This window comes from Noviherbaspirillum phoenicis, assembly GCF_047237965.1.
In the GTDB taxonomy this organism is placed as follows: Bacteria; Pseudomonadota; Gammaproteobacteria; order Burkholderiales; family Burkholderiaceae_D; genus Noviherbaspirillum_A.
In genome coordinates, this window is the sequence record NZ_JBDFLX010000001.1 from 2,277,837 (window position 1) to 2,393,179 (window position 115,343).

Consider the following 115,343-nt stretch of genomic DNA (forward strand, 5'->3'; position numbering starts at 1 on the left):
CCCACCTTCGGCTTCGGGCACCGCAGCCTGATGTGGTGGGGCACCTTCGGGCTGATGCTGATCGAAGGCATGATCTTCGCGCTGACCATCGCCGCCTATTTTTATCTGCGCAGCCACTCGGCCTCCTGGCCGATGAACGCGGCGCCGCCTGAGCTGTTGTGGGGAACATTGAACACTGCGGTCCTGCTGGCCAGCATGGTGCCCAACCAGCTTGCCAAGAAGGCTGCCGAGAAGATGGATCTGCACAAGGTGCGCATCTGGATGGTGGCGTGCCTGCTGTTCTCGCTGGCATTCCTGGCCATCCGTGTAATGGAATTCACCAGCCTCAACACCCGTTGGGACAGCCAGGCCTATGGCTCAGTGGTATGGATGCTGATGGCGCTGCACACGACGCACCTGGTCACCGACGCCTACGACAGTGCAGTGCTGACGGTGCTGATGTTCACCGGGCCGCTAGAGGGAAAGCGCTTCGTCGATGTCAGCGAGAACGCGATGTACTGGTACTTCGTGGTGCTGAGCTGGCTGCCGATCTACGCGGTGATCTACTGGGCGCCGCGCTACTGAGAGGTCGAACATGATGCCGAACTGGCCTGCACTGATCGTTTCCCCCCTGCTGGCGCTGGCCAACCTGACGGCAGTGTATGCGCTGGTGACGCCGTCCTGCAGCCGCCAGAGCACCGGCGCGATGCAATGGCTGAGCGTGGCGTCGCTGCTGCTGTCGCTGCTCTTCACGCTGATGGCATGGCGCAACCAGCGCCGGCTGGCTGTGTCCTTGCCGGGGGATGCTGCAGCGGTGCGTCCGCATTTCCTGGCGCAGGTGGCGGTGATGGTGGGATTGCTGTCGTCGCTGGTGCTGTTTGCGATGTGGATACCGCAGTGGATCGTCTCGCCATGCGTTTCCTGACTGCCCTGATTGCCCTCCTGCTGCTGGCCGCGCCCGGCGCGCAGGCGCACGTGGCGCAGGCGCCCGACGCGCAGCCCGGCTGGGGCGCCGAACCCTGGGTGCTGGTCCTGCTGGCCTTGTCCGCAGCGCTTTACCTTGTGGGCGGCGCCCGGCTGTGGCTGCGCGCCCGTGCCGGCCGCCCGCGGCTGCTGCGCCAGGCTGGGCTTTTCGCCGGTGGCTGGCTGACGCTGGTGGCAGCGCTTGCATCGCCGCTGGACGGACTGGGCGTGCAGCTGTTCTCGGCCCACATGCTGCAGCACGAGTTGCTGATGATCGTCGCCGCGCCGCTGCTGGTGATGGGCCGGCCGCTGGCGGTATGGATATGGGCCTTGCCCTGTCGCGATACCGTTGGCGCGGCGCTGCATCATCCGGCGGTGCGCCTTCCATGGCAATGGTTGACGTTGCCGCTGGTGTCATGGCTGCTGCATGCGGTAGCGCTGTGGGCCTGGCATGCGCCCTTGCTGTTCGAAGGCGCGCTGGCCGACAGCACCATGCATGGCTGGCAGCACACCAGCTTCCTCGCCTCCGCCCTCCTGTTCTGGTGGGCCGTGCTGGGCGACGGCCGCGACCGCCCGCAGCGCGGCGGCGCGATGCTGTACCTGTTCACCACCATGCTGCACACTGGCGCGCTGGGCGCGCTGCTGACCTGGTCGGCGGTGATCTGGTATCCGAGCTATATCGCCACTGCCGGGCTGTATGGCTTTGATGCGCTGGAAGACCAGCAGCTGGGCGGCTTGATCATGTGGATCCCCGGCGCGCTGGCCTACCTGATCGCCGGCCTGGCGCTGGCGGGGCATTGGCTGAGGGGGCGCAAGCCTGCGCCGTTGGGGATACGGTAAGGAGGGAGCAGGTGCAATTGCAGTTGCTTTTGAAGTACGCATAGCGACAGTTGCCGTTGCAGTTGCAGTTGCAGTTGCAGTTGCAGTTGCAGTTGCAGTTGCAGTTGCAGTTGCCGTTGCCGTTGCCGTTGCCGTTGCCGTTGCCGTTGCCGTTGCCGTTGCCGTTGCCGTTGCCGTTGCCGTTGCCGTTGCCGTTGCCGTTGCCGTTGCCGTTGCCGTTGCAGTTGCCGTTGCAGTGAAGTCCCGTTGAGCGCGCCGTGTCAGCGGTGCCCGGAGCGGGAAAAGGTGCGGCGTCTGTCTGAGCCAAGCTTTGCTTGGCGAGTTTAGCCGCGCCCCGCTCCGGGTACCGCTGACACGGGAACCCCCGCGCAGCGGGGGCGCGATCACCGGGTCGCCTTTTTTTGGTTACTTTTTTTGGCGAAGCAAAAAAAGTGACCCGGCCGCCGGGACGGACTCCCGGCTTGTCTCCACGGTAGTGCAGCCGGCTTGCGTCACCTGGCAACGCACGGGCAGCACTGTCGGTGTTGTCTTTGACGTTCGTATTGAAACTTCAAACTTCAAACGTCAAAAGCAACTGCTGCTTCGCAGTGACGTCTTTACGGCTGGTGAAACAAGCCGATTGCACTGTCGTCATGACCAGGCCGGGTGTTCGCCCCGGCAGGCGACCTACTTCTTTTGCTTCGCCAAAAGAAGTAGGCAAGAAAAGGCGACCCCGACTGTGCCGCCCCGCTCCGGGCATCGCCGACACGGCGGTACACAGACGGGGACCCTAACTGCAACGGCAACGGCAACGGCAACTGCAACTGCAACGGCAACGGCAACCGCCACCGCCACCGCCACCGCAACTGCAACTGCACAGGCCGCTGCAGCAGCAACCACCACTGCACCCGCGGCAGCCCGTCAATTGCACCCGCTCCCCCCTACCTCCCCCCAAAACCCGCTAGAATCCACGGTTTGTTCCGCGTCACCGCGCCTCTCACCATCGCCTGCTCCCTCAGCAGAAAAACAACATGCTTACATTTCAACAAGTCATCCTCACGCTGCAAGAGTACTGGGACGCGCAAGGCTGCGCGCTGCTGCAACCCTACGACATGGAAGTCGGCGCCGGCACCTCGCATACTGCGACCTTCCTGCGGGCGATTGGCCCGGAGCCGTGGCGGGCTGCCTATGTGCAGCCGTCGCGCCGCCCCAAGGATGGCCGCTATGGCGAGAACCCGAACCGCATGCAGCACTATTACCAGTACCAGGTGGTGTTAAAGCCCGCGCCGGAAAACATTCTCGACCTGTACCTCGGCTCGCTGCAGGCGCTGGGGCTGGACCTGAAGCAGAACGATGTGCGCTTCGTCGAGGACGACTGGGAAAACCCGACCCTGGGCGCCTGGGGACTGGGCTGGGAAGTATGGTTGAACGGCATGGAAGTGACCCAGTTCACCTATTTCCAGCAGGTGGGCGGCCTCGACTGCAAGCCGGTGCTGGGCGAGATCACCTACGGCATCGAACGCCTGGCGATGTATCTGCAGGGCGTGGAAAACGTCTATGACCTGGTGTGGACCACCTGGGAAGAAAACGGCGTGACCAAGAAGCTGACCTATGGCGACGTGTTCCACCAGAACGAGGTCGAACAGTCCACCTACAACTTCGAGCACTCCAACACGGAATTCCTGTTCTCCCTCTTTTCCAACTACGAGAGCGAGGCCAAGCGCCTGCTGGCGGTGCCGCTGACGCTGCCGGCCTATGAAATGATCCTGAAGGCAGCCCATACCTTCAACCTGCTCGACGCCCGCGGCGCCATTTCGGTGACGGAGCGCGCCGCCTATATCGGCCGCATCCGCAACCTGTCGCGCGCAGTGGCCCAGGCCTATTACGAATCGCGCGAAAAACTGGGCTTCCCGATGTGCGGCGACAGCCGCCAGGCCGCCTGATATCAGCACCGTCCAAGAAATCACAACATGAATCAGACCTTACTCGTCGAACTGCTTACCGAAGAACTGCCGCCGAAAGCGCTGGCCAAGCTGGGCGCGGCCTTTGCCGCCGGCCTCTTCAACGGATTGAAAGCGCGCGCCTTCCTTGAAGCCGACGCCGCCTACATCGCCTATGCCACGCCGCGCCGCCTGGCCGTCACCATCAGCGGCGTGCGCGCCGGCTCGCCGGACAAGTCGATCCGCGAAAAGGTGCTGCCGGTAACGGTCGCGCTGGACGCCGAAGGCAAGCCCAGCGCGCCGCTGGCCAAGAAGCTGGCCGCGCTGGCGCAAACCGCCGGCGTGCAGCAGATCGGCCTGGAGCAGCTTGAACGCGCCCAGGACGGCAAGGCCGAAAGCTTTTTCTTCACCTATACCGCGCCCGGCGCGCCGCTGCACACCGGCCTGCAGGCCAGCCTGGAGGAAGCGGTCGCCAAGTTGCCGATCCCGAAAGTGATGAGCTACCAGCGTCCGGACGGCGCCACCGTGCAGTTCGTGCGCCCGGTGCACCGCCTGACCGCGCTGCTCGGCGCCGACATCGTGCCGGTGTCGCTGCTGGGCCTGCAGGCGTCCAACGTCACCCTCGGCCATCGCTTCCTGGCGCCCGGCGAGATCGTCATCGCCAGCGCCGACAGCTATGCCGCCACGCTGGAGAACCAGGGCCGCGTGATTCCCGGCATCGAGGCGCGCAAGGAGCGCATCCGCGCCGCCCTGCAGGCTGCCGCCAACGGCGACCAGATCCTCATGCCCGAGTCGCTGCTCGACGAAGTCAATGCGCTGGTCGAATGGCCGGTGGTCTATGCCTGCAACTTCGAGAGCGAGTTTCTGACGGTGCCGCAGGAATGCCTGATCCTCACCATGCAGACCAACCAGAAATACTTTGCGCTGACCGACGCCGCCGGCAAGCTGCGCTCGCGCTTCCTGATCGTCTCCAACCTGGAAACCGACGACCCGCGCCACATCATCGGCGGCAATGAGCGCGTGGTGCGGCCGCGCCTGTCGGATGCCAAGTTCTTCTTCGAGCAGGACAAGAAGAAAAAGCTGGCCGAGCGCGTGCCGGGCCTGGCCAACGTGGTCTATCACAACAAGCTCGGCAGCCAGGGCGAGCGCACTGGCCGCGTCACCGCGCTGGCGGTGGAAATCGCCGGCATGCTGAAAGCCGACGCCAACCTCGCCGCGCGCGCCGCGCAGCTGGCCAAGACCGACCTGCTGACCGACATGGTCGGCGAGTTCCCCGAACTGCAGGGCATCATGGGCACCTATTACGCCCGCCATGACGGCGAGCCGGAGGAAGTGGCGCAGTCGATTTCCGAGCATTACCAGCCGCGCTATGCCGGCGACGCCCTGCCTGCAACCACCACCGGCACCGTGGTGGCGCTGGCCGACAAGCTCGAAACCCTGGTCGGCATCTGGGGCATTGGTCTTGCACCGACCGGCGACAAGGACCCGTTCGCGCTGCGCCGCCATGCGCTGGGCATCCTGCGCATGCTGGTGGAAAAGCGGCTGCCGCTGGCGATTTCTTCCCTGCTGCAGGCCACCGCCGCGCTGTTCGCCGGCAACGCCAATTTCAAGGACCCGGTGGCAGACGTCACCGCCTTCCTGTACGACCGGCTACGCGGCCTGCTGCGCGAGCGCGGCTTCACCCAGAATGAAGTCGAGGCCGTGATCGCCCAGCAGCCGGACGTGCTGGACAACATCGTCGAGCGGCTGGAAGCGGTGCAGGCCTTTGCCGCGCTGCCCGAAGCCGAGGCGCTGGCCGCGGCCAACAAGCGCATCACCAACATCCTGAAGAAGGCCGACACGGCCGGCGCCGCGGTGCAGAGCGGCCTGCTGCAGGAAAGCGCGGAACAGGGCCTGTATGCGGCCATGACCAGCTTGAAGCCCACTGTCGAGCAAGCCTATGCGCAGGGCGACTTCGCCACGACGTTGAAGGGCCTGGCGCATCTGCGCACCGATGTCGACGCCTTCTTCAACGATGTGATGGTGATGGCCGAGGATATCGGCCTGCGCAACAACCGCGTCGCGCTGCTGTCGGAGCTGCACGGCATGATGAACCGCGTGGCCGACATCTCCAAGCTGGCCGCCTGACGGGAACCGGCATGAAGCTCATCATTCTCGACCGTGACGGCGTCATCAACTACGACTCGGACGAGTTCATCAAGTCGCCGGCCGAATGGATACCGATTCCGGGCTCGCTGGAAGCGATTGCCCGGCTCAACCAGGCCGGCTACCGGGTGGTGGTTGCCACCAACCAGTCCGGCGTGGCGCGCGGCCTGTTCGACGTTTCCACCCTGAACGCGATCCATCAGAAACTGCACACCGCGGCGCAGCAGGTTGGCGCCGACGTCGACGCCATCTTCTACTGCCCGCATGCGGCCGATGAAAATTGCGACTGCCGCAAGCCCAAGCCCGGCATGCTGCACACCATCGCCACCCGCTTCAACAGCAGCCTGAAGGGCGTGCCCAACGTCGGCGATTCGCTGCGCGACCTGCAGGCCGGCTATGGCGTGGGCTGCGTGCCGTATCTGGTCATGACCGGAAAGGGCGAGCGCACGCTGGAAAAAGGCGGGCTGCCACCCGGCACCCTGATCTTTCCCGACCTCGCCAGCGTGGTCGACAGCCTGCTCAAGAACAGCGCGCCGGCGCCGCTGGAAGAACTGACCCCGCAAAAGGACGGCAAGAGGCGGCTCGCCTGAGCCCCTGCCGCATCCCGCCGCCACCCGATTGGAGATTGAATGTCACGCACGATTTTGTTTCTGCGTTCGCTGCTGTTTGCATTGCTGATTACCCTGGCCACCGTGGTCTGGGCGCCGCTGTGCTTCCTGTTCGCGCCCATGTCCTACCCCAACCGTTACTACTGGACCTCGCGCTGGAATGTATTCGTGATCTGGGCCGCCAAGGTGGTATGCGGCATCCGCTACGAGATCCGCGGCTATGAAAACCTGCCGGACGGCCCGGCGGTGCTGCTGTCGAAGCACCAGTCGGCCTGGGAAACCATCTTCTACCTGTGCGCGATGCCGCGTCCGCTGGTGTATGTGTTCAAGAAGGAGATCACCTACATTCCCTTCTTCGGCTGGGGCATCGCGCTGCTGCGCATGATCCCGATCGACCGCAGCAAGGGCAAGGATGCGATGGCCAGGGTGATCTCGATCGGCCGCCAGCGACTGGCGGACGGCCAGTGGATCATCATGTTCCCCGAAGGCACCCGCAGCGCGGTCGGCAGGCAGGGCAAGTACAAGGGCGGCGGCGCCCGACTGGCGGTGGAAACCAATACGCAGGTGGTGCCGATTGCGATGAATTCCGGCGAATGCTGGCCGCGCAACGCCTTCATCAAGAAGCCGGGCCTGATCACGGTATCGATCGGCAAGCCGATTTCGCCGGAAGGCCTGACGCCCGGCGAACTGCTGCAGCAGGTCGAAACCTGGATCGAATCGGAAATGCGGGTGATTTCGCCCGCGGTCTATGCAGGCGAAAAGCAGCCCGTCCCCCAGGCTGCGCCGGCAAAGTGAGATCCATGCAATGAAGGCGGCGCGCAAGCCGGCCACGGCGGAACAGCCGCCACTGGCATGGACGTCCAGCCCGGCGGCGCCTCCGCCCGGCGCCAGCCTGCGCCGCCTGCAGCTGGCCGCCGGCATGCTGGACTATGTGCTGCTGCGCTCGAAGCGCCGCACCATCGGCTTCCTGATCAGCGACAGCGGCCTGCGCGTCACCGCGCCGCGCTGGGTCACGCTGCGCGACATCGAAGCCGCCATTCTCGGCAAGGAAAGCTGGATCGTCTCCAAGCTGCGGCTGCGCCACGAACGCGCCAGCCAGCGCAGCGCATCCCGCATGGAATGGCGTGACGGCGCCGCCCTGCCCTACCTGGGCGGCGCGCTGACGCTGCGCCTGCACGCGGCCCCGGTGGCTGCCATTTATCACCATGCGGCCAGCAACGAGCTGGCGGTGCATCTGCCGGACGATGCGCCGGAAGAAGCGTTGAAGGACATGGTGAAGCACTGGCTGCAGCAGCAGGCGCACCGCCTGTTCGCCGAGCGCCTGCCGCTGTATGCCGAGCGCCTGGGCGTGCAGTACCGCGCCTTTACCCTGACCTCGGCCCGCACCCAGTGGGGGTCGTGCACCGCGGCCGGCACGATCCGGCTGAACTGGCGCCTGATGCATTTCGCCCACGAGCAGATCGACTATGTGGTGGCGCACGAGCTGGCGCACCTGCGCGAAATGAACCACAGCCCGCGCTTCTGGGCCATCGTGGCGTCGGTGTTCCCGGACTATGCGGCGGCGAGGAAGGTGCTGCGAGAGCGCGGGCCGGAACTGTTGCCGGGGTTTTGATCTGCCGCCAGCGAAGCGGACGTCACCCGGTTACAATCCGGCTTTCCCTGTTTTATCCAAAGGACAACCATGCGCTTGCTGCATACCATGCTGCGGGTCGGCGACCTGCAACGCTCCATCGATTTCTACACCAACGTGCTTGGCATGAAACTGCTGCGCACCAGCGACAACCCGGAATACAAATACAAGCTGGCCTTCATGGGCTACGGCACCAACCCGGAACATGCCGAGCTGGAACTGACCTACAACTACGGCGTCGAGAGCTACGAGATGGGCACCGCGTACGGCCACATCGCCATCGGCGTGGACGATGCGAAGAAAGCCTGCGATGCCGCCCGCACCGCTGGCGGCAACGTAACCCGCGAGCCGGGCCCGGTCAAGGGCGGCTCGACCGTAATCGCCTTCCTGACCGATCCGGATGGCTACAAGGTGGAACTGATCGAACGGCCGGAGGCGTCGTCGGGGTTGCACAAAAAGTAAGAGCCGGCTGCTGCAAGGTGCCTTGCGGATCGGAAGGATAGGCTGACGATCAGGGTATCCGGGCGTTGTTGAACGGGTTGAAGCCGTTGCTTCTGCAGTAGTCGTGGCGATTGTCTTTGACGTGCGCGTAGCGACAGTTGCGGTTGCCGTTGCCGTTGCCGTTGCCGTTGCCGTTGCCGTTGCTTTTGCAGTGGCCGTTGCAGTTGCAGTGAAGTCCCGTTGAGCGCGCCGTGTCAGCGGTGCCCGGAGCGGGAAAAGGTGCGGCGTCTGTCTGAGTCAAGCGCAGCTTGGCGAGTTTAGCCGCGCCCCGCTCCGGGTACCGCTGACACGGGAACCCCGCGCCAGCGGGGCGCGATCACCGGGTCGCCTTTTTTTGGTTACTTTTTTTGGCGAAGCAAAAAAAGTGACCCGGCTGCCGGGACGGACTCCCGGCTTGTCTCCACGGCAGTGCAGCCGCCTTGCGTCACCCGGCAACGCACGGGCAGCACTGTCGGTGTTGTTGTTGACGTTCGTATTGAAACTTCAACTTCAAAAGCAACTGCTGCTTCGCAGTGACGCCTTCCTCCTGGTGAAGCAAAACGATTGCACTGTCGTCATGACCAGGCCGGGTGTTCGCCCCGGCGGGCGACCTACTTTTTTTGCTTCGCTGTATAGACCGGGGACATGTTAAACACATGTACGAGGACATGGTGAACACATTTGCAGATCATAGCAGCCGCAAATCCAGCCGCTTAAACCGTTGATGGCAGAAGTACACGTCGTAGCAGCCATCCTGCGCAGGATCGGGCCGCAAGGCGATCGGCAAGCCCGTCAACGCGTTCGATACCTTCCACCGTTTCCCCTTGAAATCGACCTTGCCGTCCCACTTCACCGTAACCACCTCGTCATCGGGACCATACTCAATGCTGGGCAGCGTGGTCGGGAATGGCCGCTGGCTGGGGCGGTAGCACGACAGCGGAACGGCCATGCCAATCCCTTCATGGGGACGCTCCTGGTTGTAGACGGCACGCCAGCGGTCAAACGCCATCTGGGCCTGTTGCAAGTTCTCAAAGCTGCGTCCATTGAGCACCTCGGCTTTCAACGCGCGATGGAAACGCTCGAGCTTGCCATTGGTCTGGGGATGATGCGGCCGGCTATGGCTCACACTGATGCCCAGGCGCAGCAGCCAGATGGTTAGCTCGGTCAAGCCATGCTCTGGCGCACGCGGACTCCCCAGGGCGGGCCATTGTCAGCATTGATGCGTACCGGCAGCCCATACCAGCGAAATGAGCTGGCCAGCGCCTCCTGCACCGCGCCCGTATGGGTGCGGCCGCAGGCGCAGAGCAGCAGGTTATAGCGGGAGTGATCGTCCAGCAGCGTGAGCGGATGGCAGGTACCGGCCGGGGTCTCGAAATGGCCCTTGAAGTCGATCTGCCAGAGCGCGTTGGGTTGGTCATGTTCGAAGCGCAGCCAGGGCGCGGCGGCGGCACTGGCGGCCTGGCTGATCAGGCCATGGCGATGCAGGATCGACGTTACCGTGCTTGGTGGCGGCACGTCGGCATGGCCCAGCTCGGCAAGGCGTGCAGAGATCTTGCGTCCGCCCCAGGCCGGATGCGCCTGGCGCAGTGTCACGATGGCGTGCTCCATGTCGGCTGGCGTGCGGCCCGGCGAGGTTTGCGGGCGGCGTGATCGGTCAGCCAGGCCGGCCAGGCCATGCTGGGTATACCGCTTGAGCAGCTTGTAGGCGGTTGCCGGGCTGATAGCGAAGCGTCGGCATAGTTCACGGATATTGGCATCGGGCTGCTGCGCCAGCAGCACAAATTCTTGACGAAGACTCATGACATCTCTCGGTGACCAGGGCATTTTGATGTTCCTTTGAGCAATCCTGCATCATGCTCAAAAGTGTTCACCATGTCCTCGTACACATGTTCACTATGTCCCCGGTCTATACACTTCGCCAAAAAAAGTAGGCAAAAAAAGGCGACCCGGTGATCGCGCCCTCGCTACGCGAGGGTCCCCGTGCCGTCGATGCATGGAGCGGGGCGCGGCTAAACTCGCCAAGCTACGCTTGACTCAGACAGACGCCGCACCTTTTCCCGCTCCACGCACCGACGTCACGGCGCGCTCAACGGGACTTCACTGCAACGGCAACTTCAAAAGCAACGGCAACGGCAACGGCAACTGTCGCTGCGCGTACGTCAAAAGCAACTGCAACTGCAACTGCGTTCATACCCCATTTCCATAAACCCACAAAAGAAAACGCCCCCGATTTCATCCAAGGCTATGCCTCGGTGAAACAGGGGGCGTGGCAGGCGGGACGAAGGCCCTTGTCAGGCCTTCGCCGCAAGTATTACTGGCAGGCTTCGCATTCCTCGAAACCATCGTCGCCAGGGCGCAGCATGCAGGCCGGGCCTTCCGGTTCCTGCGTTGCCATCGCCGCTGCCGCCGCTGCATGCGACATCAGGCCGCCGCTGGCGCCACCGTCGCTGTTGACCGCGTTCAGCGCGCCGGTGCGGGTGGTCGACTTCTCGGTGTGCGTCGCGCCGATGGTGCGCAGGTAGTAGGTGGTTTTCAGGCCACGCAGCCATGCCAGCTTGTAGGTTTCGTCCAGCTTCTTGCCCGAGGCGCCTGCCATGTAGATATTGAGCGACTGCGCTTGGTCGATCCACTTCTGGCGACGCGATGCCGCTTCCACCAGCCACTTCGGCTCGACCTCGAACGCGGTGGCATACAGCTCGCGCAGGTCCTGCGGAATGCGGTCGATGCGGGCCAGGCTGCCGTCGAAATATTTCAGGTCGGAGACCATCACTTCATCCCACAGGCCGCGTGCCTTCAGGTCGCGCACCAGGTGTTCGTTGATCTCGGTGAACTCGCCCGACAGGTTGGACTTCACATACAGGTTCTGGTAGGTCGGCTCGATGCATGCCGACACGCCGATGATGTTGGAAATCGTCGCCGTCGGCGCAATCGCCACGCAGTTGGAATTGCGCATGCCGTGCTGGGCGATGCGGCCGCGCAGCGCGCTCCAGTCCATGGTGGAGCTGCCGTCGACTTCCAGATAGCCGCCGCGCTCTTCAGCCAGCAGCTTCAGCGAATCCTGCGGCAGGATGCCGCGGTCCCACAGCGAGCCCTGGTAGGAGCTGTAGCGTCCGCGCTCTTCAGCCAGTTCGGTCGATGCATAGTAGGCGTAGTAGCAGACCGCTTCCATCGAACGGTCGGCGAAATCCACCGCCGCATTGGAGGCATACGGCACCCGCATCATGTGCAGGCAGTCCTGGAAGCCCATGATGCCCAGACCAACCGGGCGATGGCGCATGTTGGAGTCGCGCGCCTTGTTCACCGCGTAGTAGTTGATGTCGATCACGTTATCCAGCATGCGCATCGCCGTGCGGATGGTCTGCTGCAGCTTGGCATGGTCGAGCTGGCCGTTCTTCATGTGCGCCGGCAGGTTGACCGAGCCCAGGTTGCAGACCGCGATCTCGGAATCGTTGGTGTTGAGCGTGATCTCGGTGCAGAGGTTCGAGCTGTGCACTACGCCCACGTGTTGCTGCGGCGAACGGATGTTGCAGGGATCCTTGAAGGTGATCCAGGGATGGCCGGTTTCAAACAGCATCGACAGCATCTTGCGCCACAGGTCCAGCGCCTGCACCTTCTTGAACAGGCGCAGTTCGCCGCTGGCGGCACGGGCTTCGTAGCCGAGGTAGGCCTGCTCGAAAGCGCGGCCGACCTTGTCGTGCAGGTCGGGCACGTCGCTCGGCGAAAACAGCGTCCATTCGCCCTTTTCCATCACGCGCTTCATGAACAGGTCGGGAATCCAGTTCGCGGTGTTCATGTCGTGGGTGCGGCGGCGGTCGTCGCCGGTGTTCTTGCGCAGGTCGAGGAATTCCTCGATGTCCATGTGCCAGGTTTCCAGATAGGCGCAGACCGCGCCCTTGCGCTTGCCGCCCTGGTTCACCGCCACCGCGGTGTCGTTGACCACTTTCAGGAATGGCACCACGCCCTGGCTCTTGCCATTGGTGCCCTTGATGTGGGCGCCCAGCGCGCGCACCGGGGTCCAGTCATTGCCCAGGCCGCCGGCAAACTTGGCCAGTAGCGCATTGTCCTTGATCGCGTCGTAAATGCCCTCGAGATCGTCCGACACCGTGGTCAGGTAGCAGGAAGACAGCTGCGAGCGCAGCGTGCCGGAGTTGAACAGGGTCGGGGTCGAGCTCATGAAGTCGAACGACGACAGCAGGTTGTAGAACTCGATGGCGCGCTCTTCGCGCCTGGCTTCATTCAGCGACAGGCCCATGGCCACGCGCATGTAGAAGGCCTGCGGCATTTCGATGCGCACGTCGCGGATATGCAGGAAGTAGCGGTCATACAGCGTCTGCAGGCCGATGTAGCCGAATTGCAGGTCGCGCTCGGGCTTGATGGCCTTGGCCAGGCGGTCGAGGTCGAACTCGGCCAGCTTGGTGTCGAGCAGTTCGGCTTCGATGCCCTTCTGGATGAAGCGCGGGAAATAATGCAGGTAGTGGGCGGCAGCGTCGGCCTGCGCGACTTCCTGGCCGAACACTTCCTTGCGGATGGTGTGCATCAGCAGGCGCGCGGTAACCAGGCTGTAGGCCGGATCCGTTTCCATCAGCGCGCGGGCCGCCAGGATGGCCGACTTGTGCAGTTCTTCCACGGGCACGCCGTCATACAGGTTCTTTACCGTCTCGGCCAGGATGGCGTCGGCGTCGACATGCTTTTCCAGCCCGATGCAGGCGGCGGTGATCAGGGTGCGGACCTGTTCCATGTCCAGCAGGCGACGCTGGCCGTTTTCGACTACATGCAACTGCGGCGCGCCAGGCACGGCGGCACGGGCAGCCTGCTGCTGCGCGCGCTCTTCCATGCGCTTGGCGCGGTACAGCACGTAGGCACGGGCGACGTCATGCTCGCCGGAACGCATCAGCGCCAGTTCCACCTGGTCTTGCACGTCCTCTATATGAAAGGTGCCGCCGGCGGGCTGGCGGCGCATCAGCGCAGCCACGACGCTGTCGGTCAGTTGCTCGACCAGCTCACGCACGCGGGCGGAGGCGGCGCCATGGCCGCCATTGACCGCCAGAAACGCCTTGGTCATCGCGATAGAGATTTTGGAGGGCTCGAAGCCAACGACCGCACCGTTGCGACGCAGGATCCGGTAATCCGCCGAAGCATTGCTGGCAGGCATCACGCCTGCAACGGCGGACAGGGATGGATTGACAGGCGCATCTACGCCTGTCTTGCTGGAAATTTCCTGGGATGAGTACACGAGGCCTCCTGAATCGATATTGTTGACTGGGCGTTTTGGTGATCTGTCTGTCGTGCGCGGCATACCGCTGTCGCACGGGCTCCGGAAGAGGGAAATCACTGCCGGAAAGGCCACCGCCGGCTTCAGGCGCACGATCTCGCATCGGGATCGGCACCATGGCAGCGCACCATCTGCACCAAAGATGAAACACTATATATAGTGATGGTTGACGCAGTAGGCACTAATTCTAGTGCGTTGGGCGCACACATGCAATAGCGTTTTCCCAACGTTCCGGCGTAAAAAAATTTGACTTTCAGGCCAGCATCGCGAAGCGAAGGGCCGGCGCATCGCCTGCCCCCGAACATGCCTGCCGGTAACGCGGCCAATCGAAAAACGGCCCCGGATCGGTCTTGCGGCCCGGCGCGATATGCTCATGCCCCGCTACGGCCCGCAGGCCATAGCGCTGCCGCAGCGCCAGGGTCAGCGCCGCCAGGCTGTCATATTGCGCCGCCTCGAACGGCACGAAGTCGCTGCCTTCGAGTTCGATGCCGATCGAAAAATCATTGCACTTCTCCCGCCCTTCGAAGCTGGATACGCCGGCATGCCAGGCCCGCGCGCTGGCCGCGACGAATTGCGTCACCAGCCCATGCCGGTCGATCAGGAAATGGGCCGACACCCGCAGGGGCCGCAACTGGTCGAAATACGGGTGGACCGCATGGTCGAGGGTGTTGGTAAACAAGCCATCGATATACGGACCGCCAAACTGGTCCGGCGGCAGGCTGATGTTATGAATCACCAGCAATTCCGGCAACACGCCGGGCGGACGGGCATCGCAGTTCGGCGATGGCAGGCGCCGCGCCTGCGGGCACCAGCCGTCCGGGTCGATCGATAACGTGGACAATGGCGTCATGCCCTTCCATGGCGCGGTCTCATTCATCCTCGCCGATCTCCAGTCGTTGCATCCGATACCTTAGCTGGCGCAGCGTCAGTCCGAGCAGGCTGGCGGCCTGCGCCTGATTGTTGGCCGTGCGCATTAGCGTTTCCTGGATCAGCGCACGCTCCACCTTGTCGAGATGATCGGGCAGAGAGCCGGCCAGCGTCGCCGGCGGCGGCCAAGTTTCCGATGGCATCGCCTGCGTCGGTGCGGCTGGTTCTGCAGGCGCGGCCTCGACCTGCGGCGCCGCGGCAGCAGGCGGCGCGGCCGCGGGCGTCGCCGGCTTCAGGGCCAAATCCTGGAGCTCTATCGTGTCGCCGCCGGCAAAGGCCAGCGCGCGCTCCAGCACATTTTCCAGTTCGCGCACGTTTCCCGGAAAACTGTGTGCCAGCAGCGCATCCAGCGCGGCGGCGGACAGCCTGGTCCGCGTCGAACCCGTCAGGCGCTGCAGCACCGCTTCGGCCAGCAGGCCGATATCGTCCTTGCGCTCACGCAGCGGCGGCAGACTCAGTTCAATCACATTGAGCCGGTAATACAGGTCCTGCCGGAACTTGCCGGCCTCGACGCAGGCAGCCAGGTTCTGATGGGTTGCGCTGATCAGGCGCACATCCACCGGCTCTTCCACCGTCGAGCCGACCTTGCGCACCCGCCGCTCCTGGATGGCGCGCAGCAGCTTGACCTGCATCGGCAGCGGCAGGTCGGCCACCTCGTCGAGCATCAGCGTGCCGCCATTGGCCGCCTGGAAGAAGCCGTCGCGGTCCTCGGCGGCGCCGGTGAACGCGCCCTTGCGGTAGCCGAAGAACTCGGCCTCCATCAGCGCTTCCGGAATGGCGCCGCAGTTGACCGCGACGAACGGCTTGTCGGCCCGCGCGCTCTGCGCATGGATGTCGCGCGCCGCCAGTTCCTTGCCCGAGCCGGATTCGCCGGTAATGGCCACCGGCGCCATGCTGCGCGCCAGCCGCACGATCTGGGTGCGCACGTTGCGCAGCGCCTCCGATTCGCCCAGGAGCCGCAATGCCGGACCCGACGCGGCAGACGGCGCGGCAGCCGGGATCGTTGCCGGCGACGGCGTCAGTTTCAGGGCCGACTGCACCATGACCCGCAGCTGGTCCAGCGCCACCGGCTTGGACAGGTAATCGAAGGCGCCCGCCTTCAGCGCCGCCACCGCATTGTCGGCGCTGCCGAAAGCGGTGATCACGGCGATCGGCGTATTGCGGTAACTGGCTGCGACCTCGCGCACCAGTTCGATGCCCAGGCCATCGGGCAGGCGCATGTCGGTCAGCACCATCGCATAGGCATGGCGCGTCAGATAAGTTCTGGCTTCGGCCAATGTGGCGGCGCAGTCGCTGTCCAGCCCCATTTTCAAAAAGGTGATGTCGAGCAGTTCGCGCAGGTCTGCTTCATCGTCGACGATTAATATGCGGGGAGGTGGCATGGCGTTCAGGCGTCGGGAGTGGCTAGGGTAATCACAAAGCGGCCGCTGGCCTGGGCCGGCGCCTGGTTCCAGGCATCGCTGCGGTATTCATAGTCGAGCATGGCGCCATTGTTCATGCAGAGTTCGCGCGCCACGTACAGGCCAAGGCCAGTGCCCTTGCTCGACGTGGTGTAGAAAGGCTCGAACAGGTGCGCCCGCACCTGCGGCGTGATGGCGGCGCCGTCGTCCTGCACATGCAATTCGCGCCGCTGCGCCGAGCCGGTCACCATGAACAGCCGGATCGACGCATCCTGGCCGCTGGCGTAGCGAAGCGCATTGGACAGCAGGTTGACAATCACTTCACGCAGGTGCAGCGGGTCGAACAGCACCCTGCAGTCATCCAGCATGCCGACATGGATCAGGCCGGGCCGCAGCGCCTGCGCGTCACGGAATTCCTCCACCATCTGTGGCACCAGCGCCGCCAGCCGCACCGGCTCGTTGCCTGGCTGCGCCTTGCGCGAGAGCCGCAGAATGTCTTCGATCATCCGGTTCAGGCGGCCGACATTGTCATTGATGATATTGACCAGGCGCAGCTGCACCGGGTCGACGGCGTCCTCGGCGATCAGGGAATTGGCATGGGAAATCGCCGACAGCGGGTTGCGCACCTCATGGGCAATGCTGGCGGTCAGGCGCCCCATCGACGCCAGCTTCAGTTCCTGCGCCCGGTTTTCTATCTCGCCCACGTCCTGCAGGAACACCACGATGCGCTCGTTGCCGGTGGCGCCGGTGCTGGCAAAGCGCAGCCGCAGATGCGTCATCCGCTCTTCCGCCGGCTTCAGCATCACGAATGCCAGCGCAGCGGCGCTGTTGCCGGCCCAGGCAAGGTAGGCGTCGGCCACGGGCGCCAGCCAGGCGACGTCGACCAGCCGGCCCTGCGCGGCGGCGCCGGACAGGCCCAGCATGCGCTCGGCGGCCGGATTGACGATGGAGATGGTGGTATCCGCGCCCATCACCAGCACGCCATCGCCCATATCGGCAATGACCAGCTGGTTGATCGCCTGCTGCGTCTGCAAGCCCTCGTGGTGCTGCGTCGCCAGCTGCTCCTGCCGTATCAGCCTTCCCGCCAGCCGGTTCAGCACGTAGACGGCGGAAAAGAATGCGGCGCCATACAGCCCGGCCTGGGAAATGGTCGACTCGGCCGTGAAATTGAGCAGCTGATAGGCGCTTTCCAGCAGCATCGCCAGCGCTGCCAGCGCCGTGAAGAACAGCGCCAGCACCATCGGCGCCAGCACCGCGCTGCCGGCCAGCGGAAACAGATAGAGGATGGCAAGGCCGCTCCGGGCGCCACCGGCGGCCGCGTACAGCGTGCTGATGAAAACGATATCGGCCAGCACGCCCGCGGTCAGCTGCAGCAGCAAGCGCTGACGGCGCCAGACCGTGACAACGCCCAGACCCACGGCAAGCGCGAGATAGACGCCGCAGATCTGCCGGTAGAGAAAGCCTTCCACCATCCAGAAACCTTGCCGGGCGTTGATGCTGAGATAGGCCAGCAGCACTACCGCGATGGCGATGCGGGTGACATTGAAGGTTTGCAGCGTGCGCCAGAGGGTTTCCCGATTGCCTGGCCGCAGGCTGCCGGCAACAGCGCTCATCCTTCAGCGCGACGCATGATGACGCCGGTGCTCTTCGCAGCAGAACACCTCGCCGGTTGCCGCCGGCAGCGCTTCCGAAGAAGGAAAATGCATGCCGCACTCAGCGCATTGCAGCATCGCCTCGGGTGCGTCGACGGCGGCCGGCGGCCTGCGCTGCGGCACCGGCTTCGCCTTCGGCCTGAGCAGCCAGAACATCACAAGCGCAAGGATCACGCCCCAGATCAGGAATTTCATGCCAGTCCCCGGTGCAGCACCACTTCCAGTACGAAGCGGCTGCCGACATAGGCCAGCAGCAGCGTGGCGAAGCCGGACAGGGTAAAGCTGAGCGCGGTCTTGCCACGCCATCCGCGCCAGTGGCGCCCGGCGAGAAGCAGCCCGAACAGCAGCCAGGAAAGCAGGGTGAAGATAGTTTTATGATCCCAGCGCATCGCCTGGCCGAACAATTCCTCGGAAAAGACGATGCCCGACAGCACGGTCAGGGTCAGCAATGCAAAGCCGAAGCCTATCATCCGGAACAGCAGCCGCTCCATGGTCAGTAGCGCCGGCAGGCGTTCCACCATGGCGGCGAACCAGCCGAGCCGGCCGCCGGGACGGGTATGCAGGCTGGCTTCCTGCACCGCCATCAGCACCGCATGAAATGCCGCCAGGGTCAGCGAGCTGTAGGCCATGATGGCGATGGCGATATGCCAGCCATACAGCACGGGCTTGTCCTGCAGGGGCACCAGGCTGCCCGGAAACAGCGCCGGCAGCACCACGGCCACCGCCGCGCTCGGCAATACCAGCACGCGCAGGCTGTCGAGCGAAAAGTTGCGGTTTTCCAGCCAGTAGGCTGCGACCGAGATCCACAATGTGGCCGACAGTATTACCGCAAAACCCAGCCGCAGCGAGCCCGGCACCACCATATCGGTCCACAGCGCGCCGCCATGGACCAGCCAGGCCACGAGCGTACCGGCGGCGATTGCCGTGCGCTGCTGCGCCGGCAACACGGCGCAAACCAGATAGATCAGGGCAGCCAGGAAGAAAAGGGAATTTTGCATCGCGCAAGTTTACACCATGTCCCGTGGCGGCTGCCTGCCGCTTTAGTGCCGTGCTGCCTGATTTCCCAGCCGCCGCATCGGGTAAAATGCGACTCTCTTTAGATGTTCGCCCTCCTCTTTCCTATACAGAATCGTTCCCATGCTTGACAACCTGACTCAACGTCTTGCCAAAGTGGTCAAGACCATGCGCGGCGAAGCCCGCCTGACCGAAGCCAATACCGCCGATATGCTGCGCGAAGTGCGGCTGGCGCTGCTGGAAGCCGACGTCGCGCTGCCGGCGGTGCGTGAATTCATCGCCCGCGTGAAGGAAAAAGCGCTGGGCGAGGAAGTGATCGGCTCGCTCACGCCCGGCCAGGCCCTGGTGGGCGTGGTCCAGGACCAGCTTGCCAAGCTGATGGGCGCCGATCTCGGCCCCGAAGCCAGCCAGCTCAATTTCGCTACCCAGCCGCCGGCCATCATCCTGATGGCGGGCCTGCAGGGCGCCGGCAAGACCACCACCGTCGGCAAGCTGGCCAAATACCTGCGCGAGCAGAAGAAGAAAAAGGTCCTGACTGTTTCCACCGACGTCTATCGTCCGGCCGCCATCGGGCAGCTGCAAACCGTCACGGCCCAGGTCGGCGCCGACTTCTTTCCTTCGCAGCCGACCGACAAGCCGGTCGACATCGCCCGCGCCGCGCTCGACCATGCAAGACGCCATTTCCATGACGTGCTGATCATCGATACCGCTGGCCGCCTCGGCATCGATGAAGCGATGATGCAGGAAATCAGCGGGCTGCACGCGGCCGTCAAGCCGATCGAAACCCTGTTCGTGGTCGACGCCATGCTGGGCCAGGACGCGATCAATACCGCGCGCGCCTTCAACGAAGCGTTGCCGCTGACCGGCATCGTGCTGACCAAGCTCGACGGCGATGCCCGCGGCGGCGCGGCGCTGTCGGTGCGGCACATCACCGGCAAGCCGATCAAGTTTGCCGGCGTGGCCGAGAAGCTCGATGGCCTGGAAGCGTTCGACGCGCAGCGCATGGCCAACCGGATTCTTGGCATGGGCGACATCCTGGCGCTGGTGGAGGAGGCGCGCAAGGGCGTCGACGTCGCCGCCGCGCAGGGGCTGGCGGAAAAGATCAAGGGTGGCGGCAAGTTCGACCTCAACGACTTCAAGGCGCAGCTGGGCCAGATGAAGAAAATGGGCGGCCTGTCCAACCTGATGGACAAGCTGCCGGCCCAGTTCCAGCAGGCCGCCAGCGGCGCCAACATGGACCAGGCCGAAAAGCAGGTGCGGCGCATGGAAGGCATCATCAATTCGATGACGGCGCAGGAGCGCAGCAAGCCCGAACTCATCAAGGCGTCGCGCAAGCGCCGCATCGCCGCCGGCGCCGGCGTGCCGGTGCAGGAAGTCAACCGCATGCTGGCGCAGTTCGACCAGATGCAATCGATGATGAAGAAGCTCAAGGGCGGCGGCATGATGAAGATGATGCGCAGCATGAAAGGCATGATGCCCGGCATGCGCTGAAAGGCCGCGCGGAAGCCGGTCGCAAGACCGGCCAAACAGCCGTTCGCAAGCCCCGTTTTCCCTATGAAGAACCGGCTGTGGCCGCAATGCGATCCTGCGGCCACATAGTTGTAAAAAACACTTGCGTACCTTTCAAAAGCCACCCACTATTAGCGATGCGTGACATGGCGCAATTTTTTAACGCTATAGTGAGGAGGTTTGAAGATGGCAACAGCCAAAAAATCAGCAGCCACTAAACCGGCCGCCAAGAAGTCAGCTGCAAAAACCGCAGCTTCCAGCAAGAGCCCGGCAGCAAAAGCAGCACCCGCAAAAAAATCTTCCAGCGCTCCGGTAGCGAAAAAAGCCGCTGGCAAGACCGCCGCCAAGGCAGCCAAAACCGCCAGCCCGCGCACCCCCAATGCAGCATTCATGAAACCACTGACGCCGTCCGACACGCTGGCCGCCGTTGTTGGCAATGCGCCGTTGCCGCGCACCGAAGTCACCAAGAAGGTCTGGGACTACATCAAGAAGAACAAGCTGCAGGATGAAGCCAACAAGCGCAACATCAACGCAGATGACAAATTGAAGGCAGTCTTCGGCGGCAAGAAGCAAGTATCGATGTTCGAGATGACGAAACTCATTTCCGGCCACCTGAAATAATCTTTCAGGAGCTAAACAAAAACGCCCGCTATCGCGGGCGTTTTTGTTGATGCATCACCGACTGCCCACCGAAATCGCTCTAGCGCTTCGGTTCTTGCAGCTCCCACAGCTTCCAGGCGCTTTGCACGGCATTCGGGTACTCCGGCCTGCCCCGGCTACCGTTGTAGCGGCCCAGCGCCAGGAACAGATCGCCGCGTTCCATGTCGATGTACAGCCGCAGTATCGAGCAGCCGTAACGCAGATTGGTCTGCATGTGAAACAGCTTGGCGGGATCGCCGTCGCCAATGACCCGGGTCCAGAAGGGCATCACCTGCATGTAGCCGCGCGCACCGGCATGAGATACCGCATATTTGCGGAATGCCGACTCCACCTGCACCAGGCCCAGCACCAGGTCTGGCGCCAGCCCGGCGCGAGTGGCTTCATACCACAGGGTTTCGAGGAACTCGATGCGGACCTGGCGGTCCGGCAGCCTCCGCTTGAGCCGGTCGGACATCTCGGCCAGCCAGTTCAGGTACCTGATGCGCTGACCGATATCCTCGATGCGCACCTTGGGCGGCGCTGAATCGGTGATGGCGCGCGACAGCGCCACACGGACTGAATCCGCAAGCGCTTCTTCCTTCTGATTGCCGGCATGACTGTCGGACGCAAGGCCGAGGCCGGCGCTGAAACCCGACGTCAGAAGCAGCCGCAACAGCAGTCTTCGGCTCTGCGCCGCCCGGTTCACGCCCGCAGCTTGTCCTGGATGAAGGCGGTCATGTCGGCCAGCGCAACCGGCGTGGCGGCGCTATCGCGCCGTCCCTGGTATTCCAGGCTGCCTTCCTTGAGTCCGCGCTCGCCGATCACCACCCGGTGCGGCACGCCGATCAGTTCCCAGTCGGCGAACATCACGCCCGGACGTTCGCCGCGGTCATCGACGATCACGTCCACGCCGGCAGCCTGCAGTGCCGCATACAGCCGGTCGGTCTCGGCCTTGACCGTCTCGCTGCGGTCGTAGCCCATCGGGCACAGTACGACTTCGAACGGCGCGATCGACACCGGCCAGATGATGCCCTTGTCGTCGAAGTTCTGCTCGATGGCGGCGCCCAGGATGCGGGTGATGCCGATGCCGTAGCAACCCATCTGCATCAGCGCCGGCTTGCCATTGACGTCGAGGAAGGTCGCCTTCATGTCTTCCGAATAGCGGGTGCCGAGCTGGAACACGTGGCCGACCTCGATGCCGCGCTGTATCGCCAGCACGCCCTTGCCGTCCGGCGATGCGTCGCCTTCCACCACATTGCGCAGGTCGCAGACAACGGGCTCGGCAATATCGCGGCCCCAGTTGGCGCCGGTGTAGTGAAAACCTTCCTCGTTGGCGCCACAGACGAAGTCGCTCATGTTGGCGACCGTGCGGTCAGCCACGATCCTGACCGGCTTGACGGTGCCGATCGGACCAAGGTAGCCAGGCTTGGTGCCAAACCACTCGATGATTTCCGATTCGGAGGCAAAGCGGTAAGCGCCCAGCCCCGGCACCTTGGATGCCTTCACTTCGTTCAGTTCATGGTCGCCGCGCAGCAGCAGCAGCCACACTTCCTTTTCGCCGTCCTCTTCCGCGGCATCCCGCGCCAGCACGATCGATTTCACGGTCTGCGCCAGAGGCAGGCCAAGCAGCTCGGCCACGTCCTCGCAGCGGGCCTTGCCCGGCGTCGCAGTCTTGGCCAGGTCCTGGGAAGGCGCCTTGCGCTGATCCAGCAGCGCCGGCGCTTCCGCCGCCTCCATGTTGGCGGCGTAGTCCGAACTCGGGCAATAGACCAGCGCATCTTCTCCGGTATCGGCAATCACATGGAACTCATGCGAGCCGGAGCCGCCGATTGCGCCATTGTCGGCAGCCACCGCACGGAACTGCAGCCCGAAACGGTTGAAGATGCTGACATACGCGTCATACATCTGCTGATAGGAGCGCTGCATGCCTTCGACGTCGCGATCGAAGGAATAGGCATCCTTCATCGTGAACTCACGTCCCCGCATCAGGCCGAAGCGCGGGCGACGCTCGTCGCGGAACTTGGTCTGGATATGATAGAAATTGACAGGAAGCTGGCGATAGGAGCGAATCTCGGTGCGCGCCACGTCGGTGATGACTTCTTCCGAGGTCGGTTGGATCGCATAGTCGCGGCCATGGCGGTCTTTCACCCGCATCAGCTCCGGGCCCATCTTGTCCCAGCGGCCGGTTTCCTGCCAGAGCTCAGCAGGCTGCACCACCGGCATCAGCAGTTCCACCGCGCCCGCACGGTTCATTTCCTCGCGGACAATCGCTTCCACCTTCCGTATCACCCGCAGGCCCATGGGCATGTAGGTATAGATGCCTGACCCCAGGCGCTTGATCATACCGGCGCGCATCATTAGCTTGTGACTGACGATCTCGGCGTCCGATGGGGCTTCCTTGAGGGTTGATACAAAAAAACGTGAGGCGCGCATAACGGTGAATTCTTTTTAAAAAGAGAGGGTTATAATCAACTCAATTTTAAAGGATTAGCTGGTTGCCTGTGCCTACTCTTTGCCCGATTGCTCATTGCAGTAACACCCTGTCGCAGCAGAAAGCGACAGTCAGGACAATTGACATGCAAATGCTGCACAGGTAGCCGCAGAAAAACTGAGGTGCAACATGCTGGACCGTGAAGGCTTTCGCCCGAACGTCGGCATCATTCTTCTCAACACACAGAACGAAGTGTGGTGGGGAAAGCGAGTGCGCGAACATTCGTGGCAGTTTCCGCAAGGCGGAATCAAATTTGGAGAAACACCAGAGCAGGCAATGTACCGCGAGCTCGAGGAAGAAGTCGGCCTGAAGGCGTCGCACGTCAAGATCATCGGCCGCACCCGCGACTGGCTGCGCTATGAAGTGCCCGATCATTTCATCAAGCGTGAAATCCGCGGCCACTATCGTGGGCAGAAGCAGATCTGGTTTCTGCTGCGCATGACCGGGCGCGACTGTGACGTCAACCTGCGCATGACCGATCACCCAGAATTTGACGCATGGCGGTGGCACAACTATTGGGTGCCGCTCGACGTGGTGATTGAATTCAAGCGCGAGGTCTACCAGCGGGCATTGCAGGAATTGTCACGTTTCCTGCATCGCTCTGGTCACGGCGGCCACCGGCATCCGGCACGTTACCTGCGCCAGCCAGCCGACACGGGCATGCAGGCGCGCGAGCAGCACAAGCTGCCCGAACTTTGCGAAACGCGGGAGAAGGTGACGCTGATCGTCACTGAAACCAACAACAAGTGAGTTTTACATGTTCCTGAACCATCGTGGTCCGGCCATTCTGGCCGCGGCTGCGCTGGCGGCCTTCTTCTGCATTCCGCCAGCGTTTTCGCAATCCGAGTTTGAAGAGGACTTCGACGACTCGGGAAAGACATGGCAGGAAATTGCCGTTCAACTCCCGGCGCCGCCAACCCCTGAAAATCTGATTCCCTTCTACGTCAGCGCAACGGCCACGCAAACCTTTGCTATCGATGAGAAATCATTCAGCATCGGCAAGGATGGCGTCGTCCGGTTCACGCTGGTGTCGACCAGCGCCAGCGGCGCAAAAAATATCAGCTATGAAGGCATACGCTGCGCGAGCTTTGAAAAGAAGTCCTACGCCTACGGCCGCGATGACGGCACCTGGTCACGCTCCCGGCGCGACCAGTGGGAACCGATCGTCCGGAATGCGGCAAATCGCCAGCACGGCATTCTGGCAGTGGATTTTTTCTGCGAAAGCAAGGCAGTCGCGGGCGATCGTGAAACCCTGCTGAAAAGACTTCGCAACAATCAGCCGATCAATCCGAAGACAGGCGGCTGACGAGCCTGCGCAAAAGCGACGCGGCGCTGCGGCAGGGAGCAAACCCTCCGCATTGCGATGCGCCGACGCCAGGGGCTACAGCAGGACCATGTTGTCGCGATGAATCAGCTCAGGTTCTTCCACAAAACCCAGGATGGACTCGATGTCGGATGACGGCCGGCGCAGGATGCGACGCGCCTCCGAACTGCTGTAATTCGTGATGCCACGCGCCAGCGCCCGGCCCTGTCCGTCGAGGCAGGTGATCACGTCGCCACGGCCGAAATCGCCGCTGACTTCCACTACGCCGATGGGCAGCAGCGATTTGCCGTGCGCGGTCAGCACCTGTACCGCGCCGTCGTCGAGGATCACGCTGCCCGCGGTCTGAAGGTGATCCGCCATCCATTGCTTGCGCGCAGTAAGCTGCGCAGTCTGCGCGGTTAGTTGGGTTCCGATCATTTCGCCGCTGGCCAGGCGTGACAGCACCCGGTCTTCCCTGCCCCAGGCAATCACGGTATGCGCGCCCGATGTCGCGGCGCGCTTGGCTGCCAGGATCTTGGTCAGCATGCCGCCGCGTCCGATACCGGTGCCGGCGCCGCCCGCCATTGCCTCGAGCGCCGGGTCGCCCGCCTTGGCCTCGTCAACGAAGCGGGCCTGCGGATCGCGCCGTGGATCCGCGGTGTACAAGCCGCGTTGGTCGGTAAGGATGATCAACGCGTCGCCCTCGATCAGGTTGGCCACCAGCGCGCCAAGGGTATCGTTGTCGCCGAACTTGATTTCGTCGGTGACCACCGTATCGTTCTCGTTGATGATCGGGATCACCCCGAATTTCAGCAGCGTAAACAAGGTCGACCGCGCATTCAGGTAGCGCTCCCGATCGGCCAGATCGGCATGCGTCAGCAAGACCTGCGCCGTACCCAACTGGTGGGCGCGAAAACTGGTTTCGTAAATCTGCGCCAGCCCCATCTGACCAACGGCGGCGCACGCCTGCAGTTCATGGATGCCGGTCGGCCGCTTTTCAAATCCCAGGCGCTGCATGCCTTCCGCGATTGCGCCGGAGCTCACCAGCACCACTTCCTTGCCCAATGCGCGCAGTTGCGCAATTTGCTCCGCCCATTTCGCTATAGCGGCGTGGTCCAGCCCCTTACCATCATTGGTGACCAGGGATGAACCTACCTTGATGATCAGGCGCTTTGCGTTGTGGATGACGGAATTCATGGAAGCATGGATGAGTGATAGCCCGGCAATTATAAAGGGCGCCCGAGGCGCCCTGCGAAACAACATGCCTTGCGGCTCAATCCAGAATCTTGAAGCGCGGGTCGTCCGGATCGATGGAGTTGATGCCGCGCGCCGCTTCTTCCATCTGCGGCGATGCCTCAACGCGCTGCTCCAGCTGCTTTTGCTCGGCCAGGTAGTGATAGATATCCTGGACCAGCTCTTCGCAGCCATCGCGGGTCAGCGCCGAGATTTCATACACCGGCCCCTTCCATCCGAAACGCTTGATGAAGTCCTTGACGCGCTTCTTGCGCTCGTCTTCCGGCACCATGTCGAGCTTGTTCAGCACCAGCCAGCGCGGCTTGTCATACAGCGACTCGTCGTACTTCTGCAGCTCCTTCACGATCGCCTTGGCTTCCTTGACCGGGTCGACATTATCGAATGGCGCCAGGTCGACGATATGCAGCAGCAGCCGCGTGCGCTGCAGATGACGCAGAAACTGGATGCCCAGGCCGGCGCCTTCGGCGGCACCCTCAATCAGGCCGGGAATGTCGGCAATCACGAAGCTTTTCTCGTGGCTCACCCGCACCATGCCCAGATTCGGATGCAGCGTCGTGAACGGATAGTCGGCAATTTTCGGACGTGCATTCGACACGGCGGTGATGAAGGTCGACTTGCCGGCATTCGGCATGCCCAGCAGGCCCACATCGGCCAGGACCTTCAGCTCCAGCCGCAGCTCGCGCCGCTCGCCTTCCTTGCCTTCGGTCTTCTGGCGCGGCGCACGATTGGTCGAAGTCTTGAAGTGGATATTGCCCCAGCCGCCTTCGCCGCCCTTGGCCAGCAGCACCTGCTGGCCATGCTCGGTCAGGTCCGCCACGATCTCGCCATCGTTCTGGTCGATGATCAGGGTGCCCACCGGCATGCGCAGCATGATGTCGTCCGCGCCCTTGCCGTAACAGTCCGAACCGCGGCCGTTTTCGCCATTCTTGGCCTTGTGCAGCTTGGAGAAGCGGTAATCCACCAGCGTATTGATGTTCCGGTCGGCCACGGCCCAGATGCTGCCGCCCTTGCCGCCGTCGCCGCCATCGGGACCGCCGAAGGGACGGAATTTTTCACGGCAAAAGGAAGCCACGCCGTTGCCGCCGTCGCCCGCAATGACCTCGATTTTTGCTTCGTCTATGAACTTCATGATTTGTGCCGCCCAAAAACTAAAAAGGCCCTACCGGAGGCAGAGCCTTTTCGATGAAGGCTTGCGCCTCATTTGATGCGTATTCTGTCGATTACGCAGGTACCACGGTAACCGTATGACGCTGCAGGGCGCCTTTGGTTGCAAACTGCACCTTGCCGTCGACCAGCGCGAACAGGGTGTGATCCTTGCCCATGCCGACGTTTTCACCAGCGTGCACCTTGGTGCCGCGTTGACGGATGATGATGCCGCCGGCGTTGATCGCCTGGCCGCCGTAGACTTTCACGCCCAGTCGTTTTGACTCGGAATCGCGACCGTTGCGCGTAGTGCCGCCGCCTTTTTTGTGTGCCATTTCAGACTCCTTGGTATCGGGTTGGTCAGGTCAACGATTAGCCGTTGATCGAGACGATTTGCAGTTCGGTGTAGTTTTGGCGATGGCCCTGATGCTTCTGATAATGCTTACGACGACGCATCTTGAAAATCTTCACCTTATCGTGGCGACCGTGCGCCACAACCGTAGCCAGGACCGTAGCACCTTCGACCAACGGCGCACCAAACTTGATGGTGTCGCCTGCGCCCACTGCGAGGACTTGATCTAACGTGACTTCGGAACCAATGTCTGCCGGTATCTGTTCTACTTTGAATTTTTCGCCAGCGACAACCTTATATTGCTTGCCACCGGTTTTTATGACCGCGTACATGTGAAACCTCATCAATTGATTAAAGGACTTTTCCCTTTGAACTGCGATGCCGGGCTTGAACCCTGCGAAATCAGGAAAACCGCGGATTATACATAAATTTTCGCCGCGCGGCAAAGTCGCGGTAAATTGCGCCCCAATCCATGGCCCGGCCCTCGCCTAGAGGGCGCTCATGGCGTGTCCGCCTGCTCATCGTATAATTCGCTCACTCGAAGATTACTAGCAGGTTTACCTTGTCCGCCACGCCAACCACTGCCTCCTCCCGCCTGTTAAGCGACGCCATCGCCGCCGATACCGACGCCGTCAATCGCGTCATACGCCGCGAGCTGCATTCCGAAGTTCCCCTGGTCAACCAGATCGCGGACTACATCATCAGCGCCGGCGGCAAACGGATCAGGCCCACACTGGTATTGCTGTTTGCGAATGCCTGGGGATATCGCGGCATGGAACATCATGCGCTGGCGGCGATTGTCGAGTTCATCCATACAGCCACCCTGCTGCATGACGATGTCGTCGACGAGTCCTCGATGCGGCGCGGACGCAAGACCGCCAATGCGCTGTTTGGCAACGCCGCCTCGGTGCTGGTTGGCGATTTTCTCTATTCCCGCTCGTTCCAGATGATGGTGACCATCCGCAACATGCGGGTCATGCAGATCCTGGCGGATGCAACCAATGTGATTGCCGAAGGCGAAGTGCTGCAATTGCTGAACATGCATGATCCGGATGTGTCCGAGGCGCGCTATCTGCAGGTGATCCGCTCCAAGACCGCAAAGCTGTTCGAAGCCGCTGCCCAGCTGGGCGCCCTGATTGCCGGCGCTTCCGACGAGCAAATCGAGGCGGCGGCCGAATATGGCCGCTCTCTGGGAACGGCATTCCAGCTGATCGACGATGTTCTCGACTATTCGGGCAATGCCGATGACATCGGCAAGAACGTTGGCGACGATCTGCGCGAAGGCAAGCCCACGCTGCCGCTGATCTACCTGATGCAACATGGCACGTCAGAACAGAAAGAACTGGTGCGCACCTGCATCGAAACCGGCGATGAACAGCATTTCGATGCCGTGCTGGCAGCGGTGACGGAGTCCGGCGCGCTGCAATATACCCGCGAGCAGGCGACCCTGGCGGCCGATGCAGCGAGAGCAACAATTGTTGGCCTGCCTTCTAGCGATTTCAAAAATTCTTTGCTACACTTATGCGCCTTCGCAGTTGACCGCAATCACTAACAGCGGCTCGACAGCAAGCGTTGCATTGGTCATCGGGGTGTAGCTTAGCCTGGTAGAGCGCTACGTTCGGGACGTAGAGGCCGGAGGTTCGAATCCTCTCACCCCGACCAGACATTGCAGTACATGCCGGACGGCCAGTCCGGTATTTCAATAGGTTCCCTGCCAGCCGGTATCTTCCGGCGTACTGTCACTCCCCGGAACTCCCCTCCCTAGCAAGCTTTTCTCTGGCTGTCCTGCCTGCGACCCCTGCATCATGGCCGTGCGCCGCGTTGGCTCGTGCAACACGGCTTGCGCTACAATCCGGTTTCATCTCATCGAAGGCAGCAGCAATGGCAATAAAGAGCTCGCATATCCTGATATGCCGCAACGACAACATCGGGGATGTCGTACTCACACTGCCTATCACCGCCTGGCTGAAGCAGCATTTCCCGTCCGTCAAAATCAGCGTCATGTGCCGCGGCTATGCCGCTGCGGTGGTGCGGCGCTGCAGTACGGTCGATGACGTGGTGGAATGCGAGAGCGTGATGGACGATCCCGTACGCTATTTCAGGCAGTCCGATATCGACACCGTCATTTTTGCCCAGCCTGACCGGCGGTTTGCCATTGCTGCCTTCAAGGCAGGCATCAAACACCGTGTCGGCAATGCGCGGCAGAAGGTCTACCAGCTTCTTTTCTGCAATCGGCGCGTACGTTTTTCCAAGCGCACCACCGATCTTCATGAAGCCCAGATCAATTTCGAGTTCCTTCGTCCGTTCGGGCTCGGCAGCATCCCGGATCTGGAAACGATCGCCGGGCTTTACCAGTTCAAGCCGGAGACGGATGCGCAGGTCAGCGCATTGCTGGCGCCGCACCGCTTCAATCTGATTATCCACACCAAGTCGAACGGACATGGACGCGAGTGGCCGATCGGCCATTTCGCCAAGCTGGCTGACATCCTGAAAACGCAGCCGGACATCCATCTATGGGCGACCGGAAGCGCGGCCGAAGGCCGCTGGCTGGAGGAACATGCCACCGCCCTGCTGGAGTCGCAGAATGTGAGCAATGTATGCGGCAAGCTGACGCTGGCACAGCTAGGTGTGATGATCAGCCTGGCCGACGGGCTGATTGCGAGCGGCACCGGTCCGCTGCATCTGTCCGCGGCGCTTGGGCAGCGCACGCTGGGCCTGTTCCCGCCGACCAGGCCCATGCATCCGGGCAGGTGGGCGCCGGTGGGACCGCGCGCGCAAAGCCTGTTCATGCCCACGTCATGCCCCAATTGCCGCGAAAAGACGACGCCGAGCTGTGAATGCATGGAGAACATCACACCGGAAGCCGTCAGCGAGATTGTGCTGCAATGGGCAGAAGAAGCGGGGCGCGAGAAGCATGCCAGGAACGAGGCCTGCAGTACTTGATCAACCGTGATGGCATTGCATGCCCGCAGCACTGGAGAAGAATTTGAATTACATGAAGTGGGTCGTCCTGTCGCTGGTGATTACGTTCCCGGCGCTGGCGATCGTGGTACACAGCGCGGCAAATGCGTGCCTCTTTCTCCTGCTTGCATGCGCCCTGGTGGCAGCCGGCTTTGGCATGAAACCGCTCGACATCAGCCTTTCGACGTTTCTCCGGCGTTACTGGCCCTTGCATCTGGCCATGGCGGCATGGTTGATCAGCGTATTGCTGAACCAGGCGTCGCTCGGCAGCTTCACCGTCAAGCACTACGATCGCGCACTGCGGATAGCGGTCTTCGCTCCAGTCATGTGGATCCTGCTGCTGCTGCCGTTTCGTTACCTGAAAAGCCTGCAATGGACCGCGATGGCGGGCCTGACCGGCGCGACGGTCAAGGCTTACATCGCCACCAGCGGCGGCGCCGACCGCCCCACCAACATCGGCTTCCTGTCGACCATCGCCTATTCCGACATTGCCCTTCTGCTCGGGATACTGGTGTTTCTTTCACTGGGATGGGAGGAGCGGCGCCGGCCTTCGATGGTCATGCTGAAAAGCGCTGCCCTCGTTGCCGGCATATACACCACGGCACTGACCGCCACGCGAGGCAGTTGGCTTGCCATCCTGGCCGCGATTGCGCTCATCTTCCTTAACAGCGACAGCGTTTCCCTCCGTCGCAAGCTCGTGATCGCCTTCAGCGGCCTGCTGCTGGTCGGCGCCATTTTCTCGACCAGCAACGGGCCGCACCGGCTCAATGAAGCGGTTGCGGAAGTCAGCAATTACCAGAAGGGCACCGACATGGACACCTCGGTGGGCATGCGGCTGCAGATGTGGCACGGCGCCTGGCTGCTGTTTCAGGAGCGTCCCCTGTTTGGCATCGGGAAGGATAACTATGGCCTCGGCATGGAGCGCCTCGCGAAGGCCGGCATCGTCAGCGAGGCAGCGGCGCATTATGCACATTCCCACAATGAGCTGCTGTTCAACCTGACCATCGGCGGCGTCGTTGGATGCCTGGCGACCCTGGCGATCTACCTCGCGCCGGCCTTTTACTTTTTCCGTGACCGGAGGCATCCCGACCGCCAGATCCGCACCAGCGCCCTGATGGGCATCATGGTGTGCGTCTGCTATTTTCTCTTCGGCCTGACCGATCTGATGTTCTTCTGGACCGGCATAGGCAGCTTTTATACGCTGTGCACTGCGCTGCTGCTCGCCAGCATCGTCAGGCGCAAGCATGAAAACGCGTCAGAGGCGCCGCAGGGGCGTGGCCAGGCGCTGCCTCATGCCGACCATGCCGCCTCCAGTCAGGCCCCGCTCACTCAGCGCATCTGTCAGGAACCATTGCCAGGCTGGACGGCAGTTGAGCCATCACCCGCTCAACGGGGATGGCATCGACCCATTCGCTGCGCTTTACCGTCGTGATCACGGTGCTCTTTTCTTCATCGATCGGCGCCCACTCCGGGTTTTTTTGACGCATCAAGGCCAGCACGGGAACACCAACTGCATTGGCCAGATGCATCACAGCCGTTTCAACGGAAATGATGAGATCGCATAGCCGCAGCATTGCAGGCAGCTGAAAGAAATTTTCTTCCGCGCTGAACAATTCGGTCCGCGCCAGACGGTGTTTGCCTATCATGACCCTGGCCTGCTCCAGCTCCTGCGGCACGGCATTGACGATGAAGCAGGCATCGCGCCATGCTTCCTGCGCCTGCATCGCCTTGATCAGCGCGGCTACCTTGTCCAGGGACCAGCAGCGCTTCTTCGTCTTGGCAAACGGATTGATGAAAACAATCTTTCCGTGACCGGGGTAAAACCCCCAGAGTGCAAGCTGTCGCTGCGCCGCACCCAGCCACTGCTCCGGTATGTCGACAAAGGGATGGCGCGCCGATACCGGCACATCGAGCCCGAACAGTTGCTGAAACCAGCCGGCATAGGTATCCGTAATATGCCTTTGCGCCGCGCCCGCCTCTTTCGGCGGGATCGCGACGTCAAGCTTGCGATAGGCAGGCTGATGGTGCAGTTCAAGAAGCTTCAGTGGCGGCTTGATGCCCGCAACGAAACCATCCGGACTGATTTCCCGGGCAAGGCTGGCATAAAAATGCGGACGCAGCGTGGCCAGCGACACCACGATCGGGTAATGCCCGGACTGCGCTTCGGCGATGGACTCGCGCAGCAATTGCGGGCTGTAGGTGCGGTCGTAGATTTTTTCAAAGAACGGGCACTGTGCGACCCAGTCGTAGAGCGAGTACTTTTTCAGGAATTTCCATTCTGCGGCCTTGTTGGTGCGCCTGACCTCGTCCACCCACAGATGCACCCTGAGATGCGGGTAGGCCTGCGAAAAACGCTGGAAGAAGTTTTGCAGATAGGTAAAGTCGCCGAGCGCGAGGTGCGCGATGAAAAGTATCTTGTCGCTCTTGCGCAAAAGATCGGCGGAAATCTTCGGGGATGCTGAAGTCATGCTTGTGTTTTTCCTGGCCCGCGGATCGCGGGACCGTCAGTGCACCTTGGTCAGCGCGTCCGGCTTGTGCGCCGCTTCAGCGCCGGTCTTGTCGCTTTCGACCAGGTATTGCGGCTCTTCCGTCGAGGCGGCAACATGGTGACCCTTGATATCGGTGGGCGCCGTCAGCTTTTTTTTCACGGTACCGGTGATGGTGCCCTGCGCCGAATGCCACTGCACCTTGTCGCCTTTCTTGAACGTGGTTGCCATGTCCGCTCCTGTCTGCAAGATGGTTTGCAAAAATGGTAGCCATTATAGAGGGCGCAGGCGGTTGCGACGAATGTGGGCCGGGGTCGGCCTTGCTCAGTCCGTACGCCGCCGCGAAAGCAGGCTCAGCATCAGCTTGGCGGCATAGACAACCAGCAGGGTTCCGTTCAGGTCGCCCGCCGCCATCACCAGAAAACTCTTCAGCAGCGGACGCGGCGGCTCATAAATCGCAAACCAGATGTGATGCAACAAAGGGCTTGCCAGCGAGGCGGCGATAATACAGATGAGTAAACGGGCGGAAGTCAGGTTGGAGAGGGAGGAGCGCAGGCCATACGCGCGCTGCGCCACCAGATAGACGCCGTAGGGAGCGACAGTCGCCACGATGCCGCCAGCGAATGCCCGCATGAAGTCGTGCGGAAAAAAATAGCAGAAGGACACCAGCCATGAAACGATCAGCAAGCCAAGCGCCCCCGCGCCGCCGAACAGCAGGGTCGACAGCAGACGCACGCCGGCCGGCAGGTAGATCCAGTTAATGCCGGGAACGAGTTCGCCATAACTGAACAGCCATTCATTAATGCAAAGCATCAGGATGAAGAAGAACATGGTGGCAAGCACCATCATCAATTGCAGGCGGAATTGTGACATCAGGAAGGCGAAATGTTGAATAGGATAGAATCTGCTCCGGCTTTATCATGCCCATGATAAACGGCCTGAAATCCATCCGCGAATCCACGCCCATAAATGCCAATGAAAAGACAGACCCGCCCAGCCGACATCTATCTGCGTTTTCTGCAACTGGCCGAGGCAATACGGGGGCTTCCATCGTTGCCTTCGCTGGATCCGCTTGAGGAACGCATCCTGGCGATGGTTGCCCGTGCCGGCAAGGAACAGCAGCGGCTCTGCGTGCGCGACATGATGGCGAAGGAGGAATTGGGCTCTCCCGCAACCGTTCACAACCGGCTCAAGTCGATGCGCGAGAAAGGCTGGATCATGCTGACCGACACGGAAGACAGCCGGCGCAAGCAGATCGAACTGACGCAGGCCGCGCTGCTGCATTTCGACAAGCTGTCAAAATGCCTGGTCGAAGCCGCCAAGGGCAGTTGAGCATGCGGCCATGCCCGAACGGCTTGTAGCGCCAACCCGACCTGCATTACATTGTTGGCGCCGACTTTCCTTTCCATTACCGCCGCACTGCGCACGAGACGGCATGCGCAGCAGCGGCCCGATTTCCGGGATCACTGATTGGACGCCGTCCCCTTGTGGGCGCAAATTCTTGCGCTGACTGTACTGATCTGCATTTCCGCCTTCCTTGCGATGACCGAGACGGCCCTGATGGCGGCCAACCGGCATCGCCTGCGCCATCTCGCGCAAGGCGGCAACAAGGGGGCCGCATCGGCGATCTGGCTGCTGGAACGCACCGACCGCATGCTGACCGTCGTGCTCATTGCCAGCACGCTGATCAACGCCGTCGCCACGGCACTGGTGACGCTGATCGCCGTGACCATGTTCGGCAACCAGGAAACCGTGCTTGTCGTTGCCATCGTGCTGGTGTCGCTGATGCTGATCATTTTTGCGCAGATCCTGCCGAAGATCCTCGGCGCAAGCCATCCGGAACGCATTGCCCTGCCTGCGAGCCGCGTGCTGCGCCCGCTGCTGACCCTGGCCAGCCCCATGATCTGGCTGGTGCACCTGCTCATCAGCGGCCTCTTGCGGCTCATGCGCATCCGGGTCGGCGCCGGCGCCAACGAGCAACCGCTATCGGCGGACGAACTGCGGGCGATGGTCATGGAAGGCGGCAATGTGATGCCGAAGAAGCACCGCGCCATCCTGCTCAACCTGTTCGACCTGGAAAAGATTTCGGTGGAAGACGTGATGACGCCGCGCGCCCAGATCGAATCGCTGGACCTGTCGGCGCCGGTGGAGGACATCAGGCAGCAGCTCACCACCTGTTACCACAACAAGCTGCCGGTGCATCAGGGCGGCATCAACCAGGTGCTGGGCATTCTGCATGTGCGCAAGGCAGTGGCTCTGCTGAACCAGCAGGAAGCGCTGACAGCGGACGATTTTCGCCGCCTCCTGACGCCGCCCTATTTCATCCCGCAAGACACCGATGTGTTTGCCCAGATGCAGTATTTCCAGGAAAACCACGAGCGGCTCGGGCTGATCGTGGATGAATACGGCGAAGTGCAGGGCCTGGTGACACTGGATGACCTGATCGAGGAAATCGTCGGTGAATTCACGACTTCCACGCCGGGCGGATCGCGTTCGGATGGCCACGGCTGGGATGCGCACGGCGAGTGCCTGATCGAAGGCTCGGCCACGCTGCGTGAAATTAACAAGCGCCTGGGCCTTCATTTTCCGCTCGACGGGCCGAAAACCATGAATGGCCTGCTGCTGGAATGGCTGCAGGATATTCCCGAACCCCATGTGGCATTGAAGCTGGCGGGCTGCGTAATTGAAATCGTGCAGGTACAAAACCAGGCAATCAAAGTGGTAAAACTGGTACAGCCAGGAAACAAATAAGTTTCTTCTGATAAACTAATGTGCGTATATCGTCTTGCGGTTCAGCCATACGAACAGCGCGACGCGATCAGACAAAATTTCTTTACAGATCAATACCCTATAGGCATCATCTGAGCGTTTTTATCCTGCCGGCGTAACTTCCCACACATCCCAACATGGCGGCAAATCCTCCGAATACCGTGTCCAGCATGCCTCTGTCCGGCCTTGCCCGTTCGCTGTCCCAGGCCGGGCGCCTGAGCATGACGCAGGCCGAAGCCTGCAGCAGGAAGGCAGCAAGCGAAAAGATATCGCTGATCGATGCGCTGCTCGAGGAAAAGGCGATCGACTCCAGGTCGCTGGCTATTTTTTGCGCCGAGACCTTCGGCTATCCCCTGCTGGAACTGTCCGCCTTCAACCTGGGCAACCTGCCGGAAAAGGCGATCGATGCCAAGCTGATGCAAAGCCACCGGGTCATGGCCCTGGCCAAGCGCGGCAACCGCCTGTCGGTGGCGCTTTCCGATCCCACCAATACCCAGGCGCTGGAACAGATCAAGTTCCAGACCGAGATGACGGTCGAACCGGTCATCGTCGATCACCAGCAGCTGGTGCGAGCCATCGAGAAGCTGAGCCAGAGCGCGGAGCAGAATCTCAATGAACTGATCGGCGACGATCTCGACAACATCGACTTCGCCGACGACGATGCCGCCCCGAACACCGCCGCCGACGGCCTGTCGACCGACATCGACGACGCCCCGGTGGTGCGCTTCCTGCAGAAGATCCTGATCGACGCGATCAACATGGGCGCGTCCGACCTGCACTTCGAGCCATTCGAGAAGTATTACCAGATCCGTTTCCGGGTGGACGGCGTATTGCGCGAGGTGGCGCAGCCGCCGCTGGCGATCAAGGAAAAGCTGGCGTCGCGCATCAAGGTCATTTCCAAGCTCGACATTTCCGAAAAGCGGGTGCCGCAGGACGGGCGCATGAAACTGGTGCTGTCAAAGACGCGCGCCATCGACTTTCGCGTGAGCACCCTGCCGACGCTGTTCGGCGAAAAAATCGTGATGCGTATTCTGGATGCGACGCAGGCGCAGATGGGCATCGAGTCGCTCGGCTATGAACCGTACCAGAAAGACCTGCTGATGGATGCGATCCAGCGTCCCTACGGCATGGTGCTGGTGACGGGGCCAACCGGCTCCGGCAAGACCGTTTCGCTCTATACCTGCCTCAACATCCTGAACAAGCCCGGCATCAACATCTCGACCGCGGAAGACCCGGCCGAAATCAACCTACCCGGCGTCAACCAGGTCAACGTGAACGACCGCGCCGGCCTGACCTTTCCGGTGGCGCTGAAGGCGTTCCTGCGGCAGGACCCGGACATCATCATGGTTGGCGAGATTCGCGATCTTGAAACCGCCGACATCGCGATCAAGGCGGCGCAAACCGGCCACATGGTGTTTTCGACGCTGCACACCAACGACGCGCCGTCGACGCTGACGCGGCTGATGAACATGGGCGTGGCGCCGTTCAACATCGCCTCCTCTGTGATCATGATCACCGCACAGCGGCTGGCGCGCCGGCTCTGCTCCTGCAAGCAGCCGACCGTGATTCCCGATGAGTCCCTGCTCGAAGCCGGCTATACCGAAGACGAACTGGACGGCACCTGGACGCCCTACAGGGCGGTCGGCTGCGAACGCTGCAACGGCAGCGGCTATAAGGGACGGGTCGGCATTTACCAGATCATGCCGATCTCGGAAGCCATCGAAAAAATCATCCTGGCGCATGGCACCGCGCTGGAAATCGAAGCGCAAGCCAGGCTCGACGGCGTCAAGACGCTGCGCGAGGCGGGACTGGCCAAAGTCAGAAGCGGCCTGACCAGCCTCGAAGAAGTGCTGGGCTGCACCAACATCTAAAGGAAAATCCCATGGCCAGTGCCGCAAGCGTTCACAACATCAAGGAATCGATCTACGCCTGGGAAGGCCGCGACCGCAGCGGCAAGCAGGTGCGCGGCGAATTGCGCGCCAGCGGCGAGAACGTGGTCAGCGCCACGCTGCGGCGCCAGGGCATCCTGGTGCACAAGGTCAAGAAGCGCACGCTGCGCAGCGGCCGCAAGGTCACCGAAAAGGACATCACGCTCTTCACCCGGCAACTGGCGACCATGATGAAGGCCGGCGTGCCGCTGCTGCAGTCCTTCGACATCGTCGCCAAGGGCCACGCCAATCCCTCGGTGTCCAAGCTGGTTCAGGACATCCGCGGCGACGTGGAAACCGGCACCAGCCTGAACCAGGCGTTTCGCAAGTTTCCACTCTATTTCGATCCGCTGTTCTGCAATCTGGTCGCCGCCGGCGAGCAGGCCGGCATCCTGGAAGACCTGCTGACCAGGCTGGCGATCTACAAGGAAAAAACCCTGGCCATCAAGGGCAAGATCAAGTCGGCGATGTTCTACCCGGTATCCATCCTGGCAGTGGCCTTTATTGTCACCGCCGTGATCATGATCTGGGTGGTGCCCGCCTTCAAGGAAGTCTTCACCAGCTTTGGCGCCGACCTGCCGGCGCCGACGCTGATGGTGATGGCCATGTCCGACTTTTTCGTGGCCAACTGGTACTTCATCTTCGGCGGCCTGTTCGGCAGCCTCTACCTGTTCTTTCAGGCCTGGCGCCGCTCGCCTGCGATGCAGCGCAGGATGGATGCGCTGCTGCTGAAGGCGCCCATCTTCGGCGCGGTGGTGCGCAAGGCCACCATCGCACGCTGGACGCGCACCCTGGCCACGATGTTCGCCGCCGGCGTGCCGCTGGTGGAGTCGCTCGACTCGGTCGGCGGCGCCTCCGGTAATGCGGTCTACCAGGATGCCACCCGCAAGATACAGACTGAAGTCAGCACCGGCACCAGCCTGACGATTGCGATGCAGAACGCCGACGTGTTCCCGAACATGGTCACGCAGATGGTCGCCATCGGCGAGGAATCGGGCGCGCTGGACCAGATGCTGGGCAAGGTTGCCGACTTCTATGAAGATGAGGTCGACCAGGCCGTGGAATCGCTGTCCAGCCTGATGGAACCGCTGATCATGGTGATCCTGGGCGTGCTGATCGGCGGCCTGGTGGTGGCGATGTACCTGCCTATCTTCAAGCTGGGTTCGGTGGTTTGATGCTGGTTGTGTAGGAAACCATTCTGTCTTTCACTAAACCATCCTAGTTTGCACTGACTTTGCACTAGACAGCATCTTCCCGCGTAGCTTGCACTAAAGCAGGCTGTGGAACCAACAAAAGTGGCATCTGGGCATTCAGGCGCAGGTGGCGCTTTTGTCGTTGTGAGAACCTGGGAGCAGCCTTTGTCCCTGAAAACCATCTCTGAGAGGCACCTCACCATGGCAAATAGGCCGCCGAATTTGCACTAAATGGCCTTTTACCGCCTATTTTGAATTTAATCAGCTTGTTTGCACTGAAAATAAGCCGCCGATACCAAGGAATGCTGGCTTCTTCCCAAGCTTAGGTGCGCTGAAATATCCTTATCAGCGCCCTAGCGCCCTAGCGGGCTCGAAAACCCATTTCTTTATCAATGACTATGGGTCCAACGTACGGACGAGAAGCCAAGAGAAGTCGCGGACTTTGCAATAAACAGCTTCTTACCGCCTTCTTTGCATTCAACCAGCTTGTTTGCACTGACATTACCGTTGGGCTCTGTTGCAGAAATAAAGTAAGGGGCGATTTAACCTTGCTGTAGATGGATTTATGGCATAGCGACCGTAAGCGGCGTGCCAAGGCGCGTAAAGCGATTCAGCACAGCGGCACGGACCTGTAATTCAGCGACTTGCCGATCAAAGTCACGGGCCATGATGCGTTCGCCAAGTAGCTTGAAGCAGCGCATCTTCGTCTCGACCAAACTTGGTCGGTGATAGCCACTCCATTTCTTCCAGATCGTTCGCCCCAGTCGGCGTGTCGCTCGTAGAATCTCATTTCGTGCCGTGGCACCAATGCGATTCATCTTCCATGGCTTGGCATTTTTCCGGATCGGGATGATGGCATCGGCCTGACGTCGTGCGATGGCTTCATGGCAGCCCTTCGTATCGTAAGCGCCATCACCACTGACGCTGGCGAGCAGCTCTTCTGGAGGAATCTGACCCAATAGGTTGGGCAGCATAGGCGCATCGCCGATACTGTTGTCGGTCACTTCCATCGCGCGAATCTCGAGTGTGGAAGCATCAATGCCGAGATGGACCTTGCGCCATTGGCGGCGGTAATCGGCGCCATGCTTCCTGATCTTCCATTCGCCTTCGCCCAGCATCTTGATGCCGGTGCTATCGACCAGCAGGTGCAGGCCGGTCGTGGTAGGCATGACTTCGATGGCAACGCGCAATGTTTTTTGCCGTCGGCTTACCGTGCTGTAGTCGGGGACGGGCCAGTCGAGGCGTGCCAATTGCAGCAAGCTTTGCGTCATGCCCATGGCCTGGCGTAGCGGCAAGCTGAACAGGCATTTGATATTCAGACAGAACTGAATGGCTTCGTCACTAAAGGTTGGACTTCGTCCACGCTTACCGTTTGCCTGGCCGTGCCAGTTCATAGTGGGATCGAGCCAGATCAGCAGAGAGCCACGCGCCTTTAATGCCGCGTTATAGGCTTTCCAGTTCGTCGTTTGGTACTTCCGAGGAGCGGGTTTCATGCACCCAGCCTACCCGAGCTGCTGCCAATGCGCTTGGCTGCCCGATTTGCGCAACAAAGCCCTCCGGGACTGCTTCTGCCCCACTTCCAATTGGAGAAAGACTCAGTTCGCTGCAGCACTGCGCCGACGGCTTCGGCGCGCTGCGGCCAGGCCTGCCAATCCAAGGCCGAGGAGCGCAATGGATGCCGGCTCCGGCACGACCGATGCAGGCACGTAGTTTTGTTGCAAGCGGGTTCCCGGCTGGAAGCTGACATTGGCGATGTCGTCGAGGCTCAGGCCGCTCGCACCGGAAAACGTCAGTTTCACTCCCCCCATGACGACCGGCGCGGCGCTCAGATTCGTATTGGGTGCATAGCCATCCGCCGGCGATACGATGCCGAAGTCGATTCCGCCAAGTCCCTTCTGAGCGTTGAGGTTGGCACCATTGAAGTTCCCGATAAAACCAGCTATCTGGTAGCTGGCACTCGAGACGAAGCGATCCGCTCCACCTTGCAATTGCGCTTCGCGATAGCCGAATTCACCGCCGACGTCCGTTACACCGAAACAGTCGGCCGCATTGCACGCACCTATGATCGATGAACCCGGAGCAAGCATCACCGACACCGGCAAAAGGGTGTCGCCCTTATTACCGATAAATCCCCAGAACAAGCCGGTCAGCGTACGACCTGGAACATCGGGAGAGTTGGTCGAGGGCGAGGTATTGCGCAGGGTAATCATCAACGTGTCGCCATCTATCTCGAAGGTGGCGGAGGCGCTGAACACGACCCGGCTTATTTCTGTCGACCCGGCGTAGGTAATGATGTCCGCTGCGGCGGGCAGCGATGCCGTGGATGCAATGGCGATAAAACTGCTGAGGAAGAATTTTTTCAACGCAAACTCCTTGAATAGCAATGCAATCAATCGAAAGTCCGAGTCCGGAATTGATTCAGAATCAGTGGACGGTCAAACTATTCCGGGCCGCAACGTTTCTTATGCGAAAAACATGCCAGTCATGAAAATTGCTTGAAAAACAATAGGTTTTAACCGTTACAAAAAATGACGTTGCAGAATTGTAAGATTTCCCGACATACAGAAAACGGGCAACGCGTCGCCCGTGGCCGGGTAGAAGGTGCCGACTAGGCCGAATGCAGAAGTCTTGATGCAGAAGAGCAACATCAAAGTCACAAGAAAGGCCCGGCCCGGGCAATTGCCTGGGCGGGCTCGAATGGAACGACTAAAGCTCGCCGCTCAGGCTACGACATCGAAGCGCAGCATCATGTGATGATCTTCGTGGATGAGATTATGGCAGTGCATCACGTATTTGCCGGGGAAATCGGTAAAGCGCAAATACACCTCCACTTTCTCGCCGGGGTTGAGGACGAAGACATCCTTGCGGCCGCGCTCGTGCGGCGGTGGCGGCTTGCCGTTGCGCGACAGTATCCGCCCTTCTTCCAGGTGAATATGGATCGGGTGATGCCAACTGCCCTTGCCTTCCAGCGTCCAGATTTCGGGTTCGCCCAGCTTTAACGTCACCGTCGCCTTGTTTTCATCGAACAGCCTGTCGTTAATGACCCATACGCCGTCCTCGCGCTCGAACTTGAAATTCCGCTTGCGCCTGACCTTTTTCAGGTCGGGTTGGGTCAGCGGGCGCAAAACCTCGGGCACGCGGCTCAAATCAGGCCGGCCAACCGGCGTGTCGCGCACGACATTGAAACGGAGAACCTGGGTGCCGGGAAAATCGCGTATCGAATTCGGTCCGCGGCCGTCATCCTGGTTGATCCGGTCAACGATGAACAACTCGTCGCCGATGGCAAACTGGGAGAAATCGACCACGATGTCGGCCCGCTCCGCCGGTGCGATGGCCACCTTATTCATCTTCAGCGGCGAGGGCAACAGGTTGCCGTCGTTGGCGATGTAGTCGAACGTCAGATCCTGCCCGCCCTTGACCAGGTAAAACTCGAAAAAGCGCAGGATCGACGCATTGAGCATGCGAAAACGGTACTTGCGGCGCTCCACTTGGAAGAAAGGCTGGACCTTGCCATTGACCACATACTTGTTGCCGAACTCGTCGCCTTCCGGGTCGAGCTGGTTGAACGTCAGGTAGCCGCTCGCATTGAAGTGTTTGTGCTCGAACATCAGCGTAATATCGTATTCGCCGACGCCGGACGGCAGCCGCAAGGCCTTGGGATTGGCATCGTTCTCATTGCCGGAATCGATTTCGTCGAACATCAGGCTGAATCCAGCGAGGCCTTTGTACACATTGGCGGCGGTGAAATCGAGACGATGATCGTGATACCAGAGGGTGCCCAGCGCTTCATTCGGGTCGCCATCGCTGTAGTCGTATTCCGCATAGTTCGAATGGCAGTTCACATAATGATGGTCCTTGTACTCCCCCGCGCGCGTGAGCCCCGGACCATGCTTGTAGGGGCTAAAATAGTCGGCCGGAAAGCCATCGCTTTCCGACGGCGTATGGGCGTTATGCATATGCGTCGAAATCTCGGGTGAACCGAATCCGACGCTGTCGGGAGGCAGTTCGTTGAATACCCTCACCAGCGCCGGCTGGCCATGACGCATGACGAAGGTGGGACCGGGGCTCATGCCGTCGAAGCCCCAGATTTTCTGGGGCGGCAGATGGGGATGAAAGGAGTGAATGAATTCGTTCGCCCGCAGCTCGTAAAACCGTTGCGGCGGCCAGTAGTCCCAGCCCTGGTGCGCGGCGCGGCCTGCCTCGCGCGGACCGGGCGCCGCGGTCGGCGCCGGGCTCAGGTAAGTCAGCGGCAGCTTGGCCATGCGCACCGGCAGCGCTTCCAGGAACGGTTGCGTCGTCGGCGGCCTGATGGTCTTGCTCTGCAAGGTCGCTGGCGCCAGCAGGCTGGCCCCGGCGACCAGGGCGGAAGACTTCAGCAATGCTCTTTTCCCGGGATCGGGGACATTAGGATTGTCCATGGGTGTCCTCAGCTCAGAAAATTGGTGACTTTGGAGACAATCTGCCGGGTCGAACTCATCACCGGCACCATCAGCCAGCGGTCCAGCGTTTCATCGCCGATACGGACCATCGCGGTGTGGCGCATCGGCCTGATGTCCTCGGCCGGGTCGGGATCGGAAAACCCCAGGCTGCGCCGGATATCGTCCATATCGCCGCGGCGCCCGGTCAGGAAACGCCAGCCCGGCCGCGCGCCCAGTTTTGCCGCATAGGCACGCAAGGCCTCGGGGGTGTCGATTTCGGGCTGCAGGCTCATCGAATACATGTGCACGTCGCGGCCGAGGCGACCGCCGAGGGCTTCCTGCACCTTGAGCAGGCTCGCCATGGCGGGTGGACAATTGACGCTGCAATAGGTGTACATCATGTTGATCACCACCACCTTTCCGGCGATCAGGTCGTCATAGAAGCGCACTGTCCTGCCGTCATGGGTCTGCAGCAGGGCATTCGGGAAGTAGCCGGCACGAGGTCCGGCGCGATTTCCTGCACCTGTCGTCCGCACCGCCCCGGCCAAGCCGGTCAGCGACATTGCGCCCACGCCGGCTGCCGCAAGCATGGTTCGTCTGCTGTTCATGTTCATCTCCTTTTCGTCAACGATGTGATGCGCAGAGCAAATGGCTGGCGTGTCGCGTCCGGGCCGTACTGCCCGGACGCGACACGCCAGCTCCCTTACTTCCGGCTTCTCAGGCCAGCAAGAAGTCGCTCATGTCGATCTGCCCGCTATTGACGCCGACCAGGGTGATGGAGTCCGACCCGATGGTCACCATGACGTTTCCGGTATTTGGCACGCCCGCGATCGTCACCTGGCTGGCGAAGTTGCCGGCGTTGATTCCATCGAAACCGGATATGTCGAGCAGATCCTGCCCTCCCTGAGCCAGCTCATCGAAGTCCGTGATCCTGTCATTGCCGAAGCCCAACTTGAACACGAAGATATCGCTGCCCGTGCCACCGGTCAGGACGTCGTTTCCGCCGAGGCCCATCAGCCTGTCGTTACCTTCCAGGCCGCGCAGGGTGTCGGCGCCCGCCCCGCCCGTCAGCACGTTGGCCAGGCTGTTGCCGGTCAGCGTGGCGCCCGCCGCCCCTGCATAGCTCAGGTTCTCGACGTTGTTACCCAAGGTGTAATTCGAGCTGGCAAAGACGGTATCGGTCCCGGCGTTGAAGCTCTCCACGACGACATCGGTCGCGACGTTGACGTAGTAGGTGTCATTGCCCTGGCCGCCTTCCAGCCGGTCGACGCCGAGCCCGCCATCCAGCACGTCGTTGCCGTTGCCGCCGACGATAGTGTTGGCCTGGCTGCTGCCTGTGCCGGTAAAGTTGCCGATGCCGGTGTACACCATTTGCTCCACCCCTGATCCCAGCATATAGGCGTCCAGCGCTGTTTCCACCACGTCGATGCCGATCGCGCCGTTGGCCTCGATCACCACATCGTTGATGTGATCGACGATGTAACGGTCGCTGCCGGTTCCGCCGGTCATGATGTCGGCGCCGGCCCCGCCGTCGAGCACATCGTTGCCGGCGCCACCGCTGATGTTGTTGTCCAGCGCGTTGCCGGTGCCGATGAAGTTGTTCGGACCGATGAAGCTCAGGTTTTCGATCTCCGCCTGCAGGGTATATGTGTTGAGCTTCGTTCGCACCGTGTCGTTGCCGCCTTCCGCGAGTTCGACGATGGTGTCGAGCGCGCTGTCGACGACATAGGTGTCGTTGCCGCGACCGCCTGCCATGGTGTCGTTGCCAGTGTCGCCGTCCAGCGTGTCATTGCCGTCGTGGCCGGTAATGGTGTTGTCCAGCGTATTGCCGGTGCCGGTGAAGTTGCCGGTGCCGTTGTAAAGCAAGTTTTCGACATTAGCGCTCAGGGTATAACTCGCCAGCGCTGTCTGGACCAGGTCGATGCCTTCGCCGCTGGCTTCGACCACACTGTCGTTGGCATTGTCGACCACATAGGTATCATTGCCATTGCCGCCAGCCATCGTATCGGCGCCGAGGTCGCCGTTCAGCATGTCGTTGCCGTCACCCCCCTGCAGCGTGTCATTCTGGCTGCCACCCAGGAGCGTGTCGTTGCCGTCGCCGCCGACCAGCAGGTCGACGCCCGCGCCGCCATCGAGAGTGTCGTTGCCAATGCCGCCGGTGATGGCGTTGGCCGCGCTGTTGCCGCTACCGCTGAAGTCGGCGGTCCCGGTGTAGCTCAGGTTCTCGATCGTGTTCGCCAGGACGTAGGTGGCGAGTGAAGTCAGCACCGTGTCGGCGGCGCCGCCGGTGCCTACCTCCACGACGACATCTCCGTCATGATCGACGACGTAGGTGTCGTTGCCCGTGCCCCCCACCATCCGGTCGGCGCCGGCTCCGCCATCCAGGGTGTCATTGCCGTCACCGCCGTTGAGTGTGTCATTGCCCGCGCCACTAGTGATGACGTTGTCCAGCGCGTTGCCGGTCCCGGTAAAGGCGGCGCTGCCGATGCCGATGTAGGCCAGGTTTTCAAGGTCGGTTCCAAGCGTGTAGGACGCCAGCGTCGTCGACACCGTGTCGGCGCCCCCGTTCGCGCCTTCGACGACCGTGTCCCCGGCATTGTCGACGACATAGGCATCGTTGCCGGCGCCGCCGACCATCTGGTCAGCGCCTGCGCCGCCGTTCAGGGTGTCATTGCCGGCGCCGCCGTTGAGGGTGTCGCTGCCGGCGCCACCGTCGATGCGGTTGTCCAGCCCGTTCCCGGTTCCGTTGAAGTTGGCGTTGCCGATGTAAGCCAGGTTCTCCAGGTTGGCGCCCAGGGTATAACTCGCAAGCGTGGTTTCCACGCCGTCCGTGCCAGCCCCCGGCCCTTCCACCACGGTGTCGCCGCTATTGTCGACGACATATGTGTCGTTTCCTGTGCCCCCCACCATGGTGTCCGCGCCGAGGCCACCATCCAGGTAGTCGTTGCCCGCCAGGCCGTTGAGCCTGTCGTTGCCGGCCAGGCCGCTGATCACGTCATCCCCGCTGGTGCCGTCGAGGGTATCGGCCAGGCCGGTGCCGGTGATGCTCATGCCCACCTGCGCGGTCGGGGCCGACGCTGCCATCTCGCGTGTTCCGAGCGCATCGGTGTACGTGGCCACCACGCGCAGTTGCGCGCCGGCCTGTGCCGCGCCCGGGGTGAACGAAGCGCCGGTAGCGCCGGCGATGTTCAGGAAGGTCGTGCCGCGCAGTACCTGCCACTGGTAGCTCAGGGCAGCGCCCTGCATGCCGTCAGCGTCGGCGACCGATCCGATGCTTGCCGTCAGGGTCCGGCCAATTCCCGCCGAGCCGCTGATGGCGAGCAAGCCCGTAGGCGCGTTATTGATGGTCTGGACCAGATCGGCAAATTGCAGCCGTTCGATGTTGCGCAAGGTATCGACGCCATCGCTGCCGTCACCGCCGGTATGGGCCACGGTCCAGGTATCGAGCGCCAGGTTGTGGGTGACGGTGTAGTTGGCGCGAATATCCGAAAAACGCGCCGTGTCGATCGCGTTGGCCGAAGGCTCGAACAGCACTTCCCGCACAATGTGCAGGTCTTTGGTCTTGATGGTCCCGGCGAGCAGTTCGGCTTCGATTTCGGTCAGGCTGTCGACCGTCCGTACCTCGTTGCCAGCGGCATCGCGCACGCTGATGCGCACATTCAGCCAGGCATCGCCGTCGATGATGTCGTTGCCGGCCTTGCCAAACATGACGTCGCTGCCGCCGCCGCCGAGCAGGATGTCGGTGGCGTCGCTGGTCTCCATCACCACCGCGTCCGGATTGCCGGTATTGCGAGCGATATGATCGACCAGGCGGTCGAAGCCGGCTATCCGGTCGACGCCCGACTGGAACAGCGCGTTGGAGTAGGACGCCAGCGGCGTGCCGGGGGCCGGGATCGCCGCGCCGCCGTTTCCATCGGCCTGGCCAATGACGAATTCGCGGCCGGTCAGCACATCGTTATGGCTCCAGCCCGACAACCCCTCCACCAGGTCGAAACGGTTGCGCAGGATGACATCCGGCTGGTTGACGAAGATGGGAACGCCGAGGTCGGAATTGGCCCCGACCTGGCCGCCCTTGTGGATGGCCCAGTCGAAACCGGCCATGCCGTTGCTGCGCATTACGCTCTCGCCCTGGACCATGATGTCATCGCCCGACTCGGCGTCGAAGTCATGCTCGTTCTGGCCGGCGAACATCACGTCATGGCCGATCACGGTGCTGTTGAAGAACAGCTCGGAGTTGTCGCCGGCGGTGGTGTCGAAACCGTTGCCGGCCTCGATCCAGTCGTCACCCTCGTTACCGAGCAGGAAGTCGGCGCCCTCGCCACCGAGGATGAAGTCATTGCCTTCGCCGCCGAAGGCTTCCTTGCCGTCCTTGCCGGTGCTGATAAAGTCGCTGCCGTCGCCGCCGAAGATCAGCGCCAGGCCGCTGCCGCCATGCATCACGTCATCGCCCGCATCGCCATGCAGGAAGTCGGTTTCGCCAATGTCGGTGCCAGAGTTGGTGATGCGGTCGTCGCCGTCGCCGCCATGCACGCGGTCGACGCCATAACCGGCTTCGATGATGTCGTTGCCGCCGTCGCCCCAGATGGTGTCGTCGCCACCGCCGGCGATCAGCACGTCGTCTTCTTCGGTGCCGCCCAGCACAACATGGTCATTGCCAGTGTACTGCAGATAATCGGAATCGCCGTCGCTATCCAGGTCCTTGCGAATCACCAGCGGGGAAAGAGCCTGCTGCAGCGGGTTGCCATGCTGCGGATCGTTCCCGATCTGCACCAGCTTGTTCATTTCCAGGATGTAGTTGGGCACCGAAAATATGTCGCCCGGCACATGGCCCTGGCCCGGCGACCCGAGGTCGGTGTTGCGCATGATGAGCTCGCCGAAAGTATTGGCTTCCAGCTCATTGAGGAAATTCAGGCCCTGGGTGCGCGACAGGTAATAGAAGCGGTCGCCGTTCTGCAGGTTCTCCATGGTCAGTTCGAACACAAAGCTGAAGGTGGAACCCAGCATGCCACCGAACGGCATGTGTTTTTCCGCCAGGCCGCCTATCCACAGGTCGACCAGGTTCAGACCGGTTTCGCGGTCGGCCCATGCGCCGGTGCTGTTGAGGAAGTCGAGGCGATCGGCGAGCGCCACGTTGTCGTCGTCACCGAAAATCAGAGCCTCGGCAGCGGCGCGCTTGCCCGCAAGCGTGCTCGCGGCCCTGATGGTGTCATGCTCGCCGTAGGCTGCAATGAAGTTGACGATGGAAGCCACGTTCTTCAGGTTCTGGGCCAGGTCGACCCAGCTTTCATACGGCTTCAACTGCGTGTCGCCGGTCATCTCGAAGAACTGGGCGCGGGCCTCGTTGAAGGTCGGCACGCCGTTTTCGCGCGCCCGGGTCAGGTTGATGGTCGCCAGGTCGAGCGGCAGGCCGAGCAGGTTGTTGCGCAGCGCCCCTGTGACAAACTCGTCGATTTCATTGCCGGTCTGGCGCGTCATGCCGCGCACGATGGCGCCGGCAGCCTGATCGGCCGAACCCAGGTCCGAGAACGCTACCGGATTCAGGAAAGCGCTGATCAGGCCTTGTTCGCCGGCCTGGTTGGTCGGACTCATCAGGGCCACGGTTTCGGTCAGCATCGAGTGCCCGAAGCGATAGACGACATCGGCGAATTCGCTGACGATGGCGGGGTTGATGTCGGTCGAGGCATTGAACACGAACAGATCGATGTCGGGCTGGATCTTGCGCGCAAACTCCTCGAACACGAGGTGCTGGTACTGCATTTCGGTGGCAAAGCGCGCCGCCTGGAACAGACGCTCGCCATCCCAGGAACCGTCCGGCAGCTGCCATTCGTCGATGATGGCGTTGTCGCCCGAAGCCAGCAGCGTGGCCTTGATCTCCTCGACCTGCCGATTGTGCTCCGAGTGGAAGACATGGTGCACGGCGGTCAGGCCGATGTTCTCGTTGCCGCGGCCGTCGCCGGTGATGAAGTGGCGGTCCAGCAGCTCGTTGTCGTATTCCACGTTCTGGCCACGACTGTTCATGGCCACGTCGTTGCCGGTAAGGCTATCGCTATCGGCGGCCAACTGGCCGGTCGCGTTGAAGACGGGCGCTGCATTGTGCGCAATGTCATCCAGGAAGGCATGCCCGGTCCGCACGGCGTTCTGCGTGCTGACTGGGGCGTCCGGATTGCCTTCCACCGTGTTGGTCGGAACAAGCTTGCCGTTCACCACGGCCACGCCTGTCACCACTTGCGGATAGCCGTTCGGGCCGCGCACGAACTGACCGTATTGATCGGTCAGCAGCAGCGGGATATTGCCCACGTCCGCATCGGTCAGGTTGATGCCGAGCAGGTCGCGCGCCTGCTGCTTGATCTCGGCCCAGGTCGGCAAGCCGCCGCTGGCGCCATCCATGAGTTCGCCGGTGGCGACCGGCTTGCCAGCGGCGTTCTCCGTATAGCCGCGCAAGAATACCTGGTGCGAGGCATGCGAGGTATAGGTCTGGTTCTGATCGATGAACGGGGTCGTCAGGTTGGGCGCCCGGACATCGTCGTCGGTGCCGAACAGGCCATCGCCGCCGGCATCGGCGCTGGTGCGGGTCAGCACCATGAAATTCGTATGGCTGCCCTCGACATACAGGGGGTCATCCGGCTGCAGCGGCACATAGACGGTGCCGTTGCCGCCCTTGGCGACCAGGTCGAGGCCGTGGTCGAAGAACTGGCCGAACAGGGTGAACCAGGAATTGTAGGGCGCCGACAACCCTTCGTCGGGCGAGACGTTGGGAATGATCATCGAGCCGTTCTGGTGCTCGATGCCGAAGCTCTCCAGCACGTCGTAATACGCTTCCCTGGCAGCGTCGGTACCGGCCGATTTTGCCGAGTTGTAGGCTTGTGTGATGGCGGCGGCATCGGCAACCGGATCGTCCGAACCGTAATAGGCCAGCGCTGCGGCGATTGCCGCCGGATTACCCCCGGTCTGGTCCACGATCAGGTTGGAAATGATGCGCGGATCGGCATCGGCCACGTTGCCCGGCTGCGCATAGTCGGTGTTGATGACGCCGCCGGCGGGGCCCGGACCGTCCGGGTCGAAGCTGTCACCGTCCTGGTCGTTACCGTAATGCGGGTCCAGCATGCTCGGAAAAGGCTGGTCGGCGGCGCCCCAGGTTTCGCGTCCCGGCGTGAGATTGTTGAACGTGCCATCCACCGTGCGCAGGCCATAGGGCAGCAGCGGATTGTCGACGAGCTCGCTCAGTGGCGTACCGGCCGCGTGCTGCTCGGCAATGCGGATTTGCTGCAGGATAAAATTGAGGTCATGCAAGTTCAACGAAGCCATTTGGATCTCCTCTGTGTACGCCGCACCATGGAAACAATTGTTTGCAATTTTTACAATTCGACAATAAATGAAGGTGTCGCGCAGCACCATTGGACCTTGGTACACCTGTACTTCGGTACAGCCTTGACCTAGGTGCCTGCGCGGCGCAAGCACGCCGGCGCCCGCCCGTAAGGGCAAGGCGGCGTTCGCTTGTATCGGAAAGGGATAAGAGAGGCAAGGGACAAGCAGAGGCGTGCGGCTGTAAACCGTATGCTGTCGGCCGCCCGACTCGGCAGGCCGGGGAGGTATGGAAAAACCGGCAGGCAAGCCGGCCCGTTTTGCAGCTACATCTGCTTGCCGGCCCTGCGTACCGTCGCGGTGATGGGCTCGAGCATGTATTCCAGCGGGGTGCGCTTGACACCCTCCATGTAGACCTCCGCAGGCATGCCGGCCTGCAGCTTGAGTTCGCTGGCCGCTTGCAGCGCAAGCTCGTCGACCATGATTGTCACGCTGAAATAGGGCATGTTGTTCGAACGATCGACCAGGCGGTCTGGCGATACATAGCTCACCTTTCCGGCCAACATGGAGGTGGTGCGGTATTTGAAGGAAGTGATCTTCACCCGGGCTTTTTGCTCCAAGAAGACATGGTCGATTTCCTCGGGACGGATACGCGCCTCGACCAGCAGCCTAGCGTCGTCCGGCACGATTTCGGCAATGGCGTCGCCGGCCCGCAGCACCGCACCCGCGGAACTGAACTTCAAGTCGATTACTTTGCCGCTGGCGGGCGCCACCACCACCTGGCGCGCAGCGGCATCTTCGGACTTGCGCACTTCCTGCTCGATTTCGCTCAGGCGCGAAATCGCGATCTTCAGCTGGTCGCTGGCCGTCTGCACGTAAGCGTTTTCGCTTGCCTTGATTTTCAGGTCGATCTCACCCATGCGCTGAGCCGCGCGCGCCAGTTCCGACCGGCGCTCCTCCAGCCTGGCCTGATAGTCGATGACCGTCGACTCCAGTTGCGCAATCCGCATGGCTGAAATAAACCCGGAACTGAGCAGGCCGCGATTCACCTCCAGGTCTTTTTCCTGCAGCGCGAGTGAAGACTCCATGTGCGCGATCTGCGTTTTCAGCGAGGCTGTCTCTTGCGCAATCCGCTGCTGCTGCGAGTTGAGCAGCACGATTTCGCTGGCCAGCGAATGGCGGCGCGCCAGGAACAGCGACTTTTCCTTGTTCAATGCCTCGCCTATGCGTTCATCGTCCTGCGCCGCTGCCGTCACTCCCCCGGGAAAGGCGAGCACACGGGCGCGCGCCTGTTCCGCTTCCAGCCGCGCGATGCCGGCGCGTTCGACATTGACCCGGTAGCTCAGCCGGTTACGGTCGGCATCGACGCTGACATCGCCCAGAACCAGCACCGGCTCACCGGCCTTCACATGCTGGCCGTCCCGCACCAGCACTTCGCGCACGATGCCGCCTTCCAGGTGCTGGACAGGGCGCCGGTTCAAGTCGACCTTGACGAACGCAGGCGCGACCACGGCCATCGACAGCGGCGCATAGGTCGACCACAGGGCGATAGGCACGACGCCGAGAAGGATGATCCACCAGCCGCCACGTGCCAGTCGGGTAGCCAGTTCTTGGCTTCCGAAGGAAACTGTCGGCGCGACTGGGGAAGTCGGGGATGTCGGGGACAGGGTGCTCATGGTCAGGCCGCCTTTTCGTTCACAAAAACCTGCGCTTGCCTCTGCATCGCCTTCATGACTTCGGCGGACGGACCGAACTGCTTCACACGGCCGGTCTCGAGGACAAGAATCTTGTCGACGTGCGCAATCAGCGCCGGGCGATGCGTGACCACGATGGACGTGATGCCCTCGCTCTTAAGCCCGGCCAATGCTTGGGCCAGCGCGATTTCTCCAAGACCGTCGAGGTTGGAATTGGGTTCATCGAGGATGATCAGCTTCGGATTGCCGTACAGTGCCCGGGCCAGGGCGATGCGCTGCCGCTGTCCCGGCGAGAGCCGGGCGCCCTGCTCGCCGACTTGGGTGTCATAGCCATTGGGCAGGCCGAGTATCAGCTCATGCACGTTGGCCCGTACGGCGGCTGCCACGACCGCATCCGACCTGAGCTCGCCCAGGCGGGCGATGTTGTCGGCGACGGTGCCGTCGAACAGCTCGACATCTTGTGGCACGTAGCCGATCCAGGGACCGAGTTCGGCCCGCGGCCAGGAAGCGACATCGGCACCGTCCAGGCGCACCGTGCCAGCGTTGGGCCGCCAGATACCGGTCAGAAGGCGGGCCAGGGTCGACTTGCCGCCGGCGCTGGGCCCAATAATGGCAAGCGCTTCGCCGGCGGCAAGGCGGAATGCGACATTGCCCAGTATGACGCGCTCCGTTCCAGGTGCCCGGAACGACAGGCCATCCACCGCCAACTCGCCGCGCGGAGCGGGCATGGTCAGGTGGGAATCATTCTTTGGAAAATCGCGCGAGAGTTCGCCTAGCCGCGCATAGGCCGCGCGCGCCTCGACCAGCAAGCGCCAGTTGCCCACCAGCTGTTCGATCGGCTGGATTGCTTTACCCAGCAGCACCGTAGTTGCAATCATTACGCCGGCGGATGCCTGCTGCGTCAGCACCAGATAGGCGCCGAGGCCCATCATCCCGACCTGTATCGTCTGGCGCGTGAAACGTGTCAGCGCATTGAAGCTTGCGCCCTTGCCGTTCGCCTTGCTCTGGGAACGCGTGACTTCCGCCTGGAAGTGCCGCCAGCGGGCCAGCAGATTTTCCGTCATGCCGAGCGCCTGCAGCACTTCGGCATTGCGCATCGAGCTTTCCACATAATGACCCACCCGGCGCGACTCCTTTTGCAGGCCTTCCATCTCTGCACGGCTGATACGGTCATTGAGCCAGGCGAGTAGCAGCATGGCCAGTCCGCAAAACGCGGCGCCGATCCCCAACACAGGATGGAACAGCCAGATCACCACAATATAAATAGGCGCCCATGGTGCATCGAACAAGGCGGTCAGGCCATTGCCGGCAAACACGGCGCGCAGCGCGGCGACGTCGCGCAAGCCGTCAGTGCGGCCGCCGTGGAGCGAGCGGGCGGCCCCGGCGACGATGGTCTGCAGCACGGGTGGCGACAACCGTTCCTCGACCAGATTGCCCAGCGTGTTCTGCAGGCGATGTCTAATGTAATCCATCAGAAGCAGAATGCCGAGCGCAATGCCGGTTCCCCCCATCAGTACCAGTAGCGTTTCATGGCTATTACTGGGAATGACCCGGTCGAATACCTGCAGCGTAAAAATGGCAGGAATCAGAAAAAGAAGGTTGATAACCAGTGAAAACGCCGCAATGCATAACAATAGCGGACGCAATTCATCCCATAACTTTTTCATCCTGCTCCCCTTTTAATTCTGTGTCCAGGCTTAAGCCGCCAGCGTGCGACCTGATCCACAGTGCAAAACTTTTCAAACCAATGGCTTTACAATTCGCATTGTCCTATTGGTATTCACCGGTTGTCGCTCTTGGAAACTAGGCGGCGTTTTTCTCTACGAGCGGCTTGCTCGATTCACGTTGTTCAATTACCCGCAATGCGAGAGTCAACCGGTCACCGATTGAAAGCTTGCGGAATATTTCCGACAAATGCGCTTTCACGGTTCGCTCGGTAATTGCCAGGGAATTGGCGATTTGCTTATTGGATTTGCCACGGCCTACCAGCGTAGCGATCTCGCGTTCGCGCGGCGTCAGTGCTAGCAAGGAACGCAACGAAAGCGCTTTGGCGCCAGGATCGGGGGGCGTGTTTACACGCATTCCGTCGAGCAGGCGCGAGACAAGGGACCGGCGCAACCAAAGCTGGCCGCAATCGACCGCGGCGAAAGCACCTGCAATCTTGTCGATATCGCTATCAATATTGCAAATCCCTCGCGCTCCTGCAAGAAACATGCGCAGTTCCATTTCTTCCGGCACGTCGCTGCCCAGCACGATGATCTTTGCTGTAACGTTCAACCGATGCAGTTCGAGTAAGTCGGCGGGGCCATCGAATCCCGGCAATGCGATGTCGATGAAGATGATGTTCAACTGCAGTCTGACGATGAGATGCGCGACGGATTCGTAGCTGGCCGTGGTCAGCACCGGGCCATATGCTTGCACTCCCTGATTGCATCGGGCGCGCAATTCCGGACAGGCAGTCGCAATCAAGTTCATCAATTCTCCCCTTGATAGTACAGGTGCGTCTTTACTGAGCATTACTCGTATTGTGAAATTATGGATGCGCTTTTCTTAACGAACCAATGGCGTTCCGGTTTTTAGTATGGCGTCTTTATTTGATTAAATATAACAGAAGAAAAATACAAAATGACAACTTTTTTTGGCGATTGAAAAATATTTAAAGCGGGATTTTTGATTTGCTTAAGACGCAGGTAAATTTCCCCTGTTCGACTGTCGTGTCGGTATGGCGGCCAGTCTTTCCGCGCTTAAAATTGATGCGACCGGATTGACCGAATCAGGCTGACGGAACTGCTGGAACGATGCGAAATTCCACCCAGACACATAGTTTCTTTAAAGCAAGTAAGGTATTTTATAAAAATACTCTGCGATGGGGTAGCTTGACGACATGAAGAACCGATGCGCCGAGAATGAACCAAAGCGCAAGCTTTGGCGGCTGCAGCAGTTTTTTTCATGTCCATCGGCGCCGGTGTCACGGACAAACTTAAAGTGAACATGAAAACAAATTCAGTGGATAAGACATTGCGACGTCCACGCAAGGTGCGCACGATGGGTTGCCGGCATGTGGATAGCGATCGTGGTGAAGTCGCCCTGACAACTGTTGCGAGGATGGCCAGCTACCCGCTACCCGCTACCCGCGATGCATGAACTCGACCACGGCCGTCGTCATGCGCGCTTCCAGCACTTGCCCGACCAGCGCATGGGGTACGCTGTAGCGATGACGTCCGACTTCGACGTGATAGTCGATATGCACCTTGACGCTCTTGAAGTATGCCATCTCATAGCACTGCAATAGCAGCGGCTGCAAGGCCGGTGCGTTAAGCTCCATGAAGCTGCTTGCTCGGCTGCGGGCAGCTTCTGGAATGACTTCTCGTCGAGCCGTGTCAGCTCGGCGCAATGGCCGCATTGACTTCATGCACGCTGTCAAACTGCTAACAGCGCAGGCGCATTATGATACGGCGTTCGACAAACTGCACCGCCGATTCCACCTTGGTTTTATCCTGTGGATGGTACGGACGTGCTAGCAAGATCGAGATGCCGTAATGGCGTGCGAAGTCGAGCACGATGTCGGCTCCTCGCTTCGGTCAACGGCAGCATTCGACCCAGGCTGTGTAAAAACGGAAGGCAAAGAGATAGATGGGCTGGCGGCAAGGGGCGGTTGTGGATCTGACTGGCTTTGTGGGAATGGAAGGAACGGCATGGCTGCCTGGTCGGGAAGGACATGTCGGGCGAACAGCCAAGGATAATCGCCTGTTTGTCGAGGCGGTGCTGTACCGCTACCGGGCAGGCATTCCCTGGCGCGATTTACCGGAGCGGTTCGGGGATTTCCGGGTGATCCATACCCGGCACTCCCGCTGGAGCAAAAGCGGCGTGTGGCAACGCATATTCGAGGCGCTGGCGGCCGACGCCGACAATGAATACGCCATGATCGATTCGACCATCGTGCGTGCGCATCAACATAGCGCAGGCGCGAAAAAAGGGGGGCCGAAGCTGAAGCGATCGGGCGCAGCCGCGGTGGGCTGAGCACGAAAATCCACGCTACTGTCGATGCGCTGGGCAACCCGACGGGGTTTCATCTGACGCCGGGGCAGGCGCATGATTTGGACGGCGCCGATGCCTTATTACCCGACACGCCAGCAGCCACGATCATTGCCGACAAAGCTTACGATGCCCAGGAACGGGTCATCGATCCGTTGCTCGATGCTGGCAAAAACGTCGTGATTCCGCCCAAGCGCTGCCGCAAGCAGCCGCGCGACTATGACAAGCATCTGTACCGGGCACGTCACCTGATCGAGCAATTCTTCGCCAAGCTTAAACAATATCGCAGCATTGCCACCCGCTACGACAAGACCGCCCGCAACTTCCTTGGTGCTATCCATCTCGCTGCCGCTGTAGTCTGGCTCAATTGATGACACGCCCTAGAGGTCAATACTTCACCAAGGCTGTTATTGCATCCTTGACAAGGAAGCAGTTTAACATGGGGTCCACTACTGACTGAGTCGACAAACTGCATTACAGCGAACATCTGCTTTTCTCCAATTTAGCCGGCCTTGTCGTGTCTTGGGCTCAACGCCAGCTTCTAATGTTTAGGGCCTGAAATGCAATAACGCCTGCCGCTCCGCCCTGCATGTCTGCTAAGTGCGAGGAAGGAGTCGGCCGCATTTATGGACGAAAAGACCGGTACTGGCCGGCTGCCGCCGGTGCGGAAGGACCGTACCCGACCCAAAGCAGTCCTTTCACACATCATATTGACAGACTGCTTAAAAGCGCAGAGCAGCCGTCATAATTGACGTTGCCTCAATTGACGTTGCCTCAAAAAAATTCATTTGCACGCTTTTTCATTGGTTACGCAATCAACAGAACCGGGGGCGCTTGGCAGCTTTGTGTTAAGCAATGTTCTGCCGGTTGGAAAGCACCGTCTCATACGTCATCAACCGGATCGCCGCTTGATCTTCTGAATCCAGACTCTCAAATTGCAGGCCATATGAAAAAGTATCCCGGTCGTCAAAGCGAGCTGCTGGATTGCGCTTGGCGCTACGCACGACCGCTTTCGCCCGTACGACGTGCTCTACATCATCGGACTGAACAGCAAACGAAAGTTGGACTTTGTTACCGACCGAGATTAGGTCTTCGGAAGCGATCCGTGCGCCGGACAGACTTAAATCGACAAGCGTTGCCTGATTGCTTGCCTTACTGCCTGTGAGGTCTTTATATTCGATTTCAGCGGGCGCACTCACTTTGATGCGTAGTTCCGCACGAAGCGCTGAACTATGCATTGCTTGCGGATATTCAAGATGCATGTAATAGAGGGGGCTGAGCAAGGTACGTATCACGATTGAAGGGAAGCTGTGAATCGTTGTCCCCGTGAATGCACGCACGAGGACCTGTTCTCCATCATTAAGGATGAATGGCGTATTACGCACCATGGGGCATTTCACCATCAAGAACTCACCCTTGACGAACCCGATCAACGAAGAAAAATGCTCTACCGTTCCAGTATCACGCTGGGTACGCAACTGTACTCTCATTCCTACATTAAAGTTTTCAAATGCGGAATCGAGCATTGCGGCGTCCGCCCCTTTTACCATTCTCATGTTTAAAAAACCCAATTTTTCTATCAAGAAATTATGCATTAGTTTTAATATTTAGAACACCCCATTTTTTAGTAATCAGCCTCGAAAAGCTGAAGTCATACGGCTCCATTTTCCTCATACTTCACCGAAATTTCTCCGATTAGCGTTAATCAGTTCGCGCAGAAGCGGCTGAACATAGGCGACCCAACAGAAAGTGTACGAATTGATACTTGCTCGTTGAAGCGCGAGGCGTATATATTCAATGTCATTCTTGTCGGAACAAATGGGCAATGCTGTCACGACATTGGTCGTATTGGGCGACAGCATGGTGCCAATTTACGGAAATTGGAGGGCAAAGAAGCAACGCATGTCATGCAGAGCGTGCTGGCGTCTGGCCTCGGAATGAAATTGCATCAGCAAAAACTGACTCACACCGATGCGTAGGCAGCAACTTGATTTTGACCTGCCCGCTGGATAGAGCGCTTTCAATGTCCGCTCTCCGGCATGTTTTAGCCAGTTGACAAGTAAAGCATGAAAGACCGGTATTGGCCGATCTCGGAAGTTCGCACTCGTCTGGATTCGGCGGCTACTCACATGCCGACCTCAGTAAACCGCCGAATTCCTTTCTAAGGAGCGCCAGCTTCGGGTCGATATAGGTGGTGCAAAACGGGCCGCCGGCATTCTTTTCAGAATAGCGCTGAAAGCGCTCATCCGATGCTTTGAAAGTTTGAAAGGGCAGGATTAGGGTGACAAGAGGCGCATCGAATCCTGGCCCGACTTCTATCAGGATGCGTCGTGCAGCCTCGGCCTGGACCTCGTCCATCACATAAACCGCGCTGCGATACTTGCGCCGCATGGAGTGGTTCGACGTGCTTGAATGCGTCCGCAAATGAATCTCGATCAAGGATCCAAGTGAGATTTGGTCTGGTTGAAAGATGAGCAGCACGGCTTCGAAGAAATTGTCGTCGGGCGCGCCGGCCCGGATAAACCCCTGCTCCACGCGGATTACGCCGCGAACAGCAGCGAACACGGCTTCGGTGCACCAATGGCAGCCTCCACCAAAGCCGATTCTCTGCACCTCAGCAGACATCAACGATTCACCTTGCGAAGCTCCATAGGTCATGACGACACCCTCGCTTTCCCTTCGTGCGGGTGGAGCGTTCCAGATAGCTGAACGTGGAACACGGCTGCGCTATCGATGATCATCAGACCAAGCAGTTCGGAACCGAGTTGCTCTAATCGTTCTTCCACCCAATGCATGACACTCCTAAATGAACGGCAGTCCTTACGTTCGCTCTTGGCCGGCTGTTGCCCAAATCAGGAATTGCAGCACAAGTGGACGGTAGGCTTATCGCCCACACTGCAAAAAACGATTTCTCTGATCCAACGCTTTACGCCTTTCCAAGGAGCTTGGCTCCTTGAATTCTATCGCGCAGAGATCACTACGCCTGATACGCCGTGAGCATTACCTCAGCAGCTTCTTGACGAAGCGGAATGATACTTTGGTACGCAGGTGATGCTTCCCAGGTCTTGGCCGCTTCCATGCTTGGAAAGCGAATCACTACAATATCTGTGTGCGGATTTTCTTTGGCAAAATCGGACGCCTTCTTTCCTCGAAATACGACTTCGCCTTCCCAAGGTGCAATTGTGGCAGGAACCTGATTCCGATACTCCACCCATTTGCGTTCATCTTTAACACTGATTTGACCAACGACATATGCATTCGGCATGGCAGAACCTTCGTAGCAGTCCAAAGCCATCAAGCTTACTGCATCCGTCTGCTTTGGCCGACTGCTACCGAAGCGCAAAGACCGGACACGATCCAAAGCGGAAGTTCGCGGGCATGACTCGTGAAGGCTTAGCGGGCAACTACCTTGAAGGTTGGCTCATAGCTCAGGGGGAAATTGACAGATTGTGCAATGAAGCAAAAGGCATGGACTTTCTGGTGCAGTTCGGCGGCAAGTTCCAGATCCGTTCCTTCCTGCACTGAAATTGTTGGGCGGAGGACTGCAGCAAGAAACCGTCCCGCTCCGTTCGACAGCGTCTCTCCGTGGCCAACCGGGTCGTCACGGTAGCCTGTGACAACAATCCCGGCACTGCTTGCCAAGTGCAAGTACCAGAGCATGTGGCAGGCGGACAAAGCTGAAATCAGGAGATCTTCAGGATTCATCTTGGTTGGATCGCCGCCGAGCAGAGGATCGTTCGAACAATGAATTATGTCCTTGCCGGGCAACGCAATATCCCAAGTCCGGTCGTAGCCTTTATAAGCGCGGGTACCTTCACCACGGGTCCCAGTCCAGACAATCGACGAAACGAAATCGTGAAGCTTTGCCATGTCTTGTCCTTTCGGTTATGGCGCTGGTTCAGACAACGCTGACGTATGCAACCTATCCAAATTTCTGCTCAAGGCCGGTTATGCCCTACGCATTCGTTTCGTAGGAGCTAAAAGTCAACGTTTTTCCGAGGATTGCTCATGCAGCAAAGAACTACGTGCGGGGGTTCTTCGATTCAACGTCAGAAAGCATCTTGAACAACTCGTGATTATCGACCGGCTTGACAAAATGATGGGCAAACCCAGCATCCTTGGAAAGTTGGCGGTCTTGTGGCTGTCCATAGCCGGTTAGCGCAATATACGTCTTATTTCCTAAACCAGGTTGCCGGCGCAATGCCTTGACCAGTTCGTAACCCGTCATATCGGGCAAGCCGATATCGAGTATGAAAACATCGAACTCATGAAGGTTCGTTTTATTGAGTGTATCGTGCGCAGTCGGCGCCACCCTGACTTGATGGCCAACTGCCATCAGCAAAATCGCAATCGCGTTTGCCGCATCCACATTGTCGTCCACTACCAAGATTGAAAGATGTCCCGATTCCGCAGGACCACTCTCCGCCTCTTGACATGGAACGCCTGCTTGATGAAGTAACGGGATGGACACTTTGAAGGTACTTCCCTTACCGGGACCGCCGCTGACTGCCTGAACTTCGCCCTCATGGAGCGTGACGATGGCTTTCACAAGCGCCAAACCAATGCCAAGGCCACCTTGTCCGCGATCTAAGCCACGCTTGCCCTGCGTGAAGAGATCGAACACATGGGGCAAGAGCGCTTCATCGATACCGCTGCCATTGTCCGATACGATAATTTTTGCGTCACTATCGTCTGCCTGGACCCTCAACGTAATTTCACCGTGAGGCGGTGTGAACTTTGCCGCATTGGTTAATAGATTGGCGGCAACCTGTACTAGGCGTGTGCGATCTCCATTCACAACGGTATGATCGGCGTCGATGCGCGTCGTTAGCGTGTGCTTTCTTGCTTCGATCACAGGCCTGACTTGTTCAACGGCGGCGTGTACGATCGTCTTGATATCGAGAGGCTCTACCTCCAAGCGAATCAGGCCGCGCGTTACCCTGGAAACGTCCATCAGGTCGTCGATCAGATGAGTGAAGTGCCCTATCTGGCGAGAAATGATTTCACTGACCTGCCGCACCTTGGCCGGATCATTGCCAGCCATGCGCAGAACCGCTGTGGCGGCACTGACCGGCGCCAATGGATTGCGCAGTTCGTGCGCCAGCATTGCAAGAAACTCGTCTTTAGAGCGGTTCAATCGCTCCGCCTCTGCCCGTGCGGCGCGCTCGCTAGTCAGGAGCGCCTGGCGCTCTTCTGCGGCTTTTTGTGCCAAGTCATATAGCCTTGCGTTGTCGATGGCCATGGCGCCTTGGGCAGCAAGTCCAGTAATCAGGCGCTCACTGCGCTCAGTGAAGACTCCGACTTGAGAATGGCCGAAAAACAGTCCGCCGATGACTTCACCAGAACGAGAGACCACAGGGGCTGCCAGATAACTCCTGACTGGAAGATGTCCTTTCGGCATTCCAAAGTGCGGAGCCATTTTGCCGTAGCGCGGGTCTTTCGTAATGTCATCACTACGAATCGCCGGCTCACCGACAAACGTTGGTTTAAAAAGGGCGGTCGCACGGGGATGTCCGAACCGCTCAAAGGCTTCTCGCGGCGCCCCTGACAATGTGTACAACAGATAGGCGTCGCCACTGGCGTCTTTGCCGTTATAGAAGAAGGCGCCAAACTCGGCACCCGTCAGGGCGCGGCCCGTGTCCGTGACTGTTTGCAGCAAGGTGTTCAGGTCCAAAGTTTCAGCCAGTGCCTGCCCGGACTGGTTGAGAAGCTCAAGAATGCGCGTCTCATCTTGCAGTGCCTGTTCTGTAAGTTTACGTTTGGTGATGTCTGCGATGATTGCCAAAACCGAGTTTGGTCGACCTTCCACCTTGCGAATCAGGCTGACGGTTGTGCTCACCCAGACGGGTCTTCCATCAGGTTGGAGGTAGCGCTTTTCGATCTCAAATGGCTGGCCATCCTTGAGAAGCTTTTTAAAAGCAGCTTCACTTCTGGGCAGGTCATCGGGATGGGTCAGATCGTGGATGTTGACGCCCAAGACAGCCTCCCGCGGACGCCCGAGAATTTCGCAAAGGCGTTCATTCACCCGAATAAGCCGTCCTTGAAGATCGCGCTCGGCAATGCCTGCCGACGTTTGTTCGAACAAAGCACTCAAGTGCTCCTCGCTTTGACGCAAAGCCAGTGTCGAGCGCTTTTGTGCCGTCACGTCGCGGAAGAAAATCACCAGTCCTACCGCTTTCAATAACGAAATCCGCATCTCTAACCAGCTTTCGTTTGGCTGGCAAACCTGATGGTTGATTTCAAAGATCGTCGCAGTCCCAGTGTCTGCAACTTCCTTACAAGCAGCCGCAACTTTGTAGCCGATATCGTCGTTCCATATCTCGGTAAAACTTTTACCGACGACATCAACTGCTGGACGCTGCAGGATGCGCACGCCTTCTGCATTCAGATTAGCGATGCGCCCGTCATGCTCAATGAGTATGAAACCTTCGCCCATCTGGTTGAGGATATAGTCACTCTGGTCGCGCTCGGTTTGAAGCCGCTGCCGGGTAATCGCGTTGTCCATGGCGACCCAAGTGCGGTCGACCACATCTTTCGCGGCCTGAATATCTTCCGCCGCCCAAAGATAGGCTTCACGCTTTATGACGTTGATGTTGAAGAGGAGACGCTTGTCCTTCAATATCGGCATGATCAAGATGGACCTGATGCCAAGTGCAAGATAGCGGTCTGCAAAATCACGCGTGCGTGGATCGGTTGTTAGATCGTTGGAAACAAAGGCCTTGCCTGTGCGCAGCGTGGTAAGTAGTGCAGGACTGAATGCGTCTATCTTGCCGCTCTGCGGTAACACTGGAGCGCTTGGTTCAAACCAACCACATTGGGTATGAAAAATACCCGCAGCATCGTCGATTTCGGCGTACCAGCAACCCGAAGCACTAAGATGGTTTCCCAGCATTTCGACAGCGGTCGCCACGACCTCGTCCGACGTGGTCAATGGATGTAACGTATCAGCCAAGTTCAGTTGGAACTGGCGCAGCGTTCTATCTTTAACAATCCTGGTAGTCTCGACAACCGTACAATACATGCCGGCGATGACACCATGATCATCATGGAGAGGGGAACAGGAAAATGTGAACCACCCCTGCTCGGAGTTTCCGGCACGCTCAACGACGAGAGGTAAGTCCTCGAAATAGCGCGATTCACCTTGGAGAGCCGAATCAACGATGGGACTGAGCTCAGTCCAAATCTCGGGCCAGATGTCTTGGAATCGGGCGCCGAGCGCATGCGGATGCTTGCTTCCCAGGATTTCTGCATACGCGTCGTTATAGAGAAACCCTAACTCCGGCCCCCATGCCACGCACATCGGAAACTTCGAGGTGAGGATTAGTCTGACGACAGACTGCAACGACAACGGCCAAGAGTTTGGATGGCCAAGTACGGAATTTGACCAATCTGTCTTGCGTGAAAGAGCTGCAACTTTGCTGCTACCTAGAAAATTCCATGCCATATCCACATTGATACTGCCTAGAAAGTTAAGCTTACAAGAAAACTTGCCATTCTATGGCACATACCCACGTGGCTGTATTTCTTGATGCTAACCAACTTGATGATTGTCATCAATGGGACAGGTTGAACAGCTCAGATTTTGCGTCGAATTTTAACAAGTAGTTACACAAAATGGTGGCATGAACAGGTAAATTGACGTTAGCCATCTTTGCAGTCAGGACCCTCATCCCTAATGCTGTGGCAAGCCATGCAGTATAGTTTCGCTAACGTTACCAACGCTAAGCGTAATTCCGATGTCACTATGCGACTCTGAGGACGGGTTTCCTCAAGATTCACTCCTCACCCTTGCTTTCCATACTTCGCCGATCGGGAAGGCCTTGTTCACGTTGGCTGGTACTTGGCTGTACGCTAACGAAGCCTTTCTGAAGCTTTTAGGCCTTTCGAAAGAAAAGCTTTCGGGCATGAGCCTCCAGCAAATCTTGCGAGGCAATGCTTCGGATGTCAACTTGCTGCAAGAGGTATCAACAAGCCTTCAGACATCATGCCGCATCGGAGCGCTGCATATCAGGGAAGACCGAGCGGCAGTGTGGGTCGACGTACTTGTCACGCTAGCACGCGACAGCGGCGGCACTCCCACTTCCCTTGTTGTTGAGGTAATCCATACCACAGAGGAAACGGACCGGCGGTCGTACCAAGATCTCTTCTTTAACTTATCGCCGGAGCTACTCGCCATCGCGGACCGGCGCGGCTTCTTTGTGGAAGTATCGCCTGCTTGGACAGATTTACTCGGATGGAGCCGTTCAGAACTGACGTCCATACAGTACATCGAGTTCGTCCACCCTGACGACAGGCTAAGAACACTCGCGGAAGCGAAGAACCTCCATGAACACAATTCTATTATTGGATTCCGCAACCGCTATCGGCACAAAGATGGACGCTATCGCTGGCTAGAGTGGGGCGTTCCGAAACTCCTGGATGATCACAGTTTTTGCATCGCGCGGGATGTGACTCATGGGGTGGAAGCGGAAGCAGCGCGTACGCTGCAAGAAGACAAGATTCGGCTTCTGATTGAGAACGGTAGCGATGCCTTCATCGGAATGAGCCAGGATGGCAAAATCACCGAATGGAATCGTCAAGCGGAATACATGCTGGGGTGGACAGCACAAGAAGCGCTTGGCGCAGAAATGTCGACCTTGATTGCCCCGGTACGTTACCGAGCGCAGCACGACCAAGGTATTTCCCGGTTCCTCACTACAGGAAAGGCACATATCGTCAACAAGCGCGTTGAGCTACCTGTCCTGACAAAAAGCGGGAGTGAACTGCTCGTCGAGATGACGGTAGGTGCCATTAAGCATGGTGATGGTTATTACTTCGCCACCTTCATGCGCGACATTTCCCATCAAAAGGCAGTGGAGGCACAGCTTCATTATCAGGCGACAAGGGATTTCCTGACTGCCCTGCCCAATCGCTATGAATTCATGAGCCGTTTGGAAGCCGCCATCTGCCGTGAGGCCAGAACAGGGAAAGACCAGCATGTGGTACTGCTGTTTATCGATCTGGACGGCTTCAAAGAGGTGAACGATCGGCTGGGACATAATGCCGGTGACGAAGTGCTACGTACATTTGCGCAAAGGCTGCAGCATCTTGTGCGCGATGGAATTGACACGGTCGCGCGTCTCGCCGGCGATGAGTTCGTGATTCTTTTGGAAGACGTGTCATTTGAAAGGGCTGAGCAGGTAGCTCGGGCCGCGTTATCCGCCGGCTCGGATGAGTTTCTAGCGGTACAAGGGGAATGCGCGTTAAGTGCGTCCATTGGTGTGGTATTTCACACGCTTTCGGAAACTGGGGAACAGCTTCTGTCGCGAGCCGACGCAGTCATGTATGCGTCTAAGAAAGCAGGGAAGAACAGAGCCATTCTCGATTCTGGGGACCGCAAGCTGGAATTGTCCAGAGTGTAGACCAGGAATCCAACGCCAAATGGCAGGTTACTGCGCTTAACCGACTGTAGCGTCTTATGCAGTCGGTGCCCGCTTTTCGCCCTGAGTCACTCGTCAAGCGGTATTTACGGTTTCAGCAGTTGAGACGACCAACGGAGACGCGTGCTTTTTCAGTGCATCAAGGTATATCGTTTCGTCGTATGGCTTGCGCGTCTTCCAGGTCTTCTAGGCTTTGTAGAGAATCCTGATCCACTTGAACGCCAACGCACGAACGGCCACGCCATGGGAGCATCCTTTTTTGCGCTGTTGCCAGTAAAAATCGCCGGCCCAGGACGAGCGTGAGATAGTTGATCCAGCCCATTCCACAAAGGTTTGTCTCAGGAACGTCGAGCAGGCGATGCGCCAATGTACCCAGCATCGGTTTCCACTGCGCTCGACGACCGGTGCGATGCCGGCATACCGCTGCACTTCAGAAGCACTGGCAAATCGATCACGGTCTTCACCGAAGGCCACTGCCAGGCGTGGCGTCTGGATCTGCCCGGCTCCGGGGAAGGAGGTGAACAACCAGTAATCTGGCAGGGTGCGTGATATCGCATCGATTTCTTCATCATACCGTTCGCTCGCTTTGATGAGCACCCGTAGCTGGGCCACTAACGTTTCAACGACCATCTGTGCAGGCCGGATCACAGCCTGATCCTCCGTTAGTGGTCTGGCCGAACGAATGCTCTCGATGCGTGCTGTGACGACATGCGGACGTCGACAGTTATGTTCATGGAAGAACGATTCGAGCGTAGTGACTCGTGCACGTCGGACTTGCGCCAATGTAGGCCACCGATCCAGGAAGTCACAGAACATCCTGGTATTGCGGTGTTCGAACCAGTCCAGCGCCTGCGGATAGTAAAGCTTAAGGGTGCTGACCAAGCGATTGCTAGTACGCGTGATACTGTTGATCAGCTGGCGCCGCTCCTCGACCAGCGAAGCAAGCATGCGCATGGCTGGGCTTTGAGGCTTGAGTGGTTGCAAGCGTTCCGGATGGCGCCGAAGCAAGTCCAGTGAAGCATGGGCATCGGATGGGTCATCCTTGGCGCTACTGGGAACAAAGGCCTTGCGGTAACCCGCCAGCGTTGCTGCATGAACCGGGAAGAGGACCAGGAATTCGTACCGTTGTAATGCGTAGACCAGTGGGCCTTGGCCGTCTCCAGGCAAATGGCGATCGGGCCACCAAAGCGTTCATGCAAGCCCTGAGCCCATTTCTCGATCGCTTGAGGCTTGTGTTCTATAACACCAAATTCCACAGCGGTGGAACCTGCCCCCTGCAGGCAGAAATCATGTTTGCGGTCAGCCCAATCGATGCCGATATAGGCGGTAAAAAGTGCAGTTGTAGCTGAAGCCATGGTCGCCTCCATCACAGTGAAGATGCAATGGCAGGCATGCGTGCATGGGTTCTGCGAAGCAAATATAGGAAGCTAGTAAGTAACATGCCCTGAGTGTTCGTTAGTGAACCCAAGCGCACCGACAGGCCCGAAGCAAAAGCGGAAAGCATCGAATGCTCTGGCCGAATATTCGTGACCTGCCGGTGCATGTCCTGCCGCCACTGGTGACAACTTGCCAGCCGCAGCCAGTATTACGGACAGCAGAACGGAATGCCATCTTGCCAAACAGCATGTTATTAAGATCGCATTCCGTACTGGTTTGCCGCGCAAACCAGTACGGGCAAACTCGTCGAGAAACAGCGTTGAGTAACTATATTTGGCCGGTAAGCGCCCTGCTACCTGCGCCGCTTACCGGCCGGGTGCTATACCTCCGTCTGCTCAGCTATTTCAAGCGCATCGTCAACCTCAATGCCAAGGTAACGAACCGTGCTCTCCAGTTTCGTGTGCCCCAGAAGAAGTTGGACAGCTCGAAGGTTCCTTGTCCGCCGGTAGATCAAAGTTGCCTTCGTCCGACGCATGGTGCGGGTGCCATAAGCTGATGCATCCAAACAAATTGATTCTACCCAGCGAACCACAATGCGCGCGTACTGCCGGGTGGATAAATGCGGTGACTTGGCGACCCTGCTCGGGAAAAGATACTGGCTAGAAGCGAGATGCGCTTTGTCGATCCAAGCCGCGACTGACTGCCGAGTCTGCTCGGTGATCTCGAACTGCACTGGCCGGTGCGTCTTGTGCTGCATGACCATGGCGCGCGGCAGGACCGCGTTGCCTTGCGCGACATCCAAAACGCGAAGGCTTACCAAGTCACAGCCACGCAGCTTGCTATCAATGGCGAGATTGAACAGCGCCAGGTCACGAGCCATTCCGGCGAGTTGCAGCCTTATTCGGATCGCCCAGATCTCTTTGAGTTTCAATGGCGCTTTTTGGCCAACGAGCCTGCCTTTGTTCCAAGGAACCGACGTCTTGGGAGTCTGAGGATGAGAGTTCATGAGAGTCTCCTTCAATGAACGGACTCTCATTGTGGTTAGGCAAACGGGCACTCAACGACCCGTTGCTGCCATCCGGTGGCGTTCTTTATTTGTCCGGTACGCACGCAAAAGCAGACGGCGAAGTTATCTCGGCCGCTTTCCGACTCAGTTATGGACTAACCGGCTCGCGCGGCGGGAGTTGTTGCTTGGGCGCCGGTCGTTGGAACAAAAGCAAAGCGTTTCTGTTTTCCATGATGGGAAAGGGAGCCGTCTGCCTCCTTTTTTGACAAGAACGCAGTCAGGCACTCGGTGGCGCTTTCGAGCGGCTACGGCCCCCTACTCGGAGAGGGCAGCCCACAGTAGCATCAGTCCCGCCCCGAATCCGACCGGTACGGCAAACCGCTCAAGCAGCGTTCCCCGTTCCCTGGCAATGACTTCAACTGGGATATCGGACCGGGCAATGACCCTGTTGATCATCGACCCTTCGATAAACCGGACCAATGCATTTTTTCGTGCCGTTCCCATGACGATTCGGTCGCAGTGCAATGTCTCGGCACAAGCCACGATGGATTCGATGACATCCCCTTTGCTGATGTGCACCGAGTGCGGTAGGCTCGCCCCGCCAAGCAAGGCAACTGCCGCTGCGAGAGCCTTGCCGGCGCATTCCGCCTGGTATGCATGAACATCCTGGTGCCGTGCATAACGCGTTACGTCATTGGGCAAGCGCGGCTGCACGTTAACCAAATGCACATGCATCGGCTCGGTATGCTGCTTACTCTCCTGAATGACGTATTTCACGCCTTCCAGCGCACAACTGGAACCATCAACAGGAATCAGGATTTTCAACATGTCGATCTCCTTTAGACCTATGAAACTCCAGGCGTTTTTCCGAGTGGTTATCGTTGCGGGATGACTTTGCAGGATGGCCGGTTTTCAACCACGTCCTCCCGATCAGCCCGCTGATCAAGACTCCGCAAATCAGCAGTGCGTAAAACACCCAGACGATGAAATTGTTTTGCCCAATGGCGTCCTTGACCACGGGCTCGTGAGTGATCATTTTGGCGGCAGTCCAGACCAGGACCGTGGCGCCGACATAAATAATGATGGGATAACGGTCTGCCCACTTGAGGATGAGCGTGCTGCCGAGAACCATGATGGGAACGCTGATCAAGAGTCCGACCGTCACCAGTAAAAATTCCCCCTGCGCCGCTCCCGCCACGCCCAGCATGTTATCTATACCCATCACCGCATCGGCGATGACGATGGTGCGGATAGCCGTCCATGGTCCGACGTTCGCCGACGACGCATGCGCCGCAGTTTTTGTCGACGGATTCGGAGCGAGCAACCTGTGAGCGATCCAGATTAAAAGCATGCCCCCTGCCAGCAACAATCCTGGAATACGGAGTAGCCAGACGATAGCCAGGGTCATGCCGATGCGCACTACCACCGCGGCCGCCGTACCGGCAATGATCGTTACACGCTGCAGATGCCGCGGCAAGTTGCGGGCGGCCAGAGCGATGACAATGGCATTGTCGCCGGCCAGCACCAGATCAATGATGATAATAGCGAGAAGCGCAGAAAAGAATTCCGCCGAGAGTATGTCCATGAAAGAAAGCCTCCAGCGACATGTTTGGCCCGACATCGGCTCGATCAATTGAGCGGATGGATCTTCGGCCATGTTTTGAGCAAAAAACCTTTACCAGGGCCGGTAAAGGTCTCGCCGCAACGTCGTCGTTGTCTGCAGGCCGGGGAGGATTCCCGTATTGACGGCTTGTGCAGTAAGGCTACTCCCCTTTTTAGGGACACTACTGAAAATTTAAATTAGGCCGAAATGGCAGGGATGTCAACAACCGAATGCGGCATGTCCGAGATTACCGCATTGGCAACTTCCTGAACCGATTGTTAAGTGGACGCTTCTTGAAAGCGGGACCGGCAACTCTGGACAGTAAAGCAGACCGGTACTGCTGACCAGTCGACTGGCCGCTTGTGGCCGACACCTACCTATCGTGACTAGCAGCTCACGGCCTTAAACTATCCTTTCTTTTATATCGTAGACAGGCACCTTAGGGCTGCATGGCAGCCCTAAGGGCTGGGAAACCTCGTTTAAAACGAAATGTAGAGTTGGCTACTTGCAAAAAACGTTTTTCAAGACCTCCACCGTCAAAGGCCTGCCGCTTCCAAAATGCTTGTAGCTTTACTATCAAGCGCCTCAGCGATGCGGATCAAGTTTAAAATTGAAAGGTTATTCTCCCCCCTTTCAATTTTCCCCATGTTGCTCCGCTCAACTCCCGAGATTGCTGCGAGAGCTTCCTGAGACATCCCGATTTCTTTTCTTTTTTGCCGAATTGCCAATCCCAGCCGGGTTAGCTTTTTATCAGCATCGACCTTTGATGAGAGCCTTGGCATAACGACATAGTCGCGCTATGATGCTTTTAATGCCACGTGATCGAATACCCATTTTTCTTCCTTGCTTCTTCGGCATGCTTCAGATGCCGAATTACGTTTCTCTTACTCAATTAGCTTCGAAGCGCTATCGAGTTTTCCTTAACCTTCCCTAAAGAAATAATTAGTGGTGCCGCCAATGTGTCCAGCGTACTGAATTCTTTCTATTATTGAATAATCACACAGATATTCAGCGACCTTAAAATTGGACTAAATTTAGGTTACCTTTCGATTTTTCAAAATTTAATTTGCTAAAAGCGAAAACTTGAATTTGCAGCAGTGCAGGAGAAATTTAATGAACAACGCAATTGACTATTTCTTACGTACAGAAAATACCGTACGTATGCTTTTGGCTGAAAATGAAACCTGTAAAACCAAAGTTAGACTAATACAAGAAAATATAATGGTTAACAGTGCCTTATCTGAATCGCTGGTTTCATCTAAATCATTTATTGATTGGTGGGTGAAAAACAAAAATGAGAAGGACGTTACTTTCGAGGCACACAAAAGATATTCACTAGAGGCATTTGCCAGTAGCCTGCTAGCGGGTACTGTACTGCAAATCGCGGCTCGAGCGATTGAGCTTTACTCGGAAAACACCACGGTTCCAAATGAGTGGGGAAAAATAGTCAGAAGGAGTTTTCCTATACCTAAATTTTTCATTGGCAGAACTGTACACACAGTGCCTGTCGGGTTAGTAATTTACTCTGGTCGGGACCAGTATCTTAAGACCTATTCCGGTCGAGTCATTGAGGCAATAAATCAGGAGGTGTTTGCCCGGCTTGCCAACTTCAGCAGACGACTAGAATTCCAAAATTTCGTCGAACGAAGTTCGGGCTTTTATAGCATGCATGCAGAATACCTAGCCTCAAATGTTTTAGACATCCTTTGCTGGAATAGTTACGATCAATATATTGAAGATATGCAGCAGGCTTTACTTTAATCATACTTTCCCGTTTATACGACCGGTTCACATCGAGAAACCATAGCAAGTAATCCTCAGCAAATTTGCCAAACATTAAAGGCGCTGTATGTCCAAATATTTGCCGCAAAACACCACCTTGCAGACGCTCGAAGGACGCAAGGCGCGGATGATGGCAAAAGCCATGCGCGATATTTTTTCGGGCACCGAATGGTTGACCTCTGAACAGGCAGCTGCTAGGGGCATGGCTGTAGCCAGTACTCGCGTCATGCTAAAGGCGGGCTGCGCTCGAATAAATCGTTGGAAGGCCGAAAAGAAAATATTTGCAGTTCAGCGAGAGGGCACAGATTGGTACCCACGCTATCAATTCGATGATGACTTTACGCCCGTTCCAATAATTAAAGAGGTCGTTCATAAGTTTAGCGCCTCCTCCCCGATTGAAATCGCTGCGTGGATGGAATCCCCAAACAACTATCTGGACGGAAAACGTCCGAGAGAAATGTTGCGCAGCCAAAAATCTGCAGTCCTCAACGCGCTAGTGATGCACTTTGATGACGCCGCTCCAACGGCAACTGATATTGGATCTTAGTTCGCTACCAATCCGCCGCGCCTGCATATGGTTCTACCCCTTAGATGGCTCCGGGCCATGATGCTGTCTATTTGTCTCTCGTCTTCACGCCAAACATCATTCGAGCATGAACTTGGTAAGTGTTTTGGATGAATGCACCTGCCAAGTTGTAAAACGGTACTAAGCAAGACATGTTGCTTAAGCTAACGGGTGTTCGCACATGGACGCCCCAGTTTGATCAAGCGCTCAATTTATGAAAAAACGATGGTAAAGATTGCGGTTGTACACTCGCACTTTAGCCGCTGTCCCTGATGAAATATACTGGTTAGGCCTCAACGGGATAACGCAATTTCCATGCTCCGAACTCTGTTGACTGAGAGTCGATAATCTTAATGTAATCGACTAGACAGAGTTGGAACATCCCACAGATGAGATGCGACCCATTGCTGACTATCAGCCAAATCTTATATTCTTAACCAAAACTGGACAGCGACGTAGTGGCATAAGCATTATAACTAATTGCCGAAGAGAAAACCTGGCCAAAGAAGAAAAACACGCGATTAATATCACGTCATGGATGGCAAATTCTCTTAATAAGATACAGCATGCGAAACTGAGGAGAATTGAGGAAAAAACCAATAAAGAAAATGAGAGAGGATAAAAAATAGAGAATAAAAAATAAATTTATTTATTCGACCAAGTTACATTTTTAAATATTTAAGCTAATATACAAGCTAACTGTACTTGTTATTTAGAATTAGATTCGGCCTGAATCGCGGAATCTTCGCATTGCCTGGCCTTTCTTAGAGCTTTAGCTAAGACCGGCATATGACTTGCAGTTTTATTTGCACTGTGTGGCATACATTTTTTCAGGACATAACACACTACTGTGCCAAATAGCAATTACAAGTTTGAATGTAACTGCGGCTTAGCTGAATATTTTCAGTGAAAAAACGACAGTAATAACTGGCCAAACGCTTTAGTTTTTCATTCTTCATCAAATTGGCCAGCGGCGAACCATGTGCCCCGAGCTTAAGGCGCAGGAACCACTGGCGTGTAATGTGAGTTGCTAAGCTTAGTTGCACTGGACTGCAGAGGAGCTAGACATTGTGAAACGAAGCCGAGATGCGCTCATTAGGACTGCGCCGGCCAAGACGGGTAGCGCTCGATGCTGCTCAGGTACAACGGTCCCGGGACGACGGCCCAACCCAGGAACGCACTTCATTAGGCATGCTGCCAATGCGTTTATACTTGTCCGCCCGGTCGATGATACGGCACGATTTTGCCTCAGCCGGCCCACTGTGCAGGCAATGGACAACGCGCCGTTGCCCCCATGCGAACCGCCGAGGGTAGCTCGTAGTTGCAAGGCTCGATACTCTCAAATCCGGTCATTCGCGGGCCTAATGTCTCAGAATGGCATCAGGGTTTACCTTAATATCAAGAGTCAGATAGAACGGCGCGAAAGACGCCCGCATTTTTGCACAAGCACGCGGAATCCCGGGTACTGGGTGCATCCGCAGCTGGAGCGGCAGGATCAGTCTGTCGTCGCTTGCAGGTGGACAGCTTGAAGTACGGCAACCGTCCGCGCTCCGCGTCCTCGAGCGGACCTCATGACGATTCCAACCACCGCCCGACAGGCCCTAACTCACGTGTGCCTTCCCTTTCCAACTCAAGCCGAAACGCCGGCAACGTGGACGCGACGGTCTCTGTTCACCTGAAGGATGGAAGGATTATCAAGGGCGAGGCGCCGACCTTCCTGGACCACCTCACCCGAGACGACCTGCGGCCGGTGCGCGAGCCTGGCGTGCACAAGAATCAGAAGCACATACCCGCCTATTTCTGGATGTCCCAGCTTCGCGAACTGGTGTGGTACGAAAGCCGGCTCGAAATGATGTGCCTGAAGCAGCTCGACTTCGGGATTCCGCTCATCGGCGTGCTGCCGCAGCCTTTCATCCTCCACTACACGTCCGATGGCAAGCGCTACTGGCACACGCCGGATTTCTTGGTCTGGTGCACTGACGGAAGCCGCTTGCTCGTCAACGTCAAGCCCACTCGCCACTTGGCTGCGCCGCATAACCAGCGGGCCTTTCGCGCGTGCTTGGACTTGGCCCAATACCTCAACTGGAGCTACTCGACACAAAGCGAGCCGCCCCCTACGCTGCGCGCGAATATCAATTGGCTGGCGGGTTACAGACGTCATCCCCCGGGGTTCGAGTTGTACGCCACGACGCTCGTGGAACGAGCGTCCTATAGCCCGACGATCGCGCAGCTTCTCACGGAAGCTGGACCGGCTCCCTTTGTCCTGCCGGTCTTCTTCTATCTGCTGTGGAAAAGACAAATCGAATTCGACCACGACGTCCTACTGACGTCGGCATCGAAGGTGTGGTTAACGTAGGCGCCTTGAAAGGGTTCTCCGTGCGCAAGTCTCAATTGTGCGTCCAAGTCGGAAGCAAGATCCGGTACGACGGCGAGGTGCACGTCGTCACTGGTTTTGCCGGTGCCGTCATGGAAATGCGAGATCCGCGCGGCCGGCTGAATCGGCGAGCCACGGTTGAAGTCCTTACTTCCGAGTCGTTTGGACTTCTCGAAAGAATCGAGGGCCGCGACACCAACGGCCCGACTTTTATTGACAACGTTCCCGCTGCGACGCTCAACGCCGCCCAAGTCCTTGCTGCGCACGTCATGGAAGCCATCACAGGCTACAAGTCGGGCACGCGGGCTGATGCAAAAATCGACGAACCCCTTCCCGGATTTGACCCGGAAACGACCACGTTGACTGAGAGAATCCGGGCCAAAGCCGCTGAACTCAACATGGCGTTCAGAACGCTGTGGGCGAAGAAGTCCCGCTATGAGCAATACGGTCTATATGGCCTAATCGATCGACGCGTCACTCGCTTAGCGACCTCCATGGTGGACGAGCGCGTCAAAGAAGCGATTCGCACAGTCATCGACTCGCTGGAGAACGCCTCCAACCCGACGAAGATGAAGATCAGGCGCCTCGTCGAAAAGGAGCTGAAAACCGCTTATCCGAACGAGATCATCCAACTTCCATCTAACACGTCTTTCAACCGCCTGCTCGATTCGATGCCCAAAGGCAGTGAGCTATTCGGACCTGCCAAGCGGCGCCGCAGCATCGCCAACCGCCCGGATACCCCGTACAGTCACTTTGCGGCGACGCGACCCGGCGAAATGTTGGCCATTGACTCGACGCCATTCGACGCCTTCGCGATGGATCCCTACTCGTACGAGTGGGTTCAAATCCAGTTGACCATCGCGCTCGATATCTTTACGCGCTCGGTGGTAGCTTGGCGATTCACGCCCGTGAGCACCAAAGGCGTGGATGCCGCGTTACTGCTCTACGACACCGTTAGGCCCAAAGCCATGCAACAGGACTGGCCCGATAGCATCGCATGGTCCTACTGTGGCGTGCCAGAAAGCATTGTTGTCGAGGTTGGCGGAGACGGCAAGGAGGAATCCAGTCCACGGCTCGCTGCCGTACCCTTCCTGCATCCCGAATCGGTTATTGTTGACCGAGGACGGGTATTTCTTTCTGAGGCATTCTCGCGGGCATGCAACGACTTGGGCATCAACTTGTTTGTTGCGCGGCCTTACACACCCACCGACAAGGCCCACGTCGAACGCGTTTTCAGAACCATCAGAGAACGATTCGTCGAAAACCTGGCTGGCTACAAAGGACCGGACGTTTACTCCCGTGGTCTAGATGTGGAAAAAGAAGCGTACTGGTTCATCGATGAGATCGAGTCGGAATTTGCACTGTGGGTGGCAACATTTTGGCAGCCCCGACACCACGACGGTTTGTCGCTGCCCCATGTTCCCGATCTGAATATCAGCCCCAACAACATGTACGAGGAAGGCATTGCACGGGCGGGTTTCGTTTATGTCATCCCGGATCAACGGCTTTTCTATGATTTGCTTCCGACCAAATGGGTATCAATTCAACACTATGGCGTCGAGTTGAGAAGACTTCGCTACGACGGCGACATTCTGAACGACTTTCGAGGTGAAAAGTCACCTTACCTCGGGGAACATGCTGGCAAGTGGCCGATCCGGTATGACCCTCGCGATCGGTCCACCGCCTTCTTTTACGATCCTCTGCTTGACAAGTGGCACGAGCTCAAATGGACGGGGCACTCTGGTCTATTGCGCCCTTTCAACGAAAAGACCATCAGCTACGCCAAGGCCCATATCTTAAAAAACGGCGGCAATCCGAGCAATCACGCCGAATTGGAAAAGGCCCTGAACGAACTGTTGAACCGCATTGAAGATCGACAGATGGAGGGCGGCAGGGAGCGGCGAATCGCTGCCGTCAACAACATGAATGCCGCCGCTGCGGCGCGGGACCGTCCGCGTGGAAACGAGGCGTATGAACCTGATGCTGAGTCCTCCCTCGTGGGAATAGACGCGCCGGTGGCTACCCAGCGTTCCACCAAGCCGGCCAAGGCGGGCGTTTTCCAAGTCGATGAAGACGCGCTCGAAGCGTTCCCCACTGTCGATGAAGTCGACGAAGACGCAGACGACGATCTCGACATCTGACGCGGGGGCATGTGCGACGGTTGATCCCGTCGGAACTCTTAAAAACACGTTGTTGGAAGGAGGCACCATTTTATGAGCAACCAGCCTGACAGGGTGTCGAATGATCCATTCGGCTCGATCGATCTGAGCGAAATATCGCCGCTTCCGCCACCACCTCTCGTTCGATTCGAAGGATGGCGAACGTTTGTAGAGGCGACGCCCCCTGTGCGACCACTGATGCCATCATTGGCCGTCTTCCACGCCATGACAAAGAAAGAAAAAGGGAAATTCGCGACGGACCGCAAGCGGTATCACGGCAAGTTCGGTCCCATCGAGACGCCTGCACTGTCCCGCATTCATGAGGAAGCGCTCCGTTTGGCTGCTCTGAATTACGTGTCGGCGCCGGGCGCGAGGCCAGGAATCGTTCTCGATGGCGAAGGGACGCTGGGCAAGTCAACCATTTCTGTTGAATTGGGCAAGAAATACGAAAAGTCCCTTCGTAAGAAACTGATGCGACCAATCGATGCAAAACTTGGTAGCGATTTCATTCCTGTCGTGTACGTCACTCTTCCCGGCGAACTTACCATCCGAGCTTTCAACAGGTTGATCGCGCAGTTCTTGGGGATTCCCGGTGCCGCCAACGGCGATGTCGAGTGGTTGAACGAGCGCATCATTAAAACGGCGGATGAATGTGGTGTCTCCCTCGTGATCATCGACGACATCCATTTTCTCAAGATGAAAAATCGCAGCGCGGAATCCGTCAATAATCACTTCAAGTATTTGGCCAGCTCCATCAGCGCAACTTTCATCTACGCCGGAATTCATGTCGAAGACACGGGATTGTTTTCAGAAAGTTCCTCCAAAGATCGGGAAAAATTTTCGCAGACGAGGCACCGTTTCAAGAAATACACCATTTCTCCCTTTCAGAAAGGCAGTGAAGACTTCTTGAACCTGTTGCTGGCATTCGAGAAAAACCTCTTGCTGCTCTTGCAGCCCGAAAAAAGCATCTTGACGCTGGCCGATTACATCCATGACCGAACAGATGGGTACATTGGGGCCATTAGCAATTTGATGCGAGAAGGGGCGAATTCGGCCATTCAGGCAGGAGACGAGCGTCTTAGCGAGAAGGTCCTAAACCGTATTCGTCTCGACCACGCCGCCGAACAGCACCGCAGGATTGTTCGGCCGGCGCGCCCCGCGTCCGGAACTTCTCAAGCTGTGAAAACGGGTAGAGCCACCTCAAAAAACGGGGACCCGTTAGGACCCGGCACTCTCATTGCAGATCCTGCCAGTGCAACATCGGATACTGCAGCGACTCAAGGACAATAAACGATCATGTCGCAGCAACCCACCTATGTCCCGTTGCGGGGCGCACCGCGTTCACTCGTCACCTTCCTCGAACCACATTCCGGGGAGTCGTTTTCGAGCTATGTAGAGCGGTTGGCAGCCAAGCATGATGTCGCGCTTGCGGTCATTCTCAGTTGCCTGGGGTTAGTGAGCCCCAGCAGCAAACGTCCCCCGGCCGGTTATGGGGTAGTGCTCGACGAAAAACACCTGCAGTTGTTCTGCACGGTCTCGCGGCTCCCGGCGGACACGGTTCGGACCCTGCTGCTGTCGGCGTACGACGGCATCGCGCTCGACTTGGCGGGCGCCACGTCCGCTGAACCCGACAGGCTTCGGAAGGCCGCGGTCGCGCAGTGGGCCTACTTCTCAGGCTCTCACTACTGCCCCAGCTGCCTAAAAGAGTCACAAGGTGCTTGGCAGTTGTCGTGGAAGCTCCCTTGGTCGTACTGTTGTCCGCAACACCAGTGTCTTCTGAATAAGTTTTGCCCCTACTGCAATCAACGGGCCGCTCGCGGTCGACGCGACGGGTGGTCGTCTCCAGTATTCCACGCACGCGTTCCGCTTCCAGGTTACTGCGGCAATCCTCTGCCCCATGGTCAGGCCGCACGTGGAAAAGACGGTGCGCCTTGTGGGGGCTTTTTGGGTGACGCGCCGGCGACCAGTGTGGCGAACTTCCCTGGGCTGTTAGCGGTGCAGGAACGCATCTACCAAATGCTTCGGCCCGACGACACGCCAAGCCGGAAAGTCGCCGCAGCCTCGTTCTTTAAAGAGATGAGGTCTCTCTCTGCGCTCCTCCTATACAGCGCCGACGTGGACGACTTTGGATCGCTGCCCGAGCCAAGTTGGATTGCTCTGCAACGTCACGTCGATGCACGAAAGCAGGCTCAAGCCGAGCGCAAGTCCATGGCGGATGGGCGCACCGGACCACGTCCCCGTTCCTACATAGGAACACCAGAAGATCCGGCCCTCATGTCGGCTATTGTTCCACTTGCGTTGACGATTGCCGATTCGCTAGACGACGAGCTTCATTGTCGTCTTCAGCCGCTGGCGGACCGACTGCAGGAAAGAAGCCCTGGGTACCGGTGGGCTGCGCTCGAGTATTTTCAATTCAGTGATCGCTTGCGCATCGCGTTCACACAGTGCTTTGAGGCGCGAAGCACTTTTAACCGAAGGGCCGGGCAGCGTTCTTTAAAGGCGGCCTCGGCTTCGCAGCCCTACGCCTTTCGATCGTGCAACGTCCCACAACTTATTCCTTTTGATCTTTTTGAGCAGTCGTTCGCTCCGCTGTTTCCTAGCCTCTTGGAAAATCACGCCCGTTCCTTCTGCTCAATGGCATTGGTCAAACTTCTCGGACACACTTGGGCGGAGGCCGCGAGAGAGCTCGACCTGCCCCAATCCATGCATCGGTTCTCGAACCGCGCGGTGATACTGCTGAATCAGCAAGGCTTTTACGACCAGTTCGCAACGGAGCTACACCGGTGGGCCGTCCAACTTTCTGAGCAATCCAAAAAAATTGACTATGCCGCTGCGCGCCGCGTCTTCGAAAATTTCCAAGATATTCCTATGAACGATTGGAAAAGCGTATGTAGGGCCGCAGAACTGCGCGTCGGCAATCGAGGCGGCAGAAGCCGGTACGCCGCAGCATGGCTTTGGGCCGAAATTACCGGCGGTGACTGGCGGCTTGCTCCTGCACTGCAGTCGAAAGCGTATGGAGAACAGCAACGAGACGTATACCGGGCGATGGAAAAAACGGTGCTTCCACTTTTAGCGCCACATTTGCGGCAATTGGGAAAGCGTCTCCTCCTGGAGAGCGGGCTGGAATGCTAAACAGGGGCAAGACCATTCGCTTAACGGTAGTGAACGGTAATAACGTCCGCAGTCTTGGGCGCATTCCTTGATCAGCTTCTTAAAAAAATAATCAGAAAAACTGACCTACACTTATTAGTCCGTGCTGAAAAATTGGTTTGACCGAGGCGCCATGCAGGCGGGGGCGCGAAATCGCGCGTGCGGAATTTGCAAGGTTCGGCCGGTGTCATATGCGTTTTCCTGCAAATTTTGATGAGGCCAGAATGGACCCGCGTCATCATTCCGGAGAGCCAGCATCGTCACTGCGGCAAGATTTCCCCTTGCTGGAACATCTCAACCTGCACCATCCGCTTATCGTGCTGGCCAGGCTGATCGACTGTAACGCCATCGATCAGGTTGCCTATGAAGCCATGGGATCCAGGCATCGTCGCCCGCCCTTACGGCCGAGGCTGGTCGCAGGTCTGCTGTATCTGCAGCACACCTTTGATCTGTCCGATGAAGAAGTCGTGTGGGGGTGGGTGGAAAATCCTTATTGGCAGGTCTTCACCGGCGAAACCTATTTGCAAACTGAGCCGCCCATTGATCCCTCCAGCCTGTCACGTTGGCGTAAGCGGCTGGGAGAAGCCGGTGTGGAGGAACTGCTGGCGCAAAGCATTGAAGCAGCCAAGCGCGCCAGCGTGATCAAGCCAGCCAGCATCAAGCGCGTGATCGTCGATACGACCGTTATGGCCAAGGCAATTGCGCCACCGACCGATTCAGCACTGCTGGAGAAGAGTCGCGTCTTGCTCGTCAAAGCGGCCCGGCAATACGGCCTGTCGCTGCGCCAGAATTACAATCGGCTGGCGCCGTGTTTGGTACGCCAAGTGGCGCAGTACGCCCATGCCCGCCAGTTCAAGCGCATGCGCCGCGCCTTGCGGGCGTTGCGCTCACGCGTGGGGCGCGTGCAGCGTGACATCGAACGGCAATTGCAGCGTGTGCCACCTGAAGCCCAGGAACGGCTGGATGAACTGCTGGGCCGCACTCGCCGTATCCTGCGGCAACGGCCCAAGGACAAGAACAAGTTGTACGCGTTGCATGCACCGGAAGTTGAGTGCATTAGCAAAGGTAAGGCACGAGTGCGCTACGAGTTTGGCGTCAAAGTGTCGATCGTGACCACCTTGAAAGAGGGGCTGGTGGTTGGGGCACGTTCAATGCCGGGCAATCCGTACGATGGACACACGCTGCACGAAGCGTTAGAGCAGGCAGCGATCCTCTCGGACGTCGAGCCGGAAATGGTGTTCGTCGATCGTGGCTACAAAGGGGTAGAGGTTGACCATGTACAGATCTGGCGTTCGGGGCAGAAACGCGGTGTGACACGTGGGCTTAAAGCCATGATTCGTCGTCGTAGTGCGATCGAACCGACCATCGGGCATATGAAAAGCGATGGCAAGTTGGATCGCAACTGGCTCAAAGGCGCCCTTGGTGATGCCCTGAATGCCGTCTTGTGTGGCGCAGGACATAACCTGCGCCTGATCATCAATAAGCTCAAAGGTACTTGCCGCACCAACCCAATATATTGAACGCTAGAATTCTTCAGGGTCGACTTATTAGTTTCTCAAATAGTTTTCCAAACTTTTGGGGCGCCTCTGGCAGAAAAATTTGGCTGTCGCCATAAGTGTCGGTATAAGGCATGTCTGCACCGTAGGCGAAAACATATTGTCAGCGCCGGTTCGAACGTTGCTGCGGGCAGCCAAACCATCGTACTGCGCGGTCACGGAAGGCAAGCTGACGCAGCTTCGAGTCGGTAAATTCTTCAGTGTCGAGTTGCCAGTATCCACTACACAAGATAGGTGCGGTATCCCGTCGTCTGCCGCTGTGCATGATGGCGATCAGCTTACCTGTTTCTGCGTACCACCGATGGCTTTGAAGCCAAGTCGGTCAAAGTGATCGCAAGCGCTGGGCAGCGGGTGCGCGTCCAGAGCCCGTTCAAAACTGCAGATCAGATTGCCGTTTCCAGCGTCGTCGCGCTCTAGGTGCTTAGCTCGACGAAAAGGAGCGCAAGTAATGCTGGCCCGCCTTATCCAGGTTTCGTTGGCGCAGCGACTGTTTGTGTTGATAATCACCTTAATCGTGACAGGCGCAGGATGGTATGCCCACCATGGCTTGCCAATCGATGCGTTTCTGAATGTCTCCAGCACGCAGGTCAAGATCACCATGAAGGCGCCCGGCATGATGCCGGGAGAAGGTGCTGCACATTATTATCTGCGCAGCGATAACGTCCGCCATCAACGCGAAGCCATTTTTAAAGCCTTTGGTCGAGCACTGCGCATGAGCGCCAAGCGTGACACGCGGTCGGCTAAACCACTGCACCGACCATCCTCATGACTATCTGAGGAAATTGCGAGATTAACCGGTCCAAAATACTGCATTGTGTAAAATTGAGCACAAAAAAAGCCTTGGAAACCAAGGCTGTTCATTGCAAACTTTAACTGCATCCTACACTGGTGACGGTTTGCCTTCGACTGGGCGTGAGGGCGATAACGAACCGCGGCGAAGAAAAATACTCAGCCATGTCTCTCATGGCTGAGCTCCATCCTGATGCCCTCCTGGCGGCCCCCGGCACTCCCTGAAAGAACGTGTCGGACGCGCGTTCCCGCCTTCGTGCCGGCTACCTGTGCAGGCTAGCGCAACAGACAGTTGGCGCGCAGGTCCCGGGCAGGCGCAGCTCACTGCACCGCGTAACGGGAGACCGCGTCCTCATTCCAGGCGATGCCCAGTCCGTCGCCCCTCGCGCAGACGGTGCCGTTGCTTACCTGATAAGGCGGCTGCAGCACCGCTCCGGCAAAATCGAGGTATTCCAGCCAGTCGCAGGTGGGCGTCACCGGCAGCGTATGGGCGCTGGCTTCGACGAAGATATGGCTTGAAAGCGGCAGGGATGCGGCATCCGCCTGCGCGGCGGCTGCCATCCAGCCGGTGATGCCGCCGATCTTCATCATGTCCACCATCACGAAGTCGGAGGCGCCGGCGCTGATGGCGCGTTGCATGTCACGCGGGAACCACCAGTTTTCGCCGGTCTGGATCGGTACGCTGGTCGATGCCTTCACCCTGGCATGCCCCTGCAAATCCTGCGCCGACACCGGCTCTTCAATCCAGTAGGGATCGAACTCGGCAAGTCTTGCGATGCGATGGCAGGCTTCCATCGGACCCAGGCTCTGGTTGAAGTCGAGCATAAGGGCAATGTCGGTTCCGATCATCTGCCGCACCGCGCCGACCGATGCGATGTCCTGCGCCAGCGTCTCGGCGCCCACCTTGATCTTGATGCCCCGGAAGCCCTGGTCCAGGGAGCGCCGTATCTGGGCGGCGTCGGCCACCGGGTCGACGAATCCGTAGCTGTCATAGGCCCGTATCGGCCTGGGCTCGCCGCCCAGCAGCGCAACGACCGGCTTGCCAGCCGCCTTGCCCAGGATGTCCCAGAAAGCCATGTCCAGGCCGGACAGCACCATGCCAAGCAGCCCCTGCGTTCCCAGCAGCCGGAATTGCAGATCGAGTTCCTTCATTCTTTCGAAGGGCACGACCGCTTTGCCCTTGAGCAGTTCGCCCAGGTTTTCAGTCAGCTTCACCAGCGGAACCAGCGTGAGCGGAGTGTAGCCGAACAGATAGGCGCTTCCCGTGATGCCCTGCTCGGTGTGCACGTCCAGCAGCACCAGCGGTGCAGCGGGTATCGTGCCCATGGCGGTGCGCACCGGGCGGCCGATCGGCGCGACCACGGCACGCGCCACGATATTGCGGATGATGAGCGGCGCATCGTGCATTGTTGTGTCTCCTTCGTTTTTGAAGAGACACCATTAAGGCAGCGATCGGCATGCAATGCAACAGGCGCCTGGCAGGTCAGGCGCCTCGTCATCGATGATGGCCTAGTCGACCTTCGCGCCGGAGTCCTTGACGACCTTGCCCCACTTCACGCCATCGTTTTTGATCAGGCTGCCGAACGCTTCCGGCGTGCCGCCCAGGATGTCGCCGCCCTCGGCACGTATCTTTTCGCGTACGTCGGGCATCTGCAGCACACGGTTGACTTCGCTGTTGAGGCGCGCGATGACGTTGGCCGGCGTTCCGGCGGGCGCGGCCAGGCCAAACCAGGTATTGGCATCGAAGCCCTTGTAGCCGAGGTCATTGATCGAAGGCACATCGGGGAGGCTCACCGAACGCTTGGCCGAGGTTACCGCCAGCGCACGCATCTTTCCGCTCTTGATATGCGAAATGGCGGTCGGCACGGACGCCATGAAAACGTCGATGGTGCCGCCCATCAGGTCCGTGATTGCCTGCGATGATCCCTTGTAGGGAATGTGCTGCAGCTTGATGCCGGCTGCGCGCTGGAACAGTTCGCCGGTCAGGTGCGCCACGGTGCCGTTGCCAGGCGTGGCGAACGTCACATCGCCCGGCTTTGCCTTCGAAGCGGCGACCACGTCCGCCAGCGTCTTGAATTTGGAGCTGGCTGCCACCACCAGCACCAGCGGCGCATCGGCAACAGTGGTGATGGGCGCCAGGTCCTTGACCGGGTCATAGGGCAGCTTGGCGTACAGCGTGGGATTGACCGCGAGGTTGCTGGTCTGGCCCATCACGATGGTATAGCCGTCAGCCGGCGCCTTGGCCGCCGCGTCCACACCGATGTTGCCGCCGGCGCCGGGCCGGTTGTCCACGACGATCGTCCACTTCAATGTTTCCGTCAGCTTGTTGGCGACGACGCGTGACATCGTGTCGGTGCCGCCGCCCGGGGGGAACGGCACGACAAGGCGGATCGGCCTGGAGGGATAACTGTCCTGCGCCGACGCCGTGACGCCGTGCAAGGCCATGGTGGTCAGCGCGATGCCGGCAATCATGCGGCTCAATGGGTACATGGTGTTCTCCTCGTAATGTGATTTTTATGCCGGCAGCGCTTTCCGGAAGGCGCCGGGTGTGACATGGAAGGCAGGTGCCTGACCGCGTTGCAGGGCATGACCTGGTGCTGCAGGCGGCACCGCATGCAAGCGCGACTCACGCAGGAAAGAGGGAAAAGGCAAGCTCGACAGCCCTACGCGTTCATGAAAATGGCGCCCTCTAAATTTCCTGGCGATGCCCGTTGCCGCCATGCGGCTCCTGGCTAGCAAGTATTGCAGCTAAACTTTTTCAGTCCAATTGATAATTTTTGAAGATTCATAAATACGGCTTTATCCATGCCGTCCTACCGATCTGCCGGCACTGCAAAAGCCGTATCTATGAATCGCCGCCAAGTATCAATTGGACGTCGCCCCGGTCTGCTTCGATACTCCCCCACGCAAGAACTGCAGGATGCCCGTATCCCGGTTGGCGATATGGAAAATCCGCGCTATCCATTCATTAGGAGACAGGTCATGAACCGACGTACATTGATTGTTCGCTGCGCTGCGCTGATTGGCGCATGCGCCCTCGCCGCTTCTTCGGCGCATGCCGCCTATCCGGAGCGGCCCATTACCTTCGTTGTGCCCTATGCGCCTGGCGGCGCGGCTGACACGCTGGCGCGGGTTCTGGCTCAGCGCATGAGCGCCAGGCTGGGCACGCCCGTGATCGTCGACAACCGCGCCGGCGCCAGCGGCACCATAGGCGCCAGCTATGTCGCCCGGGCGGCGGCCGACGGCTATACCGTGCTGTACGACGCCACGCCCTATTCGATCAACCCGCATCTGTTTGCACGCATGCCCTATGCCGCCGGCGCCTTGAAGCCGCTGTCGCTGGTGGCGCTGACGCCCAACGTGCTGATCGTCAAGTCCGATGCGCCGTTCAAGGATGTGAAGGACCTGATTGCAAAGGCCAAGGCCGCGCCAGGCAAGATCAATTTCGCCTCTGGCGGCAGCGGCACGGTGCAACGTCTGGCGGCCGAGCTGTTCCGGCAAAAGCTCGACCTCGACATGGTCCACGTGCCCTACAAGAGCGGCGGCCCGGCCATCATGGATGTGATGGGAGGCCAGGTCGACTTCATGTTCGGCACGGTTGCGGCGACCTACCCGATGGTTTCCTCAGGCAAGCTGCGCGCGCTGGCGGTGTCGTCGCCCGAGCGGTCCAAGCGCCTGCCCGACGTTCCCACCGTGGCCGAAACGGTGGTGCCGGGCTATGAGGCTTACGAGTGGAATGGCATGCTGCTGCCCGCCGCCACGCCGGAACCCGTAGTGGCCAAACTGCATGCCGCCCTGTCCGACGCGCTCAAGGAAGACGAGGTGAAACAGCGCTTCAATGAACTGGGCGCGCAGCCGATAGGCTCCACGCCTGAAGCGTTTGCCGACTTCCTGAAGAAGGAAGACGCCAAGTGGGCTGAAGTGATTCGCAAGGGTAATATCAAGCTCGATTGACAGGCAGCGGGCCATGCGGCGCCTCTGCTCACATCATCCTTCCGCGGCCGCAGCAGATGCGAGCAGTTCGATCAGGCGCCGACTGGCCGGCGAAAGATAACCGCCTTCGCGATAGGTGACGACCATGCGCCGCTGCATCACGGTTTCCTTCACGTCGACTTCCTTGAGCGCGAAGCTGGGCTGGCCTGGCAGCAAATGGCGGCGGGAGATGAAGCTCAGCAAGCCGGTCTCGGCAATCAGCGTGGGCAGCATCAGCAGGGTGTTGGACTCGACCTGCACCCGCGGACGCGGCAGATGATGCCGCTCGAATGTCTGGTCCAGCCAATCCCGGGTCGGCGCCCCCGCTGACTGCAGCACCCAGCGATAGGCGCCCAGGTCCTTGATGGTCGGGGTGCGTTGAAAGACGTCATGGCCGGCATTGGCGACCACGACGATCGGGTCTTCCGCAAGAAATTCCGACGTGAAGCCCGGCTCGGCCATCCCTTCGGTTCCTATCGTCATATCCACTTCACCCGAATGCAGCAGCGACCTGAGCACGTCGATCAGGCCGACCACGGTATGCAGGTTGACCTCGGGCGCTTCCCGGATCAGCTGGCGCATGGCCGATGGCAGCAGAAACTGCGCCGCGGTCGGCACGATCCCGACCCGCACCGTGCCGACCAGGCCATGCGCGAGATGATTGATCTCCTGCTGCGCATCATGCACGTCCAGCCGCGTGCGCCGCGCCCACTTCAGCAGCACCTGGCCCGCTTCGGTCAGGCGTATGCCACGTCCCGACTTCTCGAACAGCCGCACACCGCAGTCCTGCTCCAGCCGCCGGATCGAACTGGTCAGCGCCGGTTGCGTGCGGTGCAGGCGCTCCGAAGCCCGTCCCATATGCTCGAGTTCGGCGATGACTTCGAAATAATGCAGATCACGCAAGTCCATTGCAAAAGTCCAGATTATGAATCCCAAAAAACAATCGATTGGACTATAGGCCTTCAGCCATCAATACTCAAGCCCGAGAACCATGAGCCGCGCCCAAGGATGCCTGGCCGGCGGCTCTCGCAGCGGACGCTTTTCAGCACGGGCAAGCGCAGGCGCACTTGGTGGCGCATCTGCATCTGCCTGCTGGGCGCGCCCTGTATGACTGCTGCGTTCTTCCCTCTTCGACTGCACATCGCCGGCGCCGCCGGCATAACAAAGGAGACTTTCATGAGTCAAGCTGCCGTATTACCCGACGTCATTCGCGAGATCGAGCGCGTCGCCCCGGAGATCGTCGCAGCCGCGGCCGCGTATCCCTCGTCCATCCTGGCCGACGTGGCGGGACGCCGTGGCGGCCTCTCCGGCCGCATCGCACCGCTGGCGCCAACGATGAAATTCGCCGGCCCGGCCATCACTGTCGAAGTGCGGCCCGGCGACAACCTGATGATCCATGCCGCGATGGCCATTGCCAAGCCCGGCGACGTGATCCTGGTCGACGGCAAGGGCGATCTCAACAGCGCGCTGATCGGTGAAATCATGTCGCAGCAATGCGTGGCGCTGGGCGTGGCGGCAGTGGTGATCGACGGCGCCGTGCGCGATGCCGAAGCGATCCGCGAACTGGGCTTCCCGATGTATGCGGCCGGCACGAATCCAAGCGGCCCGACCAAATTCGTGCCGGGCCGCCTGAACCATCCGATTTCCATCGGCGGCGTGACCGTCAATCCGGGCGACCTCGTGGTGGGCGACGGCGATGGCGTCACCGTCATCGAGCGCGACAAGGCAGCCGCCATGCTGCCGCTGGCCGCCGAGAAGGTGGCAATGGAAACCAAACGCATTGCCGACATCAAGAGCCGCAAGGCGCTGCGCCCGGCCTGGCTCGATGGCGCGCTGCTGGCGGCCGGCGTGATCAAGGAAGGCGAAACCCTGTGAGCCAGAACAAGCCCGTCGTCCTGGTCACGGGGGCAGACCTCGCCGAGCCGGCGCTGCAGCTGCTGCGGGACTATGAGATCGTCTTTGCCGGCAAGACGCCGAGCGAGGATGACATCGTCGCGCTGTGCGCGCAGCATGATCCGGTGGCCATCATCGTCCGCTACAGCAAGGTCGGCGAACGCGCAATGGCGGCCGCGCCTTCGCTGAAGGTGATCTCGAAACATGGCAGCGGCACCGACACGATCGACAAGGTGGCGGCCCGCGCGCGCGGCATCGAAGTGGTTGCCGCCGCCGGCGCCAACGCTGCCGCGGTTGCCGAGCAGGCGCTGGCATTGATGCTGGCATGCGCCAAATCCGTCACCGTGCTCGATGCGCGCATGCATGCCGGCCACTGGGACAAGTCGACCCACAAGAGCCTGGAACTGGAGGGACGCACCGTTGGCCTGATAGGCCTGGGCGCGATCGGACAGCGCTTCGCGAAGATGGCCGATGCAGTCGGCATGCGTGTGATCGGCTTCGATCCTTACGCAAAGGAAGTGCCGGGCTGCGTCAGCCTTGCGGACCTGGAGACGATCTGGCGCGAGTCCGACGTCATTTCGCTGCATTGCCCGCTGACCGAGGACAACCGCAACCTGATCAATGCCGCCACGCTGGCAGCGTGCAAGCGAGGCGTGATCATCATCAATACCGCGCGCGGCGGATTGATCGACGAAGCCGACCTGCTTGCCGCGCTGAAGTCGGGCCAGGTTGCCAGCGCCGGCCTGGACAGCTTCCAGGTCGAACCCATGGCGGCCGGGCATCCGTTCCTGGGCGTTGCCAACCTGGTGCTGAGCCCGCACATCGGCGGCGTGACCGGCGATGCGTATGTGAAGATGGGCGTGGGCGCGGCGCGCAATGCGCTGGCGGTGCTTGCCCGCTAGGAGCTGCCGAGCCGGTCATACCGACATGCGCCTCATGGCGGTCGGGCTGACCGGCTTGGACATGCCCACAGCCGAAGGCCATACTTCGGCGAAGCGCCGGTCCGAACCGGGCTCGATATCAATCCCCATCCGTAAACATGCGATGAGACCTGCCTCGTCGGGTCTGGCAGGTAATGCATCGTGATGGTTTTAACAGGAAAGCCAGCATGATCCTTCTCCAACCGCCGGTGCTCCGTGACACCGAAGTCTTCACCAGCATGCCGGCGCATTACCGCCGCACCGGCGCACGCTCGCTGTGGGCCGATGCCAATCGCGGCGGCGCGCCAACCGACTCCTTTCTGGAAGGCCCGGTCTTCGACGAGCTCGGCAACCTGTACGTCACCGACATTCCCTTCGGCCGGATCTTCCGCATCAGTCCCGCGGGGGAATGGGAACTGGTCGCCGAATACGACGGCGAACCCAACGGCATGAAGTTCCTCAATCAGCGTGAACTGCTGATTGCCGACTACAAGAATGGCTTGATGCTGTGCGATATCGCAAGCGGCGCGGTGCGGCCGTACCTGACCCGCCGCAACAGCGAGTCCTTCAAGGGCATCAACGACCTCGTCTTCGATTCCCGGGGCAATCTGTACTTCACCGACCAAGGCCAGACCGGCATGCACGATCCGACCGGCAGGCTTTACCGGCTGCATTCGAACGGGCAGCTCGACCTGCTGCTGTCGAACGCGCCCAGCCCGAACGGACTGGCGCTGTCGCCGGACGAGAAGGTGCTCTACCTTGCGGTCACGCGGGGCAATGCGGTGTGGCGGCTTCCCCTGCTCGACGATGGCAGCGTGGCCAAGGTCGGACAATTCTTTACCTCCTATGGACCGAGCGGGCCGGATGGCCTGGCCGTCGATCAGCAGGGCCGGGTCATCGTCGCCAACCCAGGGCTGGGTTATGCCTGGGTGCTCAACCATCGCGCCGAGCCGGTGCTGGTGCTGCGCAGCACCGAAGGCATGTCGCTGACCAATGTCGCCTTTGGCGGTGCCGGACGCAAGACGCTTTACTGCACGGAGTCGGTCAGCGGCAGCATCCTGCGCGCCGAACTCGACGTGGCGGGCCTAGCCGTGCATCAGGGACAAGCCTGAGACACGGCTGGAGTGCGCCAGCGCATGCGGCTTGCATTGCGCGGGAACCATCACTCCTGTTTCACCCCTTGCCGTCAGGCGTTCTTGCGGTGCTCCAGGAAAAAACGCAGCATCTCGCGCGATGCATCCGGGCCCTGCGGGTCGGTGTACGAGCCGCGCCGGCTGCCGCCTGACCAGGCATGGCCACTGCCATGCACCGTCCAGTGCTCGGCCAGCAGCTTGCCGGCGCCGTCGCGGTGTATCGCCCTGGTATAGCCGCGGCCGTTTGCCGCATTCCCCTTCTCTAGCGTAGCCGCGCTGGCACGGCCCGCGGTGCGTTGCGCCAGCACCGCCTGCCCATTGCGCGGATGGACGGTCTTGTCGGCGTCGCCATGAAACACGATCAGCGGGATGCCGGCGGCGCGCCCCGCCTTCATCGCGCCTTTCTGCATCGCCGCAAAGGCCGAGGGCACATCATGCGCGGCGCCGGTCGGCAGTCCGGAATGGATGCCGGCGGCGGCGAACAGGTCGGGATATTCGCTTGCCAGGATGGCCGCCATCGCGCCGCCCGCCGACAGCCCGGCAACATAGACGCGCGCCGGATCGGCCTGGTAGTCGCGCAGGATATCGCGGGCAATGGCCGCGATGATGGCCGGCTCGCCGCGCTCGCGCCGCTGGTCGCTGGCCTGGAACCAGTTCCAGCAGTTGGAGCCATTTGCATTCTTCGACTGCGCCGGATAGGCGACCAGGCAGCCCTGCTCCTCCGCCAGCGCATTCATGCCGGTGCCGGCGGCGAAGTCGTCCGGATGCTGCTTGCAGCCGTGCAGCATGACCACCAGCGCGCCGCCCGGCGCATAGCTGGCCGGTACATACAGCTTGTAGGTGCGGCTGCCCGACGTCGTGCTGGCAGTCAGGCTCAGGAACTTGCCCTTGAGTTGCTCCGGACTCTCGCCGGCTCCGGGCTGCACGTCCTGCACATCCTGCACGCCTGCCCTGGCCATCCTGGCACGCAGCCGCTGCGCCAGGCCCGAGAGGCCGGCGCGCGGCGGCTGGGGCGCCTCCCCGGATGCGGCGTTGACCGGGTTGATGTCGATCAGGCCATCAGGCTGCGCCTTGCCCGATGGAGTGGCATGCGGCGCGGCAGGTGTTGCGCCGCCGTTGAGGGCGCGCTGGATCGCGGCGGTGGCCGCCATCGGGCCTTCTGTTTGCAGCAGTTGCGCTGCTTCCTGCATTTGCGCCAGGAATTGCTGGTTGATGTTCATGTTGTGCTTTCCTCAATTCGTTTAATGTATCCGCCCGGCCAATGCGGCCTTGACGGCTGGGCTGGCATGCAGCGCGCCCAGGACGGAAATGTCGGTGATAGTGGCCAGCGCCAGTTCCGGGGTCACGTCGTGCGCGATCGTGGCCAATCCCAGCACCTGGATGCGCAGCGTCTGGCCTGCGGCCTGCAAGGCTTCCAGGTCGGCGCGGGAAAAATGCTGCAGACCCAGCACCAGGCTCTTGCGCGTGACGGTCTGGCGTATCACGTCGGCATGGGCGACCAGCTGATTGCGTATGGCCGTGCGTATCAGGTCGGTGCGGTTGGTATAAAAACCTTCCTGGACCAGCAGGTCGATCTGGCCGAGATCCACCAGGCCCAGGTTGATGGTCACCTTTTCAGTGTCGTTTGCCTTGACTGGCAGGGGTGGCTGTACGGTCGGCTGTGTCATTTAAGTTGGCTTCTCCATGGCTTGGGTTCTGCATGGCATCCTATTGGAATCTATTTGGAATCCATATACCATCCAAATGGAGTATATAGACTGTGAAGCCTGTGTCAAACCTTTTTCACATTGCAAGAATGCATCACATTCTGGTTGTGGATGCTGGGTGGGTTGTCTGAGCGAAGCGATGCGGGACGTGGCACGGCCTACCGTGGAGATGCGACGGCGTGGCTGCGGGGACGAACTGGAAAACGGAAGCCGATGAATGACTGGCTTGGGATTGGAACGGGCTGAGCGTAGCTGCCGTACCGTTAGGTTGATGCCGAAGTAGCCGCCGTAGTGCAGCGCCCGATGATCGGCTTGCGCATGCGCGGTCTTCAAGGCGGGAATGCCCGGCACCGCAGCAATGCCGGCATGAATGACTGTTCATGCCGGCGCATCGTCAGTGGGCGTCCCGCATTGCGGAGACAGTCAACGACCTGCCCCTCCTGTCTTCAATAAGGTTCTAGGAGCCTGCGCGGCAGAAGGCGGCGAAGCGAAACGTGCGAAAAACGAGGACAGTTTGGTAGTGCCAACAAGCCCAGGGTGGACCCCTGGGCGCAGATGGTGATACCGAACTGGACCGTTTTCTCGCGCGTTGCAGCCTCCTTCTGCCGCGCAGGCTCCTAGGCTAAATAGCCGCCTGCTTCATGAACGAAGAAACCGCGGCGGCAACGACCTTACCGCCTTACTTCAGCCATCCGCGCTTCCTGAAATACCAGAACGGCGTGATCGCGCTGGCCACCATCAGCACCAGCGCAAACGGATAACCGAAATCCCAGTTCAGTTCCGGCAGCAGCCGGAAGTTCATGCCGTAGATGCTGGCGATCAGCGTCGGCGGCAGGAAGGCGACCGAGGCCACCGAGAAGATCTTGATGATCTTGTTCTGGTTGATGTTGATGAAGCCGACGGTGGCGTCCATCAGGAAGTTGATCTTGTCGAACAGGAAGGCGGTGTGGCCATCGAGCGACTCGATGTCGCGCAGGATCTGGCGCGCTTCCTCGAACTGGTCGGCATTGAGCAGGCGGCCGCGCATCAGGAAGCTGACCGCGCGCCGGGTGTCCATCATGTTGCGGCGGATGCGGCCGTTCAAGTCTTCTTCCTGCGCGATCGCGTTGAGCGACTCGGCCGCGTCCTGGTCGGTGAAGTCCTTCTGCAGCACGCTGCGGCTGACTTCCTCCAGGCTCTGGTAGATGCCTTCCAGCGCGTCGGCCGAGTACTCGGCATCGGTGGCGTACAGGTCCAGCAGCACATCCTTGTAGTCGTCGATCGAGCCGGGCCGGGAGCGGGCGCGCATGCGCACCAGGCGAAACACCGGCAGGTCGTCGGTATGCACCGAGAACAGCATGTTGCGCGCCAGGATGAACGCCACCGTCACCACCCGCGCCGGGCCGTCGTCGTCTTCCAGCAGGAAGTCGGTGCGCAGGTGCAGGTCGCCGTTCTCGGCTTCGTAATAGCGGGCCGATGCCTCGATGTCCTTGACCTCATCCTCGCCCGGCAGCGTCACGCCATAAATGCTGCGGACCCAGTTGCGCTCTTCATCATTGGGGTCGGTCAGGTCCACCCAGACCGGCACGGCCTGCACCAGGTCGTCGCGGCTGTTGATATTGACCTGGTTCAGCCGGCCGTTTTGCAGCACAAATACATTGATCATCTGACCTCCCGCCCGCAGCGCTCGCGCAAGCGCAGCGCCCCCCGGCATGCGCCAGGGGTGTATAACAAATCAGGGAACGCGGCCGATACGGCCTTTTGGATGCGCCCGCCCACCAAAACTGGCGAGAGGCGACTGGGGAATGCAGCGCGCTATCTCGCCAACCGGCCATGCAAAGATGGCCGCATGTCTGAATAAGGACTACCCAAGTCGGGTCTCCAGGAACAAAAACAGCGCAAGTGTACTGACAAGGCCATGCCTAGGCAAGTCATAACCGGAAGCCAATGCAGACCGGCGCAAGGCCTGTTGCATGCAGCGTGAAATGCGGCTTTCAGGGCAGTTCGGCCGAGCCCATGCGACGCAGGATCAGGCCGGTGCGGCGCGCCAGATAGCCCGAATCGCGGTGCAGGTCGTAGTAGCGCGGATTGGGCAGCATCACCGCCAACCGTGCGGCCTGGCTGGCAGACAGCCTGGCCGCCGAGGTGCCGTAATAATGCCGGGCGGCGGCCTCGGCGCCGAACACGCCACTGCCCCACTCCACCACGTTCAGATAGATTTCGAAGATGCGTTCCTTGTCCATCCAGTATTCGATCATGTAGGCAATCACCACTTCCTGGCCCTTGCGCAGGTAGCTGCGTTCGCCGGACAGGAACAGGTTCTTGGCGAGCTGCTGGGTGATGGTGGAACCGCCCGAGACGACCTTGCCGCGCTTGCTGTTCTTTTCGTAGGCTTTCTGCAGCGCGTCCCAGTCTATGCCTTCATGGCCGGAGAAGTTGGCGTCCTCGGAGGCGATGATGGCGCGCTTCAGGTTGCCCGAGATGCGCTCATAGTCCACCCACTGGAACTGCAGCCTGGCGTTCGGATTCTTTTCGCGCAGCACCGCCAGCTGCTGGCGCATGAAGCTGGTGGAGGTCGGGTTGTGCTCCACCCACCACCAGATCTGCGCGAAGAAATACAGCTGCAGCGCCAGCACCAGGACCACCGGCAGCAGCACCAGCCAGAACAGCAGCTTCCTCAGCATGAACTACAGCAGCGCGCGCAGCGCCTGGTGCACCGGCGCGGTGTCTGGCCGCACGCCGCGCCAGACGAAGAAGGATTCGGCGGCCTGCTCGACCAGCATGCCCAGTCCATCGCGCGCGGTGGCGCCATGGCTTTCGGCCAGGCGCATGAACGGCGTGGCCTCGCGGCCGTACATCATGTCGTAGGCCAGCGTGGCGCCGCCGAAGCAGGCGGCGGGCACCGGAGGCAGCGCCTGTTCCAGGCTGGCCGAGGTGGCATTGATGACCACGTCGAACACGCCGTCGAGCGCATCGAAGGCGCTGGCGCGCAGCACGCCATGCGGCGCCGAGAATTCCTGCACCAGCAGGTGCGCCTTGTCCGGCGTGCGGTTGGCTATCACGATCTCCGCCGGCTGCTGGTCCAGCAGCGGCAGCAGCACGCCGCGCGCGGCGCCGCCGGCGCCCAGCAGCAAGAGGCGCCTGCCCTGCAGCGCCACGCCGGCATTGCGCACGATGTCGGTCACCAGGCCGACGCCATCGGTGTTGTCGCCGTAGATCACGTCGCCGGAAAAACGCAGCGTGTTGACCGCGCCGGCCGCCTGCGCCCGCACGCTCAGCTCGGTGGCCAGCGCATAGGCTTCCAGCTTGAAGGGCACGGTGACGTTGGCGCCCAGGCCGCCGGCCTGCATGAAGTCGGCCACGGTCTGCGCGAATCCGTCCAGCGGCGCCAGCAGCCGCTCGTAGCGGATGTCCTCGCCGGTCTGCTGCGCAAAGCGCGCATGGATCTCGGGCGACTTGCTGTGGGCGACCGGGTTGCCGATCACAACGTAATTGTCAGTCATCAGCTGCTTCCTCCACGCAGTTCGGTCTGCACCGCATCGTCGCGGGTGAACTTGAAGCGGGTGATGATTTCCCACACGTCGTCCTTGCCGCTGGTGCGCATGTTGTCGGGGAAGCGGCCGAAGGGCGCGGCGCGGCGCACGATGCGCAATGCCGCCTCGTCCAGCGCCGGATTGCCCGACGAGCGCTCCACGCGCGGGCCGCCTTCCTTGTCATAGATGGTGCCGTCCTGGAACACCGGTATGTAGACCACCAGTTCGCCGTACAGCTTCTTGCCGTTCTGCTGCGGGAAGTTCAGGGTGCCGATGTTCTCGATGCGCTTTTGCAGCTGGCTGTAATACATCGCATAGCCGACCTCGCGGGTGCTGGGCGTGATCTGGGTCTTGCGCGGCCGCTTGTTGTAGTCCTCCATCTGGCGGTTGATCTCGGCCTCCGCGCGCGCCAGCGCCCGGGCGTTCTCATTGTCGTCGGGCGCGGCCGGCGTCGGCGGCGCCGCGCTGGGCGTATCCTGCGGCGTGGTCTTGGGCGCCTTGGTGCGGGTCTGCTTCGCGTTCTGCGCCAGGATCTTCTGCTGCTCTTCCAGCTCGGCCACGCGCCGCCGCGCCGCCTTGATGTTGTCGCCGTCCTCGCTCTTCTTCAGGTTGGGCAGCGGCGACTTGGCGCGGCCGGCGTCGGCATTGCCGCCGCCGTCGAGATTGGCCTGGGCCAGCGCCTCGGCCTTCACCGGTTTCTTCTCGTGGCGGGCATTGACGAGGATGACTTCCAGGCCGGGATCGACCGGCTTGAAGCGCACCGGCTCGGGCGCGGCGAAACGCACGGCGAGCAGCAGGGCATGCACCAGCAGGGAAATGACGACCGCGATCACCAGGGTGCGGTCTTGTAGAAAATGCTTCACGCGCAGCTTAGTCAGATTTCATCGGGACGTCGATTTTACGCCAAAGGGCAAAACGGGCGGCCGGGATTTGCCGGCCGGCCACGTTGCCGGCGGTTTCACGCAACAGGCGGCGCTTCATCGGCGCCGGCATCCGCGCCCGCTTCCACCGATTCGGCGGCCTCGGTCTGCTGCGCCGGGTCGGCTTCCAGCGGCGGCATGCCGGCCGCCAGTTCGGCCTCGTCGGCCAGCGCATCCTCGACTTCGGCCAGGGTGCCGATGCCCGGGCCGGCTTCCACCTCCAGCAGACGCGCCTCGACCGACAGGTCGACCTCGTCCCAGCGCAGCAGGTCGAGCTTGACCTGGGTGCCGCGCGCCAGCTGCGCCATGCCCGACAGCTTCAGCACCAGCGGAATGTCGACTAAGCGCACGATCTCGTCCTTCAGCACCACGGCCTCCACCTGGCGCGCCTGTTCCTGCGCCAGCCAGCGCAGGCACCAGTAGCGCTCCATCGAGGACTGGAACTCGGCATAGGCCGCATAGGCGGCATCGAAGGCGGAGACGATGGCGAACAGGTCGGCATCCTTGGGCTTGAACGGCGCGGCCAGCGGCGCGGTCACGCCATGCTGCACGCAGGCCATGATCTGCCACTGGTTGACCAGGTCGGTATAGCGGCGCAGCGGCGAAGTGCTCCATGCATACTGGTCCACGCCCAGGCCCTGGTGCGGCGCCGCGTGGGTGACCATGCGCACCTGCATGCGCGTGGCCCAGCCGCCGCTGCCGCCGCCCTGCGCCCGGTAGATGCCGGGAACGCCATGGTCGTGCATCAGCTTGCCCCAGGTGCTGTTGGCCAGGATCATCAGCTCGGCGACGATCTTGTCGAGCGGCGCGCCGCGCTTCCGGCGGCTGATGGTGACGATGTCGTCCTCGACATAGAAATTGAAGTCGACGCGGTTGTTCTGCTCGGGCTTGAGGCCAAACGACTCGCGCTTGACCTGCCTGCCCTGTTCCAGCACCTGCGCCCACTGCCACAGCAAAGCGATCTCTTCCTTGTAGGGATAGTCGCCGGCATTGCGGGCCAGGTTGTCCTCGGTGACCAGTTCATCGAGGTCGTTGTGGCGCAGGTTGGCCGCGATCGGCACCGCCTCGCTGCGGGTCTCGCTGGCGATCACGCTCCAGTCCGTGGTGTCGAGGGTCAGGTAGAGCGACAGCGCCGGGCAGGTCTGGCCTTCGGCCAGCGTGAAGGCCTCGACCAGTTCGTCCGGCAGCATCGTGATCTTGTCGCCCGGCATATAGACGGTGGACATGCGCTGGCGGGCGATGGCGTCGATGGCGTCGTTGCGGGAAATGCCCAGGCCGGGCGCGGCGATATGGATGCCGATACGGACCTTGCCTTCTTCAAGGCGGGTGACGGAAATGGCGTCGTCGATTTCGGTGGTGGTGACATCGTCGATCGAAAACGCCTGCACGTCGGCCACCGGCAGCGATGGCCGCGCCGGGATCGACACTGCCGGAAAGCCGGTGCCCTTGGGGAAATTCTCCAGCAGGAAGCGGGTGAAATGCAGTTCCTTGGGCGAGGCGATCGCGCCGACCGACAGCATCAGCCGCTGCGGCGTGGTCTGCAACTCGGCCGCGGCCGCGTCCAGCGCCTTGTACTCGATGCTGTTCTTGTCCGGCTTGAACAGGAGCTGGGTGGTGATGGGCTTCATCGCCTCCGGCAGGCGGCCGGCCTTCAGTTCCTCGACATAGCCGGCCTGCACCAGCTGCTGCTGCCGTTTCTTTTCCAGGCCGGCCAGCGCCGCCTTCAAGGTCGCCTCGGGCGCCGCCTTGTAACGGCCGCGGCCCTTGCGATGAAAGTAGATCGGCGCCGAATGCAGCTTCAGCACCAGGCCGGCCGCCTCATGCGCCTGCGGCGCGTGGCCGAAATATTCCTCGCCCAGCTCGGCGAAACCGAATTCTTCCTGGCCCGCCACTTCCCACAGGAAGTCGAGGTCGACTTCATCGGCGATGCGCTGCGCATCGGCCAGCATCTCGGCCGGCGTCGGCGCGGCGAACTGCAGCAGCACGTCGCGCGCCCTGACCTTGGTCCGCTTGCCGGTCGGCAGTTCGACCTGGTAGGCCTCGCCCTGCTGGGATAACACCGCGCCGGCCTTGAAATCGCCGGACTCTTCAAAAAATAAATTCATCAGTCACTGCCTGTTTTGTATCGGGTAAGGGAATCAGCGCCGTGGCGCCAGTCGTGCCAGTGTCGGCAGAAATAATTCAGTCACGAGCAGCAGCCCGCGGTGCCGTCGGTAGAGACAGCGGCGGGCATGCAGCACCCGCTGTTCCCCGCACGCGGGCGCCGCGGCCGCGGCACGGCGCGCCAGTGCGTGGCGCGCAGAGAGGCGCGCATGCTGCAGGCAGCCGCGCGTAATCAGGGGATCGAAAAACAGCGCCGTGCCGAGCGAGCGCTGGCCCAGTCGCTGGAAGAAGGGCCAGTCGGCAGCGCACGACAGGGGCGTGACGGTATGGGCATACACCACCGGTTCGCCATCGCAGCACAGCAGCACTTCACGCTCGCGCACCCGGGCCGTGCGCGCCAGCCCGATCATGCCGGCCTGGTCGGGCTGGCATACGCCGTGCGACTGGCGCAGCAGCCTGACGTCGAACTGCCGGCAATGCGCCTGCAGCCTGGCGGTCAGGGAGCCGGGTTCGAGCAGCCAGGGCCGCAGCAGCGACGGCGCGCTGCCCGGCGGCAGATGGGCGAGCCAGCGGTTCACGCCGCCGGCTCCACGCCGTCGCAGAATGCCAGCACCGCGTCGATCTGGTCGGCAAAGCCGGACAGGCCGTGGTCGCTGCCCTGTATTACCAGTTGCCGCGCGCCGGCATAGTGACGGGTCATGTCGCGCCAGTCCAGCACTTCGTCGCCGGTGGCGGCCACTAGAAAGTAACGCTCGGGCCGGCTGATCTGCGGCACCGCCAGCGCCTGCAGCTCGGCGATGTACTCCCGCTTGAACTCGAAAGGCTGGCCGTCATGCCAGCCGGTGGTGATGCCCACATATTTTTCCAAATCGCCTGGCGGCGACACCGCCGGGTTCAGCAGCACTGCGCGGCAGCCGGTCTGCTCGGCCAGCCAGGTCGCGTAATAGCCGCCCAGCGACGAGCCGATCAGGGTCAGGTCATGCGGCGCCTGGCCGGCAACCAGCGACTCGGCCAGCGCAATCGCCGCCGCCGGCGAGGCCGGCAGCTGCGGGCACAGATATTCCGCGCCGCGGCCCAGCGCGTGCAGCTTCTGGTCCAAGAGGCGCGCCTTGAAGGACTGCGGCGAGGAGCGGAATCCGTGCAGGTAGACGATCATGGAATGCGATGTTTCTCAGCGGCGCGCCAGCGCGTCGAGCAGCTTCTGGTGGACGCCGCCGAAGCCGCCATTGCTCATCGCCAGCACCTGGTCGCCCGGACGGGCGTCGCGCGCGACCGCCGTCACCAGTGCGTCGATGTCGTCGAACGCCTGCGCCCGCGCGCCCAGCGGCGCCAGCGCATCCGCCAGGCTCCAGCCCAGCGCGTCCTTGCCGCTGGCGGCGCCATAGCCATACACGAGGTCGGCTTCGGCCAGGCTGTCGGGCAGCGCATCCTTCATCGCGCCCAGCTTCATGGTGTTGGAACGCGGCTCCAGCACTGCCAGGATGCGGGCATTGCCGCCGGCCTGCTTGCGCAGGCCGGCCACGGTGGTGGCGATGGCGGTCGGATGATGGGCGAAGTCGTCGTAGACGGTGACGTCATCGACCACGCCACGCACTTCCATGCGCCGCCGCACGCTCTCGAAGTTCGCGAGCGCGGCGATGGCCTGCGCCGGCGGCACGCCGACATGGCGCGCCGCGGCAATCGCCGCCAGCGCGTTGAGGCGGTTGTGCTCGCCCGACAGCTTCCATTGCACCGTGCCCTGCAGTTCGCCGTCGAGGAAGACGTCGAAGCTGCCGTCGTGATGCTCGTGCAGGCTCCAGCCGGAGGCGTCGCGCGCGCCGAACAGCTCCTTGTCGCTCCAGCAGCCGCGCGCCAGCACCCGCTGCAGCCCCGGTTCGCGCGCATTGACCACCAGCCGGCCCACGCCCGGCACGGTGCGCACCAGGTGATGGAACTGGGTCTCGATGGCAGCCAGGTCGGGGAAGATGTCGGCGTGGTCGTATTCCAGGTTGTTCAATATCGCGGTGCGCGCATGGTAATGCACGAACTTGCTGCGCTTGTCGAAGAAAGCAGTGTCGTATTCATCGGCTTCGATGACGAAGAAGGCGGACTCCCCGTCCCTGCCCTCGCCGCCCAGGCGCGCCGAGATGCCGAAGTTCATCGGCACGCCGCCGATCAGGAAGCCCGGCGCATAGCCGGCGTCCTGCAGTATCCAGGCCAGCATCGAGGACGTGGTGGTCTTGCCATGGGTGCCGGCCACCGCCAGCACCCAGCGATGGCGCAGGATGTGCTCGCCTATCCACTGCGGGCCGGAGGTATAGGGCAGGCCGCGGTTCAGGATTTCTTCCATCAGCGGATTGCCGCGCGACACCACGTTGCCGATCACGTACAGGTCGGGCTGCAGCGCGATCTGCTCGGCGCCGAAGCCTTCGATCAGCGCGATACCCTGCTCTTCCAGCTGGGTGCTCATCGGCGGATAGACATTGGCGTCGCAGCCGGTGACCTTGTGGCCCGCCTGGCGTGCCAGCACGGCCAGGCCGCCCATGAACGTGCCGCAAATGCCAAGGATATGTATATGCATTGTACAATTTCGGATTGGATTAACCGGGATTCTACCCGACCCGCCGCGCCAGGCCCGCCTCCCCACATACCGAAAACCATGAGTAGCCACCCCACGGAAACCGAATTATTGCGCGCCGAAATTGCAGCAGCGGCAGCCCGCATGATCGCGGAAGACGGCGCTGACTATGGCACCGCCAAGCGGCGCGCCGCCCGGCAGATCCTGGGCGACGTCAAGGTCAGGGGCGATATTCTGCCCGACAATGCACAAATAGAGGATGAAGTGCGGGTTTATAACGACTTGTTTTTTTCAGCCACCCAGCCGGCGCGGCTGCTGCACCTGCGCAAGCTGGCCTTGCAATTGATGACCGAACTTGCCGACTTTTCGCCTTACCTGACCGGCGCCGTGCTGAACGGCACCGCGGGCGACCAGTCGGACATCCATCTCCAGCTGTTCGTGGAAAACGCCAAGGATGTCGCCGTGTTTCTGATGAACCGGAACATCCAGTTCGATGTATCGGAATCGCCGCATTTCCACAAGCGCGGCGACCCGGTCGAAACCCTGTCCTTCCTGCGCGGCAATGACGGCGTCCACCTGGCGCTGTACGACTACAACGACCTGCGCGCCGCGCGCAAGCCGGCCGACCCGGACCGCCCGGAACGGGCCAACATCGACGCCGTTCGCGCGCTGATCGAGAAAGAAGCCAAATGAAGCGGCGTTTCCTGCCGTTTCTGATCGTTGCCCTCGTGTTTGGCCTGGCCGGCGCCTGGTTCGGCAGCAAACGCTTCGCCACACAGCCGGCGCAGCCCGAAGCCAGCGCCAGTTTCTATAGCCGCACGCTGCCGGATGCCAAGGGCGACAACGTGGCCATGGCAAAATGGAAAGGCCAGGCGCTGGTGCTGAATTTCTGGGCGACATGGTGTGCGCCTTGCGTCGAGGAAATGCCTGAGCTGACCGCGCTGCAAAAGGAGATTCAGTCCAAAAACATCCAGATTCTCGGCATCGGCATCGATAAGCCGGCCAGCATCAGTGCTTTTGCCGAGAAATACCAGATTGCCTATCCGCTTTACGTTGCCGGCGTCGACGGCTCCGAACTGTCGCGACAGTTGGGCAACCAGGCTGGCGGCCTGCCGTTTACCGTACTGCTGGATGCATCGGGCAAGGTCAAAAAGACCTATCTCGGACGACTGAAAATGGATGAGCTGCGGCGCGACCTGAACGCCTTGTAAGCAAGTTTGGCGCATTTTCCTTGCCAATCTTCAGGATTTACCGGCAAAATGCCGCCAACTTCGTCAATTGGAATCCACCTCGATGGCAAAAAATCTACTCTTGCTCAATGGTCCCAACCTGAATCTGCTGGGAACCCGTGAGCCGGAAGTGTATGGATCGACCACCTTGGCGGACGTTGAACAGGCAGCAAAGGCACAGGCAGGCGCCGCTGATGCCGTCATCGCGACATTCCAGAGCAATCACGAAGGTGCATTGATCGACCGGATTCAGGCGGCACGCCTAGAAAAAGTCGACGCCATCATCATCAATCCCGGTGGACTGACGCATACCAGCGTTGCCTTGCGCGATGCGCTGGCAGGCGTCGCCATTCCGTTCGTGGAAATCCATATCTCCAACATCCACAAGCGTGAACCGTTCCGCCACAAATCGTTTCTCTCCGATATCGCCGTCGGCGTGATCTGCGGCCTGGGGGTCGAAGGTTACCGTGCTGCGATCGATTTCGCGCTCAAAAAGCTATAAATCACAATAATTGCAATCGATCGGCAAGTTTCCTGCCGATTACTACTACGAATATTTTGAGGGGTTCCCATGGATTTACGTAAACTGAAGACCTTGATCGACCTGGTCGCAGAATCAGACATCGCCGAGCTTGAAGTGACTGAAGGCGAAAGCAAGGTCCGCATCGTCAAATCCTCGGCCACTCCGCACAACCAGCTGGTGATGATGCAGCCCCAGGCCATGGCGCAGCAGCCGGTCCAGGGCGCCGCGCCGGCGCCGGCGGCTCCAGCTGCCGCGGCCATCGATGCCGCTCCCACGGGCCATGTGGTGAAGTCGCCAATGGTGGGCACCTTCTACCGCGCCGCCTCGCCCGGCTCGGCGCCGTTCGTCGATGTCGGCGCCACCGTCAAGGAAGGCGACACCCTGTGCATCATCGAGGCAATGAAGCTGTTGAACGAGATCGATGCCGATGCATCCGGCGTGATCCAGCAAATCCTGGTCGAGAACGGCCAGCCAGTCGAGTTCGGTCAGCCGCTGTTCATCATCGGCTAACGGGAAGCGGCCTGCGGCGGCCCGGCCGCCGCGGTCATGCCTGCTCCTGTTCCTCCCCTTAACGCCGACACCCTGACACTCCCCAACCATGTTTGAAAAAATCCTCATTGCCAATCGCGGTGAAATTGCGCTGCGCATACAGCGCGCCTGCCGCGAGATGGGCATCAAGACCGTGGTCGTCCACTCGGAAGCGGACCGCGAAGCCAAGTACGTGAAACTGGCCGATGAATCGGTCTGCATCGGCCCGGCCGCCTCTTCCCTGAGCTACCTGAGCATGCCGGCCATTATCAGCGCGGCCGAAGTGACGGATGCCGAAGCGATCCATCCCGGCTACGGCTTCCTGTCCGAGAACGCCGATTTCGCCGAGCGCGTGGAGCAATCCGGCTTCGTCTTCATCGGCCCGCGCTCGGACGCGATCCGCCTGATGGGCGACAAGGTGTCCGCCAAGCAGGCCATGATCAAGGCCGGCGTGCCCTGCGTGCCCGGCTCGGACGGCGCCTTGCCGGAAGACCCGAAGGAAATCGTGCGTATCGCCCGCAAGGTCGGTTATCCGGTCATCATCAAGGCGGCCGGCGGCGGCGGCGGACGCGGCATGCGCGTGGTGCATACCGAGGCGGCGCTGCTGTCGGCGGTGACCATGACCCGCACCGAGGCCGGCACCGCGTTCGGCAACCCGGAAGTCTATATGGAGAAGTATCTGGAAAATCCGCGCCATGTGGAGATCCAGGTGCTAGCCGATGAATTCAAGAACGCGGTCTGGCTGGGCGAGCGTGACTGCTCGATGCAGCGCCGCCACCAGAAGGTGATCGAGGAAGCGCCGGCAGTCGGCATTCCCAGGAAGCTGATCGAGAAGATCGGCGACCGCTGCGCCGAAGCCTGCCGCCGCATCGGCTACCGCGGCGCCGGCACCTTCGAGTTCCTGTACGAGAACGGCGAGTTCTACTTCATCGAGATGAACACCCGTATCCAGGTCGAGCATCCGGTGACCGAGATGATCACCGGCATCGACCTGGTGCAGGAGCAGATCCGCATCGCCGCCGGCGAGAAGCTGCGTTTCCGCCAGCGCGATGTCGAGCTCAAGGGCCATGCGATCGAATGCCGCATCAATGCCGAGGACCCGTTCAAGTTCACGCCCTCGCCAGGGCGCATCACATCCTGGCATCCGCCCGGCGGCCCCGGCATCCGGGTCGACTCCCATGCCTATGCCGGCTATTACGTGCCGCCGCATTACGACTCCATGGTGGGCAAGGTGATCGCCTACGGCGCCACCCGCGAGCAGGCGATCCGCCGCATGCAGATCGCGCTGTCGGAAATGGTGGTGGAAGGCATCCTGACCAACATCCCGCTGCACCGCGAACTGATGGTGGATGCGCGCTTCATCGAGGGCGGCACCAACATTCATTACCTGGAGCACAAGCTGGCGACCAAGCCGGACTTGCCCAAGGAAGCGGCCTGACCGGATGATGCAGGGCCGGCAGCCGCCGGCCTCCGGGCTTTTTCAAGCGGGCGGCATGCCGCCCGCTTGCATTCGTGATTGCCCTTTGCGTATTGCCGATTGCCGATTGCACGCTGCGATTGCGCTTCCCATCCCGAACAAAGCTGTTATATATAGCGGCCAGACCGGACACCATCCATCCAACCCGACGGAATACTCATGAGCTGGACTGAAATCGTGATCGAAGTACCCCTGCACCAGGCCGAACTGCTGTCGGACGCGCTGATGGAGGCCGGCGCACTGTCGGTGTCGGTGGAAGATGCCGATGCCGGCACCGATGCCGAGCAGCCGGTGTTTGGCGAACCCGGCATGGAGCCGACCCAGCCCGGCTGGGAACGCAGCCGCGTGGTGGCGCTGGCCGATGCCGATGCCGACCACAAGGCCATCATCGCCGATGCGCTCGCTGCGCTGGGCCTGTCGGCCGGCGAGGTGCGGCATGAGCTGCGCGCGGTGGCGGACCAGGACTGGGTGCGGCTGACGCAATCGCAGTTCGAGCCCATCCATATCGGCAGGAACATCTGGGTGGTGCCGAGCTGGCACGACGCGCCCGATCCAGCTGCGCTGGTGCTGGAACTGGACCCTGGCCTCGCGTTTGGCACCGGCAGCCATCCCACTACCCGGCTCTGCATGGAGTGGCTGGAATCCCATCCGCCGCATGGCCTGTCGGTGCTCGACTATGGCTGCGGCTCCGGCATCCTGGCCATGGTAGCCGCGAAGCTGGGGGCAACGCCGGTGGCCGGTGTCGACATCGACCCGCAGGCGATCGAATCGGCCAACTTCAATGCGCAGCGCAACCATTGCGACATTGCCTACTTCCTGCCCGACCAGTTCGGCGCCGCCGAAGCGCACACCCGCTACGACGTGGTGGTGGCCAACATCCTGTCCAGCCCGTTGAAGCTGATGGCGCCGATGCTGGCCGGCCGGGTCAAGCCGGGCGGCGCCCTGGTGCTGTCGGGCGTACTGGCGCGCCAGGCGCAGGAGGTCATCGATGCCTATGCGCCCTACATCGCGCTGAGCGTCTGGGCCGAGCGTGAAGGCTGGGTGGCGCTGGCAGGTGCCGCCAAGACCGACGGCGGCCGGTAATGGCCACGGTGCTGGCGACCCGCTGCCCGCACTGCCGGACCACGTTCCGGGTCGTCCAGGATCAGCTCAAGCTGCGTGGCGGCCTGGTGCGCTGCGGCGCCTGCAAGGAAATCTTCAACGGCACCGACCACCTGCTGCGGCCAATGGAGCCGCCGGCGCCCGCGGCTGCGCCGCAGCCTGACGCGGCAGCTCCAGCGGCGGCGTCTGCTTCATCTGCTTCACCTGATCCGACCACGCCCGTTGCGCCGGCACAGCCGCCGGCCGATGCGTCCCCTGCGCCAGCCGCCTCATCCACGCCGCCGGCGGCTACCCCGCCGGCCGACCAGCCATCACCCGATCCGCTGCTGCGCATGACGCTGATGGACTTCTCCCACTTCGATGAGGAGCCCGGAAAGCCCGAAAAGCCCGACACGCCGCCGCCCGCGACAACACAGCCGCCCGTCCAGCCCGCGTTCTCCTTGCCGCGCACGGCCGCCGCGCCAGCCGCGGAGCAGGCCAGCGCCGGCGCACGCGCCGCCGACAGCGGCGACGACCTCGGGCGCGTGATCGACGACCTGAAGAGCAAGCCGTGGCGCGGCATGAGCGGCAAGCGCGCGCGGCCCGACGAGGATGCGATCGACGCGCTCGACTCGGCCGAGCCGGACTTCGTGATGCAGGCGCGCCGCCAGCAGCGCCTGTCGCGCGGCACCAGGCTGGGCCTGCTGGCCGGATCGGCAGTCCTGTCGCTGCTGCTGGCCTTCCAGGTCGTGTATCACTTCAGAGTGCAGCTGGCGGCCGCTTCGCCCGCCGCCTCCACCATGCTGGCCGGGGTGTGCCGCCTGGCCGGCTGCACCGTTGGCCTGCCGGCCCATATCGAGATGGTAACCATCGAGTCGAGCGAGCTGCAGGCCCTGCCAGGCAACACCGATACGTTTACGCTGCTGGCCCTGCTGCGCAACCGCAGCGCCACCCGACAGCAATGGCCGCACATCGAGCTGACCCTGAACGACGCCAACGAGGCCGCGGTGGCGCGCCGGGTGATCGCGCCACGCGACTACCTGCCCGCCGGCCAGGATCCCGCTGAAGGCTTTGCACCCAATTCCGAGCAGCCGGCACGGCTGGTGTTCAACCTCACGCAGGTCAAGGCCGCCGGTTTTCGCGTCTACCTGTTCTATCCCTGATCCTCATCCTCTTTCCTGAACGGACTTTCCATGACTGCCCTCATCTGCGGTTCGCTTGCTTTCGATACCATCATGTCCTTCGGCGGCCGCTTTTCCGAAGCCCTGCTGGCCGACCAGCTGCACAAGATCAACGTGGCCTTCCTGGTGCCCAGCATGCGCCGCGAGTTTGGCGGCTGCGCCGGGAACATCGCCTATAACCTGAAGCTTTTGGGCGGCGATCCGCTGATCATGGCCACCATAGGCCAGGACGGCGGCGCCTATCATGAGCGGCTGGACCAGCTGGAAATCTCGCGGCGCTGCATACGCACGATAGACGACGCCTATACCGCGCAGGCCTTCATCACCACCGATGCCGGCAGCAACCAGATCACCGCCTTCCATCCGGGCGCGATGTCGGTGTCGTTCGAGAACAAGGTGGCCGACGCCGGCGCCGTCAAGCTGGCCATCATCGCGCCCGATGGCCGCGACGGCATGCTGCAGCATGCGCAGCAATGCGCCGACCTGAACGTGCCCTTCATCTTCGATCCAGGCCAGGGCATGCCGATGTTCGACGGCGCCGAGCTGACCCGCTTCATTGAACTTGCCACCTGGGTTGCAGTCAACGACTACGAAGCCGAAATGCTGACGGCCCGCACCGGCCTTTCCCTGGCCGACATCGCAGCCAGGGTGGATGCGCTGGTCGTGACGCGCGGCGAGAACGGCTCCGAAATCCATACCGGCGGCAAGCGCATCGACATCCCCTGCGTGCCGGTCGAGAAAGTGGTCGACCCCACCGGCTGCGGCGACGCCTTCCGCGCCGGCATGATGCATGGCCTGTCGCGCGGCTACGATTGGGAAACCACGGGTCGCATCGCCAGCCTGATGGGCGCGATCAAGATCACCCATCAGGGCGGCCAGAACCATGCGCCGTCGCTGGCCGAAATCGAAGAGCGCTTCGAGCAGGCTTTCGGTTACCGTTTCTGACCACGCACAGACAGGGAGAACAGCATGCGCAAGATACTGGGCATCAGCCTGGCCCTCGCCGCGATGTCCGGCTGCGCCGGCGACCCCGGCCTGCCTTTCACGTCATCCACCCAGGGAACCACGGTGGTGCGCAACGCCATGGTGATCGGGGTGGAGATGCCGCCCTCGGCGGACGCGATCGCCCGCCTGCAGCTGCGCTATGACAACGGCAGCGTTGCCACTGAAGAAGTGATGACGACCGAAGTGTTCAAGGTGGGCGACAAGGTCAGGGTCACCCACAGCCGCGGCACCGCGCGCATCGAGCGGCTGGAGTAAGCCGCTCGTTCGTCAGAACGCCAGCGGCAGCAGCAGCGCGCTGCTGACCGACAGCGCGATGCGCAGCAGCAGGAAGGCAACGATGGGGCTCAAGTCGATGCCGCCCATCAGCGGTATGATCCGCCGCAGCGGACGCATCATGGGCTCGTTCATGGCCCTGACCAGCGGCGCCAGCGGCGCATGCGGATTGACCCAGCTGAAGATCACTTCAATGAGCAACAGGCCCATCAGGCCATACAGTATCCACTGCACCAGCCGCAACAGCGACAGCACGATCAGTGCCTGCGGCGTGACGCTGGCGGCGATCAGCAAATCCAGCGCAACCGATACCATGATCATCAGGAAGGCGCCGATCAGTGAAGCCCAGTCATAGCCGCCCACGCCCGGCAGCAGCCGGCGCAGCGGCTTGACCAGCCAGTCGGTCGCCTGGAACATGAAATGCGCGAAGCTCATCGGCGGGCGCACCCGCACTGCCTGCATCCAGAAACGCAGCAGAAAAAGCGCACCCAGGATGCCGGTAACGGTATCGACGATCAGACCAAAAATGCTGTACAGCACGGCGTTGTTCTCCCTGATAAAAAACCCGCTGCATGACGGGCGGTCATGCAGCGGGCATTGTGCCCGAACTTAAGCGGGCGACCAAGCAGCCAGCGTCTTAAGGACGGTTGGTGCCGGTCGGGAACGGCCAGGCTGCAGCCGGGTTGATGACGGTCTTCACAGCGGGCGTTGCCGGCGCGGCGGGCGCTGCTGCTGGTGCAGGTGCTGCGGTCTTGGCGGCCGTGGTGGCTGCACTTTTACGGGCTGCCGCTTTTTTAGGCGCTGCGGTCTTGGCCGGTGCTGCAGCCTTCTTCGCTGGCGCAGCCTGCGGTGCCTTCTTCGCTACGGCCGTCTTGGCTGGCGCTTTCTTGGCAACGGCCTTTTTGGCGACCGCTTTCTTGGCGACGGCCGTCTTGGCTGGCGCCTTCTTCGCTACCGCCTTCTTGGCGACTGCCTTCTTGGCTACCGCCTTCTTGGCGACGGCTTTCTTGGCGACCGCCTTCTTGGCTACCGCCTTTTTGGCGACCGCTTTCTTGGCGACCGCCTTCTTGGCGACTGCCTTCTTGGCTACCGCCTTCTTCGCGACTGCCTTCTTGGCTACCGCCTTTTTAGCGACCGCTTTCTTGGCGACTGCCTTCTTGGCTACCGCCTTCTTCGCGACTGCCTTCTTGGCTACCGCCTTCTTGGCTACCGCTTTCTTGGCGACTGCCTTCTTGGCTACGGCCTTCTTGGCGACCGCTTTCTTGGCCGGAGCGGCTGCCTTCTTTGCTACCGGCTTGCCGGTAGCAGCTTTTTTCGCAGCGGTTTTCTTCGCTGCGGTTTTCTTTGCTGCTGTTGCCATTTGTTTCTCCTTCACGTGATAGGAAATCAAGCTAAAGATCGAACCCGCCCGTGGCATCGCGCTGCCCCGGGCGGGTTATTCATCGGCACAAGCAGGCTGCGCTTGCGCTAATGAATTCGGCACCAGCTGAACTGCTGCATCTCCTCGTTCATGCAGCACTTCAGCCATCATTGGCTGTTGCGGCGCGCAAGCGCGCGGCGACCGCCAAAAAAAACGCCGGCCACAAAGCCGGCGTCGGAATACTGTTTCAAAAAGGACAAACCGTTTTTCGAAGAAAACGCCGCCTTGCCCGACAGGATCGGGCGCAGCGGCGTTTGCAGGTCAGAGCGTTCAGATTTTCTACTGTCCATTCAATTCGGTTTTACCCTTTCTTGGCCCACCGTCTTTCTGGTTCCAGTTCATCTTGGGCAGCGGCTCTCGCTTTCATGCATCCCACCGATACCGATGCTCGGGGACGGATCAACTGCGATGCCGTCTTGGTGCTGATAAGGCCAACCGCTGTCGTTTGTCGCTTTAACTTAATCCCAGTTAAGCGCTCCACCCGTCTGGTATTCGATGACCCTTGTTTCGAAAAAGTTTCGCTCTTTCTTCAGGTCGATCATCTCGCTCATCCAGGGGAACGGATTTTCTTCTTGCGCGAACATCGCTTCCAGACCGATTTGCTGTGCGCGACGATTTGCGATGAAGCGGAGGTAGCCTTTGAACATGGGTGCATTCAGCCCTAGCACACCACGCGGCATTGTATCCTCTGCGTAGCGATATTCCAACTCCACGGCCTGCAAAAACAACGCTTTGATTTCGTCCTTGAACTCGGGCGTCCAGAGGTGCGGATTCTCCATCTTGATCGTGTTGATCAGGTCGATGCCGAAGTTGCAGTGCATGGACTCGTCGCGCAGGATGTACTGGTACTGTTCGGCCGCACCCATCATCTTGTTCTGACGGCCCAGCGCAAGGATCTGCGTGAAGCCGACATAGAAGAACAGGCCTTCCATCAGGCAGGCAAACACGATCAGCGACTTGAGCAGCTTCTGGTCCGCTTCGGTGGTGCCGGTCTTGAAGGCGGGATCGGTCAGCACGTCGATGAAGGGGATCAGGAACTCATCCTTGTCGCGGATCGATGCGACTTCATGATAGGCGTTGAAGATCTCGCCTTCATCCAGGCCCAGCGACTCGACGATGTACTGGTAGGCATGGGTGTGGATCGCTTCCTCGAAGGCCTGGCGCAGCAGGTACTGGCGGCATTCGGGCGCAGTGATGTGGCGGTAGGTGCCCAGCACGATGTTGTTAGCGGCCAGCGAATCGGCGGTGACGAAGAAGCCGAGGTTGCGCTTGACCAGGCGACGCTCGTCGTCGGTCAGGCCGTTCGGGTTCTTCCACAGCTCGATGTCGCGCTGCATGTTGATTTCCTGCGGCATCCAGTGATTGGCGCAGCCGGCGAGGTACTTGTCCCAAGCCCACTTGTACTTGAACGGCACCAGCTGGTTGACGTCGGTCTGGCCGTTGATGATGCGCTTGTCGGCGGCATTGACGCGGCGCTCGGCGACCGGCGCGGCATCGGGCTGCGCCATCACCGCGGGGTTGTATGCCACGTCCTGATTTGCCGGGCTGGCAGGCACTGCGGCTTGCAGGCGGGCTTGCGGCTCGGGTGCGCGCGGCGCGGGTGTAGAGGTAACTTCATCGTCCCAGGAAAGCATCGTCGTGTCCTTTACATGTCTTTGATTTGCAGCCGCCATGCGGTGTCGGGCGGCGTTCTTCGGAGCCTCGTGAAGCGCTGGCAACCGCCTCGGAGACCGTCATCCGGCGGCGCTTTCCTGCAATGCTGCACTGCTGGAAAGCACGCGATCGCGGCCCCGAAATGGTGGGCGTATTTTACACCAGTCGGCAAAAATGACCACTACAGATAGGGCCTGAAGCCTGAAAAGCGCCATATCTAGTGTTTGCAAAAACATACACCCGCGTCGGCCTGCCTAGCGCCCCGGCCTAGCGCGCGCCGCTTGCCAGTGTTTGCCGCGCCATGCGCGCCGGTCTTTATGAACTCTGTTTGAGGCATTCGTGATACAGGCCAGAAATCCGGCCAGCCGACGGAACCCATACGGCCGAGTGCCTTCTACCTAACAGGTGCCGGCGCGGCCACGCGCCGGCGTAGTCAATCATCACAGTTATTGGAAACAGTCATGTGCGGCATAGCAGGAGAACTGCGGTTCGATCAACAATTTGCGGACGTCGCTGCGGTCGTCCGGATGGCGGAGTCGCAGGCGCGTCGCGGTCCCGACGGCGAAGGCATCTTCAGCCTCGGCAGCCGCTGCTTCGGCCACCGGCGCCTGTCCATCATGGACCTGAGCCAGCGCGCCCACCAGCCCTTCATCGACAATCTGCTCGGCCTGGGCATCGTCTTCAACGGCGCCATCTACAACCATCACGAGCTGCGCGCAGAGCTGCAGGCGCAAGGCTATCAGTTCGCTTCCACCGGCGACACGGAAGTCATCATCAAGGCCTGGCATGCATGGGGACCGGCCGCATTGGACCGGCTGTACGGCATGTTTGCGTTTGCCCTGTGGGAACGCGATAGCGGCATCACTTACCTGGCGCGCGACCGGCTCGGCATCAAGCCGCTGTACTACGCGCAGGACCGGGAGCGGCTGCGCTTTGCCTCCACGCTGCCGGCGCTGCTCAAGGGCGGCGGCATCGACACCACGCTGGATGCGCAGGCGCTGCATCATTACCTGAGCTGGCATGCGGTGGTGCCGGCGCCGCTGACGATGCTGCGCGGCGTGAGAAAGCTCGCGCCCGCGACCTACATGACGGTGCATCCCGACGGCCGCAGCGAGACCACCACCTGGTGGCGTCTGGACTTCCCCGGCAAGGCCGAGGATGAACAGCGCAGCTTCGGGGAATGGCGCGACATGGTGCTGGAATCGCTGCGCCTGTCGGTCAAGCGGCGCCTGGTGGCCGACGTGCCGGTCGGCGTGCTGCTCTCCGGCGGCCTGGACTCCAGCCTGATCACCGGCCTGCTGGCCGAAGCCGGCACCAGGGACCTGCGCACCTACTCGATCGGCTTCGAGGCGGTGGACCAGGAGGCCGGCGACGAGTACTACTACTCGGACCTGATTGCGAAGCATTACGGCACCGTGCATGAAAAACTGCACATTCCCGCCGACCATCTGCTGGCCTCGCTGCCGGACGCGATCGCCGCGATGTCCGAGCCCATGGTCAGCCATGACTGCGTGGCCTTCTACCTGCTGTCGCAGGCGGTGTCGAAGCACAGCCGCGTGGTGCAGAGCGGCCAGGGCGCCGACGAAGTGTTCGGCGGCTATCACTGGTATCCGCCGCTGGCCGACATGCATGACGACGAGGCCGGCGTGGCGGCCTATCGCAAGGTGTTCTTCGACCGCAGCCACCAGGACCTGATGGGACTGCTCCAGGCCGGCAAGGACATGCCCGACTGGAGCGGCAACTTCCTGCGCGACCATTTCGCGATGCCCGGCGCGAACAGCGCGATCGACCGCGCGCTGCGCCTCGACACCACGGTGATGCTGGTCGACGACCCGGTCAAGCGGGTCGACAACATGACCATGGCCTTCGGCCTGGAAGCGCGCGTGCCCTTCCTCGACCATGACCTGGTGGAGCTGGCGGCGCGCATCCCGGCGCGCCACAAGATCGCCGAGGGCGGCAAGTATGTGCTGAAGGAAGCGGCGCGCCGCGTGATACCGGCCGCGGTGATCGACCGTCCCAAGGGCTATTTCCCGGTGCCGGCACTGAAGTACCTGCGCGGCGATTTCCTGGAGTACGTGCGCGGCCTGCTCGACTCGCCGCGCGCGCGCGAACGCGGCCTGTTCCAGCGCGACGCCGTGGAACGCATGCTGGCCGCGCCGGACAGCGCCATCACGCCGCTGCGCGGCTCCACCCTGTGGCAGCTGGCGCTGCTGGAAGCCTGGCTGCAGACCAATGGCCTGTGACCCAGCGGCCCAACGATGAATATGGAAAGAAGCAAATGAACACTCCGCAACAACAAGGCGCCGGCACCACCTTGCGGCCGCCGCTGGCCACCGACGCTGAAACGAGCACCGCGCCGCACGCCAATGTGATCCTCGATTGCGGCTGGGGCCGCCTGATGTACGCGCCCTCGTTCGAATCCACCAGGCTGCTGGCCTCGGAACTGATGCAGGAAGAAGCCGGCAAGCGCGACATCGCGCTGTACGTGCAGGCGCCGCAGCTGCTGCTGGCCGAAGCGCCGGCCAGCCTGTTCCTCGATCCGTCGCTGATGTTCCGGCGGCCGCTGTCGGCCGATGCGCCGGCGGCCGGCACCGCGCAGGGCGTGGTGATACGGCGCCTGACCACGCGCGCCGACATTGCCGCGATGAACCGGCTCTACAGCATGCGCGGCATGGTGCCGCTGGAGCCGCGCACCGTGTGGCGGCAGCGCGAATCGGATGCGCTGATCTACCTGATCGCCGAGGATGAACGCACCGGCGAAGTGATCGGCTCGGTGATGGGCGTGGACCATGCGCTGGCCTTCGGCGACCAGGAAGGCGGCAGCAGCTTCTGGTGCCTGGTGGTCGATCCGCAAACCACCATGGCCGGCGTCGGCACGTCGCTAGTCAACCAGCTGATCGATCTCTTCACCAGCCGCGGCCGCGCCTTCCTTGACCTGTCGGTGCTGCACACCAACCAGAATGCAATCGGCCTGTACCAGAAGCTGGGCTTTACGCAGACCACCGGCTTTGCGGTCAAGCACAAGAACTCGATCAACGAGCGGCTGTTCATCGATACCGCCGAGGTGTCGGCGCTCAACCCCTATGCCCGCATCATCGTGGACGAAGCGCGCCGGCGCGGCGTCGGCGTGGAAATCGTCGATGCCGAGGCCGGCATCTTCAAGCTGCGCCATGTCGGCCATGAAATGCTGTGCCGGGAATCCCTGACCGAGCTGACCGGCGGCGTCGCCATGACCTGGTGCCAGGACAAGGTGCTGACGCTGCGGCGCCTGGCGTCGGTCGGCCTGCGCGTGCCGCAGCAGCGGGTGGCCGGCGACGCCGAGGCCGACGCCGCCTTTCTGCGCGAGCATGGCGAGATCGTGGTCAAGCCGGCGCTGGGCGAACAGGGCAAGGGCATCAGCATGGGCGTGCGCACCGAAGAGGACCTGGCCAATGCGATACAGCGGGCACAGAAGGAAGGCGGCCATGTGGTGCTGGAGCAATTCTGCAGCGGACAGGACCTGCGCATCGTCGTGATCGGCTACAAAGTCGTGGCCGCGGCGATACGCCGGCCGGCCGAAGTCACAGGCGACGGCCAGTCCACGCTGGCGCAGCTGATCGAGCGCCACAGCGCGCGGCGCGCGGCCGCCACCGGCGGTGAAAGCCGCATTCCGATGGATGCCGAAACCGAGCGCTGCCTGGCCGAACAGGGCCTGACGATGGCATCGGTGCCGGAAGACGGCCAGCGGGTGCAGGTGCGCAAGACCGCGAACCTGCACACCGGCGGCACCATCCACGATGTCACCGCGTCATTGCATCCGACGCTGCGCGCCGCGGCCGAAAGCGCGGCGCGGGCGCTGCGCATCCCGGTGGTGGGCCTCGACTTCCTGGTGCCTGCGCCGGAGCAGGAAGAGTACGTGATCATCGAGGCCAATGAACGTCCCGGCCTTGCCAACCATGAGCCGCAGCCGACCGCGCAGCGCTTCATCGACCTCCTGTTTCCCTATACCGCCTGAGCCCCCATGCAGAAACTCCCGATTGATGCCGACTACCTCAAGACCACGCTGCTCGAACTGCTGGCCATCCCCAGCCCGACCGGGCTGACCGATGAAATCGTCCACTACACCGGCGCCAAGCTCGAAGCGCTCGGCGTGGCCTATGAACTGACCCGGCGCGGCACGATCCGCGCCATCC

The 115,343-nt window shown here is 60.6% G+C and carries 96 protein-coding genes, 1 tRNA gene and 4 pseudogenes (2 of these 101 cut by a window edge); 48 read left to right on the forward strand and 53 right to left on the reverse strand.

All coding sequences use genetic code 11. The features are described from left to right. From ABC383_RS10270 to gloA, 10 genes are all read left to right on the forward strand, one after another. Positions 1–564 carry the 3' portion of a cytochrome c oxidase subunit 3 gene (locus ABC383_RS10270; protein ID WP_413013688.1) on the forward strand. The gene continues 48 nt to the left of window position 1, outside the view, so 564 of the gene's 612 nt are visible here — the last part of the coding sequence; its start codon lies off the left edge, out of view; the stop codon is at positions 562–564. A 10-nt stretch (positions 565–574) separates the two neighbouring features. Beyond that, on the forward strand, positions 575–904 hold the full coding sequence (locus ABC383_RS10275) for a hypothetical protein (protein WP_413013690.1): 330 nt from the start codon (positions 575–577) through the stop codon (positions 902–904). Further along, positions 892–1,782, forward strand: coding sequence for a cytochrome c oxidase assembly protein (locus ABC383_RS10280; RefSeq protein WP_413013692.1), 891 nt, complete (start codon positions 892–894; stop codon positions 1,780–1,782). The genes ABC383_RS10275 and ABC383_RS10280 overlap by 13 nt, the downstream gene beginning before the upstream one ends. 50 nt (positions 1,783–1,832) lie before the next feature. Next, on the forward strand, positions 1,833–2,021 hold the full coding sequence (locus ABC383_RS10285; RefSeq protein ID WP_413013694.1) for a hypothetical protein: 189 nt from the start codon (positions 1,833–1,835) through the stop codon (positions 2,019–2,021). 771 nt (positions 2,022–2,792) lie between these two features. After that, positions 2,793–3,704: a glycine--tRNA ligase subunit alpha gene (gene glyQ / locus ABC383_RS10290; RefSeq protein WP_413013696.1), complete on the forward strand. Its 912-nt coding sequence runs from the start codon at positions 2,793–2,795 to the stop codon at positions 3,702–3,704. 27 nt (positions 3,705–3,731) lie between these two features. Next, positions 3,732–5,828 (forward strand): glycine--tRNA ligase subunit beta, encoded by a 2,097-nt coding sequence (glyS, locus tag ABC383_RS10295; protein ID WP_413013698.1) that lies wholly within the window; start codon positions 3,732–3,734, stop codon positions 5,826–5,828. 11 nt (positions 5,829–5,839) lie between these two features. Continuing rightward, a complete protein-coding gene (gmhB, locus tag ABC383_RS10300) occupies positions 5,840–6,436 on the forward strand; it encodes a D-glycero-beta-D-manno-heptose 1,7-bisphosphate 7-phosphatase (RefSeq protein WP_413013700.1) in 597 nt (198 codons plus the stop codon). 39 nt (positions 6,437–6,475) lie between these two features. Further along, a complete protein-coding gene (locus tag ABC383_RS10305) occupies positions 6,476–7,249 on the forward strand; it encodes a lysophospholipid acyltransferase family protein (protein WP_413013702.1) in 774 nt (257 codons plus the stop codon). 10 nt (positions 7,250–7,259) lie between these two features. Beyond that, positions 7,260–8,066 (forward strand): M48 family metallopeptidase, encoded by an 807-nt coding sequence (locus ABC383_RS10310; RefSeq protein ID WP_413013704.1) that lies wholly within the window; start codon positions 7,260–7,262, stop codon positions 8,064–8,066. Positions 8,067–8,135: 69 nt separating this feature from the next. Then, a complete protein-coding gene (gene gloA / locus ABC383_RS10315; RefSeq protein WP_194711632.1) occupies positions 8,136–8,546 on the forward strand; it encodes a lactoylglutathione lyase in 411 nt (136 codons plus the stop codon). Positions 8,547–8,595: 49 nt separating this feature from the next. Here gloA and ABC383_RS10320 read toward each other — a convergent pair whose 3' ends face one another. The 8 genes and pseudogenes from ABC383_RS10320 to ABC383_RS10355 form a co-directional block, all read right to left on the reverse strand. Continuing rightward, complete coding sequence (locus ABC383_RS10320; protein WP_413013706.1) at positions 8,596–8,826, reverse strand: hypothetical protein; 231 nt, start codon at positions 8,824–8,826, stop codon at positions 8,596–8,598. A gap of 426 nt (positions 8,827–9,252) precedes the next feature. Then, positions 9,253–10,388, reverse strand: a pseudogene (locus ABC383_RS10325) (IS481 family transposase). A gap of 487 nt (positions 10,389–10,875) precedes the next feature. Further along, on the reverse strand, positions 10,876–13,716 hold the full coding sequence (locus ABC383_RS10330; RefSeq protein WP_413016296.1) for a ribonucleoside-diphosphate reductase subunit alpha: 2,841 nt from the start codon (positions 13,714–13,716) through the stop codon (positions 10,876–10,878). Between the two features lie 373 nt (positions 13,717–14,089). Next, entirely contained in the window at positions 14,090–14,713 is a 624-nt protein-coding gene (ampD, locus tag ABC383_RS10335; protein ID WP_413013708.1) for a 1,6-anhydro-N-acetylmuramyl-L-alanine amidase AmpD, read from the reverse strand. Further along, positions 14,706–16,145: a sigma-54-dependent transcriptional regulator gene (locus tag ABC383_RS10340; RefSeq protein WP_413013710.1), complete on the reverse strand. Its 1,440-nt coding sequence runs from the start codon at positions 16,143–16,145 to the stop codon at positions 14,706–14,708. The genes ampD and ABC383_RS10340 overlap by 8 nt, the downstream gene beginning before the upstream one ends. Before the next feature lie 5 nt (positions 16,146–16,150). Next, entirely contained in the window at positions 16,151–17,776 is a 1,626-nt protein-coding gene (locus ABC383_RS10345) for a sensor histidine kinase (protein WP_413013712.1), read from the reverse strand. Between the two features lie 3 nt (positions 17,777–17,779). Continuing rightward, complete coding sequence (locus ABC383_RS10350) at positions 17,780–18,010, reverse strand: PP0621 family protein (protein WP_413013713.1); 231 nt, start codon at positions 18,008–18,010, stop codon at positions 17,780–17,782. Continuing rightward, positions 18,007–18,813, reverse strand: coding sequence for a cytochrome C assembly family protein (locus tag ABC383_RS10355; protein WP_413013715.1), 807 nt, complete (start codon positions 18,811–18,813; stop codon positions 18,007–18,009). The genes ABC383_RS10350 and ABC383_RS10355 overlap by 4 nt, the downstream gene beginning before the upstream one ends. A gap of 139 nt (positions 18,814–18,952) precedes the next feature. Here ABC383_RS10355 and ffh point away from each other — a divergent pair, with 139 nt between their 5' ends. Continuing rightward, positions 18,953–20,320 (forward strand): signal recognition particle protein, encoded by a 1,368-nt coding sequence (gene ffh, locus ABC383_RS10360; RefSeq protein ID WP_413013717.1) that lies wholly within the window; start codon positions 18,953–18,955, stop codon positions 20,318–20,320. Positions 20,321–20,524: 204 nt separating this feature from the next. After that, positions 20,525–20,959, forward strand: coding sequence for an SWIB/MDM2 domain-containing protein (locus tag ABC383_RS10365; protein WP_413013719.1), 435 nt, complete (start codon positions 20,525–20,527; stop codon positions 20,957–20,959). Between the two features lie 79 nt (positions 20,960–21,038). Here the strand turns inward: ABC383_RS10365 and ABC383_RS10370 are convergent, their stop codons facing one another. Together ABC383_RS10370 and ABC383_RS10375 are read right to left on the reverse strand one after the other, a co-directional pair. Beyond that, positions 21,039–21,650: a lytic transglycosylase domain-containing protein gene (locus ABC383_RS10370; protein WP_413013721.1), complete on the reverse strand. Its 612-nt coding sequence runs from the start codon at positions 21,648–21,650 to the stop codon at positions 21,039–21,041. A 29-nt stretch (positions 21,651–21,679) separates the two neighbouring features. Beyond that, positions 21,680–23,410 carry a proline--tRNA ligase gene (locus tag ABC383_RS10375; protein WP_413013723.1) on the reverse strand — a complete coding sequence of 577 codons (1,731 nt, stop codon included), beginning with the start codon at positions 23,408–23,410 and terminating at the stop codon, positions 21,680–21,682. A gap of 187 nt (positions 23,411–23,597) precedes the next feature. On the opposite strand from ABC383_RS10375, the gene ABC383_RS10380 reads away from it, so the two are divergent. Together ABC383_RS10380 and ABC383_RS10385 are read left to right on the forward strand one after the other, a co-directional pair. After that, on the forward strand, positions 23,598–24,218 hold the full coding sequence (locus ABC383_RS10380; RefSeq protein ID WP_413013725.1) for an RNA pyrophosphohydrolase: 621 nt from the start codon (positions 23,598–23,600) through the stop codon (positions 24,216–24,218). A 7-nt stretch (positions 24,219–24,225) separates the two neighbouring features. Next, complete coding sequence (locus ABC383_RS10385; protein ID WP_413013727.1) at positions 24,226–24,774, forward strand: CNP1-like family protein; 549 nt, start codon at positions 24,226–24,228, stop codon at positions 24,772–24,774. 75 nt (positions 24,775–24,849) lie between these two features. On the opposite strand, the gene proB is transcribed toward ABC383_RS10385, so the two are convergent. The 4 genes from proB to rplU form a co-directional block, all read right to left on the reverse strand. Beyond that, positions 24,850–25,968: a glutamate 5-kinase gene (proB, locus tag ABC383_RS10390; protein WP_413016298.1), complete on the reverse strand. Its 1,119-nt coding sequence runs from the start codon at positions 25,966–25,968 to the stop codon at positions 24,850–24,852. A 76-nt stretch (positions 25,969–26,044) separates the two neighbouring features. After that, the gene (gene cgtA / locus ABC383_RS10395) at positions 26,045–27,154 is read right to left on the reverse strand and encodes an Obg family GTPase CgtA (protein ID WP_413013728.1); all 1,110 of its coding nucleotides are present in this window, start codon (positions 27,152–27,154) and stop codon (positions 26,045–26,047) included. 91 nt (positions 27,155–27,245) lie between these two features. Beyond that, positions 27,246–27,503 carry a 50S ribosomal protein L27 gene (gene rpmA, locus ABC383_RS10400; RefSeq protein ID WP_413013730.1) on the reverse strand — a complete coding sequence of 86 codons (258 nt, stop codon included), beginning with the start codon at positions 27,501–27,503 and terminating at the stop codon, positions 27,246–27,248. A 37-nt stretch (positions 27,504–27,540) separates the two neighbouring features. Next, positions 27,541–27,852 (reverse strand): 50S ribosomal protein L21, encoded by a 312-nt coding sequence (rplU, locus tag ABC383_RS10405; protein WP_194711618.1) that lies wholly within the window; start codon positions 27,850–27,852, stop codon positions 27,541–27,543. 230 nt (positions 27,853–28,082) lie between these two features. Between rplU and ispB the strand changes: the two genes are divergently transcribed. The 4 genes from ispB to ABC383_RS10425 all read left to right on the forward strand — a co-directional run bounded on the left by ispB (position 28,083) and on the right by ABC383_RS10425 (position 31,913). Then, positions 28,083–29,072: an octaprenyl diphosphate synthase gene (gene ispB / locus ABC383_RS10410; protein ID WP_413013732.1), complete on the forward strand. Its 990-nt coding sequence runs from the start codon at positions 28,083–28,085 to the stop codon at positions 29,070–29,072. Between the two features lie 33 nt (positions 29,073–29,105). Next, positions 29,106–29,182: transfer RNA gene (locus tag ABC383_RS10415), tRNA-Pro, on the forward strand. Between the two features lie 219 nt (positions 29,183–29,401). Beyond that, positions 29,402–30,463 carry a glycosyltransferase family 9 protein gene (locus ABC383_RS10420; RefSeq protein WP_413013734.1) on the forward strand — a complete coding sequence of 354 codons (1,062 nt, stop codon included), beginning with the start codon at positions 29,402–29,404 and terminating at the stop codon, positions 30,461–30,463. A 52-nt stretch (positions 30,464–30,515) separates the two neighbouring features. Next, complete coding sequence (locus ABC383_RS10425) at positions 30,516–31,913, forward strand: O-antigen ligase family protein (protein WP_413013736.1); 1,398 nt, start codon at positions 30,516–30,518, stop codon at positions 31,911–31,913. Here the strand turns inward: ABC383_RS10425 and ABC383_RS10430 are convergent. The 3 genes from ABC383_RS10430 to ABC383_RS10440 form a co-directional block, all read right to left on the reverse strand. Beyond that, positions 31,807–32,949: a glycosyltransferase family 9 protein gene (locus ABC383_RS10430; protein ID WP_413013738.1), complete on the reverse strand. Its 1,143-nt coding sequence runs from the start codon at positions 32,947–32,949 to the stop codon at positions 31,807–31,809. The genes ABC383_RS10425 and ABC383_RS10430 overlap by 107 nt on opposite strands. Before the next feature lie 36 nt (positions 32,950–32,985). After that, the gene (locus ABC383_RS10435; protein WP_413013740.1) at positions 32,986–33,198 is read right to left on the reverse strand and encodes a hypervirulence associated TUDOR domain-containing protein; all 213 of its coding nucleotides are present in this window, start codon (positions 33,196–33,198) and stop codon (positions 32,986–32,988) included. 93 nt (positions 33,199–33,291) lie between these two features. Further along, positions 33,292–33,813: a hypothetical protein gene (locus tag ABC383_RS10440; protein ID WP_413013742.1), complete on the reverse strand. Its 522-nt coding sequence runs from the start codon at positions 33,811–33,813 to the stop codon at positions 33,292–33,294. A gap of 129 nt (positions 33,814–33,942) precedes the next feature. Between ABC383_RS10440 and ABC383_RS10445 the strand changes: the two genes are divergently transcribed. The 4 genes from ABC383_RS10445 (at position 33,943) to ABC383_RS10460 (ending at position 38,839) form a co-directional block, all read left to right on the forward strand. Further along, positions 33,943–34,299, forward strand: a complete 357-nt coding sequence (locus tag ABC383_RS10445; protein ID WP_413013743.1) for a winged helix-turn-helix domain-containing protein — start codon at positions 33,943–33,945, stop codon at positions 34,297–34,299. 138 nt (positions 34,300–34,437) lie between these two features. Beyond that, a complete protein-coding gene (locus tag ABC383_RS10450) occupies positions 34,438–35,718 on the forward strand; it encodes an HlyC/CorC family transporter (protein WP_413013744.1) in 1,281 nt (426 codons plus the stop codon). Between the two features lie 155 nt (positions 35,719–35,873). Further along, positions 35,874–37,607 carry a type IV-A pilus assembly ATPase PilB gene (pilB, locus tag ABC383_RS10455; protein WP_413013746.1) on the forward strand — a complete coding sequence of 578 codons (1,734 nt, stop codon included), beginning with the start codon at positions 35,874–35,876 and terminating at the stop codon, positions 37,605–37,607. Positions 37,608–37,618: 11 nt separating this feature from the next. After that, complete coding sequence (locus tag ABC383_RS10460; RefSeq protein ID WP_413013748.1) at positions 37,619–38,839, forward strand: type II secretion system F family protein; 1,221 nt, start codon at positions 37,619–37,621, stop codon at positions 38,837–38,839. Positions 38,840–39,420: 581 nt separating this feature from the next. On the opposite strand, the gene ABC383_RS10465 is transcribed toward ABC383_RS10460, so the two are convergent. The 9 genes and pseudogenes from ABC383_RS10465 to ABC383_RS10505 form a co-directional block, all read right to left on the reverse strand. Next, complete coding sequence (locus ABC383_RS10465) at positions 39,421–40,350, reverse strand: IS5 family transposase (protein ID WP_413013750.1); 930 nt, start codon at positions 40,348–40,350, stop codon at positions 39,421–39,423. A gap of 102 nt (positions 40,351–40,452) precedes the next feature. Next, complete coding sequence (locus tag ABC383_RS10470; protein ID WP_413013752.1) at positions 40,453–41,250, reverse strand: XDD4 family exosortase-dependent surface protein; 798 nt, start codon at positions 41,248–41,250, stop codon at positions 40,453–40,455. A gap of 327 nt (positions 41,251–41,577) precedes the next feature. Then, a complete protein-coding gene (locus ABC383_RS10475) occupies positions 41,578–43,275 on the reverse strand; it encodes a multicopper oxidase family protein (protein WP_413013754.1) in 1,698 nt (565 codons plus the stop codon). Positions 43,276–43,283: 8 nt separating this feature from the next. Next, entirely contained in the window at positions 43,284–43,883 is a 600-nt protein-coding gene (locus ABC383_RS10480; protein WP_413013755.1) for an SCO family protein, read from the reverse strand. A gap of 109 nt (positions 43,884–43,992) precedes the next feature. Further along, positions 43,993–50,580 (reverse strand): peroxidase family protein, encoded by a 6,588-nt coding sequence (locus ABC383_RS10485; protein WP_413013757.1) that lies wholly within the window; start codon positions 50,578–50,580, stop codon positions 43,993–43,995. 323 nt (positions 50,581–50,903) lie between these two features. Continuing rightward, positions 50,904–52,253, reverse strand: a complete 1,350-nt coding sequence (locus ABC383_RS10490) for an HlyD family type I secretion periplasmic adaptor subunit (protein WP_413013759.1) — start codon at positions 52,251–52,253, stop codon at positions 50,904–50,906. A 2-nt stretch (positions 52,254–52,255) separates the two neighbouring features. Continuing rightward, positions 52,256–53,938 (reverse strand): type I secretion system permease/ATPase, encoded by a 1,683-nt coding sequence (locus tag ABC383_RS10495; protein ID WP_413013760.1) that lies wholly within the window; start codon positions 53,936–53,938, stop codon positions 52,256–52,258. Positions 53,939–54,074: 136 nt separating this feature from the next. Continuing rightward, on the reverse strand, positions 54,075–54,746 hold the full coding sequence (locus ABC383_RS10500) for a response regulator transcription factor (protein ID WP_413013762.1): 672 nt from the start codon (positions 54,744–54,746) through the stop codon (positions 54,075–54,077). Between the two features lie 531 nt (positions 54,747–55,277). Then, positions 55,278–55,846: pseudogene (locus ABC383_RS10505) on the reverse strand (Mu transposase domain-containing protein); the annotation flags it as partial. Between the two features lie 106 nt (positions 55,847–55,952). Between ABC383_RS10505 and ABC383_RS10510 the strand changes: the two are divergent. Next, positions 55,953–56,677 (forward strand): IS5 family transposase gene (locus ABC383_RS10510; RefSeq protein WP_413016300.1). Its coding sequence is split into 2 segments (ribosomal slippage): positions 55,953–56,241 and positions 56,241–56,677, totalling 726 coding nucleotides; the frame shifts between segments, so codons are not numbered across the junction. Positions 56,678–57,154: 477 nt separating this feature from the next. Here the strand turns inward: ABC383_RS10510 and ABC383_RS10515 are convergent. The 5 genes from ABC383_RS10515 to ABC383_RS10535 form a co-directional block, all read right to left on the reverse strand. Next, entirely contained in the window at positions 57,155–57,889 is a 735-nt protein-coding gene (locus tag ABC383_RS10515) for a flagellar brake protein (protein ID WP_413013764.1), read from the reverse strand. Between the two features lie 538 nt (positions 57,890–58,427). After that, positions 58,428–58,964 carry a peptide-methionine (S)-S-oxide reductase gene (locus ABC383_RS10520; protein ID WP_413013766.1) on the reverse strand — a complete coding sequence of 179 codons (537 nt, stop codon included), beginning with the start codon at positions 58,962–58,964 and terminating at the stop codon, positions 58,428–58,430. Positions 58,965–59,283: 319 nt separating this feature from the next. Further along, a complete protein-coding gene (locus ABC383_RS10525) occupies positions 59,284–59,601 on the reverse strand; it encodes a DUF1330 domain-containing protein (protein ID WP_413016301.1) in 318 nt (105 codons plus the stop codon). A 98-nt stretch (positions 59,602–59,699) separates the two neighbouring features. Beyond that, on the reverse strand, positions 59,700–60,176 hold the full coding sequence (locus tag ABC383_RS10530; protein ID WP_413013768.1) for an OsmC family protein: 477 nt from the start codon (positions 60,174–60,176) through the stop codon (positions 59,700–59,702). 151 nt (positions 60,177–60,327) lie between these two features. After that, complete coding sequence (locus ABC383_RS10535) at positions 60,328–63,750, reverse strand: PAS domain-containing protein (protein ID WP_413013770.1); 3,423 nt, start codon at positions 63,748–63,750, stop codon at positions 60,328–60,330. Positions 63,751–64,042: 292 nt separating this feature from the next. Here ABC383_RS10535 and ABC383_RS10540 point away from each other — a divergent pair, with 292 nt between their 5' ends. After that, complete coding sequence (locus ABC383_RS10540; protein ID WP_413013772.1) at positions 64,043–65,707, forward strand: sensor domain-containing protein; 1,665 nt, start codon at positions 64,043–64,045, stop codon at positions 65,705–65,707. A 93-nt stretch (positions 65,708–65,800) separates the two neighbouring features. Here the strand turns inward: ABC383_RS10540 and ABC383_RS10545 are convergent. From ABC383_RS10545 to ABC383_RS10565, 5 genes and pseudogenes are all read right to left on the reverse strand, one after another. After that, positions 65,801–67,080 (reverse strand): annotated as a pseudogene (locus ABC383_RS10545) (IS110 family RNA-guided transposase). A 401-nt stretch (positions 67,081–67,481) separates the two neighbouring features. Beyond that, entirely contained in the window at positions 67,482–68,108 is a 627-nt protein-coding gene (locus ABC383_RS10550) for a tyrosine-type recombinase/integrase (protein ID WP_413013774.1), read from the reverse strand. A gap of 315 nt (positions 68,109–68,423) precedes the next feature. Next, positions 68,424–68,936: a universal stress protein gene (locus ABC383_RS10555; protein ID WP_413013776.1), complete on the reverse strand. Its 513-nt coding sequence runs from the start codon at positions 68,934–68,936 to the stop codon at positions 68,424–68,426. Then, a complete protein-coding gene (locus ABC383_RS10560; RefSeq protein WP_413013778.1) occupies positions 68,911–69,693 on the reverse strand; it encodes a TerC family protein in 783 nt (260 codons plus the stop codon). Before ABC383_RS10560 ends, ABC383_RS10555 begins: the two co-directional genes overlap by 26 nt. A 554-nt stretch (positions 69,694–70,247) precedes the next feature. Further along, on the reverse strand, positions 70,248–70,493 hold the full coding sequence (locus ABC383_RS10565; protein WP_413013780.1) for a helix-turn-helix domain-containing protein: 246 nt from the start codon (positions 70,491–70,493) through the stop codon (positions 70,248–70,250). Between the two features lie 331 nt (positions 70,494–70,824). Between ABC383_RS10565 and ABC383_RS10570 the strand changes: the two genes are divergently transcribed. The 8 genes and pseudogenes from ABC383_RS10570 to ABC383_RS10605 form a co-directional block, all read left to right on the forward strand. Further along, positions 70,825–71,472, forward strand: a complete 648-nt coding sequence (locus tag ABC383_RS10570; protein WP_413013782.1) for a hypothetical protein — start codon at positions 70,825–70,827, stop codon at positions 71,470–71,472. An 88-nt stretch (positions 71,473–71,560) separates the two neighbouring features. Continuing rightward, the gene (locus ABC383_RS10575; RefSeq protein ID WP_413013784.1) at positions 71,561–72,040 is read left to right on the forward strand and encodes a hypothetical protein; all 480 of its coding nucleotides are present in this window, start codon (positions 71,561–71,563) and stop codon (positions 72,038–72,040) included. Positions 72,041–73,709: 1,669 nt separating this feature from the next. Further along, positions 73,710–74,414 (forward strand): TnsA-like heteromeric transposase endonuclease subunit, encoded by a 705-nt coding sequence (locus tag ABC383_RS10580; protein ID WP_413013786.1) that lies wholly within the window; start codon positions 73,710–73,712, stop codon positions 74,412–74,414. 20 nt (positions 74,415–74,434) lie between these two features. Further along, on the forward strand, positions 74,435–76,573 hold the full coding sequence (locus tag ABC383_RS10585; RefSeq protein ID WP_413013787.1) for a Mu transposase C-terminal domain-containing protein: 2,139 nt from the start codon (positions 74,435–74,437) through the stop codon (positions 76,571–76,573). A 72-nt stretch (positions 76,574–76,645) separates the two neighbouring features. Further along, a complete protein-coding gene (locus ABC383_RS10590) occupies positions 76,646–77,881 on the forward strand; it encodes a TniB family NTP-binding protein (protein ID WP_413013789.1) in 1,236 nt (411 codons plus the stop codon). A gap of 6 nt (positions 77,882–77,887) precedes the next feature. Continuing rightward, positions 77,888–79,723, forward strand: a complete 1,836-nt coding sequence (locus tag ABC383_RS10595) for a TniQ family protein (protein WP_413013790.1) — start codon at positions 77,888–77,890, stop codon at positions 79,721–79,723. Positions 79,724–79,965: 242 nt separating this feature from the next. Beyond that, on the forward strand, positions 79,966–81,261 hold the full coding sequence (locus ABC383_RS10600) for an IS5 family transposase (protein WP_413013792.1): 1,296 nt from the start codon (positions 79,966–79,968) through the stop codon (positions 81,259–81,261). A 484-nt stretch (positions 81,262–81,745) separates the two neighbouring features. Next, positions 81,746–81,910 (forward strand): annotated as a pseudogene (locus ABC383_RS10605) (efflux RND transporter permease subunit); the annotation flags it as partial. A 497-nt stretch (positions 81,911–82,407) separates the two neighbouring features. Here the strand turns inward: ABC383_RS10605 and ABC383_RS10610 are convergent. Next, positions 82,408–83,493, reverse strand: a complete 1,086-nt coding sequence (locus ABC383_RS10610) for an enolase C-terminal domain-like protein (protein ID WP_413013794.1) — start codon at positions 83,491–83,493, stop codon at positions 82,408–82,410. A 102-nt stretch (positions 83,494–83,595) separates the two neighbouring features. After that, entirely contained in the window at positions 83,596–84,576 is a 981-nt protein-coding gene (locus ABC383_RS10615) for a Bug family tripartite tricarboxylate transporter substrate binding protein (RefSeq protein ID WP_413013796.1), read from the reverse strand. 492 nt (positions 84,577–85,068) lie between these two features. Here ABC383_RS10615 and ABC383_RS10620 point away from each other — a divergent pair, with 492 nt between their 5' ends. Further along, a complete protein-coding gene (locus tag ABC383_RS10620; RefSeq protein WP_413013798.1) occupies positions 85,069–86,040 on the forward strand; it encodes a Bug family tripartite tricarboxylate transporter substrate binding protein in 972 nt (323 codons plus the stop codon). A 33-nt stretch (positions 86,041–86,073) separates the two neighbouring features. On the opposite strand, the gene ABC383_RS10625 is transcribed toward ABC383_RS10620, so the two are convergent. After that, positions 86,074–86,967 (reverse strand): LysR family transcriptional regulator, encoded by an 894-nt coding sequence (locus ABC383_RS10625; RefSeq protein WP_413013800.1) that lies wholly within the window; start codon positions 86,965–86,967, stop codon positions 86,074–86,076. 267 nt (positions 86,968–87,234) lie between these two features. On the opposite strand from ABC383_RS10625, the gene ABC383_RS10630 reads away from it, so the two are divergent. The 3 genes from ABC383_RS10630 to ABC383_RS10640 all read left to right on the forward strand — a co-directional run bounded on the left by ABC383_RS10630 (position 87,235) and on the right by ABC383_RS10640 (position 89,983). After that, positions 87,235–87,933, forward strand: coding sequence for an RraA family protein (locus ABC383_RS10630; RefSeq protein WP_413013802.1), 699 nt, complete (start codon positions 87,235–87,237; stop codon positions 87,931–87,933). Next, a complete protein-coding gene (locus ABC383_RS10635; RefSeq protein WP_413013803.1) occupies positions 87,930–88,853 on the forward strand; it encodes a hydroxyacid dehydrogenase in 924 nt (307 codons plus the stop codon). The genes ABC383_RS10630 and ABC383_RS10635 overlap by 4 nt, the downstream gene beginning before the upstream one ends. Before the next feature lie 206 nt (positions 88,854–89,059). Then, positions 89,060–89,983: an SMP-30/gluconolactonase/LRE family protein gene (locus ABC383_RS10640; RefSeq protein WP_413013804.1), complete on the forward strand. Its 924-nt coding sequence runs from the start codon at positions 89,060–89,062 to the stop codon at positions 89,981–89,983. Between the two features lie 74 nt (positions 89,984–90,057). Here ABC383_RS10640 and ABC383_RS10645 read toward each other — a convergent pair whose 3' ends face one another. The 10 genes from ABC383_RS10645 to mpl all read right to left on the reverse strand — a co-directional run bounded on the left by ABC383_RS10645 (position 90,058) and on the right by mpl (position 100,805). Further along, a complete protein-coding gene (locus ABC383_RS10645; protein ID WP_413013806.1) occupies positions 90,058–91,224 on the reverse strand; it encodes an extracellular catalytic domain type 1 short-chain-length polyhydroxyalkanoate depolymerase in 1,167 nt (388 codons plus the stop codon). A 21-nt stretch (positions 91,225–91,245) separates the two neighbouring features. After that, positions 91,246–91,671, reverse strand: coding sequence for a CopG family transcriptional regulator (locus tag ABC383_RS10650; protein ID WP_413013807.1), 426 nt, complete (start codon positions 91,669–91,671; stop codon positions 91,246–91,248). 718 nt (positions 91,672–92,389) lie between these two features. Further along, positions 92,390–93,355 carry a magnesium/cobalt transporter CorA gene (gene corA, locus ABC383_RS10655; protein ID WP_194711604.1) on the reverse strand — a complete coding sequence of 322 codons (966 nt, stop codon included), beginning with the start codon at positions 93,353–93,355 and terminating at the stop codon, positions 92,390–92,392. Positions 93,356–93,683: 328 nt separating this feature from the next. Then, a complete protein-coding gene (gene mtgA, locus ABC383_RS10660; RefSeq protein WP_413013808.1) occupies positions 93,684–94,373 on the reverse strand; it encodes a monofunctional biosynthetic peptidoglycan transglycosylase in 690 nt (229 codons plus the stop codon). Between the two features lie 3 nt (positions 94,374–94,376). Next, entirely contained in the window at positions 94,377–95,192 is an 816-nt protein-coding gene (aroE, locus tag ABC383_RS10665; RefSeq protein WP_413013809.1) for a shikimate dehydrogenase, read from the reverse strand. Beyond that, positions 95,192–96,085, reverse strand: coding sequence for a TonB family protein (locus ABC383_RS10670; RefSeq protein WP_413013811.1), 894 nt, complete (start codon positions 96,083–96,085; stop codon positions 95,192–95,194). Before ABC383_RS10670 ends, aroE begins: the two co-directional genes overlap by 1 nt. A gap of 95 nt (positions 96,086–96,180) precedes the next feature. Further along, positions 96,181–98,247: a ribonuclease catalytic domain-containing protein gene (locus ABC383_RS10675; RefSeq protein WP_413013812.1), complete on the reverse strand. Its 2,067-nt coding sequence runs from the start codon at positions 98,245–98,247 to the stop codon at positions 96,181–96,183. 33 nt (positions 98,248–98,280) lie between these two features. Further along, positions 98,281–98,823, reverse strand: coding sequence for a chorismate--pyruvate lyase family protein (locus ABC383_RS10680; protein WP_413013813.1), 543 nt, complete (start codon positions 98,821–98,823; stop codon positions 98,281–98,283). Then, entirely contained in the window at positions 98,820–99,401 is a 582-nt protein-coding gene (locus ABC383_RS10685) for a YqiA/YcfP family alpha/beta fold hydrolase (protein ID WP_413013815.1), read from the reverse strand. The genes ABC383_RS10680 and ABC383_RS10685 overlap by 4 nt, the downstream gene beginning before the upstream one ends. 15 nt (positions 99,402–99,416) lie before the next feature. Beyond that, complete coding sequence (mpl, locus tag ABC383_RS10690) at positions 99,417–100,805, reverse strand: UDP-N-acetylmuramate:L-alanyl-gamma-D-glutamyl-meso-diaminopimelate ligase (RefSeq protein ID WP_413013816.1); 1,389 nt, start codon at positions 100,803–100,805, stop codon at positions 99,417–99,419. 78 nt (positions 100,806–100,883) lie between these two features. Between mpl and ABC383_RS10695 the strand changes: the two genes are divergently transcribed. The 9 genes from ABC383_RS10695 to ABC383_RS10735 all read left to right on the forward strand — a co-directional run bounded on the left by ABC383_RS10695 (position 100,884) and on the right by ABC383_RS10735 (position 108,080). Continuing rightward, the gene (locus tag ABC383_RS10695) at positions 100,884–101,495 is read left to right on the forward strand and encodes a hypothetical protein (protein WP_413013818.1); all 612 of its coding nucleotides are present in this window, start codon (positions 100,884–100,886) and stop codon (positions 101,493–101,495) included. After that, entirely contained in the window at positions 101,492–102,013 is a 522-nt protein-coding gene (locus ABC383_RS10700) for a TlpA disulfide reductase family protein (protein WP_413013819.1), read from the forward strand. Before ABC383_RS10695 ends, ABC383_RS10700 begins: the two co-directional genes overlap by 4 nt. 82 nt (positions 102,014–102,095) lie before the next feature. Then, positions 102,096–102,533, forward strand: a complete 438-nt coding sequence (gene aroQ / locus ABC383_RS10705) for a type II 3-dehydroquinate dehydratase (protein WP_194711759.1) — start codon at positions 102,096–102,098, stop codon at positions 102,531–102,533. Positions 102,534–102,602: 69 nt separating this feature from the next. Further along, entirely contained in the window at positions 102,603–103,064 is a 462-nt protein-coding gene (gene accB, locus ABC383_RS10710; RefSeq protein ID WP_413013820.1) for an acetyl-CoA carboxylase biotin carboxyl carrier protein, read from the forward strand. Between the two features lie 88 nt (positions 103,065–103,152). Further along, positions 103,153–104,520 (forward strand): acetyl-CoA carboxylase biotin carboxylase subunit, encoded by a 1,368-nt coding sequence (gene accC, locus ABC383_RS10715; protein WP_194711594.1) that lies wholly within the window; start codon positions 103,153–103,155, stop codon positions 104,518–104,520. A gap of 198 nt (positions 104,521–104,718) precedes the next feature. Then, on the forward strand, positions 104,719–105,642 hold the full coding sequence (prmA, locus tag ABC383_RS10720) for a 50S ribosomal protein L11 methyltransferase (protein ID WP_413013822.1): 924 nt from the start codon (positions 104,719–104,721) through the stop codon (positions 105,640–105,642). Continuing rightward, positions 105,642–106,802: a DUF3426 domain-containing protein gene (locus ABC383_RS10725; protein ID WP_413013824.1), complete on the forward strand. Its 1,161-nt coding sequence runs from the start codon at positions 105,642–105,644 to the stop codon at positions 106,800–106,802. Before prmA ends, ABC383_RS10725 begins: the two co-directional genes overlap by 1 nt. A gap of 30 nt (positions 106,803–106,832) precedes the next feature. Then, positions 106,833–107,765 carry a carbohydrate kinase family protein gene (locus ABC383_RS10730; protein ID WP_413013825.1) on the forward strand — a complete coding sequence of 311 codons (933 nt, stop codon included), beginning with the start codon at positions 106,833–106,835 and terminating at the stop codon, positions 107,763–107,765. A gap of 24 nt (positions 107,766–107,789) precedes the next feature. Beyond that, the gene (locus ABC383_RS10735; protein WP_413013827.1) at positions 107,790–108,080 is read left to right on the forward strand and encodes a putative periplasmic lipoprotein; all 291 of its coding nucleotides are present in this window, start codon (positions 107,790–107,792) and stop codon (positions 108,078–108,080) included. 12 nt (positions 108,081–108,092) lie between these two features. Here the strand turns inward: ABC383_RS10735 and ABC383_RS10740 are convergent, their stop codons facing one another. From ABC383_RS10740 to ABC383_RS10755, 4 genes are all read right to left on the reverse strand, one after another. Next, entirely contained in the window at positions 108,093–108,638 is a 546-nt protein-coding gene (locus tag ABC383_RS10740; protein ID WP_413013829.1) for a YggT family protein, read from the reverse strand. Positions 108,639–108,735: 97 nt separating this feature from the next. After that, positions 108,736–109,458, reverse strand: a complete 723-nt coding sequence (locus tag ABC383_RS10745) for a histone H1-like DNA-binding protein (RefSeq protein ID WP_413013831.1) — start codon at positions 109,456–109,458, stop codon at positions 108,736–108,738. Between the two features lie 167 nt (positions 109,459–109,625). Beyond that, positions 109,626–109,808: a hypothetical protein gene (locus ABC383_RS10750; protein WP_194711587.1), complete on the reverse strand. Its 183-nt coding sequence runs from the start codon at positions 109,806–109,808 to the stop codon at positions 109,626–109,628. Positions 109,809–109,976: 168 nt separating this feature from the next. Further along, positions 109,977–111,152, reverse strand: a complete 1,176-nt coding sequence (locus ABC383_RS10755) for a ribonucleotide-diphosphate reductase subunit beta (RefSeq protein WP_413013833.1) — start codon at positions 111,150–111,152, stop codon at positions 109,977–109,979. A gap of 480 nt (positions 111,153–111,632) precedes the next feature. Here ABC383_RS10755 and ABC383_RS10760 point away from each other — a divergent pair, with 480 nt between their 5' ends. The 3 genes in view from ABC383_RS10760 to ABC383_RS10770 are tightly spaced (at most 35 nt apart) and all read left to right on the forward strand, a layout consistent with a single transcriptional unit that may run on beyond the window. Further along, complete coding sequence (locus ABC383_RS10760; protein WP_413013835.1) at positions 111,633–113,414, forward strand: N-acetylglutaminylglutamine amidotransferase; 1,782 nt, start codon at positions 111,633–111,635, stop codon at positions 113,412–113,414. Positions 113,415–113,449: 35 nt separating this feature from the next. Then, positions 113,450–115,165: an N-acetylglutaminylglutamine synthetase gene (gene ngg / locus ABC383_RS10765; protein ID WP_413013837.1), complete on the forward strand. Its 1,716-nt coding sequence runs from the start codon at positions 113,450–113,452 to the stop codon at positions 115,163–115,165. 6 nt (positions 115,166–115,171) lie between these two features. Beyond that, positions 115,172–115,343: the 5' end (the start) of an osmoprotectant NAGGN system M42 family peptidase gene (locus tag ABC383_RS10770; protein ID WP_413013838.1), read on the forward strand. It continues 1,061 nt past the right edge of the window; only the first 172 of its 1,233 coding nucleotides appear in the window; the start codon lies at positions 115,172–115,174; its stop codon lies off the right edge, out of view.

Bases quoted from the DNA above. Each gene is read 5' to 3' on its own strand.
- ABC383_RS10550 (WP_413013774.1), bottom strand. From the start codon at position 68,108: ATGAACTCTCATCCTCAGACTCCCAAGACGTCGGTTCCTTGGAACAAA.
- ABC383_RS10695 (WP_413013818.1), top strand. From the start codon at position 100,884: ATGAGTAGCCACCCCACGGAAACCGAATTATTGCGCGCCGAAATTGCA.
- ABC383_RS10620 (WP_413013798.1), top strand. From the start codon at position 85,069: ATGAACCGACGTACATTGATTGTTCGCTGCGCTGCGCTGATTGGCGCA.
- ABC383_RS10475 (WP_413013754.1), bottom strand. From the start codon at position 43,275: ATGGACAATCCTAATGTCCCCGATCCCGGGAAAAGAGCATTGCTGAAG.
- ABC383_RS10730 (WP_413013825.1), top strand. From the start codon at position 106,833: ATGACTGCCCTCATCTGCGGTTCGCTTGCTTTCGATACCATCATGTCC.
- ffh (WP_413013717.1), top strand. From the start codon at position 18,953: ATGCTTGACAACCTGACTCAACGTCTTGCCAAAGTGGTCAAGACCATG.
- ABC383_RS10750 (WP_194711587.1), bottom strand. From the start codon at position 109,808: ATGGACAGTAGAAAATCTGAACGCTCTGACCTGCAAACGCCGCTGCGC.
- ABC383_RS10625 (WP_413013800.1), bottom strand. From the start codon at position 86,967: ATGGACTTGCGTGATCTGCATTATTTCGAAGTCATCGCCGAACTCGAG.
- ABC383_RS10610 (WP_413013794.1), bottom strand. From the start codon at position 83,493: ATGCACGATGCGCCGCTCATCATCCGCAATATCGTGGCGCGTGCCGTG.
- ABC383_RS10735 (WP_413013827.1), top strand. From the start codon at position 107,790: ATGCGCAAGATACTGGGCATCAGCCTGGCCCTCGCCGCGATGTCCGGC.
- ABC383_RS10755 (WP_413013833.1), bottom strand. From the start codon at position 111,152: ATGCTTTCCTGGGACGATGAAGTTACCTCTACACCCGCGCCGCGCGCA.
- ngg (WP_413013837.1), top strand. From the start codon at position 113,450: ATGAACACTCCGCAACAACAAGGCGCCGGCACCACCTTGCGGCCGCCG.
- ABC383_RS10485 (WP_413013757.1), bottom strand. From the start codon at position 50,580: ATGGCTTCGTTGAACTTGCATGACCTCAATTTTATCCTGCAGCAAATC.
- ABC383_RS10340 (WP_413013710.1), bottom strand. From the start codon at position 16,145: ATGCCACCTCCCCGCATATTAATCGTCGACGATGAAGCAGACCTGCGC.
- ABC383_RS10590 (WP_413013789.1), top strand. From the start codon at position 76,646: ATGAGCAACCAGCCTGACAGGGTGTCGAATGATCCATTCGGCTCGATC.
- corA (WP_194711604.1), bottom strand. From the start codon at position 93,355: ATGATCAATGTATTTGTGCTGCAAAACGGCCGGCTGAACCAGGTCAAT.
- ABC383_RS10700 (WP_413013819.1), top strand. From the start codon at position 101,492: ATGAAGCGGCGTTTCCTGCCGTTTCTGATCGTTGCCCTCGTGTTTGGC.
- mtgA (WP_413013808.1), bottom strand. From the start codon at position 94,373: ATGCTGAGGAAGCTGCTGTTCTGGCTGGTGCTGCTGCCGGTGGTCCTG.
- rpmA (WP_413013730.1), bottom strand. From the start codon at position 27,503: ATGGCACACAAAAAAGGCGGCGGCACTACGCGCAACGGTCGCGATTCC.
- glyS (WP_413013698.1), top strand. From the start codon at position 3,732: ATGAATCAGACCTTACTCGTCGAACTGCTTACCGAAGAACTGCCGCCG.
- ABC383_RS10560 (WP_413013778.1), bottom strand. From the start codon at position 69,693: ATGGACATACTCTCGGCGGAATTCTTTTCTGCGCTTCTCGCTATTATC.
- ABC383_RS10385 (WP_413013727.1), top strand. From the start codon at position 24,226: ATGTTCCTGAACCATCGTGGTCCGGCCATTCTGGCCGCGGCTGCGCTG.
- ABC383_RS10650 (WP_413013807.1), bottom strand. From the start codon at position 91,671: ATGACACAGCCGACCGTACAGCCACCCCTGCCAGTCAAGGCAAACGAC.
- ABC383_RS10310 (WP_413013704.1), top strand. From the start codon at position 7,260: ATGAAGGCGGCGCGCAAGCCGGCCACGGCGGAACAGCCGCCACTGGCA.
- ABC383_RS10645 (WP_413013806.1), bottom strand. From the start codon at position 91,224: ATGAACATCAACCAGCAATTCCTGGCGCAAATGCAGGAAGCAGCGCAA.
- gmhB (WP_413013700.1), top strand. From the start codon at position 5,840: ATGAAGCTCATCATTCTCGACCGTGACGGCGTCATCAACTACGACTCG.
- ABC383_RS10375 (WP_413013723.1), bottom strand. From the start codon at position 23,410: ATGCGCGCCTCACGTTTTTTTGTATCAACCCTCAAGGAAGCCCCATCG.
- ABC383_RS10365 (WP_413013719.1), top strand. From the start codon at position 20,525: ATGGCAACAGCCAAAAAATCAGCAGCCACTAAACCGGCCGCCAAGAAG.
- ABC383_RS10345 (WP_413013712.1), bottom strand. From the start codon at position 17,776: ATGAGCGCTGTTGCCGGCAGCCTGCGGCCAGGCAATCGGGAAACCCTC.
- aroQ (WP_194711759.1), top strand. From the start codon at position 102,096: ATGGCAAAAAATCTACTCTTGCTCAATGGTCCCAACCTGAATCTGCTG.
- ABC383_RS10675 (WP_413013812.1), bottom strand. From the start codon at position 98,247: ATGAATTTATTTTTTGAAGAGTCCGGCGATTTCAAGGCCGGCGCGGTG.
- ABC383_RS10685 (WP_413013815.1), bottom strand. From the start codon at position 99,401: ATGATCGTCTACCTGCACGGATTCCGCTCCTCGCCGCAGTCCTTCAAG.
- prmA (WP_413013822.1), top strand. From the start codon at position 104,719: ATGAGCTGGACTGAAATCGTGATCGAAGTACCCCTGCACCAGGCCGAA.
- ABC383_RS10540 (WP_413013772.1), top strand. From the start codon at position 64,043: ATGTCACTATGCGACTCTGAGGACGGGTTTCCTCAAGATTCACTCCTC.
- ABC383_RS10535 (WP_413013770.1), bottom strand. From the start codon at position 63,750: ATGGCATGGAATTTTCTAGGTAGCAGCAAAGTTGCAGCTCTTTCACGC.
- proB (WP_413016298.1), bottom strand. From the start codon at position 25,968: ATGAATTCCGTCATCCACAACGCAAAGCGCCTGATCATCAAGGTAGGT.
- ABC383_RS10380 (WP_413013725.1), top strand. From the start codon at position 23,598: ATGCTGGACCGTGAAGGCTTTCGCCCGAACGTCGGCATCATTCTTCTC.
- ABC383_RS10465 (WP_413013750.1), bottom strand. From the start codon at position 40,350: ATGAAACCCGCTCCTCGGAAGTACCAAACGACGAACTGGAAAGCCTAT.
- ABC383_RS10460 (WP_413013748.1), top strand. From the start codon at position 37,619: ATGGCCAGTGCCGCAAGCGTTCACAACATCAAGGAATCGATCTACGCC.
- glyQ (WP_413013696.1), top strand. From the start codon at position 2,793: ATGCTTACATTTCAACAAGTCATCCTCACGCTGCAAGAGTACTGGGAC.
- ABC383_RS10445 (WP_413013743.1), top strand. From the start codon at position 33,943: ATGAAAAGACAGACCCGCCCAGCCGACATCTATCTGCGTTTTCTGCAA.
- ABC383_RS10760 (WP_413013835.1), top strand. From the start codon at position 111,633: ATGTGCGGCATAGCAGGAGAACTGCGGTTCGATCAACAATTTGCGGAC.
- ABC383_RS10275 (WP_413013690.1), top strand. From the start codon at position 575: ATGATGCCGAACTGGCCTGCACTGATCGTTTCCCCCCTGCTGGCGCTG.
- ABC383_RS10565 (WP_413013780.1), bottom strand. From the start codon at position 70,493: ATGCCAAGGCTCTCATCAAAGGTCGATGCTGATAAAAAGCTAACCCGG.
- ABC383_RS10440 (WP_413013742.1), bottom strand. From the start codon at position 33,813: ATGGTGCTTGCCACCATGTTCTTCTTCATCCTGATGCTTTGCATTAAT.
- ABC383_RS10630 (WP_413013802.1), top strand. From the start codon at position 87,235: ATGAGTCAAGCTGCCGTATTACCCGACGTCATTCGCGAGATCGAGCGC.
- ABC383_RS10355 (WP_413013715.1), bottom strand. From the start codon at position 18,813: ATGCAAAATTCCCTTTTCTTCCTGGCTGCCCTGATCTATCTGGTTTGC.
- ABC383_RS10480 (WP_413013755.1), bottom strand. From the start codon at position 43,883: ATGAACAGCAGACGAACCATGCTTGCGGCAGCCGGCGTGGGCGCAATG.
- ABC383_RS10575 (WP_413013784.1), top strand. From the start codon at position 71,561: ATGTCCAAATATTTGCCGCAAAACACCACCTTGCAGACGCTCGAAGGA.
- gloA (WP_194711632.1), top strand. From the start codon at position 8,136: ATGCGCTTGCTGCATACCATGCTGCGGGTCGGCGACCTGCAACGCTCC.
- ABC383_RS10615 (WP_413013796.1), bottom strand. From the start codon at position 84,576: ATGTACCCATTGAGCCGCATGATTGCCGGCATCGCGCTGACCACCATG.
- ABC383_RS10530 (WP_413013768.1), bottom strand. From the start codon at position 60,176: ATGGCAAAGCTTCACGATTTCGTTTCGTCGATTGTCTGGACTGGGACC.
- ABC383_RS10640 (WP_413013804.1), top strand. From the start codon at position 89,060: ATGATCCTTCTCCAACCGCCGGTGCTCCGTGACACCGAAGTCTTCACC.
- ABC383_RS10520 (WP_413013766.1), bottom strand. From the start codon at position 58,964: ATGACCTATGGAGCTTCGCAAGGTGAATCGTTGATGTCTGCTGAGGTG.
- ABC383_RS10425 (WP_413013736.1), top strand. From the start codon at position 30,516: ATGAAGTGGGTCGTCCTGTCGCTGGTGATTACGTTCCCGGCGCTGGCG.
- ABC383_RS10725 (WP_413013824.1), top strand. From the start codon at position 105,642: ATGGCCACGGTGCTGGCGACCCGCTGCCCGCACTGCCGGACCACGTTC.
- ABC383_RS10555 (WP_413013776.1), bottom strand. From the start codon at position 68,936: ATGTTGAAAATCCTGATTCCTGTTGATGGTTCCAGTTGTGCGCTGGAA.
- accB (WP_413013820.1), top strand. From the start codon at position 102,603: ATGGATTTACGTAAACTGAAGACCTTGATCGACCTGGTCGCAGAATCA.
- ABC383_RS10280 (WP_413013692.1), top strand. From the start codon at position 892: ATGCGTTTCCTGACTGCCCTGATTGCCCTCCTGCTGCTGGCCGCGCCC.
- ABC383_RS10350 (WP_413013713.1), bottom strand. From the start codon at position 18,010: ATGAAATTCCTGATCTGGGGCGTGATCCTTGCGCTTGTGATGTTCTGG.
- ABC383_RS10435 (WP_413013740.1), bottom strand. From the start codon at position 33,198: ATGGCAACCACGTTCAAGAAAGGCGACAAGGTGCAGTGGCATTCGGCG.
- ABC383_RS10525 (WP_413016301.1), bottom strand. From the start codon at position 59,601: ATGGCTTTGGACTGCTACGAAGGTTCTGCCATGCCGAATGCATATGTC.
- ABC383_RS10600 (WP_413013792.1), top strand. From the start codon at position 79,966: ATGGACCCGCGTCATCATTCCGGAGAGCCAGCATCGTCACTGCGGCAA.
- accC (WP_194711594.1), top strand. From the start codon at position 103,153: ATGTTTGAAAAAATCCTCATTGCCAATCGCGGTGAAATTGCGCTGCGC.
- ABC383_RS10490 (WP_413013759.1), bottom strand. From the start codon at position 52,253: ATGAGCACCCTGTCCCCGACATCCCCGACTTCCCCAGTCGCGCCGACA.
- ABC383_RS10570 (WP_413013782.1), top strand. From the start codon at position 70,825: ATGAACAACGCAATTGACTATTTCTTACGTACAGAAAATACCGTACGT.
- ABC383_RS10500 (WP_413013762.1), bottom strand. From the start codon at position 54,746: ATGAACTTGATTGCGACTGCCTGTCCGGAATTGCGCGCCCGATGCAAT.
- ampD (WP_413013708.1), bottom strand. From the start codon at position 14,713: ATGAATGAGACCGCGCCATGGAAGGGCATGACGCCATTGTCCACGTTA.
- ABC383_RS10305 (WP_413013702.1), top strand. From the start codon at position 6,476: ATGTCACGCACGATTTTGTTTCTGCGTTCGCTGCTGTTTGCATTGCTG.
- ABC383_RS10495 (WP_413013760.1), bottom strand. From the start codon at position 53,938: ATGAAAAAGTTATGGGATGAATTGCGTCCGCTATTGTTATGCATTGCG.
- ABC383_RS10745 (WP_413013831.1), bottom strand. From the start codon at position 109,458: ATGGCAACAGCAGCAAAGAAAACCGCAGCGAAGAAAACCGCTGCGAAA.
- cgtA (WP_413013728.1), bottom strand. From the start codon at position 27,154: ATGAAGTTCATAGACGAAGCAAAAATCGAGGTCATTGCGGGCGACGGC.
- aroE (WP_413013809.1), bottom strand. From the start codon at position 95,192: ATGACTGACAATTACGTTGTGATCGGCAACCCGGTCGCCCACAGCAAG.
- ABC383_RS10330 (WP_413016296.1), bottom strand. From the start codon at position 13,716: ATGCCTGCCAGCAATGCTTCGGCGGATTACCGGATCCTGCGTCGCAAC.
- ABC383_RS10420 (WP_413013734.1), top strand. From the start codon at position 29,402: ATGGCAATAAAGAGCTCGCATATCCTGATATGCCGCAACGACAACATC.
- ABC383_RS10595 (WP_413013790.1), top strand. From the start codon at position 77,888: ATGTCGCAGCAACCCACCTATGTCCCGTTGCGGGGCGCACCGCGTTCA.
- ABC383_RS10430 (WP_413013738.1), bottom strand. From the start codon at position 32,949: ATGACTTCAGCATCCCCGAAGATTTCCGCCGATCTTTTGCGCAAGAGC.
- mpl (WP_413013816.1), bottom strand. From the start codon at position 100,805: ATGCATATACATATCCTTGGCATTTGCGGCACGTTCATGGGCGGCCTG.
- pilB (WP_413013746.1), top strand. From the start codon at position 35,874: ATGGCGGCAAATCCTCCGAATACCGTGTCCAGCATGCCTCTGTCCGGC.
- rplU (WP_194711618.1), bottom strand. From the start codon at position 27,852: ATGTACGCGGTCATAAAAACCGGTGGCAAGCAATATAAGGTTGTCGCT.